The sequence below is a fragment of the Nocardia bhagyanarayanae genome (genome assembly GCF_006716565.1).
In the GTDB taxonomy this organism is placed as follows: Bacteria; Actinomycetota; Actinomycetes; order Mycobacteriales; family Mycobacteriaceae; genus Nocardia; species Nocardia bhagyanarayanae.
The window spans coordinates 1,897,362-2,012,059 of sequence record NZ_VFPG01000001.1 but is presented as its reverse complement, the minus strand read 5'-3'; the positions used below and the strand labels follow the sequence as shown (position 1 = coordinate 2,012,059).

105 protein-coding genes (2 of these 105 cut by a window edge) are annotated in these 114,698 nt (G+C 68.1%); 49 read left to right on the top strand and 56 right to left on the bottom strand.

The genetic code is table 11. The features are described 5' to 3' along the window. The 5 genes from FB390_RS08425 to FB390_RS08405 form a co-directional block, all read right to left on the bottom strand. Positions 1-806, bottom strand: the 5' portion of a protein-coding gene (locus FB390_RS08425; protein WP_141808454.1) for an alpha/beta hydrolase family protein. 55 nt of this gene lie to the left of the window's left edge; 806 of the gene's 861 nt are visible here — the first part of the coding sequence; it begins with the start codon at positions 804-806; its stop codon lies beyond the left edge, outside the window. A 61-nt stretch (positions 807-867) separates the two neighbouring features. Beyond that, positions 868-1,473, bottom strand: coding sequence for a TetR/AcrR family transcriptional regulator (locus tag FB390_RS08420; protein ID WP_067791193.1), 606 nt, complete (start codon positions 1,471-1,473; stop codon positions 868-870). Positions 1,474-1,752: 279 nt separating this feature from the next. Then, a complete protein-coding gene (locus FB390_RS08415) occupies positions 1,753-2,547 on the bottom strand; it encodes an HAD-IIA family hydrolase (protein WP_141808453.1) in 795 nt (264 codons plus the stop codon). A 31-nt stretch (positions 2,548-2,578) separates the two neighbouring features. Beyond that, entirely contained in the window at positions 2,579-3,451 is an 873-nt protein-coding gene (locus FB390_RS08410; RefSeq protein WP_141808452.1) for a DMT family transporter, read from the bottom strand. Positions 3,452-3,611: 160 nt separating this feature from the next. Further along, positions 3,612-4,076, bottom strand: a complete 465-nt coding sequence (locus tag FB390_RS08405; RefSeq protein ID WP_246123919.1) for a MarR family winged helix-turn-helix transcriptional regulator — start codon at positions 4,074-4,076, stop codon at positions 3,612-3,614. A gap of 109 nt (positions 4,077-4,185) precedes the next feature. Here FB390_RS08405 and FB390_RS08400 point away from each other — a divergent pair, with 109 nt between their 5' ends. The 3 genes from FB390_RS08400 to FB390_RS08390 all read left to right on the top strand — a co-directional run bounded on the left by FB390_RS08400 (position 4,186) and on the right by FB390_RS08390 (position 6,850). Then, positions 4,186-5,160, top strand: coding sequence for an SMP-30/gluconolactonase/LRE family protein (locus FB390_RS08400; RefSeq protein ID WP_141808451.1), 975 nt, complete (start codon positions 4,186-4,188; stop codon positions 5,158-5,160). Between the two features lie 85 nt (positions 5,161-5,245). Next, the gene (locus tag FB390_RS08395) at positions 5,246-5,935 is read left to right on the top strand and encodes a ZIP family metal transporter (RefSeq protein ID WP_141808450.1); all 690 of its coding nucleotides are present in this window, start codon (positions 5,246-5,248) and stop codon (positions 5,933-5,935) included. Between the two features lie 105 nt (positions 5,936-6,040). Continuing rightward, positions 6,041-6,850, top strand: coding sequence for a DUF6585 family protein (locus FB390_RS08390; protein WP_246123918.1), 810 nt, complete (start codon positions 6,041-6,043; stop codon positions 6,848-6,850). 129 nt (positions 6,851-6,979) lie between these two features. On the opposite strand, the gene groL is transcribed toward FB390_RS08390, so the two are convergent. Both groL and FB390_RS08380 read right to left on the bottom strand, forming a co-directional pair. Next, complete coding sequence (gene groL / locus FB390_RS08385) at positions 6,980-8,605, bottom strand: chaperonin GroEL (RefSeq protein WP_097245505.1); 1,626 nt, start codon at positions 8,603-8,605, stop codon at positions 6,980-6,982. A gap of 239 nt (positions 8,606-8,844) precedes the next feature. Next, positions 8,845-9,147, bottom strand: a complete 303-nt coding sequence (locus FB390_RS08380; protein ID WP_141808449.1) for a hypothetical protein — start codon at positions 9,145-9,147, stop codon at positions 8,845-8,847. Positions 9,148-9,427: 280 nt separating this feature from the next. Between FB390_RS08380 and FB390_RS08375 the strand changes: the two genes are divergently transcribed. Beyond that, positions 9,428-10,102 (top strand): suppressor of fused domain protein, encoded by a 675-nt coding sequence (locus FB390_RS08375; protein WP_141808448.1) that lies wholly within the window; start codon positions 9,428-9,430, stop codon positions 10,100-10,102. A gap of 42 nt (positions 10,103-10,144) precedes the next feature. On the opposite strand, the gene FB390_RS08370 is transcribed toward FB390_RS08375, so the two are convergent. From FB390_RS08370 to FB390_RS08335, 8 genes are all read right to left on the bottom strand, one after another. Next, on the bottom strand, positions 10,145-10,543 hold the full coding sequence (locus FB390_RS08370; protein WP_141808447.1) for a hypothetical protein: 399 nt from the start codon (positions 10,541-10,543) through the stop codon (positions 10,145-10,147). A 149-nt stretch (positions 10,544-10,692) separates the two neighbouring features. Further along, entirely contained in the window at positions 10,693-11,430 is a 738-nt protein-coding gene (locus FB390_RS08365) for a Clp protease N-terminal domain-containing protein (RefSeq protein ID WP_141808446.1), read from the bottom strand. Between the two features lie 129 nt (positions 11,431-11,559). Beyond that, positions 11,560-12,645 carry an NAD(P)/FAD-dependent oxidoreductase gene (locus tag FB390_RS08360; RefSeq protein WP_141808445.1) on the bottom strand — a complete coding sequence of 362 codons (1,086 nt, stop codon included), beginning with the start codon at positions 12,643-12,645 and terminating at the stop codon, positions 11,560-11,562. Positions 12,646-12,869: 224 nt separating this feature from the next. After that, a complete protein-coding gene (locus FB390_RS08355) occupies positions 12,870-15,407 on the bottom strand; it encodes a P-loop NTPase (RefSeq protein WP_141808444.1) in 2,538 nt (845 codons plus the stop codon). Positions 15,408-15,766: 359 nt separating this feature from the next. Further along, positions 15,767-16,654 (bottom strand): RNA polymerase sigma-70 factor, encoded by an 888-nt coding sequence (locus tag FB390_RS08350; protein WP_141808443.1) that lies wholly within the window; start codon positions 16,652-16,654, stop codon positions 15,767-15,769. Positions 16,655-16,712: 58 nt separating this feature from the next. Then, a complete protein-coding gene (locus tag FB390_RS08345) occupies positions 16,713-17,615 on the bottom strand; it encodes a CDP-alcohol phosphatidyltransferase family protein (RefSeq protein WP_141811624.1) in 903 nt (300 codons plus the stop codon). Beyond that, positions 17,615-18,328: a phosphatidylserine decarboxylase gene (locus FB390_RS08340; RefSeq protein ID WP_141808442.1), complete on the bottom strand. Its 714-nt coding sequence runs from the start codon at positions 18,326-18,328 to the stop codon at positions 17,615-17,617. Before FB390_RS08340 ends, FB390_RS08345 begins: the two co-directional genes overlap by 1 nt. A 99-nt stretch (positions 18,329-18,427) precedes the next feature. Beyond that, positions 18,428-18,700 (bottom strand): GlsB/YeaQ/YmgE family stress response membrane protein, encoded by a 273-nt coding sequence (locus FB390_RS08335; RefSeq protein ID WP_141808441.1) that lies wholly within the window; start codon positions 18,698-18,700, stop codon positions 18,428-18,430. A 218-nt stretch (positions 18,701-18,918) separates the two neighbouring features. Between FB390_RS08335 and FB390_RS08330 the strand changes: the two genes are divergently transcribed. Continuing rightward, positions 18,919-19,947: a beta-ketoacyl-ACP synthase III gene (locus FB390_RS08330; protein WP_141808440.1), complete on the top strand. Its 1,029-nt coding sequence runs from the start codon at positions 18,919-18,921 to the stop codon at positions 19,945-19,947. Positions 19,948-20,012: 65 nt separating this feature from the next. Here the strand turns inward: FB390_RS08330 and FB390_RS08325 are convergent, their stop codons facing one another. Further along, the gene (locus FB390_RS08325; protein WP_141808439.1) at positions 20,013-20,468 is read right to left on the bottom strand and encodes an SRPBCC family protein; all 456 of its coding nucleotides are present in this window, start codon (positions 20,466-20,468) and stop codon (positions 20,013-20,015) included. A 477-nt stretch (positions 20,469-20,945) separates the two neighbouring features. Between FB390_RS08325 and FB390_RS08320 the strand changes: the two genes are divergently transcribed. The 13 genes from FB390_RS08320 to mnhG all read left to right on the top strand — a co-directional run bounded on the left by FB390_RS08320 (position 20,946) and on the right by mnhG (position 34,931). Then, positions 20,946-22,613 (top strand): NAD(P)/FAD-dependent oxidoreductase, encoded by a 1,668-nt coding sequence (locus FB390_RS08320; RefSeq protein ID WP_141808438.1) that lies wholly within the window; start codon positions 20,946-20,948, stop codon positions 22,611-22,613. 16 nt (positions 22,614-22,629) lie between these two features. Next, the gene (locus FB390_RS08315; RefSeq protein WP_246123917.1) at positions 22,630-24,108 is read left to right on the top strand and encodes an ATP-binding protein; all 1,479 of its coding nucleotides are present in this window, start codon (positions 22,630-22,632) and stop codon (positions 24,106-24,108) included. 28 nt (positions 24,109-24,136) lie between these two features. Then, a complete protein-coding gene (locus tag FB390_RS08310) occupies positions 24,137-24,490 on the top strand; it encodes a UBP-type zinc finger domain-containing protein (RefSeq protein ID WP_141808437.1) in 354 nt (117 codons plus the stop codon). 100 nt (positions 24,491-24,590) lie between these two features. After that, positions 24,591-25,013: a hypothetical protein gene (locus FB390_RS08305; protein WP_141808436.1), complete on the top strand. Its 423-nt coding sequence runs from the start codon at positions 24,591-24,593 to the stop codon at positions 25,011-25,013. 89 nt (positions 25,014-25,102) lie between these two features. Then, positions 25,103-27,331: an AAA family ATPase gene (locus tag FB390_RS08300; RefSeq protein WP_141808435.1), complete on the top strand. Its 2,229-nt coding sequence runs from the start codon at positions 25,103-25,105 to the stop codon at positions 27,329-27,331. Positions 27,332-27,392: 61 nt separating this feature from the next. Next, positions 27,393-28,706, top strand: coding sequence for a hypothetical protein (locus FB390_RS08295; protein WP_141808434.1), 1,314 nt, complete (start codon positions 27,393-27,395; stop codon positions 28,704-28,706). Between the two features lie 109 nt (positions 28,707-28,815). After that, entirely contained in the window at positions 28,816-31,650 is a 2,835-nt protein-coding gene (locus FB390_RS08290; RefSeq protein WP_141808433.1) for a Na+/H+ antiporter subunit A, read from the top strand. Next, positions 31,647-32,030 carry a Na(+)/H(+) antiporter subunit C gene (locus FB390_RS08285; RefSeq protein ID WP_141808432.1) on the top strand — a complete coding sequence of 128 codons (384 nt, stop codon included), beginning with the start codon at positions 31,647-31,649 and terminating at the stop codon, positions 32,028-32,030. Before FB390_RS08290 ends, FB390_RS08285 begins: the two co-directional genes overlap by 4 nt. Next, positions 32,027-33,628, top strand: a complete 1,602-nt coding sequence (locus FB390_RS08280; protein WP_141808431.1) for a Na+/H+ antiporter subunit D — start codon at positions 32,027-32,029, stop codon at positions 33,626-33,628. Before FB390_RS08285 ends, FB390_RS08280 begins: the two co-directional genes overlap by 4 nt. Then, positions 33,625-33,765: a hypothetical protein gene (locus FB390_RS33440; RefSeq protein WP_185756975.1), complete on the top strand. Its 141-nt coding sequence runs from the start codon at positions 33,625-33,627 to the stop codon at positions 33,763-33,765. The genes FB390_RS08280 and FB390_RS33440 overlap by 4 nt, the downstream gene beginning before the upstream one ends. After that, positions 33,762-34,337 carry a Na+/H+ antiporter subunit E gene (locus FB390_RS08275; RefSeq protein ID WP_141808430.1) on the top strand — a complete coding sequence of 192 codons (576 nt, stop codon included), beginning with the start codon at positions 33,762-33,764 and terminating at the stop codon, positions 34,335-34,337. Before FB390_RS33440 ends, FB390_RS08275 begins: the two co-directional genes overlap by 4 nt. Positions 34,338-34,341: 4 nt before the next feature. Further along, entirely contained in the window at positions 34,342-34,602 is a 261-nt protein-coding gene (locus tag FB390_RS08270; protein WP_141808429.1) for a monovalent cation/H+ antiporter complex subunit F, read from the top strand. Continuing rightward, positions 34,599-34,931, top strand: coding sequence for a monovalent cation/H(+) antiporter subunit G (gene mnhG / locus FB390_RS08265; protein ID WP_141808428.1), 333 nt, complete (start codon positions 34,599-34,601; stop codon positions 34,929-34,931). The genes FB390_RS08270 and mnhG overlap by 4 nt, the downstream gene beginning before the upstream one ends. Before the next feature lie 246 nt (positions 34,932-35,177). On the opposite strand, the gene FB390_RS08260 is transcribed toward mnhG, so the two are convergent. The 5 genes from FB390_RS08260 to napA all read right to left on the bottom strand — a co-directional run bounded on the left by FB390_RS08260 (position 35,178) and on the right by napA (position 39,566). Beyond that, positions 35,178-36,482, bottom strand: a complete 1,305-nt coding sequence (locus FB390_RS08260; protein WP_425465902.1) for a phosphatase PAP2 family protein — start codon at positions 36,480-36,482, stop codon at positions 35,178-35,180. A 132-nt stretch (positions 36,483-36,614) separates the two neighbouring features. Further along, positions 36,615-37,757, bottom strand: coding sequence for a glutamate--cysteine ligase (locus FB390_RS08255; protein WP_141808426.1), 1,143 nt, complete (start codon positions 37,755-37,757; stop codon positions 36,615-36,617). Positions 37,758-37,770: 13 nt separating this feature from the next. Further along, on the bottom strand, positions 37,771-38,460 hold the full coding sequence (sodC, locus tag FB390_RS08250) for a superoxide dismutase[Cu-Zn] (RefSeq protein WP_141808425.1): 690 nt from the start codon (positions 38,458-38,460) through the stop codon (positions 37,771-37,773). Positions 38,461-38,587: 127 nt separating this feature from the next. Beyond that, positions 38,588-39,151 (bottom strand): LytR C-terminal domain-containing protein, encoded by a 564-nt coding sequence (locus FB390_RS08245; RefSeq protein ID WP_141808424.1) that lies wholly within the window; start codon positions 39,149-39,151, stop codon positions 38,588-38,590. 58 nt (positions 39,152-39,209) lie between these two features. Then, the gene (gene napA, locus FB390_RS08240; RefSeq protein WP_141808423.1) at positions 39,210-39,566 is read right to left on the bottom strand and encodes a nucleoid-associated protein NapA; all 357 of its coding nucleotides are present in this window, start codon (positions 39,564-39,566) and stop codon (positions 39,210-39,212) included. Positions 39,567-39,753: 187 nt separating this feature from the next. Here napA and FB390_RS08235 point away from each other — a divergent pair, with 187 nt between their 5' ends. From FB390_RS08235 to FB390_RS08225, 3 genes are read left to right on the top strand one after another with little or no spacing between them, the layout of a single operon-like run. Continuing rightward, the gene (locus tag FB390_RS08235; RefSeq protein ID WP_141808422.1) at positions 39,754-40,344 is read left to right on the top strand and encodes a peptide deformylase; all 591 of its coding nucleotides are present in this window, start codon (positions 39,754-39,756) and stop codon (positions 40,342-40,344) included. Continuing rightward, positions 40,334-41,311 (top strand): N-acetylglutamate synthase, CG3035 family, encoded by a 978-nt coding sequence (locus tag FB390_RS08230; protein ID WP_141808421.1) that lies wholly within the window; start codon positions 40,334-40,336, stop codon positions 41,309-41,311. The genes FB390_RS08235 and FB390_RS08230 overlap by 11 nt, the downstream gene beginning before the upstream one ends. A gap of 27 nt (positions 41,312-41,338) precedes the next feature. Then, positions 41,339-42,169 (top strand): exodeoxyribonuclease III, encoded by an 831-nt coding sequence (locus tag FB390_RS08225; RefSeq protein WP_141808420.1) that lies wholly within the window; start codon positions 41,339-41,341, stop codon positions 42,167-42,169. A 170-nt stretch (positions 42,170-42,339) separates the two neighbouring features. On the opposite strand, the gene FB390_RS08220 is transcribed toward FB390_RS08225, so the two are convergent. Further along, the gene (locus FB390_RS08220; RefSeq protein ID WP_141808419.1) at positions 42,340-44,256 is read right to left on the bottom strand and encodes an acyl-CoA dehydrogenase family protein; all 1,917 of its coding nucleotides are present in this window, start codon (positions 44,254-44,256) and stop codon (positions 42,340-42,342) included. 150 nt (positions 44,257-44,406) lie between these two features. Here FB390_RS08220 and FB390_RS08215 point away from each other — a divergent pair, with 150 nt between their 5' ends. The 4 genes from FB390_RS08215 (at position 44,407) to FB390_RS08205 (ending at position 50,824) form a co-directional block, all read left to right on the top strand. Further along, positions 44,407-45,033 (top strand): TetR/AcrR family transcriptional regulator, encoded by a 627-nt coding sequence (locus FB390_RS08215; protein WP_141808418.1) that lies wholly within the window; start codon positions 44,407-44,409, stop codon positions 45,031-45,033. Between the two features lie 312 nt (positions 45,034-45,345). Continuing rightward, entirely contained in the window at positions 45,346-46,542 is a 1,197-nt protein-coding gene (locus FB390_RS34140) for a homogentisate 1,2-dioxygenase (RefSeq protein WP_246124261.1), read from the top strand. Then, the gene (gene fahA, locus FB390_RS34135; RefSeq protein ID WP_246123915.1) at positions 46,539-47,720 is read left to right on the top strand and encodes a fumarylacetoacetase; all 1,182 of its coding nucleotides are present in this window, start codon (positions 46,539-46,541) and stop codon (positions 47,718-47,720) included. Before FB390_RS34140 ends, fahA begins: the two co-directional genes overlap by 4 nt. A gap of 806 nt (positions 47,721-48,526) precedes the next feature. Then, positions 48,527-50,824 carry an MMPL family transporter gene (locus FB390_RS08205; protein WP_141808417.1) on the top strand — a complete coding sequence of 766 codons (2,298 nt, stop codon included), beginning with the start codon at positions 48,527-48,529 and terminating at the stop codon, positions 50,822-50,824. An 832-nt stretch (positions 50,825-51,656) separates the two neighbouring features. On the opposite strand, the gene FB390_RS08200 is transcribed toward FB390_RS08205, so the two are convergent. Next, positions 51,657-52,340, bottom strand: coding sequence for a TetR/AcrR family transcriptional regulator (locus FB390_RS08200; protein WP_141808416.1), 684 nt, complete (start codon positions 52,338-52,340; stop codon positions 51,657-51,659). Positions 52,341-52,479: 139 nt separating this feature from the next. On the opposite strand from FB390_RS08200, the gene FB390_RS08195 reads away from it, so the two are divergent. From FB390_RS08195 to thiC, 3 genes are all read left to right on the top strand, one after another. Then, a complete protein-coding gene (locus FB390_RS08195; protein ID WP_141808415.1) occupies positions 52,480-53,823 on the top strand; it encodes a lipase family protein in 1,344 nt (447 codons plus the stop codon). Positions 53,824-53,944: 121 nt separating this feature from the next. Next, on the top strand, positions 53,945-54,418 hold the full coding sequence (locus FB390_RS08190) for a VOC family protein (RefSeq protein WP_141808414.1): 474 nt from the start codon (positions 53,945-53,947) through the stop codon (positions 54,416-54,418). A 298-nt stretch (positions 54,419-54,716) separates the two neighbouring features. After that, positions 54,717-56,354: a phosphomethylpyrimidine synthase ThiC gene (thiC, locus tag FB390_RS08185; RefSeq protein ID WP_141808413.1), complete on the top strand. Its 1,638-nt coding sequence runs from the start codon at positions 54,717-54,719 to the stop codon at positions 56,352-56,354. Between the two features lie 574 nt (positions 56,355-56,928). On the opposite strand, the gene FB390_RS08180 is transcribed toward thiC, so the two are convergent. Continuing rightward, complete coding sequence (locus FB390_RS08180; RefSeq protein ID WP_141808412.1) at positions 56,929-57,483, bottom strand: TetR/AcrR family transcriptional regulator; 555 nt, start codon at positions 57,481-57,483, stop codon at positions 56,929-56,931. Between the two features lie 41 nt (positions 57,484-57,524). Between FB390_RS08180 and FB390_RS08175 the strand changes: the two genes are divergently transcribed. Both FB390_RS08175 and FB390_RS08170 read left to right on the top strand, forming a co-directional pair. Continuing rightward, on the top strand, positions 57,525-58,769 hold the full coding sequence (locus tag FB390_RS08175; RefSeq protein ID WP_425465851.1) for a KasA/KasB family beta-ketoacyl-ACP synthase: 1,245 nt from the start codon (positions 57,525-57,527) through the stop codon (positions 58,767-58,769). 602 nt (positions 58,770-59,371) lie between these two features. After that, positions 59,372-60,166 carry a thioesterase family protein gene (locus tag FB390_RS08170; protein ID WP_141808410.1) on the top strand — a complete coding sequence of 265 codons (795 nt, stop codon included), beginning with the start codon at positions 59,372-59,374 and terminating at the stop codon, positions 60,164-60,166. Position 60,167: 1 nt separating this feature from the next. On the opposite strand, the gene FB390_RS08165 is transcribed toward FB390_RS08170, so the two are convergent. Together FB390_RS08165 and FB390_RS08160 are read right to left on the bottom strand one after the other, a co-directional pair. Continuing rightward, a complete protein-coding gene (locus FB390_RS08165; RefSeq protein ID WP_141808409.1) occupies positions 60,168-60,575 on the bottom strand; it encodes a VOC family protein in 408 nt (135 codons plus the stop codon). Between the two features lie 532 nt (positions 60,576-61,107). Further along, a complete protein-coding gene (locus FB390_RS08160) occupies positions 61,108-61,755 on the bottom strand; it encodes a TetR/AcrR family transcriptional regulator (RefSeq protein WP_141808408.1) in 648 nt (215 codons plus the stop codon). An 87-nt stretch (positions 61,756-61,842) separates the two neighbouring features. On the opposite strand from FB390_RS08160, the gene FB390_RS08155 reads away from it, so the two are divergent. Together FB390_RS08155 and FB390_RS08150 are read left to right on the top strand one after the other, a co-directional pair. After that, positions 61,843-62,979 carry an epoxide hydrolase family protein gene (locus FB390_RS08155; protein WP_141808407.1) on the top strand — a complete coding sequence of 379 codons (1,137 nt, stop codon included), beginning with the start codon at positions 61,843-61,845 and terminating at the stop codon, positions 62,977-62,979. A gap of 168 nt (positions 62,980-63,147) precedes the next feature. After that, positions 63,148-63,771 (top strand): NAD(P)-dependent oxidoreductase, encoded by a 624-nt coding sequence (locus tag FB390_RS08150; RefSeq protein WP_141808406.1) that lies wholly within the window; start codon positions 63,148-63,150, stop codon positions 63,769-63,771. 1,595 nt (positions 63,772-65,366) lie between these two features. Here the strand turns inward: FB390_RS08150 and FB390_RS08145 are convergent. Continuing rightward, positions 65,367-66,515, bottom strand: coding sequence for a GTP-binding protein (locus FB390_RS08145; protein WP_141808405.1), 1,149 nt, complete (start codon positions 66,513-66,515; stop codon positions 65,367-65,369). Between the two features lie 133 nt (positions 66,516-66,648). Here FB390_RS08145 and thiD point away from each other — a divergent pair, with 133 nt between their 5' ends. Continuing rightward, positions 66,649-67,494 carry a bifunctional hydroxymethylpyrimidine kinase/phosphomethylpyrimidine kinase gene (thiD, locus tag FB390_RS08140; RefSeq protein WP_141808404.1) on the top strand — a complete coding sequence of 282 codons (846 nt, stop codon included), beginning with the start codon at positions 66,649-66,651 and terminating at the stop codon, positions 67,492-67,494. A gap of 706 nt (positions 67,495-68,200) precedes the next feature. Here the strand turns inward: thiD and FB390_RS08135 are convergent. Both FB390_RS08135 and FB390_RS08130 read right to left on the bottom strand, forming a co-directional pair. Next, a complete protein-coding gene (locus FB390_RS08135; protein WP_141811621.1) occupies positions 68,201-68,923 on the bottom strand; it encodes a TetR/AcrR family transcriptional regulator in 723 nt (240 codons plus the stop codon). 24 nt (positions 68,924-68,947) lie between these two features. Next, a complete protein-coding gene (locus tag FB390_RS08130) occupies positions 68,948-69,274 on the bottom strand; it encodes a DUF4873 domain-containing protein (protein ID WP_141808403.1) in 327 nt (108 codons plus the stop codon). A gap of 136 nt (positions 69,275-69,410) precedes the next feature. Between FB390_RS08130 and FB390_RS08125 the strand changes: the two genes are divergently transcribed. The 6 genes from FB390_RS08125 to FB390_RS08100 all read left to right on the top strand — a co-directional run bounded on the left by FB390_RS08125 (position 69,411) and on the right by FB390_RS08100 (position 75,598). Further along, the gene (locus tag FB390_RS08125) at positions 69,411-70,367 is read left to right on the top strand and encodes a diiron oxygenase (RefSeq protein ID WP_141808402.1); all 957 of its coding nucleotides are present in this window, start codon (positions 69,411-69,413) and stop codon (positions 70,365-70,367) included. Further along, positions 70,364-71,356, top strand: a complete 993-nt coding sequence (locus FB390_RS08120; RefSeq protein WP_141808401.1) for an AurF N-oxygenase family protein — start codon at positions 70,364-70,366, stop codon at positions 71,354-71,356. The genes FB390_RS08125 and FB390_RS08120 overlap by 4 nt, the downstream gene beginning before the upstream one ends. 19 nt (positions 71,357-71,375) lie before the next feature. Next, entirely contained in the window at positions 71,376-72,941 is a 1,566-nt protein-coding gene (locus FB390_RS08115; RefSeq protein ID WP_141808400.1) for a flavin-containing monooxygenase, read from the top strand. Between the two features lie 11 nt (positions 72,942-72,952). Next, entirely contained in the window at positions 72,953-73,801 is an 849-nt protein-coding gene (locus FB390_RS08110) for an SDR family NAD(P)-dependent oxidoreductase (RefSeq protein ID WP_141811620.1), read from the top strand. An 8-nt stretch (positions 73,802-73,809) separates the two neighbouring features. Further along, positions 73,810-74,853: a ferredoxin--NADP reductase gene (locus FB390_RS08105; RefSeq protein WP_141808399.1), complete on the top strand. Its 1,044-nt coding sequence runs from the start codon at positions 73,810-73,812 to the stop codon at positions 74,851-74,853. 115 nt (positions 74,854-74,968) lie between these two features. Further along, complete coding sequence (locus FB390_RS08100; RefSeq protein WP_141808398.1) at positions 74,969-75,598, top strand: class I SAM-dependent methyltransferase; 630 nt, start codon at positions 74,969-74,971, stop codon at positions 75,596-75,598. A 98-nt stretch (positions 75,599-75,696) separates the two neighbouring features. Here the strand turns inward: FB390_RS08100 and FB390_RS08095 are convergent, their stop codons facing one another. From FB390_RS08095 to FB390_RS08060, 8 genes are all read right to left on the bottom strand, one after another. Continuing rightward, positions 75,697-76,476, bottom strand: coding sequence for an SDR family oxidoreductase (locus FB390_RS08095; protein ID WP_141808397.1), 780 nt, complete (start codon positions 76,474-76,476; stop codon positions 75,697-75,699). A 133-nt stretch (positions 76,477-76,609) separates the two neighbouring features. Next, positions 76,610-77,224 (bottom strand): TetR/AcrR family transcriptional regulator, encoded by a 615-nt coding sequence (locus tag FB390_RS08090; protein ID WP_141808396.1) that lies wholly within the window; start codon positions 77,222-77,224, stop codon positions 76,610-76,612. A gap of 4 nt (positions 77,225-77,228) precedes the next feature. Next, the gene (locus FB390_RS08085) at positions 77,229-78,011 is read right to left on the bottom strand and encodes an enoyl-CoA hydratase family protein (RefSeq protein WP_141808395.1); all 783 of its coding nucleotides are present in this window, start codon (positions 78,009-78,011) and stop codon (positions 77,229-77,231) included. 73 nt (positions 78,012-78,084) lie between these two features. After that, positions 78,085-79,245 carry an acyl-CoA dehydrogenase family protein gene (locus FB390_RS08080; RefSeq protein ID WP_141808394.1) on the bottom strand — a complete coding sequence of 387 codons (1,161 nt, stop codon included), beginning with the start codon at positions 79,243-79,245 and terminating at the stop codon, positions 78,085-78,087. Beyond that, the gene (locus tag FB390_RS08075; RefSeq protein ID WP_141808393.1) at positions 79,245-81,302 is read right to left on the bottom strand and encodes an acetyl/propionyl/methylcrotonyl-CoA carboxylase subunit alpha; all 2,058 of its coding nucleotides are present in this window, start codon (positions 81,300-81,302) and stop codon (positions 79,245-79,247) included. The genes FB390_RS08080 and FB390_RS08075 overlap by 1 nt, the downstream gene beginning before the upstream one ends. Beyond that, complete coding sequence (locus FB390_RS08070) at positions 81,256-82,854, bottom strand: acyl-CoA carboxylase subunit beta (RefSeq protein WP_141808392.1); 1,599 nt, start codon at positions 82,852-82,854, stop codon at positions 81,256-81,258. The genes FB390_RS08075 and FB390_RS08070 overlap by 47 nt, the downstream gene beginning before the upstream one ends. Then, positions 82,851-84,014, bottom strand: a complete 1,164-nt coding sequence (locus FB390_RS08065) for an acyl-CoA dehydrogenase family protein (RefSeq protein WP_141808391.1) — start codon at positions 84,012-84,014, stop codon at positions 82,851-82,853. Before FB390_RS08065 ends, FB390_RS08070 begins: the two co-directional genes overlap by 4 nt. Then, positions 84,011-85,726 (bottom strand): acyclic terpene utilization AtuA family protein, encoded by a 1,716-nt coding sequence (locus FB390_RS08060; RefSeq protein WP_141808390.1) that lies wholly within the window; start codon positions 85,724-85,726, stop codon positions 84,011-84,013. Before FB390_RS08060 ends, FB390_RS08065 begins: the two co-directional genes overlap by 4 nt. A 151-nt stretch (positions 85,727-85,877) precedes the next feature. Here FB390_RS08060 and FB390_RS33435 point away from each other — a divergent pair, with 151 nt between their 5' ends. Then, positions 85,878-86,036, top strand: coding sequence for a hypothetical protein (locus tag FB390_RS33435; protein ID WP_185756973.1), 159 nt, complete (start codon positions 85,878-85,880; stop codon positions 86,034-86,036). A gap of 19 nt (positions 86,037-86,055) precedes the next feature. Here FB390_RS33435 and FB390_RS08055 read toward each other — a convergent pair whose 3' ends face one another. From FB390_RS08055 to thiO, 6 genes are all read right to left on the bottom strand, one after another. Further along, positions 86,056-86,979, bottom strand: coding sequence for an adenylate/guanylate cyclase domain-containing protein (locus tag FB390_RS08055; RefSeq protein ID WP_425465850.1), 924 nt, complete (start codon positions 86,977-86,979; stop codon positions 86,056-86,058). Positions 86,980-87,392: 413 nt separating this feature from the next. Beyond that, the gene (locus FB390_RS08050; protein ID WP_141808389.1) at positions 87,393-88,193 is read right to left on the bottom strand and encodes an ABC transporter permease; all 801 of its coding nucleotides are present in this window, start codon (positions 88,191-88,193) and stop codon (positions 87,393-87,395) included. Next, a complete protein-coding gene (locus FB390_RS08045; protein WP_141808388.1) occupies positions 88,193-89,137 on the bottom strand; it encodes an ABC transporter ATP-binding protein in 945 nt (314 codons plus the stop codon). The genes FB390_RS08050 and FB390_RS08045 overlap by 1 nt, the downstream gene beginning before the upstream one ends. Positions 89,138-89,231: 94 nt before the next feature. Beyond that, the gene (thiG, locus tag FB390_RS08040) at positions 89,232-89,990 is read right to left on the bottom strand and encodes a thiazole synthase (protein WP_141808387.1); all 759 of its coding nucleotides are present in this window, start codon (positions 89,988-89,990) and stop codon (positions 89,232-89,234) included. Then, entirely contained in the window at positions 89,983-90,201 is a 219-nt protein-coding gene (thiS, locus tag FB390_RS08035) for a sulfur carrier protein ThiS (RefSeq protein ID WP_141808386.1), read from the bottom strand. The genes thiG and thiS overlap by 8 nt, the downstream gene beginning before the upstream one ends. Next, a complete protein-coding gene (thiO, locus tag FB390_RS08030; protein WP_141808385.1) occupies positions 90,198-91,295 on the bottom strand; it encodes a glycine oxidase ThiO in 1,098 nt (365 codons plus the stop codon). The genes thiS and thiO overlap by 4 nt, the downstream gene beginning before the upstream one ends. A gap of 123 nt (positions 91,296-91,418) precedes the next feature. Between thiO and thiE the strand changes: the two genes are divergently transcribed. Then, entirely contained in the window at positions 91,419-92,123 is a 705-nt protein-coding gene (gene thiE, locus FB390_RS08025) for a thiamine phosphate synthase (protein WP_141808384.1), read from the top strand. Here thiE and FB390_RS08020 read toward each other — a convergent pair. Continuing rightward, entirely contained in the window at positions 92,120-92,803 is a 684-nt protein-coding gene (locus FB390_RS08020; protein ID WP_141808383.1) for an NUDIX hydrolase, read from the bottom strand. The genes thiE and FB390_RS08020 overlap by 4 nt on opposite strands. A gap of 142 nt (positions 92,804-92,945) precedes the next feature. Here FB390_RS08020 and FB390_RS08015 point away from each other — a divergent pair, with 142 nt between their 5' ends. The 3 genes from FB390_RS08015 (at position 92,946) to FB390_RS08005 (ending at position 98,327) form a co-directional block, all read left to right on the top strand. After that, positions 92,946-94,322 carry a hypothetical protein gene (locus tag FB390_RS08015; RefSeq protein WP_246123913.1) on the top strand — a complete coding sequence of 459 codons (1,377 nt, stop codon included), beginning with the start codon at positions 92,946-92,948 and terminating at the stop codon, positions 94,320-94,322. A gap of 11 nt (positions 94,323-94,333) precedes the next feature. Further along, the gene (locus FB390_RS08010) at positions 94,334-95,314 is read left to right on the top strand and encodes a glutamate ABC transporter substrate-binding protein (protein WP_141808382.1); all 981 of its coding nucleotides are present in this window, start codon (positions 94,334-94,336) and stop codon (positions 95,312-95,314) included. A gap of 718 nt (positions 95,315-96,032) precedes the next feature. Then, positions 96,033-98,327: a serine/threonine-protein kinase PknG gene (locus FB390_RS08005; protein WP_141811617.1), complete on the top strand. Its 2,295-nt coding sequence runs from the start codon at positions 96,033-96,035 to the stop codon at positions 98,325-98,327. Between the two features lie 97 nt (positions 98,328-98,424). On the opposite strand, the gene FB390_RS08000 is transcribed toward FB390_RS08005, so the two are convergent. Beyond that, entirely contained in the window at positions 98,425-99,312 is an 888-nt protein-coding gene (locus FB390_RS08000) for an alpha/beta hydrolase (protein ID WP_141808381.1), read from the bottom strand. A 78-nt stretch (positions 99,313-99,390) separates the two neighbouring features. Here FB390_RS08000 and FB390_RS07995 point away from each other — a divergent pair, with 78 nt between their 5' ends. Next, positions 99,391-100,026, top strand: coding sequence for a TetR/AcrR family transcriptional regulator C-terminal domain-containing protein (locus FB390_RS07995; protein WP_141808380.1), 636 nt, complete (start codon positions 99,391-99,393; stop codon positions 100,024-100,026). A gap of 229 nt (positions 100,027-100,255) precedes the next feature. On the opposite strand, the gene FB390_RS07990 is transcribed toward FB390_RS07995, so the two are convergent. Together FB390_RS07990 and pta are read right to left on the bottom strand one after the other, a co-directional pair. After that, positions 100,256-101,539, bottom strand: coding sequence for an acetate kinase (locus tag FB390_RS07990; protein WP_141808379.1), 1,284 nt, complete (start codon positions 101,537-101,539; stop codon positions 100,256-100,258). A gap of 102 nt (positions 101,540-101,641) precedes the next feature. Continuing rightward, a complete protein-coding gene (gene pta, locus FB390_RS07985) occupies positions 101,642-103,714 on the bottom strand; it encodes a phosphate acetyltransferase (RefSeq protein ID WP_141808378.1) in 2,073 nt (690 codons plus the stop codon). A 99-nt stretch (positions 103,715-103,813) separates the two neighbouring features. On the opposite strand from pta, the gene FB390_RS07980 reads away from it, so the two are divergent. Beyond that, positions 103,814-104,320: a nitroreductase/quinone reductase family protein gene (locus FB390_RS07980; protein ID WP_141808377.1), complete on the top strand. Its 507-nt coding sequence runs from the start codon at positions 103,814-103,816 to the stop codon at positions 104,318-104,320. Positions 104,321-104,430: 110 nt separating this feature from the next. Here FB390_RS07980 and fgd read toward each other — a convergent pair whose 3' ends face one another. Beyond that, positions 104,431-105,441 carry a glucose-6-phosphate dehydrogenase (coenzyme-F420) gene (fgd, locus tag FB390_RS07975; RefSeq protein WP_141808376.1) on the bottom strand — a complete coding sequence of 337 codons (1,011 nt, stop codon included), beginning with the start codon at positions 105,439-105,441 and terminating at the stop codon, positions 104,431-104,433. Between the two features lie 202 nt (positions 105,442-105,643). Here fgd and FB390_RS07970 point away from each other — a divergent pair, with 202 nt between their 5' ends. Next, positions 105,644-106,399 carry an HAD-IIA family hydrolase gene (locus tag FB390_RS07970; protein ID WP_185757219.1) on the top strand — a complete coding sequence of 252 codons (756 nt, stop codon included), beginning with the start codon at positions 105,644-105,646 and terminating at the stop codon, positions 106,397-106,399. 223 nt (positions 106,400-106,622) lie between these two features. Here FB390_RS07970 and FB390_RS07965 read toward each other — a convergent pair whose 3' ends face one another. The 4 genes from FB390_RS07965 to FB390_RS07950 form a co-directional block, all read right to left on the bottom strand. Beyond that, positions 106,623-107,078, bottom strand: coding sequence for a MarR family winged helix-turn-helix transcriptional regulator (locus FB390_RS07965; protein WP_141808374.1), 456 nt, complete (start codon positions 107,076-107,078; stop codon positions 106,623-106,625). Beyond that, a complete protein-coding gene (locus tag FB390_RS07960) occupies positions 107,075-107,710 on the bottom strand; it encodes a type 1 glutamine amidotransferase family protein (protein ID WP_141808373.1) in 636 nt (211 codons plus the stop codon). The genes FB390_RS07965 and FB390_RS07960 overlap by 4 nt, the downstream gene beginning before the upstream one ends. Before the next feature lie 60 nt (positions 107,711-107,770). Continuing rightward, positions 107,771-108,220 (bottom strand): RpiB/LacA/LacB family sugar-phosphate isomerase, encoded by a 450-nt coding sequence (locus FB390_RS07955; protein WP_141808372.1) that lies wholly within the window; start codon positions 108,218-108,220, stop codon positions 107,771-107,773. A gap of 328 nt (positions 108,221-108,548) precedes the next feature. Beyond that, on the bottom strand, positions 108,549-108,872 hold the full coding sequence (locus tag FB390_RS07950) for a hypothetical protein (protein ID WP_141808371.1): 324 nt from the start codon (positions 108,870-108,872) through the stop codon (positions 108,549-108,551). 600 nt (positions 108,873-109,472) lie between these two features. Here FB390_RS07950 and FB390_RS07945 point away from each other — a divergent pair. Then, on the top strand, positions 109,473-110,030 hold the full coding sequence (locus FB390_RS07945; RefSeq protein WP_141808370.1) for a sigma-70 family RNA polymerase sigma factor: 558 nt from the start codon (positions 109,473-109,475) through the stop codon (positions 110,028-110,030). Further along, positions 110,030-111,109, top strand: coding sequence for a hypothetical protein (locus tag FB390_RS07940; protein ID WP_141808369.1), 1,080 nt, complete (start codon positions 110,030-110,032; stop codon positions 111,107-111,109). The genes FB390_RS07945 and FB390_RS07940 overlap by 1 nt, the downstream gene beginning before the upstream one ends. A gap of 325 nt (positions 111,110-111,434) precedes the next feature. On the opposite strand, the gene FB390_RS07935 is transcribed toward FB390_RS07940, so the two are convergent. From FB390_RS07935 to FB390_RS07920, 4 genes are all read right to left on the bottom strand, one after another. After that, on the bottom strand, positions 111,435-111,824 hold the full coding sequence (locus tag FB390_RS07935; protein ID WP_141808368.1) for a hypothetical protein: 390 nt from the start codon (positions 111,822-111,824) through the stop codon (positions 111,435-111,437). 468 nt (positions 111,825-112,292) lie between these two features. Next, positions 112,293-112,724: a DoxX family protein gene (locus tag FB390_RS07930; RefSeq protein ID WP_141808367.1), complete on the bottom strand. Its 432-nt coding sequence runs from the start codon at positions 112,722-112,724 to the stop codon at positions 112,293-112,295. A gap of 525 nt (positions 112,725-113,249) precedes the next feature. Next, entirely contained in the window at positions 113,250-113,888 is a 639-nt protein-coding gene (locus FB390_RS07925) for a class I SAM-dependent methyltransferase (protein ID WP_141808366.1), read from the bottom strand. A gap of 50 nt (positions 113,889-113,938) precedes the next feature. Continuing rightward, positions 113,939-114,698: the 3' portion of a glycosyltransferase 87 family protein gene (locus FB390_RS07920; protein ID WP_246123912.1), read on the bottom strand. Its footprint extends 578 nt past the window's final position; the window shows 760 of its 1,338 coding nt (coding positions 579-1,338); its start codon lies beyond the right edge, outside the window — the gene reads right to left on this strand; its stop codon occupies positions 113,939-113,941.

The following is a 114,698-nucleotide window of genomic DNA, read 5'->3' as shown; positions in this document are numbered from 1 at the left end:
ATCCAGCCGTTGTGCCCCAACCGTTCCGGCTGATGCCAGGTGGTCAGCTCGGCGGCGGGCATCTTGCCGTTCAGATGTTCGGCCGAACCGCGCGGGGTGAGCTCGTCGCCCGCGATGGTGATCGACAGGACCGGCAGCTTCAGCCGGGCGATGCGCTCCTCGTAGTCGATATCGGCGCCGACCGGAACGAACCGGCCGGTGCGCGCCAGCCGAGCCCAGTCGGAGATGAGCACCTTCGACTGGGGTCCGAAGCCGCCGACGGTGATCCGGTCGCCGGGCCAGAAACCGGCGAGGCTCGCGGTCAGCGAGGCCGCGGCGGTGCCGAACAGCATTCCGGGACTGAACAATCCGCGATAGCCGCGGTAGTACGGCGTGCCGGAAGCGACGAGGATCAGCCCGCCGAGCCTGCCGCGCACCCGCGCCGCGTACATGACGGCGAGCTGACCGCCCATGCTGTGTCCGAGCAGGTAGGGCGTGCTCGCCGGGAACCGGTCGCGCACCACCTGCAAGATGGCGGGGAAGTCCACCGACACCAGTTCGTGGTAGCCGTAGGTGCTGGTCGGGCTCGGTCGAGGGCGGCTGTCGCCGTTGCCGCGCAATTCGCCGATGGCGGCATCGAATCCGCGCGCGGCGAGCTGCTGGGCGACCAGTTCGTAGTACGCGCCCGGCACGCCGAGCCCGGGCACGATCACCACGACGGGGCGCGGCGCGTCGGGCGTCACCGGATGCCGGTGCTGACCCTCGGCCGGAATCAACCGCACCGGAATGGTGCTGCCGTCCGGCACCTGGATCGGAACTGTCTGCATGCTGCGCACGCTACCGCGCGGCGTCGTACACCGCCGCGCGGGCAGCCGACCACCCGGTCCGCTACGCGCCGACCGCGCCCATGATCACCCGGCTCAGCACGCGGATCACGTCGTCCAGCGGCGGTCGCGGATCCGAGCCGCTCCACGAATCCACCACGTAGTTGACCGCGCCGATGATCGCCAGCACCCGCATTTCGTAGTCACCCGGCGGGATTTCGCCGTGCATGGCCGCGTCCTCCGCGGCGCTCGCCAGTAGCGAGCCCCACACGCGACGCAGCTCCAGGCGGAATTTCTCCACCTTCGGCCCGGCGCCGACCACCTCGACGAGCGCGACGCGCGCCTTGCGCGGATCGGCGCCGATGGACTCGACGTAGGCGCGCACCGCGGCGTCGATGATCTCCAGCGCGGACGCGTCGGTCTTCTTGTCGAGCGCGGCGGTCACCGCTTCGCGCGACTCCTTGTCGATTTGCTCGTAGAGCTCTAGTAGGAGTGACTCGCGCCCGGTGAACTCCTCGTAGAACTGTCGCGAGGAGAGCCCGGCGTCTTTACAGATGGCGCCCACCGAACTATTGGCGTATCCGTCGCGCGCAAAGACCGTCAGGCCTGATTCCAGAAAACGCGCACGCCGCTGGCGTTGCCGGTCCTCTACGGGTTGCCCGGCATACATTCGTCCCGTATTCGCATCCTGTGACATTGGGGCAGACAATACCGAAGGGCCCGATCCCCTCGTCATGGATCGGGCCCTTCGTCTCAACCTTCGACCGACCGCGCGTTAGCCGAAAGTTGGCAGCCTAGTAGCTAGATCAACCAATCCTCCGATCCGACCATCGCAACTCCGTTGTCACTGGCTGTTTGCCGCCACGGACGATACCGAGCAATCCGCCGCGCCGGAAGGCTTTTGGAGGAATTTCGTAGAACTTTTTTCGAACGGACCGGTCCCGACCCTTCATCCGGCGACGCCGCTGGTCGACAGCAGTTCCGGCAGCGCGGCCACGGAGTCGATCACGTGGTCCGGCGCGCGGTCGGAGGCGGCGAGCACACCGGGCCGGAACTTTCCGGTCCGCACGAGCACGCCCGTCATGCCGACGGCTTGCGCGGCCAGCACATCGGAATGCAGGTCGTCGCCGACCATCACGATGTCGGCGGGCTCCAGATCCATGAGCTGCGCGCAGGTGCGGAAGCCCGTCGGGGCGGGCTTGCCGATCACCTCGATCTCCGCGTTGCCCGCCGCCGAGAGACCAGGTAGATACGCGCCCGCGTCGATACGCAGGCCGTCGTCGGTGGCCCACGTGAGGCCGCCCTGCATAGCGACGACCGGCACGCCGTCCAGCATCAGCTCGACCACCCTGCTGAGCGCGCGGTGCGTGAATTCCGTTCCCGCACCGCCGATCACGACCACGTCGGGATCATCCTCGACGAGTTCGAGCCCGGCCAGGTCCGCTTCGATGTCGCCGTGATTCAACACCCAGACGCGAGCATCCGGATAGCGGCGGCGCAGGAATTCGGCGGTCAGTCTGGCCGCCGTGACGATTTCCGCCATATCGATCTCGAATCCGGCCGACTTCAACCGATCGCCTATCTCGGCGCACGTTCTCGACGTGGTGTTGGTGAGAAATGCTCGGCGCAAACCTTTTTCACGCAATTCACGCACGGCTTCACGCGCTCCCTCGAGCGCGCGCCAGGAGGTAACCAGCACGCCGTCGATGTCGTAGAGCACGCCTTCGATCTCGCCGCGCGACATGAATGCAGCCTACGGGAGCCCAGAACCGGAGTCAGTGGATCGAGGCGGGGGTCGCGGTGGATTCGGTGGCGGCCGAGCGGGCCAGGGCGAGGGTGGCGGCGGTCATCGCGGCCAGGGCGAGAGTCAGCAGGATGACGTGGGGGCCGTCGACGTCGAAGTACTCGTCCAGCAGCAGGATGCCGAGTGCCCCGGCGACGACGGGTTCGGTCACCGTCGCGGCGGGCAGTGAAGCTTGCAGTGCCCCCGCCTGGTAGGAGTCCTGTTGGAGGACCACCGCGGCGGCGCCCACCACGACGAGGGCGTAGGTCTCCGCGGACCCGAACACCGCGGCGGCCCCCTCGCCGATCAATGTGACCAGGCCTTTCGTCAGCACCGCCGCGATGCCGAACAGTGCGCCCGCCGCGACGCCGAGCAGCAGCGCCCGCCGCCTGCCCGGCTGTCGCGCGCCGAGCAGGCAAGCCGCGAAGAGGGGGACGCCGATCGCGGCGGTCAACGCCCAATGCCAAGACGCCACATGCTGTTTCCCCTGCCGCGGATCGCCGACGACCAGAAGCACCACGATGGCGACGCTGAGCACCAGAGCCCACAACCATTCCGAATGCCGAATCGCACGCCCGGAGAGAGTCGCCGCCAGCGGCAAGGCGAACAGCAGCGAACTCACCAGGAGCGACTGCACCAGAAGCACCGATCCGCGACCGAGCGCCATCGCCTGGAAGACGTAACCGCCCGCGCCGACCGCCGTGCCGAACCACCACAGCGGCCGATGAACCAGGCTGCCGATCGCGCCGAGACGCCCGAGATCCACATCCGGCACCCGCGCCGCCGCCCAGTGCCGCATGACGGCGCTGAACGCGATGCACAGCGCGGCGACCAGCGCCAATCCGATCGCATGCAGGTGCGCCATCACCGCAGACTACCGACGTCGCCCGGGTCGGCGCGGACGTTCGCGACTAGCTGCTCGATCTTGGTGGACCGCCCCAGTTCTCTTCCGACAATGTCGGCCCTTGCTTGCTGGGCGGCCACACCCTCAGGAGCAGGTAACGGAACCCGCAGTCCAGGCGGGCCTATTTGTTCGCCGTGGGCGCGTCCTCGGGGCGGGCCGCGTCGAAGGCGTCGGCGCAGCGGGTCAGCAGGTCGATGAGGGCGTCGCGTTCGGCGGCGGTGAACGCGGCGGCCACCGAACGCTCGACCCGGATCGCGCGCGCGTCGGCGTCCTTCATCACCGACTCGCCACGCTCGGTGAGACGCGTCTCGAGGACGTTTTTGTGCCAGGCGTGCGGGGTCCGCTCGATGAGGCCGCGCTCCTGCAGGTTGCCGAGCACGGTGTTCATGGTCGGCGGGGTGACGCCGCACAGTCGCGCCAAGGCCGCCGCCGAGATGCCCGGGTTCTCGGAGAGGAACAGCAGCGCGGAGTACTGCGCGACGGTGACCCCCGCGGGCTTCAGTGCGGCGTTCTTCGCCGTCGCCAGGGCCTGCTCCGCGCGCTTGACGTAGGAGCCGATGCGTTCGGCGGCGGGCATAGGGGTCATGCCTGGCATGGTATCCGCTCGTCACCTAGTTCGAGCCTTGACGACCATTAGAACTCTAATCTATGTTCGTAGACATTCTTCAATGTGAGCACATTCGAAAGGTCCCGGCATGTCCCGCACGCGCACCCTCCCGATCGCCCTCCTCACGCTCGCCGCGCTGACGGCCTGCGGCTCGCCCGACGCGGCACCGCGGGTAACCACCGCCTACGAATTGCCAGGTGACCGCGTCTATCCCGAGGGCATCGCACTGGACGCCCGCACCGGCGACACCTACGTCGGCTCGTACAGCACCGGCGCGATCTACCGCGCCACGGCCGACGCCGAGCGGGCCGAGGTGTTCCTGCCGGAGGGCGCCGACGGGCGAAAGACCGCGAACGGATTGAAGGTCGACGGATCGGGCCACCTGTGGGTGACCGACTCGACGGTAGGAGTCGCCGTGTACGACATGGCTTCTCGCGCGCTGCTCGCCCGCTTCGACGTGCCCGGCGCCGAACCGCGCTTCGTCAACGACGTCGTCATCACCCCGGACGGCACCGCCTACCTCACCGACAGCGTGCGCGCCGTGGTCTACCGGGTCACCCCCGAGCAGGTGCGCGCGGCCGCCGCGCAGGGCGGACGCGCCGAATTGGCACCGCTATTCGAGCTCGGCGGCGTCATCGAACCGCGCGAGCCAGCGAGTTTCAACCTCAACGGCCTGGTCGCGGACCCGTCCGGGCGGTACCTGCTGGTGGTCGACATGGTCGGCGGCGACCTCTATCGCGTCGATCTCACCGCCGACGCGCCGATCCGGAAAGTCGAATTGCACGGCGGGGATATGACGAACGGCGACGGTCTCGAGCTGCGCGGCGACACGCTGTGGGTCGCCCACAACACCACCGACACGATCTCGCGCTGGACACTGACCGAGGACGGCGCGTCCGCGCGGCTGGCGGAACAGCTCACCGACGAGACGTTGGACATTCCAACCACTTTGGTGCGCGACGGCGAGCGCGTGCTGGTGGTCGCCTCGCAGTTCGACAAGGGTGGGCCGATGGGTCCCGGCACGCCGAGCGCCTTCCGCGTCGTCTCGGTCACCGGCATCTGAGCGAGTTGCCTTGTCCGGGCGCTCGACTGGCCCGGACGGCGCAGGAGCGAAGCCGAAGCGGCGCTTTCCCTTTAGGGTGAGGCGCATGCTGAAGGCACTGCTCTACGGTCTCGGCACCGCGGTACCGCTGCTGGTCGGCGCGGCCATCGGGCTGCGCTGGTCGCTGCCGAAGCCGCTGCTCGCGTCGCTGATGGCGTTCGGCGCGGGCACCATGATCGCGGCGGTGTCCTCGGAACTGTTCGAACCGGCCTTCCACCAGGCGGGCGCGGTGATCGCCGGGGCGGCGTTGTTCGCGGGCGCCGGTGTCTACGTGGTCGCCAACCATCTGATCGAGACGAAATTGGGCGCGGCGGCCATCGGCTGGGCGCTGATGCTCGGCACCATCCTGGACGGCGTGCCGGAGAACACCGCGCTCGGCGTCTCGCTGACCTCGGGCGGCGGGCTGGTGCTGCTGGTCGCGGTGGCCGTGGGCAACGTGCCCGAGGCCATCGGCGGCGCGGCGCTCATGCGCAGCGAACACGGATTCGAACAGGCTCGCGCGTTCGGGCTGTGGGCGGCGACCGGCGCGGTTCTCGTCTTCGTCACGGTGCTGGGAAACAGTCTCGCGGACAATCTCTCCGACACCCATATCAGCGCCGTGCAAGCTTTCGCGGGCGGCGCGACCATCGCCGTTTTGGCCGATTCGCTCATGCCGGAGGCGTATCGCGAGGGCGGCTGGTGGGTCGGAATGGCCACGGCGGCAGGTTTTCTGGTCGCCTTCGTGCTCCAGGGGTGAATACGCGATGACACCGACGCGCGAATTCACCGGGGGTTGCGGTAGCGATATTCGGTCCGGTGGAATACGCTTCGCGCGGATGAAAACCGCCTCATGGAGGGACTATTGACCACTCCGAGCATGCCGGAGGACGGTGAAGGCGGAACCGGCGTCCGGCGCACCATACCGTTGTCGCAGCTGATACACCTGATGGCCGAGTACGAAAAGCTCGGCACACACCGCCAAACATTTCTCCCCGCACCGGTGAGCGACACCTTCGTGCGCGGGTGCGGGATCGTCGCGGGCGGGCTCGCGGCCGTCGGTGTGATCTGTGCCGCGGTCGGATCCTTCGCGGGCGGAGTCGCCGTCGGCGTCGTCGCACTGCTGCCTGCCACGCTGGCCTCGGTGCGCGGGCGGCAGAACCAGCAGAACCGCTCGGCGCGGCTCGATCTGTTCGATCACGGCATGACCGTGTACCGGTCCGGCGAGCAGATCGCCGGATTCCGATGGGACACCGCCGAAGTGCGCCAACAGGTCATTCCGTTCCAGAACACCTCGCGCGTCGAGTATTCGCTGGAGATGAGCGGACCCAACGGCGCGCACGCGGCCTTCGACGACACCGAGTTCGCCGACGCGCGCGAATGGGGCAGGGCGATCCAGTCCGCCATCACCGGCACCCAACTGCCGCGCGCGGTCCTGAGAATCGACAACGGCGAAACCGTCCACTTCGGCGATATCGGCCTCGACTTGGTCGCCCTCAGCTTCCGCAATCAGGTCTATCCCTGGGACCGCATCCAGCTCATCGACGCCCGCAGCGGACTGGTCCGCATCAAGGTCGACGGCACCTGGATCTCCCTCGCCCCCGTCGCCGCCATCCCCAACTTCTACATCTTCAACGAACTAGCCGAACGCCTCCGCCTCCCCGCCACCGCCTAGCCGCGAGGGAACGCGAACGAATCGCTCGGGCGCACAGCGCGGTAGCGGCGCTCCCGAAAAACGCGGAAGGCCGGTCCACCCGAGGGTGGACCGGCCTTCGTGACTAGCGAGAACTCGCTGATCCGGGGATCAGAAGTCCATGCCGCCCATGCCACCGGTCGGGTCGCCGGCGGGAGCGGCGGCCTTCTCCGGCTTGTCGGCGACGACGGCCTCGGTGGTCAGGAACAGGGCCGCGATGGAGGCCGCGTTCTGCAGAGCCGAGCGGGTGACCTTGACCGGGTCGGCGACGCCGGCGGCCAGCAGGTCCTCGTACTCGCCGGAGTCGGCGTTCAGGCCGCTGCCCGCGGGCAGGTTGGCGACCTTCTCGGCGACCACGCCGGGCTCGAGGCCGGCGTTGAACGCGATCTGCTTCAGCGGAGCCGACAGCGCGACCTTGACGATGTTCGCGCCGGTGGCCTCGTCACCGGTCAGGTTCAGCGCGTCCAGCGCCGGAGCCGACTGCAGCAGGGCCACGCCACCACCGGCGACGATGCCCTCTTCGACGGCGGCCTTCGCGTTGCGGACGGCGTCCTCGATGCGGTGCTTGCGCTCCTTGAGCTCCACCTCGGTGGCCGCGCCCGCCTTGATCACCGCGACACCGCCGGCCAGCTTGGCCAGACGCTCCTGCAGCTTCTCACGGTCGTAGTCCGAGTCGGAGTTCTCGATCTCGGTGCGGATCTGCGCAACGCGGCCCTTGATGGCCTCCGCGTCGCCCGCGCCCTCGACGATGGTGGTCTCGTCCTTGGTGACGACGACCTTGCGCGCCTGGCCGAGCAGCTCGACACCGGCGGTCTCCAGCGAGAGGCCGACCTCTTCGCTGATGACCTCGCCACCGGTCAGGATGGCGATGTCGGCGAGCTGCGCCTTGCGGCGGTCACCGAAGCCCGGGGCCTTCACGGCGACGGACTTGAAGGTGCCACGGATCTTGTTGACCACCAGGGTCGACAGGGCCTCGCCCTCGACGTCCTCGGCGATGATCAGCAGCGGCTTGCCGGCCTGGATGACCTTCTCCAGCAGCGGCAGCAGGTCCTTGACGGTCGAGACCTTCGAGCCGACCAGCAGGATGTACGGGTCCTCGAGGACCGCTTCCTGACGCTCCGGGTCGGTCACGAAGTAACCGGAGATGTAGCCCTTGTCGAAGCGCATGCCCTCGGTCAGCTCCAGCTGGAGGCCGAAGGTGTTGCTCTCCTCGACGGTGATGACGCCTTCCTTGCCGACCTTGTCCATGGCCTCGGCGATCAGCTCACCGATGGACGCGTCGCCGGCCGAGATACCGGCGGTGGCGGCGATCTGCTCCTTGGTCTCGACCTCCTTGGCGGTGTCGAGCAGCTTGGCGGTGACGGCCTCGACGGCCTTCTCGATGCCGCGCTTCAGACCCAGCGGGTTCGCGCCGGCCGCGACGTTGCGCAGGCCCTCGCGCACCAGCGCCTGAGCCAGGACGGTGGCGGTGGTGGTGCCGTCGCCCGCGACGTCGTCGGTCTTCTTGGCGACTTCCTTGACCAGCTCGGCGCCGATCTTCTCGTACGGGTCCTCCAGCTCGATCTCCTTGGCGATGGAAACACCATCGTTGGTGATCGTGGGGGCGCCCCACTTCTTCTCCAGGACGACGTTGCGACCCTTCGGGCCCAGCGTCACCTTGACCGCGTCGGCGAGGCTGTTCAGACCCCGCTCGAGACCGCGACGGGCCTCTTCGTCGTACGCAATTGTCTTGGCCATTGCGTTGAGATCCTCCATTAGTAATGGGGCTGACACACAGGACGACCCCTTTCGGATCGCCCCATTTACGCTGGCCAGGTTCGGTGCCCGCGACGGACGACCGAGGGTGTCGATGAAACCCGGTCTCACCGTCCCGACCCTGGCACTCACAGGTCGAGAGTGCCAAAGCCATTTCTAGCACTCGAGGGTGTCGAGTGCAAGGTCCGGGCCTCCCCCGGTGCGCTGTGCGGTCCCCGTTCTCAGTGCCGGTCGTCGATGCGCAGGAATAGCGCGACAAGCGCGTCGGTGCGACGGTCCTCCGGCGTCCTGGGTTCCTCGTTGTCCACTGTGACGAGCTCGGCGTCGTGCAGCAGTAGTTCGGCCTCGATGCGCATGACGGCCCGAATGAACGGTGGCGCCACTTCGGGCGGCAGATCACCGTTCACGATGTATTCGCCGTCGGGTCCGGATTCTGTCGACACATAGGACAGAGCGCGCAACAAGTCGGCCCGGCGTTCGCCCGCGACTAGGTCGGAATCCGTATCAGTCGATTCATCCGCCATCGCTATAGCTTAGCGGTCGACGGTGACACACCCTGGTCGAGCAAGCAGGCAGCACACCGCGCTCCGCCATCGTCACCGGGGATCGGCGGCTGGGGGCTGAGTCTGCGGGAATTTCCACCCCCGCCGACGCCTTACGAGACGCAGCCGGACGAAGTCCGTCGACAGCCCGCGCACGGCCGGAGCGAAGGCGGAGGTACGCCTCCAAGACGCAGCCGGACGAAGTCCGTCGACAACCCGCGCACGGCCGGAGCGAAGGCGGAGGTACGCCTAAAGTGACCGGGTGAGTGTTGGACCCGGCCGGGATGCGATCGATGGCGCCCTGGCACAGCTGTACGGCGAGCTACAACCGGTGCACTGGACGGTCGGGCACCCCTGGTCACTGGGCGGGCCGGACCCGTTGGAGGGTGTCAGCGCGTACCCGCGGACCGACCCGGTCCCGCATTGGCATTACGTCGGGTACGGCATGAGCGAGCTGGGCGCGAAGGAATGGGACGACCCGGACGTCTCCGGGTGGGGATTCGAGTTCACCTTTCGACTGGCGGGCGATCCCGCCGAAACGCAGGCGCCGATCTGGCCCGCGCACTTCTTGCAGAACCTCGCCAGGTACGTCTTCCAGTCGGGCAAGTGGTTCGAGCCCGGCCACACCATCAAGGCCAACGGCCCCCTCGCCGCGGACCGGCCGGACTCGGCGATCCAAGCCGTAGGCTTCGTCACCGATCCGGAACTCGGCAGCATCGCGACGCCCAACGGCCGGGTCGCCTTCCTGCAAATCGTCGGCCTGACGATGACCGAGTACCAGGCCGCGCTCGGCGGGAAGCTGCTCGCACTGCTGGACGGTCTCGCGCCGCGGCTGCCGCTGTTCGTCACCGATATCGACCGGGAATCACTGGTCGCCGCCCCTAAGCCGCAGGCACAGTGGCCGCGGTGGGGCGGCGGGTTGCGCGGGCGGGCGTAGCTCCCGTGGCCGGTGACGCACTCTCGCGCGGCCGGACGACACCTACAGCTCGCAGAGGACGTACCACTGCCCGTCGGTCGTGTCGGTGTCGTACCGGTTGTCGCGAATCTTCGGTTCCCACCCCGACTGGTACGGCACCGCCAGGTCGAGCCAGCCGTTGCGATAGACGACGTAGGCGCGGTCCGCGTAGACCCAGCCCGCGTTCTCGAACCCTTCGAGGAAGCCCGCGAAGGAGAACGAATGCTCCTGCGACACAGTGTCTTCGTCCGCATCGGCCCACTGGTAGGTGTGATAGTAGAAGTAGCCACCCCAGTAGTCGATGGTTCCGCTACACGTCGTGGTCACCGAACCGGTCGACGACCACGCGTGCGCCTGCCCCGCTCCGAAGATCGCCCCGAGGCCGAGAACCGACGCGAGCAGCAGGATCCGAAAAGCTTTCACGACTCCCCCTTCTGAATGAAGCCCGCCGCTGGGCGCTTCGGGCTCGATATGCATTCAGAGTAGGAACCGCCACTTGGCGCTCCCTTAAGAAAGTCATGTTCTTTCGGGCATTAATTACGCTGCGGCGCTGTGCGAATGGGCTGATGCCCTCAAGGCTTCTGGGCGGCGATCACCGAAAGCAGTTCCACCAGGTGCGCTTCGGTTTTCGCCTTGTCCATGCCGAGGTCGGTCAGCAGGCCCGCGCCGTTCTCCTGTTCGAGGATGGCGAGCAGGATGTGTTCGGTGCCGATGTAGTTGTGGCCCAGGCGAAGTGCCTCGCGGAAGGTCAGCTCGAGCGCCTTCTTGGCCTCGGGATCGAAGGGCACAAGACCGGTGGGCGCCTCGTCGCCGGATTCGGCGGGCGGCAGCGCGGCGGTCGCGGCGGCGCGCACGTCCTCCAGATCGAGTTTCGCGGTCAGAATCTCTTTGGCCGCAAGGCCTTCCGGCTCGCTCAGCAGGCCGAGTACCAGGTGGGGCAGTCCGATGAGCTTGTTGCCCGCGGTGAGCGCGGCCTGCTGAGAGGCCATCACCGCCGCGCGGGCGCGGGGAGTGAACTTGGCGAATCCCGCGTTCGGATCCATCGCGGCCGCGTCGGCCGGATCGCCGGGACCCTTCGCGACGAACCGCTTCTGCGCGGCCTGCTTGGTGACGCCCATGCTGGCGCCGATGTCGGTCCAGGACGCGCCGGAGCGGCGGGCCTGGTCCACGAAGTGGCCGATCAGGTGATCGGCCACTTCGCCCAGATGACCGGCGGCGATGACGGCGTCGGAGAGCTGCTCGAGCACGTTGTCCGGCCGAGCCTTCTTTATGGCGGAGATGAGGTCGTCGAGACGAATCGAAGAAGTCATGCGTCAACCATAGGTTGACGACGTCGCACCGTCAACCGCTAGTTGACGATCTTGGTCGCAGTCTCGGCGCTGACTACCGGACCTGTGCGGCAGAGGATCGCCGCGGCCGCGACAGATCCGGCCACGGCCCTACCGCAGCCCGGCCCCCGCCGCCGCACCGCGCACGACGAGCTCTTTCACCCCCGCCCCGAAACGACCGCGCAGCACGGTCCGCGCCGGGGTGTCGTCGGCGCGCAGAAACTGGATGACCGCATCCCGTCGCCCGAGACCGATGCACTGGAAGACGTAGCGGAACCGCAGGTCACGCGGGTCTTGCCCGCGCATCCGCGCCGCGACCACGTCGGCCGCGTACTTCCCGGTAGGCAATGCCGTCGCGCAGGCCATCCGCAGCGACCGCCCGCCCGGACCGGCGACGACCGCGCTGTCGCCCGCTGCGTAGATGTCCGGATGCGAGAGCGAGCGCAGCGACTCGTCCGTCAGCACCCGGCCCGCGCCGTCCACCGCGAGACCGGCGCGGGCGGCGAGATCGGGCACCCCGAACCCGGTGGTCCAGACTGTGGTGTCGGCCGCGACAAATTCACCGTTCGCCAGCCGGACGCCGTCCGCGGTCACCTCGACCACCTTCGCGTCCGCGCGAATCTCGACACCCAAACGCTCCAGCACTTTCCGGATGTGCGCGACGGCCGTCGCCGAGAGCCAAGCGCCGGGCTCGTCGGGACCGAGCAGCAGCACGCGCGAATCCGGCTGGGACTCGGCGAGTTCCGCGGCCAGCTCGATGCCGGTGGCGCCCGCGCCGACGACGGCGACGGTTCCGCCCGCGGTCCATGTCGAATCCTCCGGCGTCGCGACAGTTCTCGCGAACTCGCCGGCGCCAGGGACGCCGACGGGATCGGCGAGGCTGCCCAGCGCGTAGATCAGGACGTCGTAGTCGATGGCAGCACCGCGATCCAGCTCGACCCGCTTGCCGACGGTGTCGATGTCCGTCGCCCGCGCCTGGACGAAACGAATACCCTTGCGCTGCAGCAGTTCTGCCAAGTCCCAGCGACGTATCCGCTGCCCGGCGACCTGCTGGTGCAACCGCACCCGCTCCACGAACTCGGCCCGCGCGTCGACAACCGTGACCCGCGCGTCCCCGGCGCGCCCGGCCAGCCGCTTGGCCGCGGCCAGACCCGCGTACCCGGCTCCCAGAACGACGATGTGCTGATTCCCGGTCATGATGGTGGCTCCTCTCGTTGGCCGATACCACCCAGACTGGGTAGGCCCCCGATTTCCTGACAGCCCGCGGCATGAGCCGCGTCACACGGGAGAACAGCTACGCCCGAACGGCACGTAGCAGGACTGCCGAACTCGCGTAGTCCGAGCCTCCTTGCCTTTCACAGCGTGAGATGTACCGCAGCCCAAGCCCGCTCGAGGCGGTGTAATCGAGAGAGCCCGCGCACTTACCATTCACCAATAGAAGGCGGCTGCCTCGAGAGCACATGTCGAGATTGTATAGTATCGAATTCCCCAGTACGCACAAAACGAAGCTGCATAAACAACCCATATAATTCAGACACTGTGTTGTACTCGGCAGTTTGCCGAAGGCTCGAACTGTCGAGGCACGATTTGTATATCGTAGCGATATCAGCTTCCAGCGCGGTGAAATCGTCTTGAAAATCGCATTCGTCGACCGCTCTACTGATCAGCTCTCGATACAACAACAAGGTCTGCCGAAACCGGTTCAGCAGCACAACGCCGTTGTTCGGCGTCAACGACTCCGCCGCGATGAGTTCGTCACGTCCTTGCCCGTATAGATCCCACGATTCCGGACTACCGGGCTTTACGTCATTATAACTTCTGAGAATCAGAAGTCTCCCGAAAGTAGTACGTCGCCGTACGTCTTTGGGAGCCAAGTCGACCGCTTTGGCAGCGTAGGAAGTCGCCGACACATAGTTCCCAGCCAATTGGCACGCAATCGACCGTTGCTCCCAGAAAGCCGATTCGTGCGAGTAGGCCTCTGCTATTTCGTCGTAAATGTATTCGAGCTTCGACTTACGAACAACCGACATCAGCCCCCGAGCGCGCATAGTCGCCCGAAGAATGCGATACTCGAGATTGCGAGTTTTCCGTGTCCGCCTATTCACATAGGGAGCCAGCGATACCATCATCGATATCAAGGCATTGATTATTACATCTTCGTGGATTGCAGCACGGATCGAGTTGATTGCAGACGACCGGTAACGGCAGGTCAGGCGACCACCTTCGATGCTGACGAGTTCGGTGAACTCACGGGCTTTCGAGAGGTTCCGGAAGTCGCGCGACTGCACCCCGATCGACTGCGTAAGAAAAATAGGCATCGCATATCCGAAGCTGTTCAGGAACGATGCGAGGAATACAACGAGCCGCGCGTTGTCATCGGGCAGAGCTTCGAACTGAGGACGAATTCTATCCCGGTATCCCTGCCCGAACTCGAGCTCGCTCATGACATCGAATACGTTTCGATTCTCCCACTGGTTCACCAGAGAAGCGGTCCCCATTCCATGAAACCGGGCATAACGCCCATGTCTCCTGACATGTTCGACCAGGATGCGAGCACTTCTTCTGCTCAGCCGATCCAGTCCGGTAACCGAATGGCGGTCGTGGACCGTCAGATACTTGGCCGGAATATCTTCGATGACGATCTGCCGACGCGAGGATCGCTCCAGCGCGAGTACTACTATCTTGACATTGCGCCGCTCGGCTTCCTCCAGAAGCATGTAGACATCCTGAGAGAAGTCCGCAACGCCATCGTACAGAAGGAGGGATGGACCGCGGCCCTCCAAGACGGCGATTGTGGAAGAAACGTCGATTGTCTGCTCGCCGCGAAACTTGAATACGGAATATCCGGCTTCGACCAATCTGATCGCGGACGAATAGGCGCCACACGTCTTGCCCGAGAGGTTCGATGAGAATACGACATGCATGCATTGGCGCATGCCTCCTGCAAGATCCGCTTCCACTTTCTTGCCGATTGACTCATGCCAATCGAATGCGGCGATCTTGCGATTAACCGCGTCATCCCACAACGGCTCGAATCCTAGAAAGAAGTCGTGCCCTGGAGGCGAATAGCTGTCGTTGAGGCTCAGGATGTCGAACCGGGAAGCGAATGTGGCGATATGATGACTCGCCGCCGCTGTCGATTGCCATTGATAGCGCGCCGTTTGCCGAGTCTCTGATGTCAGGTCGAAAAGTTCTTCCGCCGCCGAAGAAGCGTCGAGCTCGATGCCGACTAGATTCCTGATCTCGAGCTGCTCGCGCATATCATCGCGAATCGTCCGGGTGATGTACAGCGATGGCGACTTTCCGATCGGCTGCTTTACTCGAATGGCTCGCGCAAGATCGTACTCGGCAAACAGGGTAGCGCCGATGGTTATGAAAGGAGAGCCGACCCAAGAATTGAAGAACAACGGGATCCAGCTGCGTTTGTTCTCGATGGTATTGACATAGTCCGTAATGGAGAACACCAAATCCAAAGGGCTGCCCGGGCGGACTTTTCCGTGCAGATGAACGACTTGCAGCCCGAAATCATCGACTATGTCATCCGTCCACGAGTACGAGGCGCTGAGAAGCTGCCCTTGTCCGTTGGGATCACCATAGACCTGCTCTACCACATCATCGACATTGAGCGTCCATATCCTCTTCCATATGCAAGACCTGATCTTGTTCATCCACGGACTGGGCTGGCAGTTGGTGAATCGCGACGCAAAATATTCTTCCAACAACTTCGGATTGCGCTCGATCGCTATGTCGTAGGCGTCGGCGAGATTCGATTGCCTGGTACCGCTGATATCATTTATCTCCGTAGTCAGCCCAGCTGCCAAAGGAAGGTTTCGACCGCTGCTATCGGTCGAATCGCAGCTCGCACCGGCGCCGAGTAGTAGGCTGTATTTTCCGTGACGGAAGTCGGCGACGAATCGGTCACGCAAAGAAGCAGGTATCTGATCGACGATACTTGGCATCGAACCTCCGGAGTTTCCTTCACCGGTTTATACCATGTCGGACCTCGGGCGACTGCCGCTTTCGGTCGATACATCAATACGGAGCATGCGCTTCAGCAACCTAGGGAAGTGCCGCCGGCAAAAGCCCAGCGTGCAATGCGTCCGTGGAGTGATGATGCAAACGGAAACCATCGGCTATAGATCATTTTGAGCGACCGACCAGCATTAGATCGTCCGCGCGGGATCAGGCCATTTATGGCGCTCCGATCAGGGGCGTGTTTCGAATGCAAGGCTTGCAATTCGAAATACTCGAATTCGCGACCCGAATGCCAGACACGGTCGGTCGGCGCACATGCGACGAGCCGCGTGACATCGGACGGCTACGAAAGCCGCCCTGCGGCGGCGAGGTAGGCCAGCTTGTCGGGGTTGACGACGAGTAACAGCTCATCGACGAGATCGCCGTCGAGCTCGAAACCGACCATCAGCATCGGATTTCCGGCGACTCGCACGACCACGGACAGGGCGCCGTTGACCTCTTCGATCCCGATCTCCATGCCGGGGACCGCCCAGCGGAACAGACCGGCGAGGTAGCGTGCGACCCGGTCGGCGCCGTGCACCGGCCGCCGCGCGGCGTTGATCCGGCCGCCGCCGTCCGCGGTGGCGGTGACATCGGCGGCGAGCATCCGCCCGAGCTCATCGATCTCGCCGGAACGCGCCGCGTCCAGGAAACGCTGGATCAGCGCTCGCGCGTGGGCGGGTTCGATCGCGAAGCGGGTCCGGCCGTCGCGGACGCGCTGACCGGCCCGGCGGTAGGCCTGCTGGGAGGCCGCCTCGGTGAGGTCGAGCATGTCGGCGATCTCGCGGTGCGCGTACCCGAACGCCTCGCGCAGCACGAAGACGGCGCGCTCGACGGGATTCAGCCGTTCCAGCGCGGTGAGCAGCGCCAGCGAGACCAGTTCGCGTTCCTCGACGGTCTCCAGCGGACCCAGTTCACCGTCCGCGGTGGGCACCGGCTCGGGCAGCCACGGACCGGCGTACGTCTCGCGCCGCGCCCGCGCCGAAACGAGCCAGGTGCGGCAGAGATTCACGACGGCGGTGGTGAGCCAGGCCTCCGCGGACCGGATGGTGGCCCGGTCGGTGCCGTCCCAGCGCAGGTAGGTCTCCTGCACCGCGTCCTCGGCTTCGGTCGCCGAGCCGAGCATGCGGTACGCGAGCGCGAACAACCGCGGGCGATGCGCCTGGAATTCGCGCAGTCCGTCGGGTTCCACAGTGACCTTCCTCAGCGCCGCCGCTTCTCCAGTGTTCGGTCAGCGCGCGGTGCCTGTGTCAGCGCACAACGTCGTCCGCCTGTTCCCGGCGGCCACCGGGCCTGCGCAGCCGCAGCCGTGCGGTCGAACCGCGGAAACCGGAGGGGATCGCCGGACGACGCCGTTGCGCCCGGCGCTGCGCCCGGCGTTCGGCCGGCTTGTGCTGCCAGGTCTCCGGCCGCGCCGCCACCCAGCGCTGCGAATGCCAGGCGAACGGGATGTGGCCCAGGTACAGCACGACGAGGATCAGCAGCAGCACGATCGGGTAGGTGACCAGCAGGGCCGCCGCGACCGCGACGAGCACCAGCAGTCCGGCCGCCGCCTGCGGCGCCACCGACACCGACTTCATCGCGAGCGTCGGAATCGTGCTGACGCACAACGCTCCCGCGAACACCGTCCAGGCCGCGACCTCGTAGAAGCCGACCCACCAGCCGTCACCGAACTGCACGTACAGCGCGATCGGCACGAGCGCGATCAGCGCGCCCGCCGGAGCGGGCACGCCGACGAAGTACTCACGCGACCAATCGGGTCTGGTGTCGTCGTCCATCAGCGTGTTGAACCTGGCGAGGCGCAGCACGATGCTCACCGCGAACAGCAGCGCGACGATCCAGCCCGCGCTGTTCTGGTCGAGCAGGCCGATGTACAGCACGAGCGCGGGCGCGACGCCGAAGGAGATCGCGTCGGACAGCGAATCCAGCTCCGCGCCCATCTTGGTGGTGGCGTCGAGCATCCTGGCCAACCGGCCGTCGAGGGTGTCGAGCACCGCGGCAGCGCCGACCATGGCCAGCGCGACGTCGAACTCGCCGTCCAGCGCGAACTTCACCGCGGACAGACCCGAGGCCAGCGCCAGAATCGTCACGATGCTCGGAAGCAGCCGGACGCTGCGGCGCCTGCGCCGTTGGGTGGGCACAGCCGCTTCCATCATGACAACACGGCCAGAACGGTCTCGCCCCCGATGGTGCGCTGCCCCGGCTGCACCAGCAGCTCGGTGCCCGCGGGGAAGTAGGTGTCGACCCGGGAGCCGAAGCGGATCAAACCGTAGGTGTCGCCGATGGTGAGCACGTCGCCGACCTGCGCGTCGCACACGATGCGCCGAGCCAGCAGACCGGCGATCTGGACCACGACGAGTTGCTTGCCCGCCGGGGTCTCGAGCAGCATGCTGTTGCGCTCGTTGACCGAGCTGGCCTCGGGCAGATCGGCCGACCGGAATTGACCCGCCTGGTGGTGCACGGCGCGGACGGTGCCGGAGACCGGGGTGCGCTGCACGTGCACGTCCAGCACGGAGAGGAAGATGCTCACCCGGGGCAGCGGCTGATCGCCGAGCCCGAGCTCCGCGGGCGGCGCGGCCGTGTCGACCAGCGCGACTTCACCGTCGGCCGGGGAGACGACGGCGCCGACCCGGTTCGGCGGAACCCGCTTCGGGTGCCGGAAGAAGGCGGCGCAGGCCGCCGCGGCGGCCAGACCCGTCCGGCGCACCCATTTGCGCTTGCCGCCCACCACCGCGACCGCGAGCGGCGCGGCGACGAAGGGCAGCCCCGCGGGATGCAGCGGGGGAATGGCGGCCCGCACCAAGTCGACGACGTGGCCGACTCCGGTGGTTTCGGGCGTGCCGGGCGGGGTGGGACGGCGTGCCACAGGCTCCTCTTTCGTGCTAGATGCAGTCGGTTGCGCCCTTCAACGATAGGTCCGGCGCAAGCGATCACACCTTACGGGAGGAGCCTGTGACTCGTCCGGTCAGCGCAAGGCCCTGCGCCCCGTGACCAGGCCGACGAGGAACAGCAGAATCACCGCGCCACCGAGGCAGGTGAAGAAGCTGAACCACAGCCCGCCACCCTCGACGTCGACGCCGAGCAACTTCAGCAGGAATCCGCCGAGCAGACCGCCGACGATGCCGACGACGATGTTCAGCAGGATGCCCTGTTGGGCGTCCGTTTTCATGATCTTGCTTGCGATCCAGCCGGCAAGACCGCCGATGATGATCCAGCCGATAATCCCGAGACCGAGCATGATGACCTCGCATCAGTAGTTGGGAGGCACGCCGAGCAGTAGAAGGACGTGCTTTCGGCGATATACCCGGCGATTGTGAGAATACGCACTCGCGCGCCAACCCTCGGGTAATATGAGGGAGCCTCATGTCTAAGTTTCGAAGCCATGGCAAACCGATGAGGAGTTCGAGGCTCCGCCGGATCCCCGGCAGCAGCGCCGCAGGTATTAGGAGACGCATCATGTCTGCTCGAATCGCCCAGACCACCGGGGCTGAGCACACCGCGATCCTCGGGCTCGGCGTCTATCGCCCGGCCCGTGTGGTCACCAACGACGAAGTTGCGGGACCGATCAACTCCAGTGACGAGTGGATCCGGACCCGGTCGGGCATCAAGACCCGGCGTTTCGCCTCCGAGGACGAAACGATTCAAAGCATGAGTGTGGCCGCCGCGCAGAACGCGCTGGCAGCGGCGAGCGTGGACTACGACGAGGTCGACTGCGTCATCGTCGCCACGTCGACGCATCTGCTCCTGACGCCGGCCGCCGCCCCACGCATCGCCACCGAGCTCGGCATGAACGGCGTGGCCGCGTTCGACGTCTCCGCGGGTTGCGCGGGGTTCTGTCACGCGCTGGCGCTGGCGTCGGACCTCGTGCGGTGCGGAACGTCGAAGAACGTGCTGGTGATCGGCGTGGAGAAGCTGACCAACACCATCAACATGACCGACCGCTCCACCGCGTTCCTGTTCGCCGACGGCGCGGGCGCCGTGGTGGTCGGTCCCTCCGACGAGCCGGGCATCGGCCCCACCGTGTGGGGCTCGGACGGCACCCAGCACCACGCGATCCGCCAGGACAAGGACTGGATGGAGTACTTCGCCGAGATCGACGAGAAGGGCCTCGACGCGGTCCGGCCGTACCTGACCATGGAGGGCACCGCCGTCTTCCGGTGGGCCGCCCACTCGCTGGAGAAGGTGTGCCGCGACGCGATCGACCGCGCCGGACTCTCCACCGACGACATGCAGGCGATGATCCCGCACCAGGCCAACGGACGGATCATCGAGATCATGGCGCGCGTGCTCAAGCTGCCGGAGGACTGCGCGCTCGCCCACGACATCGAGGAGACGGGCAACACCTCGGCCGCGTCCATCCCGCTAGCCATGGAGGCGTTGCTACGCAACGGCGAGTCGAAGCCGGGTGACACCGCGCTGCTCATCGCCTTCGGCGCGGGGCTTTCCTACGCGGCGCAGGTCGTCAAGCTGCCGAACTGGAAGTAAACAACGTCGTCCAACGCCCTCGTCCCGCTCGGGGCGAGGGCGTTGGCGTGCCGATCGAGTGAAGGTCAGGCGCCCGACTCGGCCGTGGCCTTGATCTTGGCGAGCGTCGCGTTCATGCCGCGAACCAGATTCGCCTCGAACGCCTGCTCGCCGCCGAGCACGGTGTCGATGGCCTTGCGCACCGCCCAGGCGACACCGTTGGACACATCGCGCCGCTCGACCAGCCGGGTGCCGGTCGCGGTCGGCTCCAGCGTGTAGCTCCAGACCGTGTAGTTCTCGTTCATCCGGAAGGCGAAGGCCTGGTTCGGCTCGAACCGCACGATGCGGGAGGTGGTCGGCCAGCGCTTCCAGCCGTCCTTGTTCCAGTTCACCGTCCAGGTGCCCGCCTTGGGGGTGCCGAGCGGAATCATCCGGACCGTCATCGGGCTGAACTCGGGCATGCGCTTCAGGTCCGAGACGATCTGCCAGACCCGCTCCGGCGGTGCGGCGATGTCGACGGCGGCTTCGAGATGGTTGGGCAACGCTGCCTCCGGTGTTGCGCGGTCCGGGCAAACCGGACACATGTGTACGACGAGTTACAGACATCCTAAACGGGCGCCCTTGGAAGACAACTGTGTCACATTTTGGCTTTTTGGTTACCTCCCGTCGTAATGGTCCGCGCACAATGGCGGATAGACGAAGCACAAGCACAGCCACCAACTTTCCCGTCCAGCGTGAGGTGATCGGCCGTGAATCTTCGCTCGCTTCTTCATCGTCGGCAGCCGGACCAAGTCCCTCTGCTCCCCTCCCTAGAACCCGACGACGGGCCCGCGGCGCCCGGTTCCATATCGCGCCGAGCCGCGAAGGCGCTCGCCCAAGAGGAACGGCTGGAGCGGCTGCTCACGCCGAGCGAACTCGAAATGGTGCTTCAACACCGGGTGTGACACGCACCTCGGGGGTGATCCGGGGGACGGGAAACTTCGGCGACACACCCGACGCCGAGGCGACATACTTTTGTGGTGACTGCACCCGCTGCTACGAAACCGGCAATCCTGAGCGTCGACGACGATCCGGGCGTCTCCCGCGCGGTCGTACGCGACCTGCGCCGCCGATACGGCGCCGACTACCGGATTCTGCGCGCGGAATCCGGCCCGCAGGCGCTCGAGGCCCTGCGTGAGATGAAATTGCGCGGCCAACCGGTCGCCGTGCTGATCGCCGACTACCGGATGCCGGGCATGGACGGCATCGAATTCCTGGAGCAGGCCATGGACCTGCATCCGTACGCGCGCCGCGTGCTGCTGACCGCCTACGCCGACACCAACGCCGCGATCGACGCGATCAACGTCGTCGACCTGGACCACTACCTGCTCAAGCCGTGGGATCCGCCGGAGGAGAAGCTGTATCCGGTGCTGGACGGTCTGCTCGACGCCTGGCGCAGCAGCGAACACCGGCCGGTGACCGAGACCAAGGTGGTCGGCAACCGCTGGTCGCCGCGCTGCTCGCAGGTGCGCGAGTTCCTGGCACGCAACCAGCTCCCCTACCGCTGGTACCTGGCCGACGAGCCGGAGGGCGTCCGGCTGCTGGAGGCCGCGGGCGCCGACCCGAACCGATGTCCGGTGGTGATCACCGCTGCCGGTGACGCGCTGGTCCAGCCGACCGACAGCGCGCTGGCCGAGAGCGTCGGACTCAACGTCGTCCCCACCGGTGATTTCTACGACCTGATCGTGGTCGGCGGCGGTCCCGCCGGGCTCGGCGCCGCGGTCTACGGCGCGTCCGAGGGCCTGCGCACGGTGCTCGTCGAACGCACCGCCACCGGCGGACAGGCCGGGCAGAGTTCCCGCATCGAGAACTACCTCGGCTTCCCCGACGGGCTGTCCGGCGCGCAGCTGGCCGACCGGGCGCGGCGGCAGGCCGCCAAGTTCGGCGCCGAGGTGATCACCACGCGCGAGGTGGTGGGTCTCGAGGTCAACGGTTCCGCTCGCACCGTGCGTTTCGCCGACGGCGGCAGCCTGTGCGGCCACACCGTGATCATCGCGACGGGCGTCGACTATCGGCGGCACCCCGCGCCGGGCGTCGACGAATTCACCGGGCGCGGCGTGTATTACGGCTCGGCGATGACCGAGGCGTCCGAATGCGCCGACCACGAGGTCTACATCGTCGGCGGGGCCAACTCGGCCGGGCAGGCGGCGGTCTTCCTTTCCCGCAACGCCCGCACGGTGCACTTGGTGGTGCGCGGCGACTCGCTGGAGAAGTCGATGTCGCACTACCTGATCCAGCAGATCGCGCAGATCTCGAACATCAAGGTGCACACCAACACCGAGGTGACAGCCGCGGACGGCAACGATCACCTGGAGCGAATCATGTTGCGCGACAACGTCACGGGCGCGGAGGAGAAGGCCGAGGCCGAGCGGCTCTTCCTCTTCATCGGCGCGGCGCCGCAGACCGACTGGCTCGACGGCGTCGTCAAGCGCGACGAGGCCGGATACGTGCTGGCGGGCCCGGATCTGATGGTCGAAGGCGCGCGGCCCGCGGGCTGGGAATTGTCCCGTCCGCCACACCATTTGGAAACCAGCGTGCCGGGCGTGTTCGTCGCGGGCGACGTGCACGCCGAGTCCGCCAAGCGGGTCGCCTCGGCGGTCGGCGAGGGCGCGATGGCGGTCATGCTCGTGCACCGGTACCTGGCGTGATCTCAGGAGGGCAGTTGTGACCATCGAAAACGCGGCGCGCCGTTCGCATCTCGTCTGCGATCCCGCCGAGCTGCGAACCCTGTTCCTGTTCGAGAAGCTCGACGACGACCAGCTGGCCTGGCTGTGCGCGGACGGGCGCATCGAGTACATCGAGCCGGGACTCGTCTTCCGCGAGGGCGATCCGGCCACCTGCTTCTACGTCCTGATGGACGGCGAGGTGCGGCTGACCAAACTCTCCGGCGGCACCGAGATAGAGCTGAACCGCACCGACCACAAGGGCGCCTACGCGGGCGCGTGGAGCGCGTACCTGGGCGACAAGGCCGATCCGAACTACACCGGGTCGATGTACGTCACCCGCAAGTCCCGGTTCTACGTGCTGGACGCAGGCACCTTCGCGCGGATGATGCACGAGTGGTTCCCGATGGCGGTGCATCTGTTGGAGGGCGCGTTCTTCGGCAATCGCAACACCGCTCAGCGCGTCGCCGAACGGGAACGCCTGCTCGCCCTCGGTTCGCTCTCCGCGGGTCTGACCCACGAGCTGAACAACCCGGCCGCCGCGGCCGTGCGCGCCACCTCCGGCCTGCGCGAGCGGGTCGCGGGCATGCGGCACAAGCTGGCCATGATGGCCGACGGGAAGTTCCAGCCGGAGGTGCTGGTCACCCTGGTTCGGTTGCAGGAGGAGGCGGCGGCCCAGGTCGCCAAGGCGCCCGAACTGACGCCGATGGAGGCCGCCGACCGGGAGGACATGCTCGGCGAATGGCTCGAGGAGCACGAGATCGGTGACGGCTGGGCGCTGGCCCCGAATTTCGTGCAGGCCGGGTTCGACGTCGACTGGCTGGAACGAATCTGGGGCACCTTGGAGGGTTGCCCGAACAAGGTGTTCGAGGGCGCGATCCGCTGGCTCAACTACACCATCGAGACCGAGCTGCTGATGAACGAGATCGCGGACTCGACGGCCCGGATATCCACGCTGGTCGACGCCGCCAAGCAGTACTCGCAGATGGACCGGGCTCCGTTCCAGGTGGTCGACCTGCACGAACTGCTCGACAGCACGCTGGTCATGTTGAACAGGAAGCTCGGCGACGGTGTGAAGGTGGTCAAGGAGTACGACCGCAGTTTGCCGCCGCTGCCCTGCTACGCCGCCGAGCTGAACCAGGTGTGGACGAACCTGATCGACAACGCCGTCTACGCCATGCGCGGCGAAGGCACCCTCACCGTGCGGACCGGCAAGGAGAACGACTGCGCCGTCGTCGAGATCGGCGACACCGGCCCCGGCATCCCCAAGGACGTCCTGCGGCGCGTCTTCGAACCGTTCTTCACCACCAAACCGGTCGGCGAGGGCACCGGTCTCGGCCTCGACATCTCCTTCCGCATCGTCGTCAACAAGCACAACGGCGACATCCGAGTCGAATCCGAACCGGGCAACACTCGCTTCACGGTCCGTCTCCCCCTGCACCGCCCGGAGCAGAATGAAGACGCGCTGGAAACCCCTTGACCGAACACACCGCCGTAGGAGCGAATCCATGACGGAAGCCATCGAAGGCATCAATCCCGCTGTCCCGCCCAGCGGGCCCGGCTGCCTGGAGTGCGAGGCCGAGCAGGGGTGGTGGGTTCATCTGCGCCGCTGCGCCGAATGCGGTCACATCGGCTGCTGCGATACCTCCCCGGCCCAGCACGCGAGCAAGCACGCCAAGGACACCGGTCACCCCTTCATCCAGAGCTTCGAGCCGGGTGAGGACTGGTTCTGGGATTTCCGCAGCGAGGAGATGTACGGCGGCGGACCCGAGCTGGCTCCGCCGCACAGCCATCCCGCGGACCAGGGCGTACCTGGCCCGCGCGGGCGGGTGCCCGAGGACTGGCAAGCGCACATTCACTGAGCCCGCGTGCGCTTGGGCTTGCCGGAAACCCGATCTTTCCCGGTACGCTGCTGCCGACGCCGGAGGCTCCGGCGCTCTGTGGCACCCGGGAAAGCACCAAATGAAGCGAATTTCCGTCATCGTCCTCGCCGCGGGAGCGGTGGCTCTGGCGGCGACCGGCTGCGGCGGGTCGGACGAGTCCAACGATGCGAGCGGCCTACGCAAGGGCAGCACGGGCACCAGCACCAGCGCGACGCAGGCACCGACCACGACCGTTTCCGCGCCGGCCACACCCGACAGCGCTCCGGCGACGACCGAGTCTCCCGACACCTCCGGCCTCGGTCCGGCCTCGCGCACCACGTGCGGTGAGTTCAAGGAACTCGACAGCGAAGCCGAGAAGCGGGTGATCGAGCAGATCCTCGCCGAGAACCCGGAAAGCTCGTTCGCGGGCAGCCCGAACGTCGCGCTCGGTACCGCCAAGCTGGTCTGCTTGTCGCCAAGCAACGCGGAAAAGCCGGTGGCCGTCGCCGCCCGCATCATCTAAGCGCGAAGCGGGACGCTGCCGGACGGGGCGAAGGCGGAGCTACGCTCGGTCCCTGTCCACCGCCGCCCCAACGCGGGCAGAATGGCACAGTGGCAGAACTGGCGCTCACCGCTCGACTGAATACGTCCGCCGCCGATGCGAGACGCGGCGTGGTGCGCCTGCATCCGGAGGCGTTGACGGCGCTCGGCCTACGCGAGTGGGACGGCGTCGCGCTGGCGGGATCGCGCCGCACCGCGGCGGTGGTCGGCATCGCGCCCGCGGGCACTCCGGCGGGCGTCGCGCTGCTGGACGACGTGACGCTGTCGAACGCGGGACTGCGCGAGAACGCCACCGTGGTGGTCTCCCCCGCCACGGTGTTCGGCGCCAAACAGATCTCGCTCAGCGGCTCGGTGCACGCCTGCCGCAGCATTCCGGCCGCCACGCTGCGGCAGGCGCTGCTCGGCAAGGTCGTCACGGTGGGCGACGCGGTGTCGCTGCTGCCGCGCGATCTGGGGCCGGACATTCCCTCCTCGGCGGCGAGCCAGGCGCTGTCGCGCACCTTCGGCATCGCGTGGACCACCGAGCTGCTGACCGTCACCGCCACCGATCCGATGCGCGGGCCGGTGAGCGTGCAGCCCAATACGGCCGTCGCCTGGGGCCCGGGGGCGGTCGCGGCGATGGACGCCGCCGAACGCGCGGCAGCCGGGGGCCACACCTCCCGCGCGGCGATCGAGGCCGCCGCGGGCACCAATGGCTCGACCGCGGTCCGCGGGGCGCCGCCGCGCGTTCCGGCGGAGGAACTCGTCGGCGTGCACGCCCAGGCCTCGAAGCTGGCCGAATGGCTCAGCCTCGCGCTCGACGAACCCGAACTGCTCAAAACCCTCGGCGCCACCCCGCATCTCGGGGTGCTGATCACCGGGCCCGCCGGCGTCGGCAAGGCCACCCTGGCCCGGTCGGTGACCGCCCCTCGGCGCCTCGTCGAGTTGGACGGGCCCTCGGTCGGCGCACAGGAGGGCGGCGCCCGGCTGCGCGAGGTGGCCGAGGCGGTCGCCGATGTCGCGTCCGGTCGCGGCGGCATCCTGCTCATCACCGACATCGACGCGCTGCTGCCCGCCGACGCGGAGCCGGTCGCGACGCTGATCCTGGACCAGTTGCGCGGGGCGATGGCCGAGACCAGCGTGGCGTTCATCGCGACGACCGCGCATCCGGCGGGTGTGGACGCGCGGCTGCGCGCACCGGACCTCTGTGATCGGGAGCTCGCGCTGCCGCTGCCCACGGCGGCGATGCGCAAGGCGCTGCTGGAGCAGCTGTTGCGCAAGGTACCGACCGGTGACCTGAAGCTCGACGAGATCGCCGCGCGCACACCGGGTTTCGTGGTGTCGGATCTCGCGGCGCTGTGCCGGGAGGCGGCGCTGCGCGCGGCGTCGCGGGTGAGCAAGGAGCAGGCCGACCCGCGCCTGACCCAGCAGGACCTGGTCGGCGCGCTGGAGGTGATCCGTCCGCTGTCGCGTTCCGGCATGGAGGAATTGGCGATCGGCAGCCTCGGCTTGGACGACGTCGGCGACATGATCGAGACGAAGCAGGCGCTCACCGAATCGGTGCTATGGCCGCTGCGCCATCCGGATTCCTTCGCAAGGCTCGGCATCGATCCGCCGCGCGGCGTGCTGCTCTACGGCCCGCCGGGCTGCGGCAAGACCTTCCTGGTGCGGGCGCTGGCGGGCTCGGGCCAGCTCAGCGTGCACGCGGTCAAGGGCGCCGAGCTGCTGGACAAGTGGGTCGGCGCGTCGGAGCGGGCGGTGCGCGAATTGTTCCAGCGGGCAAGGGATTCCGCGCCGTCGTTGATTTTCCTCGACGAGGTCGACGCGCTCGCGCCGCGCCGCGGGCAGAGCACCGACTCCGGTGTCGGCGACCGCGTGGTCGCCGCGCTGCTCACCGAGCTCGACGGCGTGGAGCCGCTGCGCGACGTGGTGGTGCTCGGCGCGACGAACCGGCCCGAGCTGATCGATCCCGCGCTGCTGCGGCCGGGCCGGTTGGAGCGGCTGGTGTTCGTGCCGCCGCCGGACGGCGCGGCGCGGCTGGAGATCCTGCGGACCGCGGGTCGTTCGGTGCCGCTGGCCGCCGACGTCGACCTGACCGCGCTCGCCGCCGACCTGGACGGCTACTCGGCCGCCGACTGCGCCGCGCTGCTGCGCGAGGCCGCGCTCGCGGCGATGCGCCGCGACGTGGCGGCCGCCGACGTGACCGCCGCCGATCTCGCCGCCGCCCGGGCGGTGGTGCGTCCTTCGCTGGATCCGGACCAGGTCGAGACCCTGCGCAGGTACGCGGAAAACCGCAGCTGACGGACACGGCGCCGGCCCGGTAATCACGGTCTCGGCGCAGTCGCGCGGGTATGTTGCCCTGGTGCGGCGATGGATCGGCGACGGAGTCGACGTGGTCACGGCCTTCATCGGGGCCGCGGTCGCGGGGATCGCGCTGTTCCTGCCGATCACCTTCGCCTGGACCGCGCAGAGCACCCCGTACCGGATCGCCAGCCTGATCAACAGCGTGCCGCGCGGCGCGACGATCGGCATGGTCGTCGCGGTCACGGTCGCGGTGCTGATCACCACCTTCGCCCGGCCGCTGGTCGGCTGGATCGTCGCGTTCGGCGGCGCGCTCGGCATGTACGTCAACCACTTCGCGGGCCGCGACGTCTCCTCCGCCGATCTGCTCACCACGCAGAACTACATCGATGCGGTATGCGGCGGAATCATTCTGGGCGCGTTGGGCGCCGCCGCGTTGCGCCGCCGCGCCTCGGCGATCGGCTACGTGCTCGGCGCGGTGAGCTTCTTCGTCTTCGGCGATCTCGCAGACCTGCTCGACCTGCCCGATCAGGACCCGTGGTCGGTGCTGGAGACGCCGCCGTTCTCGATGATCGGCATCGCGGTGGTGCTGCTGTTCGTCGCCATCGCTCGCAATCGCGACCGGGCCGGACCGGAGAGCGACTCGACAGTGCCGATCGATCTGCCGATCACGCCGATACTCGCGGCGATCGTGCTCGGCCTGATCGTCCTCGCGGCGACCGAATGGCTGGCCGCTCAATACAACAATGTCTCCGCGCCCGGGGACAACCGGCTGGAAATCGCGATCGCCGTGGCTGCCACCATCAGCGCCGCGCTCATCGCGGCCATGCTGCTGCCCGGACGCGACGGCGTCGGCGTGCTGCTCGCGGTGAGTCTGGTCGCGACCGCCGACTCGCTGGGTTACGTACCCCGGCCTTGGTGGAGCGTCTTCGTGGTGCTCGCGCTCACCGCGCTCGGCTTGTTCGCCGGTCTGCGCGCGCCGTCGCCTTTTCTGGCGCTGCTGGCGCTGATGGGCGTCACGGTGTTCGCGTGGGTCGACGCGCACGGCGACGGCACGTTCTACTACTCCGTCGCGACGGTGCTGCTAGCGCTGACCGCCGGCTTCTGCGGCGGCGCCGCCCGCCCGCGCTACGGCCCGAGCGCCGTGCTCGCCATCGGCGCGCTCTACCTGCCGAGCGTCGTCACCGCGCTGCCGGTGGAGAACGAGACGTGGCCGCCGCGGGACAACATGGCGCACGCCACCACGCCCGGCCGGGTCGCGCTGATGATCGTGGTCGGGTGCACGATCGCCCTCCTCCTGCTCTACCGGCTGCGGCCGCGCGCCTACCGCAAACCGGCGCCGCCCGTGCAGCGGGACGAGGTAGCGGACATATAGCCGAGCCGCCGCGACATGGCTGACGCCATAGCCGCCGCTCCCGCGAAAAACCCTGGCTTTACGTAGGCTGGAACCGCACCACCGCCCGCCACAACCGACGGAGTGCAGTTTGCTCGTGATCCTGCTCGCCCACGCGCTCGCCGCGCTGGCAGCGCCGTGGTGCGTACGGGTGTGGGGGCGCAACGCGTTCGCGGTGCTCGCGCTCGCGCCGCTGGGCGGTTTCGGCTGGGTGATCGCGAATTGGGATAGCGGCCAGCAGGTTCGGGTGACCTGGGCGCCCGCGATCGCGATGAACATCGAGCTGCGCTTCGATTCGCTGGCGGCCGTCATGGCCGCGCTGGTGCTCGGCGTCGGCACGCTGATCCTGCTCTACTGCACCCGCTATTTCACGAACGACGAACCGCGGCTCGGCGTCTTCGCCGCCCAGTTCGTCGGCTTCGCCGGCGCCATGTTCGGACTGGTCACCAGCGACAACATGCTGCTGCTCTACGTCTTCTGGGAGACGACGACGGTGCTGTCGTTCCTGCTCGTCGGCCACCACGCCGAGCGGGCGACCAGCAGGCGCGCGGCACTGCAAGCACTGCTGGTCACCGGCGCGGGCGGGCTGGCAATGCTGGTCGGCATCGTGATCCTCGGACAGACCTGCGGCACCTACCTGCTCTCGGAACTGCTGGCGATGGACCGCCCGCCGGACGGGATCGCGGTATCGGTGGCGGTGGCGCTCGTTCTCGTCGGCGCGCTGAGCAAGTCCGCGATCGTTCCGCTGCACTTCTGGCTCCCCGGCGCGATGGCCGCGCCCACGCCGGTGAGCGCGTACCTGCACGCCGCGGCCATGGTGAAGGCGGGCGTGTACCTGGTGGCGCGGCTCGCGCCGGTCTTCGCGAGCAGTCCGCCGTGGCATCCGATGGTGCTCGTCCTCGGCGCGGTGACCATGCTGCTCGCGGGCCTTCGCGCACTGCGGGTGACCGATCTGAAGCTGCTGCTCGCCTTCGGCACGGTGAGCCAGCTGGGATTCCTGATCGTGCTGCTGGGAATCGGCACGCCGGACGCGGCACTGGCCGGGACGACGCTGATCGTGGCGCACGCGTTGTTCAAGGCGTGCCTGTTCATGGTGGTCGGGATCGTGGACCACGGCACGGGCACCCGCGATCTGCGCGAGTTGTCCGGGCTCGGCCGGCGCGCGCCGGTGCTGTGCGGGGTCGCCGTGCTCGCGGCGCTGAGCATGGCGGGCATTCCGCTGCTGCTCGGGTTCGTCGGCAAGGAGAGCGCGCTCGGCGCGATCCTGGACGCGGAGACGTTGGCGGTTCCGGCGCGCGTCGCGTTGTGCGCGGCGATCGTGCTCGGTTCCATGTTGACCGTCGGTTACAGCGCCCGTTTCGTCTGGGGCGCGTTCGGGAACAGGGAACTCGACAGGGAACCGTCGTGGCACGCGCCCGGACCGTTGTTCCTCGGGCCGCCCGCCGCGCTCGCCGTCGCCAGCCTCGCCGCGGGTGTCGGGGCGCAACGGCTGGACGAGCTGCTGCGCGGGTATCCGGAAACGCTTCCTGGCGAGCTGATTTCGCACCTCGCGCTGTGGCACGGGTTCACCCTGCCGCTCGCGCTCTCGGTGCTGATCATCGCCGTGGGCTCGGCACTCTTCTTGGTACGCAACCGATTCGGCGAAACGGCGCACCCGCGCCTCGGCAACGCCGACCGCGCCTACGACGCCACCCTGCGCGCGATGGACCGGCTCTCGCTGCGGATGACCGGATCGGTGCAGCGCGGCTCGCTGCCGCTGAGCCAAGCCGCCATCCTCGGCACCCTGACCATCCTGCCCGCGGTACTGCTCGCGCTCGGCACCAAGACGGGAGTCGAACTGCGCCTGTGGGATTCGCCGTTGCAGCTGGCCATCGCCGGGATCATGGCGGCCATGGCGTTCGCGGCCACCGTCCTGCGCAACCGGCTCGCCAGCGTGCTGGTCGTCGGCGTCACCGGCTACGGCTGCGGCGTGATCTTCGCGCTGCACGGCGCGCCGGACCTCGCCCTCACCCAGTTCCTCGTCGAGACGGTGACGCTGGTGGTCTTCGTACTCGTCCTGCGCGCCTTCCCCGCCGAGATCGAGGAGAGCAGGACCGCCCCGTTCGAGGTGCGCCGGGCCGCGCTGGCGGTCGCGGTCGGGACGAGCGTCGCGGTGCTGACCGCCTTCGCCACGGCGGCGCGCGGCGCGGAACCCATCTGGCACCGCATCCCCGAGGCCGCCTACCGGCTCGGCGGCGGTAAGAACGCGGTCAACGTGCTGCTCGTCGACATCAGGGCGTGGGACACCCTCGGCGAGGTCTCGGTGCTCATCGTCGCCGCCACCGGCGTCGCCTCGATGGTGTTCCGCACCAGGCGTTTCGGCGCGGCGCCGCGCGCCGCCGACTCGCCGGACTACAACCCGGATCTGGTCAGCTGGCTGCCCGCCGGGCGGCTGGTGGGCCGCCGGGAACGCTCGATGGTCTTGCAGGTCACCGCGCGCCTGCTCTTCCCGACGATGATGGTGCTCTCGGTCTACTTCTTCTTCGCCGGCCACAACGCGCCCGGCGGCGGTTTCGCGGGCGGGCTCACCGCGGGCCTCGCGCTGACCCTGCGCTATCTCGCGGGCGGCCGCTACGAACTCGGCGAGGCGCTGCCGGTGGAAGCGGGCCACGTGCTCGGCGCCGGGCTGACGCTGGCGGCGGGCACCGCGGCCACCTCGCTGCTGCTCGGCGCGCCGCCGCTGTCCTCGGCGATCATCGAGGTCACAGTGCCACTGTTCGGGCACGTCAAGCTGGTGACGTCGCTGCTGTTCGACCTCGGCGTCTACCTGATCGTGGTCGGCCTGGTCCTCGACGTGCTGCGCAGCCTCGGCGCCCGCCTGGACAGCGAACTCGGCGACTCCCCGAGCGACGAACCTTCCCCGGCGCCGCGAGGCGGTCGGGCATGACGTCGAACCTCACCCTGCTCGTGCTCATCGGCGTCCTCACCGCCTGCGGCGTCTACCTGATCCTGGAGCGAGCCGTCTCCAAGATGCTGCTCGGCATGATCCTGTTCGGCAACGCGGTGAACCTGCTGATCCTGACCGTCGGCGGTCCGGACGGCGACCCGCCCGTCGGCGGCGCCGAGGCGGGCGCGCACGAAGGCATGGCGGATCCGCTCGCCCAGGCGATGATGCTCACCGCGATCGTCATCACGATGGGCCTCGCGGCGTTCGTGCTCTCGCTCGCCTACCGGTCCTACATGCTCACCACCACCGACGACGTGCAGAACGACCCCGGTGACGCGGAGGTGGCGGCGCGGCGCGACCGAGAGGATCCGGAAGATTGAGCCTCTCGCCGCACCTCCTGCCCGCGCTCGCGCCGCTGCCGGTGCTCGTTCCGCTGCTCGGCGCCGCCGCGACGCTGATCTTCGGCCGCAGGCCCCGCATCCAGCGCACGGTCACCCTGGTCGCGCTGACCGCGGTCGTCGTAATCACCGGAATGCTGCTCTACCTGGCCGACCGGGACGGCACCGCCGCGGTCCAGGTCGGCGGATGGGACACCCCGATCGGCATCACGCTGGTGGTGGACCGGCTCGCCGCGGGCATGCTGCTCATCTCGGCCATCGTGCTGCTCGCCGTCTCGGTCTACGGCGCGGGCCAGAACATCCGCGACGGCGACGAGCGCCAGCCGACCTCCATCTACCGCCCCACGTATCTCGTTCTGACAGCCGGTGTTTCGGCGGCCTTCCTGGCCGGTGACCTGTTCAACCTGTTCGTCGGCTTCGAGATGCTGCTCGCCGCGTCGTTCGTGCTGCTCACCGTGGGCGCGACCGCCGAACGCATCCGCGCGGGCGTGGCGTACGTGATGGTGTCGATGCTGTCGTCGCTGATCTTCCTGACCGGCATCGGACTGGTCTACGCGACCACCGGGACACTGAATCTGGCGCAGATCGCCGTCCGCCTCGGCGCGGCGCCCGAGGGCGTGCGCACGGCGGTCTACGCGGTGCTGCTGGTCGCCTTCGGCATCAAGGCGGCGGTGTTCCCGCTGTACAACTGGCTGCCCGACTCGTACCCGACCGCGCCGGCGCCGGTGACCGCCGTCTTCGCCGGTTTGCTGACGAAAGTCGGCGTGTACTCGATCATTCGGACGCACACGCTGTTGTTCCCCGACGGGGCTTTCGACAACATCCTGCTGATCTGCGGCCTGCTCACCATGGTGATCGGCATTCTCGGCGCGATCGCCCAGCACGACATCCGACGGCTGCTGTCGTTCACGCTGGTCAGCCACATCGGCTACATGATCTTCGGTGTCGGGCTCGCCACGGCGGCCGGTCTCGCGGGCGCGGTGTTCTATGTGGCGCACCACATTCTGGTGCAGACCACCCTGTTCCTGGTGGTCGGCCTGATCGAGCGGCAAGCCGGTTCCACCTCGCTGCGCAGGCTCGGCGGGCTGGCCGCCGCGAGCCCCGTACTCGGTCTGCTCTTCCTGGTGCCCGCGCTGAATCTCGGTGGGATACCACCCTTCTCGGGCTTCATCGGCAAGGTCGCGCTGCTCCAGGCGGGCGCGGCCGACGGCAGCGTGCTGGCCTGGGTGCTGGTCGGGGGCGCGGTGCTGACCAGCCTGCTGACGCTGTACGTCGTCGCGCGGGTGTGGGCGAAAGCGTTCTGGCGGCCGCGCTCCGAAGCTCCGGAAGGACACCTCGCGGCCGCGAAACCGCCGACCCTGATCGAGGATTCGACCGACGTCCTCTACGACGAACGCACCGATCCCGGCCGCATCCCGCCGCTCATGCTGCTCTCGACGATGGCGCTCGCCGCGGTCGGTCTCGGCCTCACCGTGCTGGCCGGACCGATCCTCGGCATCGCCGACCGAGCCGCGGCCGATCTGAACGATCCCGCGGTGTACGTCGGCGCGGTGCTCGGCGAACCGGAGGCGTATCGATGAGTGAACGCGATGGGCTGATCATGCGGCGGCGCGCACCGGAACAGCGCGGCGTCGATCGCGGCGCTGCTCACCCCGGCATCGGCCGGATCGTCTTCCGGACCGGTCGCCGTCACGGATTCCGTGAGGCACAAGCATGAGTATCGGCGACGAGATCCCCAGCGGGACAAGCGGCTCCGGCTCCCGGCGCGTCGGCAAGGACAGCGTCGTCCGAGTCGGCGTGCTGCTCTGGCTCGCCGCCGTCTACATGGCGCTGTGGGGCGATCTCAGCATCGGCAACCTGCTGGCGGGTCTGGCGGTCGGCACGCTGATCATGGTGGCGCTGCCGCTGCCCCGAATCCCGGTGAGCGGACGGCTCAACCTGATCGCGCTCGCCGAGGTGGTGTGGGTGTGCGCCTACTACGCGCTCGAATCCAGCTTGCAGATCGCGTGGTTCGCGCTGCGGCCCGCGCCGCCGCCGGTCTCCGGCGTGCTGCGGGTCAACCTGAGCACCAGGTCGGACCTGGTACTGGTGCTGACAACCGACCTGCTCAACCTGATCCCCGGCACGATGGTGCTCGAGATCGACCGCAACCGCTGCCTGGTCTACGTGCACGTGCTCGACGTGGGCAGCGAGGCCGCGGTGGCGCGGTTCTACCAGCAGACCCGCCGCCTGGAACGGCTGCTGATCTCCGCATTCGAGCGGCCCGTACCGAAAACCGTCCGGAGGTGAACGCATGACCGTCGTCGCCGTGCTCGCGGGCTTCCTGCTCGCGGCCGCCGCTGTCATCACCAGCTACCGCATCCTGGCCGGGCCGAACACGCTCGACCGGGTCGTCGGCATCGATTCGCTGATGGCCATCGCCATGGCGGGGCTCGCCGTGTGGGCCGCGCACAACAGGGACGCCACGGTGCTGCCCGCCATAGTCGCGCTGGCGCTGGTCGGGTTCCTCGGTTCGGCCGCCGTCTCCCGCTTCCGCGTCAGGGACGACCGATGACGGGCTGGCAGTGGGCATCGGCGGCGCTGATCCTCACCGGCGCGGCGATGGCGTGCACCGCCGCGATCGCCATCGTGCGCTTCCCCGACACCCTGACCCGCATGCACGCCGCCACCAAACCGCAGGTGATCGGGCTGTTGCTGGTGCTCGGGGGCGCCGCGATCGAACTGCGCGGCCAAGGCAATGTCTGGCTGCTCGCGCTGGTCGGGCTGTTCACGCTGCTCACCGCGCCAGTGATCGCGCACCTGATCGGCCGCACCGCCTACCGCGAACAGCGGCACCGCGACGGTCTGCTGCGCGTCAACGAGCTGGGCGACGAGATCGACTGAGCGGTCCACCACCGCCGCGTGCATCGGACTCAGCGCGCCGGTCGGCTCGGCGCACGACGGAAGCGGCGGGCCTCGGCTCGGCGCGCCAGGGACGCAGCGGGCCTCGGCTCGGCGCGCCAGGGACGCAGCGGGCCTCGGCTCGGCGCACCAGGGACGCAGCGGGCCTCGGCTCGGCGCACGACGGACGCAGCGGTCGGCGGACTCAGCGCAACGGATTCAGCCGCCAACGGACTCGGCGCGACGGATTCAGCGATCGGCGGGCTCGGTCTCCCGCACTTCGACCACCAGCTCCCGCTGTCCCGCGAACCACGTGGCGTGGAACGCGGCCGCCATGCCCGCCAGCAGCGCGAGCACGATGGTTCCGGCCGGAACGGCGTACTCCGCCATCGGCGCCGCGAGATAGCGGTAGGAGACCAGCAGGATCACCAGCACGGCGGCGCCGCCCGCGACCAGGCGGATACGGAACCAACCCCAGCCGCGTTCCGGCTCGCGCAGCGCGGATTCCACGGTGAGGCACAGCACCGCGCCCGCCACCAGATCGACGCCGTAGTGGTAGCCGAAGCCGAGCGTCGCGGCCAGCGTGGCCAGCAGCCAGAAGGTGCCGCCCCAGCGCAGCCAGCGCGGCGCGCGCGACCCGTCGATATCGCGGCGGGTGTGCAGGAAGACCGACAACGCCCACGCGGTGTGCATGGACGGCATGCAGTTGCGCGGAGTCGCCGTGTCGAAGGGCAGCGGCTCGGGACTGCGGTCGATCGGCGGGAGTACGCCCGGCCAGTAGTTGCCGATCTGGAGTCCGTTGCCGTCGGCGCCGAAGGCGAACATCGGACCCACCACCGGGAAGAACACGTAGACGATCGGTCCGACCAGCCCGAGCACCAGGAAGGTCCGCACCAGGTAGTGGCTCGGCCACCGCCCCGAATCGACCACCCGGCGCAGCTGCCACACCGCGACCACGATCGCGGCCACCGGCAACTCGATGTAGACCCAGTGCAGCACGGCGTAGACGACCGGGCCGAGCGTGTCGATCACCCGCCCCATCACCCAGGACGGGTCGCCGAGCGCGTGATCGGCCAGCATCACGTACTCGTCGAGCACCTCGGGACTGCTCAGCACCGTGATGTGCAACCAGACGTCGCCGACCTTGGTCGCCAGGATCAGCAGCGCGCCGAGCGCGGCGGCGCGCAACGCGTTGCGCCGCTCGTCGCCGCTCCAGCGCAGCCAGGCGATCAGGGCGAGCGCCGTGAGCACGAGCACGGGACCGTTGCCGACCGTGGGCGGATCGCCGGCGAGCAGCCGCGCCCCCGCGCACACCACGTCGATGGCCACCGCAGCACCGAGCGCGACGAGCCTGCGCCGCATGGTGATACCGACCAGCGCGAGGACCAGCCCGGCCCACGGCACCGACATCGATTTCGGCGTTCCGACGTAGTCGCGCAACAGGCTTTCCAGCGGCCCTTCGAAATCCTGCTGGAACGCGACGATCTGGAGCACGACCAGCAGTGCGGGCACAGCCGCGACGGCCGCGGTCACCCAGACCCGGGAGGGCGGTATCCTCAACCGCCGCACCGCACTTCCTACGCTGGAACCCGGGTCTTCGACAAGCACGACGACCATAGTAAACGGGGGATGAACGCCGTCCCCCTGGCCAGCTGAACGGCAGACGACCGCTCGCCCGCCGGGCGCCTACTTGTAAAGCTCCTGGACCAGCGCGTCCACCACCGCGATCAGGTCGCCCTGGGTCGCCGCGGCCACCTTGCGCTGGCGCTGATACGACGCTCCACGCTGGGGAATCTCGGCGACATAGGACAATTCGTCGGAGCAGCCGAGCCGCTTGGCCGTCGGCTCGAGCCGGTTCAGCACGTCCATGAGGTCGTCGGTGACCAGCCGCTCGCTGTTGTCGGAGTCTGTGATGACGATCGCATCCAGGCCGTAGCGCGCGGCCCGCCACTTGTTCTCCTGGACGTGCCACGGCGGCAGCGTCCCGAGATCCTCGCCCTCGTCGAGGCGACGGTCCAGATCCACGATGAGACAGTGGATGAACGCCGCAAGGGCGGCCAATTCGGCCCTGGTGGAGATGCCGTCGCAGATGCGCACCTCGATGGTGCCCCACTTGGGCGCGGGCCTGATGTCCCAGTGCATGCCGCCGAGCTGCTCGATGACGCCGGTCTGCATCTGGTCGTGCACGAAACGCTCGAACTGGGCCCAGTTCTCGAACTGGAACGGCAGGCCGGCGGTGGGCAACTGCTGGAACATCAGCGTGCGGTTGCTCGCGTACCCGGTGTCGGATCCGGCCCACATCGGCGAGGAAGCCGAGAGCGCGAGCAGGTGCGGGTAGGTGAACAACAACGCGTTCAGGATCGGAAAGACCTTCTCCCGGTGCGAGACTCCCACGTGGACGTGCACGCCCCAGATCATCATCTGGCGGCCCCACCACTGGGTGCGCTCGATCAACTCGTCGTAGTGCGGCGAACGGGTCAGCTGCTGGGCCGACCACTGGGCGAAGGGATGGGTGCCCGCGCAGAACAGGTCGACGCCGAGCGGGTCGGCGGCGCGGCGCACGGTGTCCATCGTGCCGCTCAGATCGTCCACCGCCGCGCCGACGGTGTCGTGCACGCCGGTGACGATCTCGACGGTGTTGCGCAGCAGCTCCTTGGTGACCTGCGGAGTGCCGTCCCAGGCCCGCAGGTCACCGACCGCATCGAAGACCGCGGCCGCGGTGTTGGAGAGATCGCGCGTCACCTTGTCGACGAGCGCGACCTCCCATTCGATGCCGATGGTCGGCCGGGGCGAACCTGGAAATGGAACGTTCTCGATTGCCCCGCCCATGTCGGCACCTTGTCTACTGGACTACACCGCAGGCAACGCGGCCGCCCGCGTCACCGGTCGCCAGTGTGTTGTCGTCCGGGCCTGCCACGCCGTCGGCACGGACGTAACGGTTGGGAATGTTGCCGAAGTTGTCGGCATCGGCGTGGATGATCAGCGCGCGATTCTTCAGGTCGTCGAGGGTCACCGTGTCGGTAGTGGTGACCAGCTTGCCCTGGCCGTCCGAGCGGACCTGCAGCGAGGTGAGGTCGCCGCTGGCCGGGTGGGCGTTGGCGTTGCCCACCTGGAGGTGGCCGCCCGCCGAGAGGAAGTCGCCTGCCGCGCCGCCCGTGGGCGCCACGGAGTTGGCCTCGCACTTGCCGACCTGGTGGAAGTGCAGACCGTGGAAACCGGGCTTGAGGCCGTGCGCCTCGACGGTGATCACGAGGTGTTCGCCGTCCTTGGCGATGTTCGCGGTGGCGACCGAGCTGCCGGACGCGTCCTTCAGCTCGACCTTCGTACCCGGGTCGGTGGCCGGGCTGCCGTGCTCGGTACCGGTCCCGTGTCCATCGGCCGGGGCGGAGGCTCCGGTCCACACCGGCGGGGTGGTTCCCTTGACGTCACTCGACTCCTGGCTGTTCGTGCAGGCAGCGAGGCCGAAGACCGCGACCGCAAGCACCGGGGTCACAGTCCGCCAGGACGGGCGACGAGTTGTGGACGGGGCCATCGGGGGAACTCCTTTACGAGTACCGAGTTTACGAGTAAAGCTGGGTGGACACTGTCGTTACCGGACAAGATGATGCCACGAGCGCCGTGTCACGCCGCCAAGGGGCCGTGCGCGACGGGCTCGCTTTTCAGTTACCCGTCAAGATGACGACCACACCCGGACCGTTGTCCCCGATGCCCGCCGACTTGGGCTCGGCGGTCGCGCCGATCTCCGCGGCGATCGCCAGCGCCGCTTCCCGTTCACCGGGCGTATTCCCGTAATACACAGTCGTTTTGGCGATGGTGCCGCCCGCGTAGTTGCCCGGCGAGACGTTCGTCCAGCCGCTCGCCGTCAACTCGTCGGCGGTACGGGCAGCCAGACCGGCGACCAGACTGTTGTTCAGAACGCGGACCGGGACGGCCCGGTTCACTCCCGCCGCGGGCGCACCCGCGGTGGTCGTCGGCGCGGCGGTGGTCGTGGTGGTCGGCGCCACCGTCGTCGTCGCCACCGTGGTGGTCGCGGCCGTCGTCACGGGCGCCGCCGAGGTGACCTGCTGGGCCGCGGTCGACGACTCCTCGGCGTTCGTGGCGTCGGAATCGGAACTCGACAACGACATCGCACCGAGACCCGCGAACACGATGGCCAGTGCGATCAAAACCATCGCCAGCGCGCGCAACGGCGGCCCGCCGGAGGTGGGATTGGTTTGACTCACGCTGTCGACCCTAGTCGCACATCCGGCCGGGATGCCCGCATCACGACCCGAAGACGTGTCATACCTGGAAACCGAGACGCCGTGCGGCTCTGGCCTTCTGCCTGCTCGCGCGCAGCCTGCGCAGCCGCTTCACCAGCATCGGGTCGACGGCGAGGGCCTCCTGGCGGTCCACCACGGCATTGAGCACCTGGTAGTACCGGGTCGGCGACATGCCGAACAGTTCGCGGATGGCCTCTTCCTTGGCGCCCGCGTACTTCCACCACTGCCGTTCGAAGGCCAGAATCTCGTGTTCGCGGCGGCTGAGGCCGCTGCCTTCGCTCGCGCCGGCCTGGGCCGATGCGCCCGCCGTCGTCTCTTCGCTCGCGGAAGGGTCGTCCTGGATCGCGGAAAGATTCCGTGCCGCTGCGCCGTCCATCTCGCTCCCTCGCCGAGTTGCCACCAGACGAAAAATGGTGCTTGTACGTCGCGGATCATTCAACCACGGGGTCCCGGGGATGATCCGCCTTCGGTCCGGCGTGTTGATTACGCGCGGGTACGCGCGTCCCACCTGCGCTGGACGGCGGCCACTCGCCTCTGCTGAGCGGCCGGTAGGCTTCGTTTCCATGGCAATCCTCCCCATCGTGATCGTCGGCGACCCCGTGCTGCACAACCCGACCAAGCCGGTCACCGATTCGCCGGAGGAACTGGCCCCGCTGATCGCGGACATGTACGAGACGCTGGACGCCGCCAACGGCGTCGGGTTGGCCGCCAACCAGGTGGGCGTGCCGCTACGGCTGTTCGTGTACGACTGCCCGGACCTCGGTCCCGACGGCACGGCCGTCCGGCGCCGCGGCGCGGTGATCAACCCCGTGCTGGAGACCTCCGAGCTACCGGAGACCATGCCGGACCCCGACGACGACGAAGAAGGCTGCCTCTCGGTGCCCGGGGAACAGTTCCCCACCGGCCGTGCCGACTGGGCGCGGGTCACCGGTACCGACGAGCACGGCGAGCCGGTCTCGATCGAGGGCAACGGCTTCTTCGCCCGCATGTTGCAGCACGAGGTCGGCCACCTCGACGGATTCCTCTACGTCGACGTGCTGATCGGCCGCAACGCCCGCGCGGCGAAGAAGGCGATCAAGCGAAATGGTTGGGGCGCACCGGGTCTCAGCTGGGTGCCGGGCACCGTTCCGGATCCCTTCGGGCATGACGACTGAGCCGGCGCCCGCGCGGATTCCGCTCGGCCGCCGGGTGGTGATGCGCTACCAGCTGCCCGCCGGGTATCCGCAATCGATGACCGATGTGATCGGCGAACTGATTTCGCTGGATCCGCCGACGGTGCGCGACGCCGACGGACAGATGATCTCGGTGACGCCCGATCGGGTGATCGCGCTGAAAGCCATCGGACCGAGGCCGATTCGCACCAGGGAGATCCGGGCGCTGGAGGCGGCCGCGGCGGACGCGTGGCCTGGTGTCGAGAGCGAATGGCTCGACGGCTGGCTGTTGCGCGCCGGGCACGGCTACACCAATCGCGCCAATTCCGCTGTGCCGCTCGGCGAACCGGGACGACCGGCCGAACTCTCCACCGACACCCTGCACCGCATCGGCGCGTGGTACACCGCGCACGGGCTGCCGCTGCAACTGCTGCTGCCCGACCGGCTCGCACCGCCGCCGCCCGGCTGGCGCACCTGGAACGAAACCATGGTGCTCGGCATCGACATCACCAATTTCGTACTGCCGCAGGGTCCCCCGATGGTCCGGATCGCGCAGCGGCCCGACGATTCGTGGCTGCGGCTGCACCGCTATCGCGGGGAAGACCCTGCGGCACAGCCTGTTCCGGAACCGGTGACCGAGGTGCTCACCGCGGTGCGCGATGGCGAGCTGGGTTTCGCCTCGCTCGGACTGCCGAGTCCCATCGCCATCGGACGCGGCGCGTGCACCACCGCGCCGGACGGGCGCCGCTGGATCGGGCTCACCTGCGTCGCGGTGGCCGCCGAGCACCGCAGGCACGGCCTGGCCACGCTGGTGTGCGCCGAGCTGATCCGCTGGGGGCACGAGCGCGGGGCGACGCACGCCTACGTCCAGGTCGAGGCAGGCAACACGGCGGCGCTCGAGCTCTACCGGGGCCTCGGTTTCCTGGACCACCACGGCTATCGCTACGCCGCTCCGCACGGCGGAGAATAGACGAAGACCGCAGAAGGAAGGCATTTCGTGCGTCTGGCGACTTGGAACGTCAACTCGATCCGCTCCCGGCTCGACCGGGTGGCGGCCTGGCTGGACCGCCAGGACATCGACGTGCTCGCCATGCAGGAAACCAAGTGCCGCGACGACCAGTTCCCGTTCGAGCGCTTCGAGGAACTCGGCTACGAGGTGGCCCACCTCGGCATCAACCAGTGGAACGGCGTGGCCATCGCGTCCAGGATCGGCCTGGAAGACGTCGAACTCGGCTTCCCCAATCAGCCCGGTTTCGACAAGGACGCGGGCGAATCCCTCATCAGCACACCGGTCGTCGAATCGCGCGCGCTCGGCGCGACCTGCGGCGGCGTGCGGGTCTGGAGCCTGTACGTGCCCAACGGGCGCACCCTCGCCGACCCGCACTACGCCTACAAGCTCGAGTGGCTGGAGACGCTGCGCGCCAACGCCGCGACCTGGCTGACCGAGGACCCGCAGGCCAAGATCGCGCTGGTCGGCGACTGGAACATCGCGCCGACCGACGACGACGTGTGGTCGCCAGCGTTCTTCACGGGCAAGACGCATACCTCCCAACCCGAACGCGACGCGTTCAACGCCATCGTCGACACCGGCTTCGCCGACGTGATGCGGCCCTTCGCGCCGGGGCCCGGGGTGTACACGTACTGGGACTACACGCAGCTGCGGTTTCCGCGTAAAGAGGGGATGCGGATCGATTTCGTCCTTGCCTCGCCCGCGCTCGCCGCCGCGACCAGGGATGCTGGGGTCGATCGTGAGGAGCGAAAAGGCAAGGGGGCCAGCGATCACGCGCCGGTTGTCGCGGAGTTCGATATTCCCGTCGAGTCCCGCTGACGAGGGCGACCAGCTGCGCCTGGCGAGTGCACGGCGTCCGCTGGGCAGCCGGGGAAATCGACGGTAGTCAAATGGTTGCTATTTGATCTTCGAAAGCCACCATTCGACTACCGTCGAAACCATTTCACTATCGACGGTAGTCAAATGGTGGTTGGGGGGTTGACCGGGCGCTACGGGTTCATTTCGTAGGCGCCCGCGTGGGAGCGGGCCTTGGCGAGCACTTTGTCGAAGCGGGTGGCGTCGGCCGTGGGGCGGCGGACCAGGTCGAGTGCCCTGGTCTGCTGCGCCTTGGTCGCGGTCGGCTTGCTGTGCAAGGCGAGGGCGTTCTTGGCGAACTCCCGCACGAAGACGTCGAAGAGCTGGTCGAGCACGGCGGCGTCGGTGCCCTCGATCGCGGCCTGTTCCAGGATGAGCTGGGCGTACGGGATCGCGGTGAACAGCTCGCCGATGGCGAACAGGAAGTCGACGTCGCGCTGCTGGTCGGCGGTGGGTGGGGCCGCGGCGAGCAGCGTCTGGAAGGCGATGGCCTGGTCCAGGAAGATCGCGACGTTCGGCACGTGCGCGAATTTCTCGAACACGGGACGCCAGTCGGCGAACCGGATGCGTCCGAGACCCGCGCTCGGGCCCTGGCGGAACAGGAATTCGTCGTCGGCGGCGTCGCGGCGGGTCGGCACCTCGGGGTATCGCGCGGCGGCCAGCTCCGCGCGCAGCTTGGGCACCGCCGCGCCGGCCCGCGGGGCGAGCTTGCGGCTGGACCAGCTCAGCGCAGCGGACACCGCTCGCACCGCACCCTTGGGCGCGGCGTCCGGCAGCACGCGCAGCGCGGCGAGCCCGGCGTCGGACGGGTGGAACATGTAGTTGGCCAAGAACTTCAGCGACAGCGCCATGTTCACGTGCACGGTGCCTTCCAAGCGCGGCAGCCCGAACAGACCGAGCATGGCCATCGGGAAGTACATGTCGTTCTCGAAGCCGCGGGCGGCGATCACGTCGGCGAGGTCCTCGATGACGCGCTGACCCTCCCGCGTCACGGTCATCTTCTCGATCGCGTTGAACAGCAGGTAGCGCCGGTCTTCGCCGGAGGCCGAACGCAGGTAGTCGATGGCGCGCTCACTGTAGAGCTTCATGCCGATCACCCGCGCGTAGGAGTCGGTGAGCAGCGAGCGCACCTGCGGGAACTCGGTCACTCTGTGCCCGAACAGGATTCGGTTCTCCGCGTGCGTGATCGATTCGTAGAAGGCGTGTTCGCACGCGCCGACGGCGCCGAATCCGAGGTTGAACTTGCCCACGTTGACGGTGTTCATCGCGGCGTGGAACGCGGCCTCACCGCGGTGCAGGATGTCCTCTTCGGCGACCGGATACTTCTCGAGATCGAAAGCGGCCACGTACATCTGGCTGTCCACCACGTTGCGGCGCAGCTTGTAGTTCTTGTGCTTGCTGTCGGCGACGAAGAACAGATACCCCTCGTAATCGTCCTGCGCCGGTTTGGCATTCAACGCTTTGGCGCTGTCGATGATCGGCTTGTCGGCACGGCGGCCGAACACCGAGACCATCGCGGCGAGATTGCCGTTGCCGATGTAGTGCTTGCCGCCGGTCGCGGTGAAACCGCCGCCGGGCTCGGGCTCCAACACCATGTCGGTGGAGTACACGTCGGCGCCGTGCTCCTTCTCCGACAACCCGAACGCGAAGATCTCACCGGAGTCGAGCAGCGCCGCGGCGCGCTGCTTGGCGGCCTTGTTGTCGCTCTGCCAGATCGGGCCGAGGCCGAGGATGGTGACCTGCCAGACGTACCAGTAGGACATGCCGTAGAAGCCGAGCACCTTGCTCATCATCGCGATCCGGCCGGTGTCCCAGCGTTTGTTCGGATCCCCGTTGGCCTCGGCCGCGGGGGTGAGGAAGATCGCGAAGATCCGCTCCCGCTTGACGAAGTCGAGGAAATCGGAGTACCAGACGCGCTCCCGGTCGTCCCGCTTCAACGCCGCCTTACCGCGCGTCTCGAACCAGTCGACCGTAGCGCGCAGCAGTCGCCGGGTCTCGGCGTCGAACTCGTCGAACTCGCAGGTCTTCGGGTTGAACAGGGTTTCGGGCATCGGAGACTCCTCGGCCGTCATTGCGTTGCCCGGCATCCGACCGGGCCATTTCATTCGCGAATGTAGCATTATTGTTCAGCAGTGTAGGAAGTTGAGCAAGGGCCGCCCGACCTGGGAGAACCGGAGGAGGTCGCGGTAATGTTGGTCCCCATGGGTACCGAGCAAGCCGTGCGACCGCGTCAGCGGGCGCGGCACCTCGGACCGGAACGCCGCCGCCCGCAGGTGCTCGACACCGCGCTGGCCATCGCCGTCGAACACGGCGTCGCGTCGGTCACCATCGCCGCCGTGGCCGAGCGGATGAACGTCACCCGGCCGGTCGTCTACGCCTGCTTCGCCGATCGCGTCGAACTCATCCAGGAACTGATCCGCCGCGAGGAGAACCACCTCATCGAGGGGCTGCTCGAGGCGACGCCGCGCCGCGCGGTCGACGCGGGCGAGACGGTCTTCGTGGAGGGCTTCCAGACGCTGCTGGAGATCGCCGCCGCTCGGCCGGACTCGTGGCGGCTGCTGTACGGCAATCCCGATCCCGCCGTTGCGGATTCGTTCGGGCGCGGGCGCAAGTTGGCGGTCGAGCGTTGCACCGAGTTGCTGCGGCCGACGCTGCGCGCGTGGGGCACCGAGGATGCCGAGCGGAAGCTGCCGATTCTGGTGGAGCAGTGGGTGTCGGCGGGCGAGGGGGCGGTGCGGTCGCTGCTTGCCGATGCGGGCGATTGGACGCCGCGGACGCTGGGGGCGTTCGTGGGTGCGGCGGTCTATCGGGCGTTGCGGCAGGCGTAAGGCCGCCGCCGAGGAGCCCTCGGGGGCGAAGGTCGACGGGCGGGAGCGTCCAGATCACCGCGGCCGCACGCGAGCGAGGCGAACGCTCATCGCCGCAGCCGCACACGGCGGTCCGGAGCCCTCGCCGAGCCGCGGCGACCATCCCGACATTTCTCCGGCCATCACACCCGGCCGCCGACGAAATGTCGTCGGGTAGTGCGATGCATAGCCAGTTTTGCCGCCGCACGGGCGCGTTTTCCCGGTCGCCGAAGTCGTCCGATCATTACGATGGAGATCGACCGATCCGACCACGATCTGGCGGGAGGTGCGAGCATGGCGTTCTATCGGCAGGTCGGCGTGGTGCCGCCGAAACGGCACACCCAGCACCGCGACGACCTCGGGCGGCTCTACTACGAGGAGCTGATGGGCGAGGAAGGCTTTTCCGGCGATTCCTCGTTGCTCTATCACCGCGGTCTGCCGCCCGCGATCGTCGACGCCACGGTCTGGGAACTGCCGGACCAGACGACGACGCCGAACCATCCGCTGCGCCATCGGCATCTGCGCCTGCACGATCTCTTTCCCGGCGACACCGCCGCCGAGACCGATCCGGTGACCGGCAGACGGCTGCTGCTCGGCAACGCCGACGTGCGGATCTCCTATGTCGCGGCCAAGGGCGCTTCTCCGTTGTACCGCAACGCGATCGGCGACGAGCTGGTGTACGTGGAGGCGGGCGAGGCGACCGTCGAGACCGTGTTCGGCAGGCTCGCCGCACGGCAGGGCGACCAGGTCCTGATTCCGCGCGCCACCACTCACCGCTGGTTGCCCGCCGGGGCGGGTCCGCTGCGCGCGTATGTGATCGAGGCCTCCAGTCACATCACTCCGCCGAAGCGGTACCTCTCGAAATTCGGTCAGCTGCTGGAGAATTCGCCGTACTGCGAACGCGATCTGCACGGGCCGGGCGAACCGCTGCTCGAATCAGGTACCGACGTCGAGGTTCTGGTGAAGCATCGCGCGGGTGGGCGGGTTGTCGGGACGCGGATGGTCTACGCGACGCATCCGTTCGACGTGGTGGGCTGGGACGGGTGCCTGTACCCGATCACGTTCAACATCGCCGACTTCGAGCCGATCACCGGGCGCGTGCACCAGCCACCGCCGGTCCACCAGGCGTTCGAGGGGATCAACTTCGTGATCTGCAACTTCGTGCCGCGCAAAGTCGACTACCACCCGCTGTCCATCCCGGTGCCCTACTACCACTCCAATGTCGACTCCGACGAGATCATGTTCTATTGCGGCGGAAATTACGAGGCGCGCAAGGGTTCCGGGATCGGTCAGGGTTCGGTGTCGGTGCATCCCGGCGGCTACGCGCACGGACCGCAGCCCGGAGCGTACGAGCGCAGCATCGGCATCGAGTTCTTCGACGAACTGGCCGTCATGGTCGACACCTTCCGCCCGCTCGAACTCGGCGAGGGCGCGCTGGCCTGCGAGGATCCGGCCTACGCGTGGACGTGGTCCGGCCGGGGCCCGCGGTGAGGACGCGGCTCGAGGTTCCGGAGGATTCACTGTTCGGCGCGGACAACCTGCCGTACGGGGTGTTCGCGCCGCGCGGTGGTGAGTATCGGGTCGGGGTGCGCTTCGGTGAGTTCGTCATCGATCTGGCCGCGGCCTTGGATGATTCGGTTTTCGCGGCTTCGGATCTCAATGCGTTCCTCGCGCAAGGCCCAGCGCGTTGGCGTGCGGTTCGCGAGCGGGTTCGTGAGTTAGTCTCGTCGGAAATCACTACCGACGCAGTGCATTCGCTGGCAGACGTGACTCTGGCGCTGCCGGTTCGCATCGGCGACTATGTGGACTTCTACGCGAGCATCGATCACGCCACCAATCTCGGGCGGTTGTTCCGCCCGGATGCCGAACCGCTGCTGCCGAATTGGCGGCACCTTCCGGTCGGCTACCACGGTAGGGCCGGGACCGTCGTCGTTTCGGGCACCGAGGTGGTACGTCCGCGGGGACAGCGCCGAACAGATTCGGGTGTACCGGATTTCGGTCCGTCCCGGCGATTGGATATCGAGGCCGAACTCGGGTTCGTCGTCGGTGTCGGCTCTTCGCTCGGCACCCCGATCGATATCTCCGAAGTCGAGGATCACCTGTTCGGTGTGGCGCTGGTCAACGACTGGTCGGCGCGGGATATTCAGGCTTGGGAGTACCAGCCGCTCGGGCCGTTCCTCGGTAAGTCGTTCGCCACGTCGTTGTCGGCCTGGGTGACGCCGCTGGCTGCTCTCGATTCGGCGCGGATACCGCTGCCGGAGCAGACGCCGCCGCCCCTGCCCTATTTATCGGTCGATGAGCCTTGGGGTCTGGATATCGAACTGACCGTGTGCTGGAACGGGCAGGTCGTCTCGCATCCGCCGTATGGTCGGATGTACTGGTCTCCTGCGCAGATGTTGGCGCATATGACTGCGAATGGGGCGGCTGCTCGGAGTGGGGATTTGTTCGCGTCGGGGACGATTTCGGGGCCGGAGGCGGGGCAGCGGGGGTCGTTCATCGAATTGTCTTGGGGCGGGGCGGAGCCGGTTGAGGTTGGCGGGGAGCGGCGGACGTTTTTGGAGGATGGGGATGAGGTGGTGATTACCGCGTCTGCGCGCGGGGTGGGTGGAAGGCGTGTGGGGTTGGGGGAGGTGCGGGGGCGGGTTTTGCCTGCGGGGGCGCGAGGATGATCGGTGGCCGACTGGGTATCGTTTGGGATTGGCTCGGTTTCCGGCGGGTGCGTTGAGGTGGCCGTTTCCCTGAAATCGTTGGGCCAAGCACTGTTTCGCCCGGTGTCGAGTTTTCGGTCTCGGTTACGGGCGTTGCGTTGGAGTGGCGGTTTCCGACTCTCAGGCGCCCAGGAGTGCTCGCCTACCGTTGGGTCTAGGGCTCGCCTACCGTTGGGTCTTCGGGCGCAGTTTGGTTCGGATGTTGCGTTGGGGTGACGGTTTCCGGTGTTGGGGGGTGCCCAAGGGGGTGTGGCTACCAGTGTTTTCGCCCAATGTTGCGGGTGCTCGGAGGGTTCGCCTACCCAGGTTTTCCTTGGAGCAGTGCTGGGCGCGTCGTGTGCCGTACCCGGCTTACCTCCCGCAGTTGGTGGGCGTGGGTTCGGGTTCCGGCGTGGTCATCTGGCTGTGGTTGCGTCTAGGGAGTTCATCCTCAGAGTCTTTGGCCCGTCGAGCTGAGGAGGGCTTTGGCCTGTCAAGGGCGCAACCACCATTTGACTACCGTCGATAGAGAAATGGATTCGACGGTAGTCATATGGTGGCTTTTCAAGATCAAGTAGCAACCATTTGACTACCGTCGATTTTGTGTCCCACCACTTGGACACTCGGACCTGGTCTGCGGTCGGAGATAGCGCGACCTGCCTAGTGGTGACGCCGAACACTTTCCTGCGCATACGTGGCCAGCATCACCGTCTCAGCCGATTCAGTTCGGGTGATCTGCCGGTTTACCGTTCGGGGGATCACCTCCATCGGGACGGGAGCCCGCGTCAATGCTGACCACCCTCGCACGGTTCGCCGTCGTGCGCCCTCGCGTTGTTGTCGGCATCGCGCTTCTGCTCATGGTGCTGTGCGGTTTGTTCGGGTCGACGGCGCAGGCGCACATGAAGTCCGGTGGGTTCGTCACCGAAGACCTGGAGTCGGTTCGGGCCAGTGAGTTCATCGCGGACCACTTCACCGGTGGGGATCCGAACTACGTGCTGCTCATCCGGGCCGAGGATGGCGTGGACAGTGCTGCGGCGAAGGCCGCCGCGCAGCGGGTTACCGATCAGCTGCGCGCGTATCCCGAGGTCAGCGGCATTCAGTCGTACTGGTCGACGCGGCCCGACCGGGCGCAGGCGTTGCGTGGCAAGGACGGGCTGAGCGGGATCGTCGTGGCCAGTATCGAGGGCGACGACGGGGAGCTCAGCGAGCGCGCCGCGAAGATCAGCGAGACGGTGCAGACCAGCGGTGAGGGGGTCACCGTCCGCGCGGGCGGGCTGGCCGCCGTTTTCGCGGACATGAACTCCCAGATCAGCGAGGACCTGATCGTCGCGGAGGCCATCGCGCTGCCGCTGACCGGGCTCTTGCTGATCCTGGTGTTCGGCAGTGTGGTCGCCGCCGCGCTGCCGATCGTGATCGGCCTGTTCGCCATCGCCGCCGCGCTCGGCATTCTGCGGGCGCTGACGGCGGTCACGGACGTGTCGATGTACGCGCTGAACATGACGACCGCGCTCGGTCTCGCGCTGGCCATCGACTACAGCCTGTTCATCGTCAGCCGGTACCGGGAGGAGCTGGCGCGCGGCCTGGATTCCGGCGCGGCCGTCGTGCGCTCGATCCAGACCGCGGGCCGCACCGTGGTGTATTCGGCTCTGGTGGTGGCGCTTTCGCTGGCGGCGCTCGCCGTGTTTCCGCAGTACTTTTTCAAGTCGTTCGCCTATGCGGGCATGGCCGTTGTCGCGGCGGCCGCAGGCGCGGCGGTCATCGTGCTGCCCGCGATTCTGGTGCTGGTCGGCGAGCGTGTGAACGCGCTGGACCTACGGGTCCCGTTGCGCCGCATGCTCGGTCGTCCCAAGCATGCGGAGCGGGCTCCGGAACACAGCCTGTGGTATCGGTGGGTCGTCGGCGTGATGAAGCGCGCCGCGCCGGTCGCGGTGATCACGACCATCGCGCTGCTGCTGCTCGGATCACCCTTCCTGTACGCGCATTTCGGCTACCCGGATGACCGGGCGCTGACGCAGTCCGCGCCGAGCCGACAGGTCGGCGACGCGCTGCGCAGCGACTTCTCCGCCGACCTCGGGGCGAGCGCCTACGCCGTGCTGCCCGACTTCCGCGGCGGCCAAGGCGAGATCGGCGCGTATGCTGCGGCGCTGTCGAAAGTGGCCGATGTTCCCGCGGTGGTGTCCAGCGACGGCGTCTACGTCAACGGTCTGCGTGCGGCCGCAGCGTCGCCGGAGATGTCCGGTCCGGCGGGCGCTTTCCTGTCGATCGGCACGCGGCTCGATCCGTATTCCACGGCGGGCAAGGAGCAGCTCGCCGAGATCAGGGCGATTCCCGCGCCCGGCGACGTGCTGTTCGGTGGAGCCGCGGCGCTGAACCAGGACTCGGTCTCGGCGATCGCGGACCGGCTACCGCTCGCCGCCGCGCTCATCGCCGTCACCACATTGGTTCTGCTGTTCTTGTTCACCGGCAGCCTGCTGCTTCCGGTGAAAGCGCTTCTGCTCAACGTTCTTTCGCTTGCCGCGACCTTCGGCGCGATGGTGTGGATCTTCCAGGACGGGCATCTGTCCGGGCTGCTCGGCTTCACGCCGACCGGCAAGCTCGACCTCGCGATGCCGATCCTCATGTTCAGCCTCGCGTTCGGCGCCTCGATGGACTACGAGGTATTCCTGCTCTCCAGGATCAGGGAGGAGTGGCTGGCGGGCGAGAAGACCGCGGCGGGCAATACCCACGCCGTCGCCATGGGCGTCGCCAGAACGGGCCGGATCTTCACCGCCGCAGCCCTGTTGATGAGCATCGTCTTCCTCGCGCTGGCCAGCTCCGGCGTCGCCGCCATGAAGCTGTTCGGGATCGGGTGCGCACTCGCGGTGCTCAGCGACGCCACAGTGATCCGCGCTTTGCTGGCGCCCGCACTGATGCGAGTGATGGGCACCGCTAACTGGTGGGCGCCCAAACCCCTTGCGGCGCTGCACCGCCGGTTCGGTCTCCCCGAGGAGACGGACAGTCCCACCCCGCCGGCCATGACGGACGTCGCAGGTGCCGCAACACCACGTGTGCGCACCGACAAGGATGCGGACTTGGTCCGCGAATAGCACTCCATCGCGGGGCGAATAGCGCGGCGCCTACGGCATCTCCCGGGGCATGTGGCGCGGCCGCAACCGCCGTCGCACGATCGGCAGTTGCGCTGACGTCGTCCGAAGCGAGGAACGGTCCACCGCGAGGTGTGGGCCACGACGTGTCACCGGTCGGCAACGCCGCGAGCGTCGTCATGCTCGCCGCCGGTGACGTGGCCGCAGACATCGCCGCCATCGCACGACTCGTCCGGTCCGGCCGTTTCAGTGCTGGTCTCGGCCCGCCCAGCACCGAGGCGCAGAGTCGGCCGAGCACTCGGGAAGGGCACGCACCACGAGTCGAGGCGAACACCGCACGCACCGGCGGCGCCACATCGCGAGCCCACGCCAGTGAGGTCGCGAACTGCTACGCGAATAACGCTGCACCTCGACGCACTAGCTGTAATGCGGCATGAGCACGGCTGTCGCGCGCGAATGGACCGCTGTGGCGAACAGCCGCCACCACGGCCCCTCCGCTGAGAGTTGGCGGAGGAGATGAGCGGTCCACCACCGCAAGCCGAGGCGGCCACCGAGGCCATCGGCCACGTCGCATCGGGTGCTGCTGGCCGACAAGTTTTTCAACGCACTCCCCCGACAGCGGCCTGCCCACAATCGCGACCTCTGGGCCTCCCGTCACCACATGGCCTCACCGGAGCGGATCAGCCACTAGGCGGCCGCAATCGCCTCCGCACCGACGCGCGTGCACCAGGGCGGCGAGGCATACGAAATCCCGGCGGCCGGTTGTCGGGGGCGCCGCCGGGCGCGCACGGCATCATCGGTTGTTCTGTCGCGAATAGGCCTGCACACCAGGTCTTTACGTCAGCACCTCCCGACCGGCGTAGACCACGCCGACGAACTCGACCAGATCATCGATCAGCGTCTGCACATCATCCCGCGCCCCACCGTCGTCGTGATGGTGCAGCCAGTCGGCGACCAGCTCGAACATCCCGCCGATGGTCGCGAGCGCCAACGCCAGTCGCCTGCGTTGCGCGCGCTCGTCCGGTGCGGGACCCGATGACCACTGGCTCTCCAGGAACGCCGCCGCCCAGCGCCGGTTGCCGCGGCGCTGCTTCTCCACCGTCGGCGAAATCCCGCCCGCCTCACCGAAAGTCACCTTCGCCAGGCGCGGGTCGTCGGCGATGGCGTGTACGAACGCGCCGATGACCGCGGCCGCGCGCTGTCCCCAGTCCCGTCCGGCGACTTCCGCCGCCACCTCGGCGACGCGTTGCTGGATCTGCGCCGTGATCTGTTCGAGCAGCGCGATGTAGCACGCCTCCTTGCTGTCGAAGTGGTCGTAGAACCCCTTCGTGCCGACGTAGGCGCGCTGGCAGATCTGTTCGATCGAGGTGCCCGAAAAGCTCTGTTCGGCAAACAGTTCGGTGGCGGCGTCCAGCAGTTGACTGCGTCGCTGCGCGCTGCGCTGCTCGGCGTCGAGGCCGCGGATCCGGCGCCGGGCCGGAGCCGGGGCGGGCCGCGCGGCGGATTTGCTGCGGGTCATGTCACGACGATAGCGGTCCGCGTTTCAGAAAGAGTCCTTGTTGGTAACAGGAACTCGTGCTGTAATCGCTGCACCGCTGAGGGAAGGGACCGAGGTGTCAGTGATCGAAGGCGATCCGGCCGGAAGAAGCCCAGTGTTCGTGCGCGCCGTAGTGGCGGCGATGATCGTCGCGGCGACCGTGCTGACGGGCGGAGTTGCGGCGGGTCCGGCATCAGCAATGCCGCTCCCGCAAGATGATTCGTTCTACGAGCCGCCCGCCGACTTCGCGAACACCGAGCCGGGGACCATCCTGCGCTCGCGCGAGGTGAAGCTGGCGGTGCTCACCCTCCTGCCGCTGAACGTGCGGTCCTGGCAGTTGCTGTACCGCACGACCGACCTGTTCGACGAGCCCGCGGTCGCGGTCACGACCGTCGTCCTTCCCGCGGGCGCCGACCCGAATCGCTCCCGCCCGCTGGTCTCCCTCCAGTTCTATTACGACAGCGCCAGCCCTTCCTGCGCACCGTCGTACATGCTCCGGCAGGGTGCGGGACCGCCCGGCGTCGAGGGCATCCATTCCAACAGCGAGCTCATCGCGCTGGCCGCGTTGATCAGCCAGGGCTGGGCGGTGTCGATCCCGGACTACGAGGGTCCGCAAGGCCATCTGGCGGTCGCCAAGGAGCCGGGATACATGACCCTGGACGGAATCAGGGCGGCGCAACGTTTCGAGCCGATGGGTCTGAACGCGAATACCCCTGTGGCCCTGTGGGGTTACTCCGGCGGCGGCATGGCCACCGGATGGGCGGCCGAGATGCAGCCGAGCTACGCGCCGGAGCTGAACGTCAAGGGCGCTGCGATGGGCGCGCCGGTCTCGGACGTCGAATCGTTGTTGCACGTCAACGGTTCGATGTTCTCGAGTTTGATCGGGATCGGCATCGCCTCCCTGTCGAACGCGTATCCGGCGTTCGAGGAGGTCACCTACCGCTACCTCACGCCGGAGGGTCGCGCGCTGATGGACCGCACCAACGCGCAGTGTCTCCCGCGCAACGCGCTCACCCAGATGTTCGTGGATTACCAACGGCTGCTCACGATTCCGATCGCCGAATACCTTGCCCTTCCCGAGATTCGCGAGGTTTTCGACGCGACGGTGCTCGGCGGCAACACGCCGACGATGCCGATCCACCTGTACCAAGGCGTCTTCGACGAAGCGGTGCCGGTCTGGACGAACGACGCTCTCGCGCAAAGGTATTGCGCGGGCGGCGCTTCCGTCCTCTACAAACGCGACCACCTGAGCGAGCACCTGACGCTGCCCTCCCTCGGCATGGCCGACACCTTCAACTGGCTGAAGGGCAGGCTGGCGCCGAACGCGCCGGAACAGGTCGGCTGCCGGACCGAGAACATCGTCTCCATGCTCGCCGACGTCAACGCGCTGCTGAGCCAGATCGAGATCAACCTGAACGCCACCTTCGGCGCGCTCGGGTTCCCGATCGGCCCCCGCGAACGCTGATCACCGCCCCGACCGGCGCCGGACCAGTCGGAGCCGCACATTTTCCGCCCGCGGTGCGATGAATTCGGCGGGGTTGGGAAGTCTGCACACGCGAGGACCTACCCCACGTCAGGAGATGGCCATGCAGAAGATCGTCACGAACCTCTGGTACGACACCCAGGCCGAGGAGGCCGCGGAGTTCTACTGTTCGCTCTTCCCGGACTCCAAGATCACCGACATCCAGTACTACAACGAGGCGGGGCCGCGCGAGGCCGGGCTCGTCATGGTCGTCGACTTCGAACTGAACGGTCAGAAGTTCACCGCGATCAACGGCGGCGGCGAGTACCACTACACGCACGCCATGTCGCTGCTGGTCAACTGCGAGAGCCAGGAGGAGGTCGACCGCCTGTGGCTGGCGCTGCTGGCAGATGGCGGTCAAGAGATCGAGTGCGGTTGGCTCAACGACAAGTACGGCATCCCGTGGCAGATCTGGCCGGTGCAGGCCAACGAGCTGCTCAAAGGGGACCCTGCCGCCGTCACCCGCGCGACCAAGGCCATGCTCGGCATGAAGAAGATCGACGTGCAGGCCATGCGGGACGCGTACGAGGCGGTTTGAGCGAGTTTCTCCCCTGGCCGGCCTGTTGCGAATGAGCTGGCCGCTCTCCCGCGGCTCCGGGCCGCATCTCACTCCTCCTCGCAAGCCACGGCGAGGCGTCGGCCCGCGGCGATCACGCGCGGGTTCGGGTCATCGCCGGGCGTGTCCTTGCGGCGGGCGGGTATGGTCGGGCGGGAAATTTCACATCGCCAACGGGGGCTCGCACCAGCGGGCTGAGAGGACGGCTAGCCCGAGAGGGCGGTAAGGGCCGTCGACCGTATGAACCTGACCGGGTAATGCCGGCGTAGGGAGGAGAACCATGGCCACCGCCAACGGCGCCGCCGTCGACACCGTGACCACCGGCCCCATCGAGGGCAGCGTCAAGCACTACAAGGAAGTCGACGACCTGCGCATTCCGGTTCGTCGTATCAATCTCACCAACGGCGACACCTTCGACGTCTACGACACCTCGGGCCCGTACACCGACGACAACGCCACCATCGACCTCGAGGCCGGGCTGCCCAAGCTGCGCGACACCTGGGTCAAGCCGCAGGTGGACGGCCCGCCGACCCAGCTGGCCTGGGCGCGACAGGGCATCATCACGCCGGAGATGCGGTTCATCGCGGCGCGCGAGGGCGTCGAGCCCGAGCTGGTGCGCGACGAGGTCGCGGCCGGGCGCGCGGTGATCCCGGCCAACCACAAGCACCCGGAGCTGGAGCCGACGATCATCGGCAAGAAGTTCCTGGTGAAGATCAACGCCAATATCGGCAACTCGGCGGTGTCCTCCTCGATCGCGGAGGAGGTGGAGAAGATGGTGTGGGCGACCCGCTGGGGCGCGGACACCATCATGGACCTGTCCACCGGCAAGAACATCCACGAGACCCGCGAGTGGATCATGCGCAACTCCCCCGTCCCGGTCGGTACCGTGCCGATCTACCAGGCGCTGGAGAAGGTGAACGGCGATCCGACCCAGCTGACCTGGGAGATCTACCGCGACACCGTCATCGAACAGTGCGAGCAGGGCGTGGACTACATGACCGTGCACGCGGGCGTGCTGCTGCGCTACATCCCGCTGACGGCCAAGCGGGTCACCGGCATCGTCTCGCGCGGCGGCTCCATCATGGCCGCGTGGTGTCTGGCGCACCACCAGGAATCCTTCCTGTACACCCACTTCGAGGAACTCTGCGAGATCCTGGCGAAGTACGACGTCACCTTCTCCCTCGGCGACGGACTGCGCCCCGGTTCCATCGCGGACGCCAACGACGAGGCCCAGTTCGCCGAGCTGCGCACCCTCGGCGAACTGACGAAGATCGCGAAATCCCATGGCGTGCAGGTGATGATCGAGGGCCCCGGCCACGTGCCGATGCACAAGATCGTGGAGAACGTGCGGCTCGAGGAAGAACTGTGCGAAGAGGCGCCGTTCTACACCCTCGGCCCGCTGGCCACCGATATCGCACCCGCCTACGACCACATCACCTCGGCCATCGGCGCCGCGATCATCGCCCAAGCGGGCACCGCCATGCTCTGCTACGTCACGCCGAAGGAGCACCTCGGCCTGCCCAACCGCGACGACGTCAAGGTCGGCGTGATCACCTACAAGATCGCCGCCCACGCCGCCGACCTGGCCAAGGGCCACCCGCACGCCCAGCAGCGCGACGACGAATTGTCCAAGGCGCGTTTCGAATTCCGCTGGCGCGACCAGTTCGCGCTCTCGCTGGATCCGGACACGGCCCGCGAGTACCACGACGAAACGCTGCCCGCCGAACCGGCGAAGACCGCGCACTTCTGTTCGATGTGCGGTCCGAAGTTCTGCTCGATGCGGATCTCCGCCGATGTGCGGGAGTACGCGGAGAAGAACAACTTGACGGATGTGGAGGCCATCGAGGCCGGGATGGCGGAGAAGTCCGCGGAGTTCGCCGGGGCGGGGAAGAAGGTTTACCTGCCGGTGGTTTCGTAAGGGTTGTCGGGGCGGCCATCCTCTCTTCGGAGGGGGTGGCCGCTTTGCGTTTCGCTTGGCTGCCAGGCCTTTCCGCGAGTTGCGCTCGGCATGCAGGCTAGACCCGACCCAAAATCGACGGTAGTCAAATGGTTGCTAATTGATCTTGTAAAGCCACCATTTGACTACCGTCAAAACCATTTCTCTATTGACGGTAGTCAAATGGTGGTTGGGCCCTTGACAGGCCAACAGCTCTTCCAGGCTGGATCGGCCAAAGTACTCTTCCCGCTTGCCCTCTCTAGACGCAACCACAGCCAGATGACCACGCCGGAACCCGAACCACCGCACCCAACTGCGGGAGGTAAGCCGGGTACGGCACACGACGCGCCCAGCACTGCTCCGAGGAATACCTGGGTAGGCAAACTCTTTGGGCACCCGCAACATCGGAAACCGTCACCCCAACGCAACGCCGAAACCAAACCGAGCCAGCCTGAAACAAAACCCGGGCAAGTGCACTAGTTGAAATCCCAGCATTGGGGACCGCCAACTGTTCGAAACCGAAACCCGCGACGTCCGCCGCAAGGAACGTTAAGCCTTAACGAACAGTCCCGTCGATAAGCAGTCGAGCCGCCCTATCGGTCCGCGCGACATCCCCGGTAATCATCCGATCCTGAAGCACCCCCCGCAACCCCGAAACAAGCACGGTCGCAACAACTTCCGCATCCTCCACCCCGAACCGGCGCAACCCCTCCGCGATCGCCGCGACAAAAGTACCGATGGCGTCGACGGCATACCCCGCATACGGCCCATCGGACGCACAAGCCGCACCGAGCACTTGCAGCATCACCTTCACACTGGTCGCTCCCGCGCCGGTGGTGTTGGCGCACCAGAAATCCCACAGCCGGGCACGGAGGGCATCGGCGTCGGCGATGTCGGCGAAGAGCGCCCTGATGTCCGGGCGCTGGGTGGCGAGGGCTTGGACCAGCAGCTCTTCCTTGGTGTCGAAGTAGTAGATGAGCATGCGCGAGCTGGTGCCGAGTTCGGCGGCGAGGGGACGCAGGGAGAGTTCGGCGAGGCCGTGCGCGGCGATGTAGTCGACGACGCCGTCGAGGAGTTCGGCGCGTTTGGCGTGGTCGAGTGGGCGAGCCATGGGGTTGACTGTACCGACTGCTACAGGTATTGATGAAGACCGTGACTGTAACACTCGCTTCAGAAACTACGGACTCCGTCGTCGTCACCGCCTACGCGGCCACCACTTCGCTCGCCGACGACATGGAAACGACCTGGTCGAGCCTGTTGCGAGGAGAGACGGGTATCGGCGTACTCGAGGACGACTTCGTCGCCGAATACGACCTCCCGGTCCGCATCGGCGGCAAGTTGAAGGCGCATCCCGCCGCGCAGCTGACCCGGGTCGAACAGCGCAGGCACTCGTACGTCGAGCAGCTGGCGCTGGTCCTCGGCAGGCGGGTCTGGCAGGCGGCAGGCGCGCCGGAAGTCGAGGGTGAGCGGCTCGCGGTGGCCATCGGCACCGGACTCGGCGGCGGCGACGCACTGATCGACGCCGTCGATGCCATGCGCGCGGGCGGGTACCGGAAGGTGTCGCCGATGTCGGTGCCGATGGTGATGCCGAACGGGCCCGCCGCGACCGTCGGACTCGAAATCGGTGCAAAGGCAGGAGTTTTCGCGCCCGTCTCGGCGTGCTCCTCGGGTTCCGAGGCGATCGCGCACGCCTGGCGGCTGATCCGCTCCGGCGAGGCCGACGTCGTGGTGACGGGTGGCGTCGAGGGCCACATCCACGCCGTGCCGATCGCCAGCTTCGCCATGATGCGCGCGATGAGCACCCGCAACGACGAACCCGAACGCGCCTCGCGCCCCTTCGACCGGGACCGCGACGGCTTCGTCTTCGGCGAGGCGGGCGCGCTCATGGTGCTCGAATCCGAGCGGCACGCCAAGGCGCGCGGCGCCGAGATCCACGCCCGCGTGCTCGGCGCGGGCATCACCTCCGACGCCTTCCACATCGTCGCCTCCGACCCCGAGGGCATCGGCGCGGCCCGCGCCATGCGCAAGGCCATCGAGACCGCTGGCCTGGAAGTTTCGGACATCGCCCACGTCAACGCGCACGCCACCTCGACCCCGATCGGCGACGCCTCCGAGGCGAACGCCATCGCGGCCGTCACGCCGCACGCCTCCGTCTACGCCCCGAAATCCGCCCTCGGCCACTCCATCGGCGCGGTCGGCGCCCTCGAATCCATCCTCACGGTGCTCACCCTCCGCGACCAGATCGTCCCGCCCACCCTCAACCTCGACAACCAGTCCCCCGACATCGACCTCGACATCGTCGCGGGCACACCCCGCCGCCACCGAATCGACTACGCCGTCAACAACTCCTTCGGCTTCGGCGGCCACAACGTCGCCCTCACCTTCGGCCGTGCGTGAGCCCTTCACCCCAGCCCAGAACCGACCCCGCCGCGCCATCGCGCTGCGGCACGCGCCGCACCGAGCCGCCAACTCGGGACACCGGCAGCTCCGCAAGCGACCCGCGTCCGTCACCCGACAGCCGCACAGCTGATCGCGCGTACAGCCCTCGGGCTCCGGCACGGGCCGCACTGAGCCAGCCAGGAATCAGAAGACCTGCCGACCACCCCGCAGGTCACGCGCTGCGCCGACCCGCGATCCTGGCGGCCATGCAGCCAGTCGCATCAGACACCAGCGCCGCGCACTCGCTCTGGCGCGCAGCCATCCCGCTGCCGCAGCCGCGCCCCGCAACGAGCAGCCAGCTCAGGGCATCCGCGGCCGCCGAACACCAGCAACAGCACAGCTGATGCCCCCTGCGCCCATCTGCGCCGGCCACCAGCAGCGCGATCACACGGCCGATCCCGCCGCCGCCCAACCCGCACACCCGGCCGTTGCGCTGCACCACGTGCCCGCCGCGACCGTCAACCGGCCAGGGGCCACCCCACCCACGCGTGGCAGAATCGTTAACCGGACGAACTATTCGACAACCGGCGGTGTGGCCGGTCCGAGGGACGGACGTTGACGTGAGTGATGCCTTCTACCTCCCGGATCCGGACGACCCGAAGCGGTTCATCTCCACCGAACTCACCCGCGGGCCGTGGTCGCCGGATGCGCAGCACGCGGGGCCACCTTCCGCGTTGCTCGGGCACGTCATCGAGCGGTGTGAGCCGCGGGAGGGGTTTCAGGTCGGGCGGGTCGCGGTGGAGATTCTCGGGCCCGTGCCGTTGCAGCCGCTGTTCGCCGAGGCGCGGGTGACTCGGCCGGGGCGCAGCGTCGAGTTGCTGGAGGCGACGCTGTCGACCGAGCGCGGTCCGGTCATGAAGGCCAATGCCTGGCGGTTCAAGCTTGCCGAGCCCGAACTCTCGCTGCCCGAAGAGTTCCATCCGGTGGGCGCGCGTCCCGGTCCCGACCACGCGCCCGCGCCGACGCCGTTTCCGACGTCACAGGAGGTCGGCTTCCACACCGCGATCGAATACCGTTTCGTCACCGGCGCTTTCGGCGAAGCGGGGCCGGCGATCTGCTGGATTCGACTGAAGTATCCGATCGTCGCCGGCACCACCCCGAGCCCGCTGGAGCGCACCCTGGCCGCCGCCGACTCGGGCAACGGCGTGAGCGCGGTACTCGACTGGAACCGCTACCTCTTCATCAACACCGACCTCACCGTCACCCTGCACCGCCAGCCGGTCGGCGAATGGGTCTGCCTCGACGCGGTCACCTACCCCCAACCGCACGGCATCGGCCTCGCCGAATCGGCCCTCTTCGACGAGAAAGGCCCCCTCGGCCGCAGCACCCAAACCCTCTACCTCGGCGTCCGCTGAACTACGGCCGGGTGGAGATCTGCTGGATCGCCCAGCCGTTGCCGTCGGGGTCGGAGAAGAAGAGGAAGCCGACGTTGTCGAGGGGGTGGGGCATCTTCGTCGGGTTCTCGCCGAGGACCTGGATGTCGCCGACTTCCACACCGCGCTCGACCAATTCGGCGCGCGCCTTGTGCAGATCGGGGACCACCAGCTGCAAGCCTTGCAGTGAACCGGGCGCCATCGACGGCACCGCACCCTTGCCGATCACGATCGAGCAGCCGGAACCGGGCGGGGTCAGCTGCACGATGCGGATATCGTCGCCGATCACGGTGTCGTGGTCGACATGGAAGCCGAGCTGTCGCGCGTAGAAGTCCTTGGCCCGGTCGATGTCCGACACCGGAACCACGACGACTTCGAGCGTCCAATTCATGCCGATCCCCTTCGCGTCGCACGGATGCTTCGTTCCTACCACCCAACAGCCGAATTCCGCGCCCGTTCACGATCGGTGCCGTATCGCGCACAAGCGGGCAACGAGCACGGCGCTACGTCGGCGACCACTTCCGTTGCGGCGGGGCAGGCACGTCGGGAGCAGGCACTTCGCACCGCACGGTGGCCGGGCCACGCGGCGCTCGCAGGATTCGATCATTCAGCCCCGCGCGGTCTCGATCGGGCGCGGCCGGAGACGTCCGGGCCGGAACGCATCCATTGGACCGTCCGGCACATGCGTTCGCACTAGTCAGCGCCCACCCGACGGGCAGCGGCCCGCATCAACCCGCGGCTCCCAGCGCCAGGCGAACTCACCTGACGGCGGGGGCGAACCGGCCCACATCAAACCCGCGGCTCCCAACGCCAAGCGAACTCACCCGACTGCAGGGGCGAACCGGCTGGCCCACATCAAACCCGCGGCCCCCCCAGCGCCAAGCGAACTCACCTGACAGCGAGGGCGGACCAGCTGACCCACATCAAACCCGCGGCTCCCAACGCCAAGCGAACTCACCCGGCTGCGGTGGTGGCCCGGGGAGCTCACCGTCCGCGGCGAGTCCCGCGATGAGCAGGGCGAGTGTGCGGCGGCGGAGCTGAGCGGTGCGTTCCTGGTCCGGCATGGTGATGGCGGCGCACGCCTCCAGGATGAGGCCGAGGTCCAGCGGATTCACGTCTGCCCGCAGCCGTCCGGAAGCGTGGGCGCGGCGGATCAGTTCTTCGTTCACCTCGCCCGCATGCACCACGTCGGGCAGCATCGCCTCGTCTGGGGTGAAGGTGCCCGCTAGGTGCACGGTGAGTGAGTGCACGTCGGCGTCGACCACTCGCTCCAGGAAGCCGACCAGTCCGCGCCAACCATCCGAATCCTCCAGTGCCGCATCCGCTTCCGCGTTGTAGCGGCGCAATCCCTCGTGACAGAGGGTACGCAGCAGCACCTCCTTGCTCGGGTAGCGGCGATAGAGCGCGCTGATGCCGACGCCCGCGCGTTCGGCGACGGCGGCGATCGGCGCATTGGCATCGGCAAGAAACACGGCCCGCGCCGCTTCCAGGATCAGCCCGTCGTTGCGGGCGGCCTGCGCCTTGCGGCCCGGCAGACCCTTGCGAGCTGGGACTTCGGATGTCTTCGGCATGAGTTCAGAGTAGCACTTGAAACGGAATGATCCGTTCTGCTAACGTCTTGAACAGAACGAAGCATTCCGTTTCAAAAGGAGAACCCCGTGGCCACCATCAAGCCCTTCCGTATCGACATCCCCCAGGCCCAGCTCGACGATCTGGCCGATCGACTGCGCCGGGCACTGTGGCCGAACGAGCTGGCCGGCGTCGGCGACGCCTACGGCGTGCCCAACGCTCGAGTGCGCACCCTCGCGCAGTACTGGCTCGACACGTTCGACTGGCGGGCGCTGGAGGCGAAGCTCAACTCGTACCCTCAGTTCACCGCCGATATCGACGGCGAGGACATCCACTTCCTGCACATCGAGTCGTCGCGGCCGGACGCGACCCCGGTGATCCTCACCCACGGTTGGCCCGGCTCGATCCTCGAATACCTGGATGTCATCGAGCTGCTCACCGAGCCGGAGTCGACCGATGCGCCCGCCTTCCACGTGGTGATCCCTTCATTGCCGGGCTTCGGATTCTCCGGCCCCACCCGCAGCACCGGCTGGAACCGCTACCGCACGGCGAAAGCCTGGGTCGAGCTGATGAGCCTGCTCGGCTACGAGCGCTTCGGGGCCATCGGCAACGACGGTGGCTCGTTCGTCTCGCCCGAAATCGGGCGGCTCGCGCCGGAGCAGGTCATCGGCGTGCACGTCACGCAGCTGTATTCGTTCCCGTCCGGCGATCCCGCGGAGTTCGACGGACTGTCCGAGCAGGACATGGCCGCGCTACAGCACCTGCAGTGGTTCCACGAGAACAAGATGGCCTTCAACGCGTTGCACAGCCAGCAGCCGCAGACGCTGGCGTTCGCGCTCGCCGACTCCCCGGTCGGCCTGCTCGGCTGGAACGCGCAGCTGTTCGGCGAATCACTGGACGCGGAATTCGTCGTCGGCAACGTGGCGATCTACTGGCTGACCGGCACAGCGGGCTCGTCGCTGCGGTTCTACTACGAGGACGCCCACACAGCCGAGCACCCCCAGGAGCCGACCACGGCGCCTACCGCACTGGCCATGTTCAAGGGCGACTTCCAGTCGATCCGCCGGTTCGCCGAGCGCGACCACAAGAACATCGTCAGCTGGAACTTTTACGACACCGCGACCGACTCGGACGGGGCCAACGACGCGGCGGGTCACTACGCCGCCCATGAGGCACCCGAGGTGCTGGTCGGCGATATTCGTCGATTCTTCGGCGGACTCGCCTGATCCGAAACGAGGCGTCGCGGTCCACCCCGAACGACAAGGGTGGACCGCGACGTCTTTCTGTGGACGTTCGCTTATGCCATCGAGAGTCACGGCCATGGTTCGTCTCGCTTCGCGTTGATGTACTGGATTCAGCAACGGCACACCAGCTTTCACCGCAAGGAGAACACCATGAAAATCGCAGTCTTCGGCGCCACCGGCAGCGTCGGCCGACTGGTCGTCGAGCAGGCGCTCGAGCAGGGCCACGAGGTCACCGCCTTCACCCGCAACGCCGCGGGCGTCACCCAGCGGCACGAGCGGCTGCGGGTGGTGGAAGGCGACGTCTTCGACACGCACCAGGCCGAGAAGGCGGTCGCCGGCCAGGACGCGGTGGTGATCGCGCTGGGCGACGGGCGCAAGGGGAAGGTCCGCTTCGGCGGAACCAAGGCGGTCGTGGAGGCGATGCACCGCACCGGCGTGAAGCGGCTGATCTGCCAGAGCACACTCGGCGTCGGCGACAGCCGCGACAACCTCAACTTCTTGTGGAAGCACGTGCTGTTCGGCATGCTGCTGCGCCGCGCCTACAACGACCACGTCCAGCAGGAGGCGTACGTGCGATCCAGCAACCTGGACTGGACCATCGTGCGGCCGAGCGCATTCACCGACGGCCCGCGGACCGGCAGCTACCGGCGGGCGTTCCCCGGGTCCGAGCGGGGGCTCACGTTGAAGATCTCGCGGGCGGATATCGCCGAGTTCCTGCTGGAGCAGTTGACCGACTCGACGTATCTGCGTGAGGCGCCGGGGATCTCGCACTGAGGGGGCCGGGTTGGCCGTCGAGGTTGTCGGCTTTCGCTAGGGGGATCGGTGGCGGGCCTGGGAGTCGGCGCTGACTTCGAGGTTGTCGGCTTTCGCAACGGGGAAGGTGGCAGGCCTGTCGGCGCTGACTTTCCCAGATTGTCGGCTTTCCCCGCGGGACCGCTGGCAGGAATGGCCGGGTGAACGCCAACTTTCGAAGTGCCCGGTTGGGCGACTGGGATTTGGGGGCAAGCCTCTCAGTAGGCGATGACTTCCGTATCCGCTACGGAGAACGGTGAGCGCTGACTTTCGAGGTGCTCAGTTGGGTCGGTGGCAGGCCTTTCAGGTAGGCGCTAACTTTCGGATTCGCTACGGGGGCGGGCCTGTCGGGTGGGCACTGGCTTCCGAGGTGGCTCGGTTGGTCGGCGGGGACCGGTGGCAGGCCCTTTCAGGTACGCGCTGACTTTCGAATTCACTACGGGGACGGGGGCGGCCTATCAGGTGGGCGCTGGCTTTCGAGGTGCTCAGTTGGGCGACGGGTTCCGGGGGCACGCTTGCTTAGGCACGCACTCGGTCCCAGGTATTCCTCGAACGGTGCTGGGCACGTCGTCTGCCGTACCCGGCTTACCTCCCGCAGTTGGGTGCGGTGTCTTGGTTTCCGGCGTGGTCGACCGGCTCTGGTTGCGTCTAGAGAGGGCAAGTGGAAAGAGTCTTTTCGGCCGATCAACCCTGGAAAAGCTGTTGGTCTGTCAAGGGCCCAACCACCATTCGACTACCGTCGATAGAGAAATGGTTTCGACGGTAGTCATATGGTGGCTTTACAAGATCAACTAGCAACCATTTGACTACCGCCGTTTTCCGAGCCCTTCCCCGCGCCTGCATTGGGCGCGCTGCCGCCGCATCGGACTAGCTTCCGACCTCTGCCCACACCGCAAAGTGCCAGTTCTTTTGTGCGAACTGTGAATAACTGCATGTGACGACCGCCCCTACACCGCAGCTTCACCCTCCGACTCCACTCGCTGCCCTCTCTAGACGCAACCACAGCCAGATGACCACGCCGGAAGCCGCACCCACGCTCACCAACAGCGGGAGGTAAGCCGGGTACGACACCCAACGCGCCCAGCACCGTTCGAGGCAAACCTCGGCCAACCGCGCATGAACGAGCAGGCCCAACCACCGGAACCACGTCGCCCAACCCACCCGACACCCCACCGACCGACCACCACTCACGCGCCTACGAGAAACGCAACCACAGCCAGATGACCACGCCGGAACCCGAGCCCACGCTCACCAACAGCGGGAGGTAAGCCGGGTACGACACCCAACGCGCCCAGCACCGTTCGAGGCAAACCTGGGCCAACCGCGCATGAACGAGCAGGCCAACCCCCGGAACCACGTCGCCCAACGCAACCAACGACACCAGCACCGTTCGGCCCGTGGGCAACCGCGCGTGAATCACCAAGGCCTAGCCCACGGAAACACGTCACAAAACGCAACCAACAACACCAGCACCGTTCAGCCCATGGGACAACCGCGCACGAACTAGCAAGTCCAGCCCCGGAACACACAACCCAACAACCTGATCGCAGGCCAACCACCACCGTCGTCAACCGAGTTCACACGTGCTCATGCAACTCCCCCCAAACCGGAAACGGATCATCGAACTCCCCCCAAACCGCAGGCCCAGCCGCATATTCCGCATCGGTCAACAACGCACCATCCAGCAACGCCCGAACCCGCTCCCCATCCAACTTCACCCCGATGAAGACGATCTCCTGCCCCGCAGGGACTTCCAACGACGACCACAACGCGGCAGGCTCGAAGCTCAAATTCGGCCCGGCCTGCGACCAGACAGCCGCCAAACCCGCACGACTGGCGATCCAACAAAAGCCCTTGCTGCGCAATACTCCTCGCAACTCTTCCAACACCCCCGCCAACCGTCCCGGGTGAAACGGCCGCGAAGCGGTATAGGTAATACTCCGAATGCCGTACTCCTCGGTCTCCGGAACATGCCCTCCCGCAAGCTCTTCGGCCCACCCTTCTGCCTCCGCGGCAACCAAAGGGTTGTAGCGACCGGTACCGAGCACCTCACCGAGTTCCACCACCCCGTGCGAGGCGCGCAGCACCCGCGCCCGCGGATTGAGCCGCCGCACCGTGGCTTCCACCGTCCCGGCGGCATTCGCGCTCACCAGATCGGTCTTGTTGATCAGCAGCACGTCGGCGAATTCCACCTGGTCGACAAGCAGATCGGCGATGGTGCGCTCGTCGCCCTCCCCCGCCTCCAGATTCCGGTCCGCCAGCGCCTGGCCGCGCACCACCTCGCCGAGGAAGGTCGAGGCGTCCACCACGGTCACCATGGTGTCCAGGCGCGCGATGTCGCCGAGCTTGAAGCCGTCCTCGAACTCCCAGTCGAAGGTCGCCGCGACCGGCATGGGTTCGGAGATGCCGGTCGATTCGATGACCAGCTGGTCGAAGCGCCCCTCGCGGGCGAGCCTGCCGACGGCCTCGATGAGGTCCTCGCGCAGCGTGCAGCAGATGCAGCCGTTGGTGAGCTCGATCAGTTTCTCCTCGGTGCGGTCCAGGTGTCCCTGGCCCGCGACCAGCGCGGCGTCGATGTTCACCTCGCTCATGTCGTTGACGATGACCGCGACCCGGCGGCCCTCGCGGTTGGCCAGGATGTGGTTGAGCAGCGTGGTCTTGCCCGCTCCGAGGAAGCCGGACAGCACGGTAACGGGAAGCGGATCTGTGCGCGATGATGTGGTCACGGAGAAATGGTAATGGTTTTCATTTTCCACTAGGTCTCGGAGCCCGGTGGCGCGCCAAGTCGTTCACCTCTGCTCGAGCCCTGCGCGAGGTTCTCGACAGACCCCCTCCAGCCGCGCCGGTTATGGTCGCCCTGTGAAACTGCTGCCCCTCCCCGCCGACGGACAGACTCCGGTCCGCGTCCTCACCATCGCAGGCACCGATTCCGGCGGCGGCGCCGGAATTCAGGCCGACTCGCGCACCATGGCGATGTGCGGAGTGCACGCGTGCGTCGCGGTCGCGGCGGTGACGGTGCAGAACTCGGTGGGCGTGAGCGGCTTCCACGAGATCCCGCCGCAGATCGTCGCCGACCAGGTGCGTTCGGTGGTCGGCGACATCGGCGTCGGCGCGGCCAAGACCGGCATGCTCGCCTCGACGGCCATCATCGAGGCGGTCGCCGACGTCTGCCGGGAAGTCGGCATCGGGCGTGACGGCGAGATCCCGCTGGTCGTCGACCCCGTGGCGGCTTCCATGCACGGCGACCCATTGCTGCACGCCGAGGCGCTGGACGCGGTGCGCCACACCCTGATTCCGCTGGCGACGATCGTGACACCCAACCTCGACGAGGTCCGGCTGATCACCGGAATCACGGTCACCGACCAGACCGAGGCCCGACGCGCCGCCGAGGCACTGCACGCGCTCGGCCCGCGCTGGGCGATCGTGAAGGGCGGACATATGCGCTCGTCCCAACTGAGCACGGACCTCCTCTTCGACGGCGAGAACTTTTACGAGTTCCCCGCCCCGCGCATCACCACCGGCAACGACCACGGCGGCGGCGACACCCTCGCCGCGGCCATCGCGTGCGCCCTCGCGCACGGCTACCCGGTGCCCGAGGCGGTCGAGTTCGCCAAGGAATGGACCCGCCGCTGCCTGGCCGCCTCCTACGATCTCGGCGCCGGCCACGGCCCGGTTTCCCCACTGTGGCGGCTGCACTCCTCCTGAAATATTCCGTGAAGAACAGACCGTCTCGCCCACCGAGCCTGGCGCCGAAACTTGTCGGTGGGCAGGTCCATACTGGGGATGTCGCGAACACAGCCGGCCTCAACGGCGCGGCTCGGCTGAGAACAACGGCGTTCGCAGTGGACGCGACAAGGCGTATCTCCGCATAGGCTCCGGCCATTGCGCGGCCGTAGGAGAGACTCGTTCGGCGGCGCATCTCATGCGTACTTCCGCCTTCGCTCTGGCCATGCGCGGCCTGACGACGGACGACGTCCGGCAGCGCTGGCTGATGCCCCCGTGCCGCCTTCGGGCGGCACCGCCGGGGCGAAACGCTCGGCCACCCAAAAGCTCCGTTAGCCCGAAAGGCTCAGCTCGCCGAAAGGCCCAGCTCGCCGAAAGGCCCAGCTCGCCGAAAGGCCCAGCTGGCCGAAGGGCCCAGTTCGCCGAAAGGCTCAGCTGGCCGAAAGGCTCAGCTCGCCGAAAGGCCCAGCCCGCCAAAAGGCCCAGCCCGCCAAAAGGCCCAGCCCGCCGAAAAGCCCAGCCCGCCGAAAAGCCCAGCCCGCCGAAAAGCCCAGCTCGCCGAAAAGCCCAGCTCGCCGAAAAGCCCAGCTCGCCGAAGGGGACCAGTTGCCGCAGGGGCCCAGTTCGCCGAAGGGGCCCAGCTCACTAAAGGCCCAGCTCGCCAAAAGGCCAAGTTGCCCGAGAGGCGCTAAGTCGTCGAAAAAGCGGAGTGCAGGGGCAGCTCGGCGTTGATGACAATGCCGTTGAGGCGAGCGTTGGCCTCGGCGAGCGCCGAGACGATCTCGGCGATGTAAGCGACGAACTTCTCGATCGGCATCGCATTGGCTTGGAGCCGGTTCGCGCCGAGCCACCAGTCGGTGGCCGAGGCGACCGCGCCGAATATCGAATAGTTGACGAGCTCGACGCTGGCCACGTCGATCGACTCGTCCTCCATCAGCCCGGCGAACATTTCGGCGGCCCGCCGCGCCGACTGTCGTGCCGATTGCAGCGCCCGCTCCGACTCGTCCGCCTGCTGAGTGAAGTGGCTGTGCAGCATGAAACGGAAGACGTTCGGGTGCTCGGTGACCACCAGCGCGTATTCCGCGGCGCCGCGCCGAACCAGTTCGCGCGCCGAGTCGTTGCTCAGATCGATGCTGGAGATGATGCGTTCCCAGAGCATGTCGCGCACCCGGTCCACGATCGCGTTGTAGAGATCGGTCTTGTCCTCGAAGTGCCGGTACAGCTTCGGCTTCGCGGCGCCCGCCTCCTTGGCGATATCGCCCATGCTGACTTCCGGACCGAACTTGTCCAGCGCGCGGAACGCGGCGTCGACGAACTCGTCGCGCACCTTCACCCGGTGCGCGCGCCACCGCTCGGTCCGGGCGTCGACCCGCTTGGGCCGCGCCTGGTCGACTTCCCGGCGGCTGTGCATCACGAATCCGACCGTACCAATTCTTCACTCCACCTCGGTCAACTCGGTCGGCACCGGAAACGGCGGCGTGCTCTTGCCCGTTATCCGGAACCGCCGCCACGGGTCGGGGTCGCCGACGTAACCCTCGCGGGCGCCGTGCTCGGTGCGGATGGTGACCCTGGCGCGCGGCTCGTCGCCGAGCGCCGCCGCGAGATCGTCGTTCGGACGGATCCGGCCGAACCACCGGTAGATGCCGTCGATCGGTTCCCGATAGCCGCGCAACTCGACCTGCACCGCGATCTCGCGGCCGTGCACGACCAGGGTTGCCGCGCCCAGGTAATCGGACCGCGCGTGCGGACTGTCGCTGTTCATCTCGACTCCTCGAAACCCCGTCTCACCTCGACCGTTGACATCGAGTGAGACGTGGGACACACTCGTAAATGTACACGGAACCGACGGTATTGGGTACTAGTAGTTCCGCATTTCGCACAGAGGACTGGTGGGGACGATGACGTCCAGCCGCGACCATGGCTTTCGGCCCGCCACCACGCCGTCCGGCGCGGCCGTGCGCCGCCGTCGCCACATCGGCGACCGGCAGAGCACCGCGCGACGGCTGTTGTTCGCGGGTGTCGCCGAAGCGGCCTACGACCCCGATCTCGACATCGATTGGGACGCGACGCCCGATCCGGCGCTGAATTGGCTTCCCCCCGAGCGTGTTTCGCTGTACGGCAGCAGGTTGTGGGAGCGGCTTGGTCCCGAGCAGCGGCGCGAACTCGGCAAGCACGAGCTGGTCAGCATGCTCAGCGTGGGCATCTACGCGCAATCGATGCTGTCGATGCTGATGTTCCGCGACGTCATCGAAAGCCGCGACCCCGTCGACGATCACACCAGATTCACCCTCGCGGCGATCCACGACGAGAGCCGCAACTCCACCATGTACAGCAGGCTGATCAACGCCACCGGCCTGCCGCCGTATCGCCTGTCCGCGCCGCTGCGCGCGCTGACCAAGCTGACGCTGTGGATCCCCGAGGGCCCTACCGCGCTCGGCTTCCGTCTGCTCATCGAGGAGATGGCGGCGCAGCTGTTGCGCGAGCTGACCACCGATCCGCACATCCAGCCGCACCTGCGCCAGCTGGCGCTGCTGCACGCCGCCTCCAGCGCGCGGCACGTCGAGGCGACGCGCGCGGAGTTGTCGCGCGCGATCGACTCTCGCGGTCCGATCCGCGCCGCGCTGCACCGCTGGGTATTGAGCGCCGTGACCGCGGTCGCCTACGCGGCGCTCGTGCACCCGGCCGTGTACCGCGCCGTCGGAATCCATCCGCTCGCGGGGGCGGCGGCCGCGCTGACCACCGGCGCCTATCGGCGCAACGCACGCCCCGCGACCGCGACGGTGCGCGACTTCCTCCGCGAAACGCACCACAGACCGTGCGCTCGCACGATCAGGAACAGGAGAGCGGTGCGATGACCACCGAGACCACCGGCCCCGTCGTCACCACGGCGGGCGCATCGACGGTGCGCCGCAAGACGGTCGGCGATCGGCAGAAGACCGCCCAGCGGCTGCTGCGCTCCTCCGCCGAACGCGCCTACGACGGCGAGCTCGACATCGATTGGGACGCACCGATCGAGCCCGGCAAGCACTGGATGCCCGAGCACCGGCAATCGCTGTACGGCACCGCGCTGTGGGAACGGCTCACCCCCGAGCAGCGCACCGAGCTCGGCCTGCACGAGCTGGTGAGCGTGCTCAGCTTCGGCATCCTCGCCGAGGCCGGACTGAGCACGATGCTGTTGCGCACGGTGCTGGAGAGCGAGCGGCTGGTGGACGACCACACCCGCTACGCGCTGGCCGAGATCGGCGAGGAGACAAGGCATTCCACCATGTTCAGCCGCCTGGTGAATCTCACCGGCCTGCGGCCGTACCTGCTGCCGAAGACCGGACGCAAGCTCGGTCGCCTCGCCACGTTCATCCCGCTCGGCCCCTCGGCCTACGCGGGCACCCTGCTGATCGAGGAGATCCTGGACCGGTTGCAGCGCGAGGCGATGAACGATCCGGACCTGCAACCCCATGTGCGCCAACTGATGAAGATCCACGTGCTCGAGGAAGCGCGTCACATCACCTACGCCCGTGAGGAATTGGTGCGCGCCATCGAGGAGCGCGGCAAGGTGTCCAACGCCTTCCACCGGCTGGTGTTCGCGGTGATGGTGCTCGGCGTGTACCCCGTGCTGATCAACCCGCGCGTGTACCGCTCGGTGGGCATCGATCCGCTCCACGGCTTCCTCGCCGCCTTCACCTCGCCGAACTTCCGGGTGAACGCGACCTTCGCCGGCGAACCGCTGCTGCGTTTCGCGCACGAGGTGGGGATGCTCGACGGCGCGGTGACGCGGCGGCTGTATCGCATCTCGCGCAGCGTGCCGCAGGACATCCTCGACGAACTCGAGCGCCGCGCGGCGGCGTGATCCGAACGGAAGTGACGCCATGGCAGCGCAAGCCTCGCCCCCGGTGCACACCGAGGTGCTGATCATCGGCAGCGGGTTCTCCGGCCTCGGCATGGGGATCGCGCTGGACAAGGCGGGTCTCGGCGACTACCTGATCGTGGAGAAGGCCGACGAGATCGGCGGCACCTGGCGCGACAACACTTATCCGGGGTGCGCCTGCGATGTGCCGACCCACCTGTACTCGTATTCCTTCGAGCCGCGGACGAATTGGCGGCGGCTGTTCTCCCAGCAGCCGGAGATCTTCGGCTACCTGAAGGAAGTCGTCGCCAAGTACGGTCTGCGCGAGCGAATCCGATTCGGCCAGCACATGGTTCGCGGCTATTGGGACGAGGACGAGCGCCGCTGGCACGCGTTCAGCGCCGACGGCCGGGAGTACATCGCGCGGTTCATCGTCTCGGCCATCGGGGCGCTGCACGTTCCGAGCATTCCGGCGTTCCCCGGCCGCTCCGAATTCCGCGGCGCCGCATTCCATTCCGCGCAGTGGGACCACGGTGTCGAGCTGCGCGGCAAGCGGGTGGCGGTCATCGGGACCGGCGCGAGCGCGATCCAGTTCGTGCCCGAGATCCTCGACGAAGTCGGCGCGCTGACGGTGTTCCAGCGCACCGCGCCGTGGGTGCTGCCGCGCGCCGACGTGGTCTTCTCCGAGCGTTTCCGCACCGCGCTGCGGCGGGTGCCCGGACTGCGCTTCGCGCTGCGCAACGGCATCTACTGGGGCGCGGAGGTCGGCGCCTACGCGATGACGCGCAGACCCGACCTGCTGAAGGCGGTGGAATGGCTCGGCAAACGGCACATCGCGCGCCAGATCGATGACCCCGCCCTGCGCGCCGCGGTGACGCCGGACTACCGGGCGGGCTGCAAACGGCTGCTCGGCTCGGACACCTACTATCCGGCGCTGGCCGACCCGAAGACGACCGTGGTCACCGACCGCATCGACCATCTCACCGCCGCGGGCATCGTCACCGCGGACGGCGTCGAGCATCCGGCCGACGTGATCGTCTACGGCACCGGCTTCCACGTCATCGACTCGTTCACCAACCTGTCGGTCACCGGCCGCGACGGCGTCGACCTCGGCGCGCGATGGACCATCGAGGGCGTACAGGCGCACCGCGGCATCACCGTCGCCGACATGCCCAACGCCTTCTTCCTGCTCGGCCCGAACACCGGGCTCGGCCACAACTCGATCATCTTCATGATCGAGTCGCAGATCCACTACGTGCTCGACGCGATGCGGCAGGTGCGGGCGCGTGGCGCGGTGGCGCTGGCCCCGCGACGGGCGGCGCAGGACCGCTACAACGCCGAACTCCAGCACAAGCTGGCCCGTTCGGTGTGGAACACCGGCGGCTGCCGCAGCTGGTACCTGGACGAGCACGGTAACAACCGCACGCTGTGGTCCGGCTTCACCTGGCAGTACTGGTTGCAGACGCGGCGGCTGCGCCCGGACGAGTACGAGTTCATCGGTCCCGCGCCGAGCACGCCGGTGCGACCGACCGTCGTGCTGGAAGACAAACCCGCCCAGCGCTTTCCGACCACGCTCGCAGGCAATTGACAGGGGATCCCGTGCGCAACTTCGACAACAAGGTCACCGTCATCACGGGCGCGGGCTCCGGCATCGGCCGGGCGCTCGCGCTGGAGCTGGCGCGCCACGGCAGCAGCCTCGCGCTTTCCGACATCGACACCGGAGCCGTCGCCGACACGGCGGGTCGCTGTGAAAAGCTCGGCGTCAAGGCAATTCCGTACCAGTTGGACGTGGCGCAGCGCGCCGCCGTCTACGCGCACGCCGAGGACGTGCGCGCCGAGTTCGGCGGTGTCGACCTGGTGATCAACAACGCCGGTGTCGCGCTGAGCGCGGACGTCCTCGACATGGACTGGGACGATTTCGACTGGCTGATGAACATCGACTTCTGGGGCGTCGCGCACGGCACCAAGGCGTTCCTGCCCGACCTGATCGCCTCGGGCGACGGGCACGTCGTCAACGTGTCCTCGGTCTTCGGGCTGATGGGCATACCGTCCCAAAGCGCATACAACGCCGCCAAATTCGCGGTCCGCGGTTTCACCGAGGCGCTACGGCAGGAGATGCGCATCGCCGGGCACCCGGTCGGGGTCACCTGCGTGCACCCCGGTGGCGTCTCGACCGATATCGCGGTCAACGCGCGCGGTATTCCGGACGGGGTCGACCGGGAAACGGTGCGGCGCGGGTTCGAGCTGATAACCATGACCAGCCCGGAAGCCGCGGCCAAGCTCATCCTGCGCGGCGTGCGCAGGAACAAGGCGCGCGTGCTGATCGGGCCGGACGCACGCGGCTTCGACTTGGTGCCCCGGCTGCTCGGGCCGCGCTACGAGGATCTCGGCATTCCGCTGTATCGGCTGGGCAAGCGGGCCGCGGGCCGTTTCGGCGTCGAACTGTAGGAGAGGCGATGGCGCAGGCCGATTCCCTCGTGCACACCCTGGAAGTGGTGGAGGTGATCAAGGAGACGGACGCGGCGATCTCGCTGGTCTTCGAGGTTCCGGACGCGTTGGTCCACCGATTTCGTTACCACCCCGGGCAATTCCTCACGCTGGAGGTGCCGAGCGAGCGCGCCGGGTCGGTCGCGCGCTGCTATTCGTTGTCCAGCTCACCGCATCTGGACGACGACGCCATCGTGACTGTCAAGCGCACGCCCGGCGGCTACGCGTCGAATTGGCTGTGCGACAACGCTTCTGTCGGCATGCGGCTGCGGGTTCTCGCACCGTCGGGCGTGTTCGTGCCGAAGTCGCTGGACGCCGACCTGCTCCTGCTCGCCGCGGGCAGCGGAATCACGCCGATCATGTCCATCGCCAAGTCGGCGCTGATCGCGGGTTCCGGCACGGTGCTGCTGGTCTACGCCAACGACGACGCGGACGCGGTGATCTTCGGCGCGGAACTCGAGGAGATGGCGGTCGAGTTCCCGGATCGGTTCACCGTGGTGCACTGGCTGGTGGACGAGCGCGGCCTGCCGACGGTGCCCGCGCTGCGCGAGCTGTTGATTCCGTACCCGCGCTACGACGCATTCCTCTGCGGCCCAGCGCCTTTCATGGCGGCATGCACCGCGGCGTTGCGGGCGATCGGTATGCCCGAGTCGCACATCCACCACGAGAAGTTCCAATCGCTGACCGGAGACCCGTTCGCGGACATCGAACTCTCGGGCACGGACGCGGAATCCGGCGCGGCCACCGTCACCGTGACCCTCGACGGGCGCACACTCGAGCTGCCGTGGCCGCGTTCCCGCACACTGCTCGACGTGCTGCTCGCCAACGGCCACGACGCGTCGTTCTCCTGCCGTGCGGGCGAGTGCAGCGCGTGCGCCTGCACGGTACGGGCGGGTGAGGTGCGGATGCTGCGCAACGAGACGCTGGTCGACGCCGACCTCGCGCTCGGCCTGACCCTCGCGTGCCAAACCGTTCCCATCTCCGACCACGTCCGCGTCGACTTCGACCAGTAGTCGTTGCCAAAACAGCAAGGAAACTGGCGTGGGGCTGTGGCCTGAGCGCACCATGCCTTGTGCGGGTTTCCCGCTCGACGAGAACCAGGCATACGCAGGTCAGGAAGGGCGTTCGATGACCGAAACCACCGCTCAGGAGTACTGGGAAGACTTCTACCGGGAGCGCGAGCGGGCCTGGACCGGCAAACCGAACGCGTTGCTGGTCCGCGAAGCCGCCGACCTTCCGCCGGGCACCGCGCTCGATCTCGGCTGCGGCGAAGGTGGTGACGCACTCTGGCTGGCCGAGCGCGGCTGGCGGGTGCACGCTGTCGACGTCTCGACGATCGCGTTGGCGCGCGGAGCCGAGCACGCGGCGGCCGCGGGCGTCGCCGATCGCATCACCTGGGCACGGCACGACCTCGCGCACTCCTTCCCCGAGGGCTCCTACGACCTCGTTTCGGCGCAGTTCCTGCACTCGCCGGTCGCGGGGGACGGTGAACGGGACAAGATCCTGCGGCACGCCGCCGATGCCGTCGCCCCGGGCGGCACGCTGCTGATCGTGGCGCATGCGGGGTGGCCGACGTGGATGGTCGAACCGCCGTTCTTCGAATTCCCCACGATCCCAGGCACTCTCGCCGCGCTCGCGTTGTCGCCGGAGGACTGGCGGGTCGAGACCGAGGAACTCGTCGAGCGCGAATGGGTCGGGCCGGAGGGGCAGGAGGGGCACAGGGCGGACACGGTGCTCCGCATCCGCCGCCTGCGTTAAGGCGTACCTCCGCTCCGGCACGGAATTACTGCCCTGGCAGCGGAAGTTCGGTGGCCAGTCGGTTTCGGCGCGTCAGGTGCTGCGCGAGGCCGAGCCGGTCAGTTCGCGGCGGGGTACGTCGCTTCGATCCACTCCGCGAACGTCGGACCCGCAAGGGTGGCGTGCGCGCCCGGCAGCAGCGTCCCGTCCTCGAACAGCTCGCGGTCCGCGTTGGCTGGGTCGCTCACTTCCTGCACCCGGATCGCGTCACCGCGCCGGGCGGCGAGCACCGCGGCCGCGCCCGCCATGGTCTCCGGCTGCGGTCCGGCGATCTCCGGGAACGGCCCGTCGGTGGTCTCGGGAGCCGGGTTCACCGCCATCTCGACGAGCTTCTCGGCGACCGCGCGGGCGGCCACCAGCTGGGTGCGCATGTTCGGCAGGTAAGCGACCTCGCCCTGGGTGCCCCACTGCATCATCACCTCGACCAGCTCGTGGAACTGCGCGGCCCGCAGGATCTGCACCGGCAGCGGACCTTTGGCGAGCTCCTGCTCGTGCACCAGCTTCGCGGCGTTGTAGCCCGCGACGGCGTTGTCGATACCGATGATGGACACCACGACCAGCCGCTCGACGCCCGCCTTGCTGCCCGCCTCGTGCAGGTTGCGCGCGGCGGCGGTGAAGAACTCGGTGGCGATGTCCTTGTCCGCGGACGGCGTGCTGGAGGCGTCGATCACCACGTCGACGCCGGCCAGCGCCTCGGCGAGACCGGCGCCGGTCTCGATGTCCACGCCGTCGGCGCGGGAGAAGGCCACCACCTCGTGGCCCTGCTCGTTCAGCACGTCGACGACGTGGCGGCCGAGGCGTCCGGTGGCTCCGGCGACGGCGATCTTGGTGGCGTTCATGTCCTGCTCCTTCTGCTGCACTGCGGTGTTCCGCGTTCACAGAGAGGACGACACAGGTTGGGCGAGTGTGACATCGGGACGAACATGCGGGTCAGCGACCACGTTCGTCTACCGCGAGCCGCGCAGGAAGAATTCAGCGCGGCGCGGTGAGCGCCGAATGCAACGTCGCCGACCACTGCTGGACGATCTCCTTGCGGCGAGCCGAGTCGTCGGTGAGGACGTCGGCGAGGCCGAGACCACGCGCCAAGTCGAGCGTGGCCTGCACCAGGTGATGCGCCACGGGGTCGGAGTCGTCGACGCCGAGCGCCTCGACGGCCCTGCGGTGCGCGATCCGGCCGAACTTCGCCTCCAAGGGCACGATGCGTTCGCGCAGCACCGGGTCGGCGGCCGCGTGCGTCCACACCTGCAACGCCGCCTTGAACAGCGGGGACGTGTAGGACTCGACCAGTCCCGCGACGACGGCCTGGGTCCGGCCCGCGCCCTCGGCCACCCCGGCGATCGTCAGCGCCTCCGCCTTGGCCTGGTCCATGCGGGTGTCGAACATGTACTCCAGCGCGCCCGTGATCAGGTCCTCCCTGGTCGGGAAGTGGTGCTGGGCCGCACCGCGCGACACGCCCGCCCGTTCGGCGACCACCGCGACCGTCGCGGCAGCCCAGCCCATCTCGGCGAGGCAGTCGATGGTCGCCTCGAGCAGGCGCTGCCTCGTCGCTCGGCTGCGGTCCTGCTTGGGTTCGTGGGGTGTCGCCATGGCGCTATTCTGCCCAGCTCGGTGCGCGCCGCTGCAGGAAGGCCAGCATGCCCTCGTGCACCTCCGGCGTGCCGAAGAAACTCGCCGAACGCCGCGCCAGCTCTTCGGCGGAGGCGTCGAACCCGGCGAGGATGTCCGCGTTGACCAGACGCTTCGCCTCGGCCAGACCTTGCGGCGACCCCTTGCGCAGCTCGCCGATCAGCCGCGCGACCTCGGCGGCCGGGTCCTCGGCCGTGACCGTGACCAGCCCGATCTCGGTGGCGACGTCGGCGCCGAACTTCTCGCCGGTCAGGTAGTAGCGGCTCGCGGCGCGCGGGTTCAGCCGCGGCAGCAGGGTGAGCGAGATCATGAACGGCGCCAGCCCGATTCGCACCTCGGTGAGCGCGAAGGAGCTGACCGGCCCGGCCACCACCAGATCGCAGGCCGCGACGATGCCCATGCCGCCCGCGCGCACATTGCCGTCGATCTGCGCGATCACCGGCTTGGGCACCTCCACCAGCCTGCGCAGCACGCCGATCATCACGCGGGTGCGCTGGTCGGCCGCCACCGCGGGGTCGGCGTCGCTGGCCTCGCTGAGATCCGCGCCCGCGCAGAAGGTGTTGCCGGTGTGCGTGAGCACGATGCCGCGCACCGCGGGGTCGGCGGCCGCGTCGTCCAGCCCGCGCAGCAGCTCGGTGACCAGCCGCGACGACAGCGCGTTGCGGTTGTGCGGTGAGTCGAAGGTGAGGACCGCGAAGCCGTCGCGGGTCTCGTAGCGAACGAGCGGCGCGGTGGAAGTGTCGGTCATCGGGTCTCCTGTGGTTCGTCGATCCGGTGATTCCGCCCCGGCTCTCTCCGTGGCCGAGGCGAAATCGGCTGCGTCAGTAGGACTTCGGCAGTCCCAGCGAGAACTGGGCGACGAAGTTGAGCACCATCTCGCGGCTGACCGGCGCGATCCGGCCGATGCGGGACGCGGCGAGCATGGCAGCCAGACCGTAGTCCGCGGTGAGGCCCGCGCCGCCGTGCGTCTGGATCGACTGGTCCAGCGCCTTGATGCTGGCCTCGGCCGCCGCGTACTTGGCCATGTTCGCGGCCTCGGCCGCGCCCATCTCCTCGCCCGCGTCGTAGAGGGTCGCGGCCTTCTGCATCATCAGCTTGGCCATTTCCAGCTCGATCTTCACCTGCGCCAGCGGATGCGAAATGCCTTGGTGCGCACCGATCGGCGTCTTCCACACCGTGCGCTCCTTGGCGTATTCCACGGCGCGGTCGATGGCGTAGCGGCCGAGGCCGACGGCCATCGCGGCGCCCATGATGCGCTCCGGGTTGAGGCCGGCGAACAGCTGCATCAGCGCCGCGTCCTCCTTGCCGACCAGGGCGGTGGACGGCAGGCGGACGTCGTCGAGGAACAGGTTGAACTGGTGGTCCGGCTCGATGATGTCCATCTCCTGCGGCACCTTGGTGAAGCCGGGCGCGTCGGTGGGCACGATGAACAGGGCGGGCTTGAGCTTGCCGGTCTTGTGGTCCTCGGTGCGCGAGACGATCAGCACCGCCTCGGCCTGGTCCACGCCGGAGATGAAGATCTTGCGGCCGTTGAGGATCCAGTCGTCACCGTCGCGGCGGGCGGTGGTGGTGATCTGGTGCGAGTTCGACCCGGCGTCGGGCTCGGTGATGCCGAAGACCATCTTGCCGGAGCCGTCGGCGAGCTTGGGCAGCCAATGCTGCTTCTGCTCGTCGGTGCCGTACTTGGTGATGATGGTGCCGCAGATGGCCGGGGAGACCACCATCAGCAGCAGGCCCGCGCCCTGCGCGGACAGCTCTTCCATCACCAGCGCCAGCTCGTACATGCCCGCGCCACCGCCGCCGTATTCCTCCGGCAGGTTGACGCCGAGGAAGCCGAGTTTGCCCGCCTCGTCCCACAATTCGGTGAGCGGCTCGTTCCGGCGCGCCTTGGGCAGCACGTAGTCGCGGTAGGTGTACTTGGCGGCGAGCGCGGCCACCGCGGCCCGCAGCTGCTTGCGCTCGTCGGATTCGATGAAGGACATTACTGCTCCTGGTTCTCGTTGACCGCGTCGTCGGGATCCACGACGGCAAGGACGGCGCCGATGTCGACCTGCTGGCCGACGGTGACATTGAGCGCGCTCAGCACGCCCGCGGTGGGCGCGGCGATGGTGTGTTCCATCTTCATCGCCTCCAGCCAAAGGATCGGCTGACCGGCGTCCACCCGGCTGCCGACCTCGGCGCCGAGCCGGATCACGCTGCCCGGCATGGGCGCCAGCAGCGAACCGGTGGCCACCTGGTCGGCCGGGTCGCTGAACCGCGGCAGCCTGCGCGCGCTCACCGGGCCGAGCGGGGAGTCGACGCAGACCAGGTCGCCGTAGCGCGCGACGGTGAACACCCGCCGCACCGGACCGCGTTCGCCCGGCACGCTCAGCACCACCCGATCGGGGGCGAGTTCGACCAGCTCGACGCCCTCGTGGCCGTCCACCTGCACGCCGGTGCGGGTGAACCGGTAGCCGACTTCGTGCACGCCGCTGGTGCGGCTCTCGTAGGACTTGCGCTGCGACTGCGAGGGCAGGTTGCGCCAGCCGCTCGGCAGCCCGCCGCCGACCCGCGCCACCGCGCGGTTGGCAGCGGCGTCCGCGAGAGCGGCGGCGACGATGGACAGCGCCTCGTCCGAGTCGGACGCCAAAGGCGCTGCGAGCGTGTCCAATCCGTGCGTCTCGAAGAACGCGGTGTCGGTGTCGCCCGCCAGGAAGGCGGGATGGCGCAGCACCCGCACCAGTAGGTCGCGGTTGGTGACCAGGCCGTGGATGCGGGCCCGCTGCAATGCAGAGGCGAGCAGACGCGCCGCCTCCGTGCGGGTCTCGGCGTAGGAGATGACCTTGGAGAGCATCGGGTCGTAGTGCACGCCGACGACCGAGCCGTCGACCACGCCGGTGTCCAGGCGCACGCCCGCGCGGTCCAGCAGATCGAATTCCGCGGTGACCGACGGGATGTCGAGACGATGCACGGTGCCGCTCTGCGGCTGCCAGTCGTGCGCCGGGTCCTCGGCGTAGAGCCGGACCTCGATGGAATGTCCGCGCATGGCGGGCGGTTCGGCGGGCAGCGCCGCGCCGGAAGCCACTTCCAGTTGCAGGCGAACGAGATCCAGCCCGGTGGTGCACTCGGTGACCGGATGTTCCACCTGGAGACGGGTGTTCATCTCCAGGAAGAAGAAGTCGCCCTGCTCGTCGGCCAGGAACTCGACGGTGCCGGCGCCGGTGTAGCCGATCGCGCCCGCGGCGAGCCTGGCTGCCTCGAACAACCTCTCGCGCATGCCGTCGACGCGCTCCACCAGCGGCGAAGGAGCTTCTTCGACGACCTTCTGATGACGGCGCTGGATGGAGCACTCACGCTCGCCGACCGACCAGATCGTGCCGTGCGTATCGGCCATGACCTGGACCTCGATGTGCCTGCCCGTCTCGAGGTAGCGCTCGCAGAACACGGTCGGGTCGCCGAACGCCGACTCGGCCTCGCGCCGGGCCGCCGCGAGCTGCGGTTCCAGGTCGGCGAGTTCGCGTACCACCCGCATGCCGCGCCCGCCGCCACCGGCGGACGCCTTGATCAGCACCGGCAGGTGCGCCTCGGTGACCTGGGCCGGGTCCAGCTCGGCGAGCACCGGTACGCCCGCGGCGTCCATCATCTTCTTGGACGCGACCTTCGAGCCCATCTGCTCGATGGCCTCGATCGGCGGTCCGATCCAGACCAGCCCGGCCGCCTGCACGGCGCGCGCGAATTCCGCGTTCTCCGAGAGGAATCCGTAGCCCGGATGGATGGCGTCGGCACCGGCCGACAGCGCGGCCTCGATGATCAGCTCGCCGCGCAGATAGGTCTCGGCGGGCGTGTTCCCGGGCAACCGGACCGCGGCATCGGCCTCGCCGACATGCGGGGCGGCGGCGTCCGCGTCGGAGTACACGGCGACGGTGCCGAGGCCCATCCGCCGACAGGTGGCGAAGACGCGACGGGCGATCTCGCCACGATTGGCGACAAGAACAGTGGAAATCACGGCTGCCTCACATCCGGAAGACGCCGAAGCCCTCGGCGCCCTTGATCGGGGCATTGTGGATGGCCGAAAGCGCCATGCCCAATACCGTGCGGGTGTCGCGGGGGTCGATGACGCCGTCGTCGTAGAGCCTGCCCGACATGAACATCGGCAGCGACTCGGCCTCGATCTGCGCCTCGATCATGGCGCGCATGCCCGCGTCGGCCTCCTCGTCGAACGGCATGCCCTTGGCCTCGGCGGCGGCGCGGCCGACGATGGAGATGACACCGGCCAGCTGCGCGCCGCCCATGACCGCGGATTTCGCACTGGGCCAGGCGAAGACGAAGCGCGGATCGTAGGCGCGACCGCACATGCCGTAGTGGCCCGCGCCGTAGGAGGCGCCCATCAGCAGCGAGATGTGCGGCACCTTCGAGTTGGACACCGCGTTGATCATCATCGCGCCGTGCTTGATGATGCCCTTCTGCTCGAACTCCTTGCCGACCATGTAGCCGGTGGTGTTGTGCAGGAACAACAGTGGCGTGTCCGACTGGTTGGCCAGCTGGATGAACTGCGCGGCCTTCTGCGCCTCCTCGGAGAACAGGACGCCACGGGCGTTGGCCAGGATGCCGACCGGATAGCCGTGCAGCTCCGCCCATCCCGTGACCAAGCTGCTGCCGTACAGCGGCTTGAACTCGTCGAAATCGGAGCCGTCCACGACGCGGGCGATCACTTCGCGCGGGTCGAACGGGATCTTCAGATCCGAGGGGACGATGCCGAGCAGCTCCTCCTGGTCGAACAGCGGCTCGATCACTTCCGCGCGCGGCGCGGGACCCTGCTTCTTCCAGTTCAGGCGCTTGACGATGGAGCGGCCGATGCGGATCGCGTCCTGCTCGTCGACGGCCAGATAGTCGGCCAGACCCGAAGTCCGAGCGTGCATTTCGGCGCCACCGAGGGATTCGTCGTCGGACTCCTCGCCGGTGGCCATCTTCACCAGCGGCGGACCGCCGAGGAACACCTTGGAGCGCTCCTTGATCATCACCGTGTAGTCGGACATGCCGGGGACGTACGCGCCGCCCGCCGTGGAGTTGCCGAACACCAGCGCGATGGTCGGGATGCCCATCGCGGAGAGCTTCGTCAGGTCGCGGAACATCCGGCCGCCGGGGACGAAAACCTCTTTCTGCGTGGGCAAGTCGGCGCCGCCGGACTCCACGAGCCCGATCACCGGCAGCCGGTTCTCCATGGCGATGTCGTTCATGCGCAGGTTCTTGCGCAATGTCCACGGGTTCGAGGTGCCGCCGCGCACGGTGGGATCCGGCGCCACGATCATGCATTCGACGCCCTCGACGATGCCGATGCCCGCGATGACGCTGCCGCCCACGTGGAAGTCGCTGCCCCACGCGGCGAGCGGGCACAGCTCGAGGAACGGCGAGTCCTCGTCGATGAGCAGCTCGATGCGTTCGCGCGCGGTCAGCTTGCCGCGCTTGCGGTGCCGCGCCATCTTGTCCGGACCGCCGCCCGCGACGTTCTTGGCGAATTCGGCGCCGATCTCGGCGAGCTTGGTGTTCATCGCCTCGGCGGCGGCGGCGTACTCCGCCGAACCGCTGTCGAGGGTGCTGCGCAAGGTCGTCATGCCTGGTACCCCAATCGTTTGGCGGCGAGTGCGGTCAAGATCTCGGTGGTGCCACCGCCGATGCCGAGGATGCGGATGTCACGGTACTGGCGCTCCACCTCGGACTCGCGCATGTAACCGAGGCCGCCGAAGAGCTGAACGGCCTGGTTGGCCACCCACTCGCCCGCCTCGACGGCGGTGTTCTTGGCGAAGCACACCTCGGCGATCAGGTCGGTCTCGCCATTGGCGCTGCGCTGCACCACATCCCGGGTGTAGACGCGGGCGACGTCGATGCGGCGCGCCATCGCGGTCACCGTGTTCTGCACGGCCTGCCTGCTGATCAGCGGGCGGCCGAAGGTCTCGCGGTTGCGCACCCACTCGAGGGTCAGCTCGAGGCAGCGCTGCGCCTGCGAGTACGCCTGCACGGCGAGGCCGACCCGCTCGCTGACGAACGCGCCCGCGATCTGATAGAAACCGGAGTTCTCCGGGCCCACCAGATTCTCCACCGGTACCCGCACGTCCACGTAGGACAGTTCCGCGGTGTCGGAGGCGCGCCAGCCCATCTTGTCCAGCTTCCGGCTGACGGTGAACCCTGGCGTGCCCTTCTCCACCACGAGCAGCGAGATGCCGCCCGAGCCGGGGCCGCCGGTGCGCACCGCGGTGACCACGAAGTCGGCACGGACGCCGGAGGTGATGTAGGTCTTCGCGCCGTTGACGATGTAGTGGTCGCCGTCGCGGCGCGCGGTGGTGGTGAGGTGGCCGACGTCGGAGCCGCCGCCCGGCTCGGTGATGGCCAGCGAGCCGATCTTCTCACCGGCCAGGGTCGGGCGGGCGAAGCGCTCGATCAGGTCCTCGTTGCCGGAGGCGATGATGTGCGGCACCGAGATGCCGCAGGTGAACAGCGAGGCGAACAGGCCGCCGGAGGCGCCCGCCTGGTGCATCTCCTCGCAGACGATCATGGCGTCGACACCGTCACCGCCGGAGCCGCCCGCCGACTCGGGGAACTGGATGCCGAGCAGGCCGAGCGCGCCCGCCTTCTTGTGCAGCTCGCGCGGGATCTCGCCGTCGCGCTCCCACTGGTCGAGGTACGGCAGGATCTCGCGCTCGACGAAACCGCGCACGGTGGCGCGCAATTCGCGCCGCTCCGGCGTATTCCACGGACTGACTACGGCACTGGTCATGAGAGCAGCTCCACGGGGATATCGAGGTGACGGGAGCGCAGCCATTCGCCGAGCCCCTTGGCCTGCGGATCGAAGCGGGCCTGGTAGGCCACACCCTTGCCGAGCAGGCCGGAGATGATGAAGTTCACGGCGCGCAGGTTCGGCAGCACGTGCCTGGTGACGGTGAGCGGCGCGGCCTCCGGCAGCAGTTCCTTCATCCGCTCGACGGTGAGCGTGTGCACCAGCCAGCGCCACTGCTCGTCGGTGCGCACCCAGACGCCGATGTTCGCGTCACCGCCCTTGTCGCCGCTGCGGGCCAGTGCGACGGCGCCGAGCGGTGCGCGGCGAGTCTCGTTGGCGGGCAACGGCTCAGGAAGACCCGGCTCCGGAACGTCTTCCAGTGCCAGGGTTTCCGCTGCGGGCGTTACCTCGATACGGGAGCCGTCCGCCAGCACCGCGGTGTGCGGCACCTCGGTGGCGTCCACGAAACCGGGCGTGTACACGCCGTACGGCGAGCCGTTTCCCGGCACGGCGGTGAAGCTGCATCCCGGGTAGCTCGCCAGGGCCAGTTCCACCGCGACGCTGGAGAAGGCGCGGCCGACCTTGTTCGGATCCGGGTCGCGGACCACGCAGCGCAGCAGCGCGCTGGCCTGCTCCTCGGTGTCGGCGTCCGGCCGGTCCAGCCGGGCGAGGGTCCACTCCAGCTCGGCCGGGCGCACCGGCAGCCAGGATTCCAGCTGACGTTGCGCCAGTGCGGCTTTCGCCTCGATGTCCAGACCGGTGAGGATGAATTCCATCTCGTTGCGGAAGCCGCCGAGGGTGTTCAGCGACACCTTGAGCTGCGGCGGCGGCGCCTCGCCCGCGACACCGGTGATGAGCACGCGGTCGGGGGCTTCCTGGGTCAGCCGGATGGTGTCGAGCCGCGTCGTGACGTCCGGGCCCGCGTAGCGCGCGCCCTGGATCTCGTACATCAGCTGCGCCTCGACCGTGTCGACCGTGACCGCGCCGCCGGTGCCCTCGTGCTTGGTGATCACGCTGCTGCCGTCGCGGCGGATCTCGGCGATCGGGAAGCCGGGCCTGCCGAGATCGGCGAGTTCGGTGAAGAAGGCGTAGTTGCCGCCGGTCGCCTGGGTGCTGCACTCGATGACGTGACCCGCGACGACCGCGCCCGCGAGCGCGTCGTAATCCGTTCGTCCCCAACCGAAGTGCGCGGCCGCCGGGCCGACGATCACCGAGGCGTCGGTGACCCGGCCGGTGACGACGATGTCCGCGCCCGCGTTCAGGCATTCGACGATGCCCCACGCGCCGAGGTAGGCATTCGCCGTGAGCGGGCTTCCGAGTCCGAGTTCGCTTGCGCGCGAAAGCAGATCGTCGCCCTCGACGTGTGCGATCTTGGCGTCGAGCCCGAGATCGGCGGCCACCTTGCGCAGCTTCTCGGCCAGCCCGGCCGGGTTCAGACCGCCCGCGTTGGCGACGATCTGCACGTTGCGTTCCAGCGCGAGCCCGAGGCAGTCCTCGATCTGCTTGACGAAGGTCTTGGCGTAGCCGAGGCTCGGGTCCTTCATCCGGTCCCTGCCCAGGATCAACATGGTGAGCTCGGCGAGATAGTCGCCGGTGAGCACGTCGAGCTGCCCGCCTTCGAGCATCTCGCGCATGGCGCTGAGCCGATCACCGTAGAACCCGGAACAGTTGCCGATGCGGATGACATCCGGATCGGCGGCCAACTTACTCATCAGCCGGAGGCCTCCCTTGCGGTGGAGTTCGCGTTCCGGAATTCAGCATCACATCCACCCGGGAAAAAATCAAGCGCGCGTGCTTGTTAATAGTTGCAGCAGGTCAGACCCCTCCGCAGTGGCAGCCGGGCAGACCCAGCAGAATGGCCCTATGTCCACCGACGTCACCGTGGTCCTGCTGCTCGCCCTGTCCGGCTTCCTGATCGGCGGCGCGTACTCCACGTGGAAGACCTCCCGCCCGCTCGCCATCTCCCTCGCGGTTTGCGCCGTACTCGCCGCGGGTGGCGCCATCGCCTGGGGCTTCGTCTAACGCTCGACCGGCGAGCCGCTCAGTTCCTCGACAACCGGAAGATGCGCAGGTCTTCCGGGACGCCGCTGAGCGGGGCCGCGAAGAAACTGCGTCGGTAGGGCTTGACGGTCAAGCCCAGTTCCGCGAGCGTTTCCGGCTCCAGGGACTGGAGGGTGGCCTCGGAGATCATGGTGTTGCCGTTGCCGCCCGCTTCCATGACGCGCGCGGCGATGGTGACGTCGACGCCGAGCCAGTCGCCGCCGATCTCGCGCGGCGAGCCGGTGTGCAGTCCCATCCGCATCCGCGGGCGATAGCCGCGCAAATCGATCTCGGCCAGGTTGCGCCTAGCCTGCATCGCGGCGCGCACAGCGCGGTCGGCCGAGGGGAACACGGCCATGAGCCCGTCGCCCATGCGCTTCACCACCCGGCCGCCGCGTTCGGCGATCGGCGGTTCGATGGCCTTGGCGACCTCGCGGAGCAGTTCGAGCGTCGCCTCGTCGCCCGCTGTCAGCGACCAACTGGAGAAGGCAACCAGGTCGGTGAACATGACAGTTATTTCTTCGCTACCTTTGCCCCGGCCGACCCGCTCCAGCATGGCCTGCCAGACCTGAAGCGCGCCGAAGCCGATCTCGCGCGCCGCGCTCGGGGTGTCGCCGACCAGCTTGTCGGCGGCCCTCGCGACCGCGCGGGCGCCGCCCGGCCCGCTGACCGACAGCGGATCACCGAAGGACGGGTCACCCGGAAGTTGTTCACGCGCCTTGCGCAGCACCCCGATCAGGTCCGGCCGCTGGTTGGCCGCGTTCATCAGCGCGGAGATCTGCGCCTTGCGAAGATTCGGCCCCGAACGCCGGGCGCCGCCCGCCTCCTCGGCGGGCACCAGCGGAATCACGACCTCGGGTTCGACACCGCCGTTGTCCTCCGGCCGCGACCCCGGCTCGGCACCGCCGGAAGGTGTATCACTCACGCCCCGAGCGTATCTCAGCCACGCGGCCCGCTGCTGCCTACTCGCGATCGCCACCCGACACCTCCCGCCGCCTCCCGATCGGACGGAGCGACCATCCCGACCGGTTTGCAGACCGATAGCGAGATGGTTGCCGAATCCAAGTTAATGCTACTGCCGGTATCAGCATTTCGATAGTGACGGAGGGCACATGGGGAGCAGGCCGGACGAGCCCGTCCTACCGCTCCCCGAACGGGTATGCACAAGCACCACCGGCCCGGCGCCGAAGGGGGATTTCTTCGGGCGCCGGGCCGGTGGCCCGCACGGTCCGCCGGGCAGTGGCGGGCAGTGCTACCGGGTACGCGGACCTCCCGACAAGGTCGCGTCCCCCGAGCCCGAGCGGCGAGGGAAGGCAGCTCGGGCAGTCTTCGGTTGTCTCAGGCGTCGCGCTTGTTCACCACGACCAGGGCCGCGCCGAACACGATGGCGACGAAGGCCGCGAAGTAGAGCAGCGCGGGCCAGGCGCCCCAGTGCCACGGCAATCCGGTGTCCTCGAGTCCGAGGAAGCGGTTCGCGTTCTGGAAGGGCAGGAACACCTGGATGTTGCGGCCGTACTTGCCGAACGCGCCGATGATCGGCTCGATCAGCACCGGCCAGACGATCAGCAGCGACAGCGCGCCCGCCGACTGCCGGACCAGGGCGCCGACGCCCACCGAGAGGAACACGACCAGCGCGGCGAAGATCGGGACCGCGTAGAAGACCTTCAGGTCGCCGTCGGTCAGGCTGAGCTTGCTGCCGACATCGCTGTCGGTCAGCGCCTTCAGGATGAGGAAGCTGAGGAAGGTCAGGATCGCGGAGAGCACCGCGGCGCCGACCGCGATCATGCTCGCCTTGGTGACCAGCACCGTGGAACGGTGGGGCGCGGCGAGGAAGGTGGCCTTGATGGTGCCGAAGCGGTATTCGCTCGTCACCGCCAACGCGGCCAGGATCATGATCAGGATGTAGCCGAAGCCGGGGATGAACGAGACGCCGGTGATACCGAGGCCCGCCATCACGTTCTCCGCGTACGGCGGTTCCGGCGAGATCGTCGGGTCGTCCTGGTAGGCGTTCATCGACACGTTCAGCAGCAGGCTGAACAGCGCGGTGATGCCGAGGGCGAAGACCACCGTCAGGGCGGCGCACCACCAGGGCGACCTGGTCGAGGTGAGTTTGATTCGTTCCGCTGCCAACACGCCCATCAGAGCGCACCTCCCATCACCTGATCGAAACCTTCGCCGTGGTACTGCACCGAACCACCCGTCATCCGCATGAACGCCTCCTCCAGCGAGGCCCGCTGCGGCGAGAGCTCGAACAGCGTGATGTCGTTCGCGCCGGCCAGTTTGCCGACCGCGTCGCTCGGGACGCCCGCGACGAGCAGCGCGGGTCCGTCCCCGCCCGCGCCGTCCTCACGGACGGTCATGCCGTTGGATGTGAGCAGGCTGCGCAGCTGGTCGAGCTGCGGGCTGCGCACCCGCACCGACTGCTCGGAGGCGCGCTCGATGAACTCTCGCGTGGTGGTGTCGGCGATCAGCTGACCGCGCCCGATCACCACCAGGTGCTCGGCGGTCTGCGCCATCTCGGAAAGCAGGTGGCTGGAGACCAGCACGGTGCGCCCCTCGGCCGCCAGCCGCTGCATGAACCGGCGGATCCACAGGATGCCCTCCGGGTCGAGGCCGTTCACCGGCTCGTCGAACAGCAGCACCTCGGGATCGCCGAGCAGGGCGCCCGCCAGGCCGAGCCGCTGCGACATGCCCAGCGAGAAACCGCCCGCGTTCTTGCCCGCGACCTCGGAGAGTCCGACCAGCCGCAGCACCTCGTCCACCCGGGACTTGGCGATGCCGTTGGACGCCGCGAGCCATTGCAGGTGCGAACGCGCCGAACGGTTCGGATGCACCCACTTGGCGTCCAGCAGCGCGCCGACGGTCCGCAGCGGATGGTCCAGCTCGTGGTACTGCTTGCCCTGAATGAGCGCGGTACCCGCGGTCGGCTTGTCGAGGCCCAGGATCATCCGCATCGTCGTGGACTTGCCTGCGCCGTTCGGTCCCAGGAAGCCCGTCACCTGTCCGGGTCGCACGGTGAAGGACAGATCCTGAACCGCGGCGGTCTGGCCGTAATGTTTGGTCAGGCCCCTCAGTTCGATCATGGGTCCAGCATTCCGCAAAACCGCGCGTCGCGCGTCACTACAAAGTTGTCGATCGCGTCATCCTTGCGGATGAGTCGCCCCTGAGTCGCGTAGTTCAGAGCTCCGGGGAGGACGCCTGAGCCCAGAAGCGCTTCGGGATGCGGCCCGCCTGCCTGGCCAGGTAGCCGGCCCGGACGGCGTCGGCCATCGCGGCGGCCATCAACTCGGGGTGCCTCGCACGGGTGACGGCGGTGGCCAGCAGCACCGCGGAGCAGCCGAGCTCCATGGCGAGGGCGGCGTCGCTCGCGGTGCCGATGCCCGCGTCCAGGATCACCGGCACGCCCGCGGCGGCCACGATCATCTCGATGTTGTGCGGGTTGCCGATGCCGAGACCGGTGCCGATCGGGGCGCCGAGCGGCATGACGGCGGCGCAGCCCGCGTCCTCCAACCGCCGCGCCAGCACCGGGTCGTCGGAGGTGTAGGGCAGCACGACGAATCCGGCGTCCACCAATTGCTCGGCGGCGCTGAGCAATTCGATCGGATCGGGCAGCAGCGTCCGCTCGTCGGCGATGACCTCGAGCTTCACCCAGTTGGTGTCCAGCGCCTCGGCGGCCAACTGCGCGGTCAGCACGGCCTCGGCGGCGGTGCGGCAGCCCGCCGTGTTGGGCAGCGGCGTGATGTCCAGGCGCTTGAGCAGATCCAGCACACCGGTGCCGCCCGCGGCGTCCACCCGGCGCATGGCGACGGTGGTCAGCTCGGTGCCGGAGGCGACCAGCGCCTCCTCGAGCACGGCGAGGCTCTCGGCGCCGCCGGTGCCCATGATGAGCCGGGAGCCGAACTCGCGGTCGGCGATGCGTAGCGGCGCGTTACCCACCTTGAACCGCCGTCAGGACCTCGATCTTCCAGCCGCGGCCGACGGGCTCGTCCCAGCGCGACTTCGGGAACACCGCGCCGTCCACCGCCAGCGCCACGCCCTGACAGGGCAGTTCGAGGCGGGCCAAAAGCTCACGGACGGTGAGCGGTTCGGCGAATTCGTGATCCTGCCCGTTGACGGTGACGCCGATGGGAACGGATGTCGCGGTCATCGAACTCCTCCTGCGGTGGATAGGGACGACGCTACCGGCGTCGTCGAAAAGCGGTGCGGGTCGGCGGCTTTCGCTTCCGGCAGCACCGTGCCGGACAACAGGCTCAGCACCGCGTCGACGGTCAGCGGCACGGTGAGCATGCCGTTGCGGCCGTGCCCGGTGGCGGCGATCAGCCGGTCGGTGAGCCTGCCGATCAGCGGTAGGTTGTCGGGGCTGCCGGGCCGGGAACCCGCGGCCGCCTCGGCGAGTTCGTATTCGCCGATTCCGGGCAGCACGGCCTCGGCGTCGGCGATCAGGTCGCGGACGCCCGCCACGGTCACCGCCGTGTCGAAACCCGCCTCGTATTGCGTTGCGCCGACGACGATCCCGTCCCGGCGCGGGACCAGATACACCGGCCTGCCGTGCACCCTTGCCCGGATCACCCGGCGCGGCGCCGGCGCGGCGCCCGGCCGGTGACGCAGGCGCAGGATCTCCCCCTTGACGGGCCGCACCGGAAGTCCCGGCCACAGCCGCGCCGAGGCGGCGCCGGCGGCGAGCACGATCTGATCGAAGGCGAGCGCGTCGAGATCGGTGACCTCCTCGGCGCGCAGTTCGACGCCCGCGGCGGCCACGGCGTGCCGCAAGGCGTCGAGCAGCCGCCGGTTGTCGATGGCGGGTTCGGCCGCCGCCAGCAAACCCGCGCGCACGGTGCGAGCGAGTGCCGGTTCCAGTTCGCGGACGCCCGCGCGGTCGAGCACGCGCAACTCGTGACCGTGTCCGCCGACCCAGTCGGCGACGGTGCGGAGATCGGCGGCGTCGGCGCCGTCCAGCGCGACGGTCAGTGTCTCGTCGGCGACGAAGACCTCAGCGCCCGACACGGACTCCAGCCGGGCCGCGAACTCCGGCCAGCGGGCCAGCGCGGCGGCGCCGAATTCCAGAACGCGATCCTCACCGGGCCAGCCCTCGGACAGCGGCGCCAGCATCCCTCCGGCTACCCACGACGCGCCCGATCCGACGGCCGGATCGAACAGCGTGACCTGCCATCCCGCCTCGGCGGCCCGCCACGCCACCGCCAGCCCGATGGCGCCGCCACCGACGACGGCGAGAGTCCGCATTCTGTCCACCTACAATTCTCATCCGCGCGGGGGTCCTCACGCGCCATGCCGGCGCGCCTCGGCCGCCATGCCCGGCCCGCCTCCTGTTCGCATCCCCACGGTAGCGCGGCTACCGTCGAAGGCGTGCAACCCTCCCTCCCGAACCGAACGCTGCCGCCACGGGAGCGCCTGGCCACCGCGCGGCTCTATCTGTGCACCGACGCCCGGCGCGAGAAGGGCGATCTGGCCAAGTTCGCCGAAGCCGCGCTCGCGGGCGGGGTCGACATCATCCAGCTCAGAGACAAGGGATCACCGGGCGAGGCCAAGTTCGGGCCGATGGAGGCCAAGGCGGAACTCGGCGCGCTCGCGGAGCTGAAGGCCGCCACCCGCAGGCACGGCGCGCTGCTCGCGGTGAACGACCGCGCCGACATCGCGCTGGCCGCGAACGCCGACGTGCTGCACCTCGGCCAGGGTGACCTGCCGCCGTGGTACGCGCGCCGCATCCTCGGACCGGACGTGGTGATCGGCCGCTCGACGCACAACAGGGCGCAGGCCGGTCTCGCCGCCATCGACGAGCACATCGACTACTTCTGCACCGGTCCGGTGTGGTCCACGCCGACCAAGCCGGGTCGCCAGGCCGCAGGCATCGAGCTGATCCGCTCCACCGCCGACGCGCACCCGACCAGGCCCTGGTTCGCCATCGGCGGCATCGATCAGCAGCGGCTGCCCGAACTGCTCGCGGCGGGCGCCGACCGGATCGTGGTGGTGCGGGCGATCACCGAGGCCCGCGATCCCGAGGCCGCGGCAGGCGAACTGAAGTCCGCGCTGCTCGCCAACAGCAGGACCTAGCCCAGAATCTGTCCCCTGGTCAGCGACAGCACGGCGACCGGAGACGGCAGCTCGTGAGCCTCGGGTTCCTCGCTCGTCGCCTCGACGATCAGCGCGACGCCGCCCGGACCTTCTGGGTCCGAGTGCAGCCAGACGAATCCCTGGTCGGCGAGGTCGACGGTGCGCGGAAGGGCCGCGGCGAGGGCACGCGAGTCGTCGAGCTCGGTGAGATCGGCACGGGCCGGGACCGCACGCAAGGCGGGCCAGGCGACGGCGAAACCAGGGTGCAGCGGCCGCGCCTCGACCTCGTCCTCCGGCACCCAGGCCAGTTCGGTGCTCTCGCGGTTGGCGTTGGTCGGCAAGGTCATCACCGCGTCGGCGATCACCGTGGTGTAGGTCCAGCCGCTGAGCGCGGACGCCGTGATTCGTTCGCCGCGCACCCGGACGTCGGCCGGGTGGATCCCCGCCTCCTCCCAGGCTTCGCGCACCGCCGCGTGCACCGGGGTCTCGTGGCTGTCGCGGGCGCCGCCCGGCAGCGCCCAAGTGCCGCCCTGGTGACTCCACAGGGCGCGGTGCTGGAGCAGCACCGCCGAGCCACCCGCCGGGAGCGGCGCGCGCAGCAACAATCCGGCAGCGCCGAACCGACCCCAATGTTTCAGGCCGTCCGGGCCTCGCGACCACCCGTCGCCGTCACCGCGCATCGCTAACCATCCTCATCCAGCCGTTGTCGTGTTCGCACCGCAGAGCACCCAGCAGGGGGTGTTTCACACGCCACGGCACCGGTAGGACCACAATAAACTGCGACGCAGGCGCACAGGTGGGGCGTGGACCCGGAGGTGGACGATGGCTCGGACCGAGCAGCTGGCGGCCACGCGGCCGCCGTCGGCCGTCGCCGAGCAGGCGCGCCTGCCGTTCGGCGCCGCGTCCGCCGCCGCGGTCCGCGAGCACCTCGATCCCGCCAACCTGCGATCCTTCGCGAATTCTTCCCCGGGCCGCCTGATTGCCATCGGATTGCTGCTCATCGGCCTCTGCCTGACCGCGGGCGTGGTGACCGCGTCGACGGTGAGCGATCGCCAAGAGGCGCTGCGCATTCTGCTCGACGACACCGAGCCCGACGCGCACTCCGCGCACCGCCTCTACGCGTCGCTGTCCATCGCCGACGCGGCGGCGAGCACCGCCTTCATCGCGGGCGGCGTCGAGCCGGAAGCGGTGCGCGAGAGGTACTCCCAGGCGGTCGGCGAGGCGGCGGCCGAGCTGGTCGCCCAGTCCGGGCACACCGTCGGTCACCCCGACCCTGGCGCGGACGTGCGGCTGCGGACCAGCATCGCGACCGAGCTACCGGTGTACACCGGGCTGATCGAGACCGCGCGCACCAACAATCGCAGCGGGTATCCGGTCGGCGCCGCCTATCTGAGCGAAGCGTCGAATCAGATGCAGACCACCATGCTTCCGATGGCGGAGGAACTCCAGGACCACCGCGTCGAGGCCGTGAACGCCGCGCAGCGCGCCCACGTCCGTCCGCCGTGGGCGGCCATCGGCCTGTTGATCCTCGTGCTGGTCGTGCTGGTCTGGGCGCAGACCCAGCTGGCGCGGCGGTGGCGGCGCACCTTCAACGCCGGTCTGCTGCTCGCCTCCGCGGCGATGCTGATTCTGTTGGCGTGGACGGTGATCGCCGGATCGGTGTCGGCCACTTCGATGATCAGCGGACGCGACGACGGCGCCGTGCCCGCCTCCCGGCTGATCGAAGGACGCATCCTCGCCCAGCAGGCGCGTGCCGCGGAGACGCTGAAACTGGTGCGCCGCGACGCGACCGGCGACTACGACCGCACCTTCGACGCGGGCATCGCCCGCCTCGACGAGCTGCTCAGCGGCTACCCGAATGCCGCGCCCGCGATCGAGAACGTCGCGAATGCCCGTGCCGCGCTGGACCGTTGGCGCTCGTCGCACCAGCGGATGAACGACGCCCTCGCGCGCGGCGACTTCATCGGCGCGGCCGCGGTGGCCACCGGACCCGGCGCGGCCCAGTCGACGGCGCACGTCGAAGCGCTGGACCGCTCGCTCGGCAACGGCATCACCGAAACGCGAAACACCCTGCGCGACGAGATCTCCCAGGCCGTCCGGGTGCTCGACTACCTCGCGACCGGCGCCATGGCGCTCGGCATCGTCGCCGCAGCCTACGTCGGTCTCGGTCTCTGGCCTCGATTGCGAGAATATCGATGAACACGGCACCGATGAGCACAGCGCGCGGCCTGTTGGCCGCCGCGCTCGCCGCCACCGCCTTCCTCGGTGGCTGTGCGGCGGCGCCCGATCCCGTCGACCACGCCGTGATCGGCACCTACACCGAACCGCCGCTGCCCGCGAAAGCCAGTCCGCTGCATACCGATACGCCACTGCCGAGCGGCGCCGAACCGGAATGCGGCGACCCGACCGCCAGCCTTCGCCCGACGGGTGCCGGGCGCGCCGCCCGCGGGCCGAACATCGACGCCATCCGGGCCCGCGGCAGATTGCTCGTCGGCCTGGACACCGGAAGCAACCTCTTCAGCTTCCGCGATCCGGTCAGCGGCGCCATCGTCGGCTTCGACGCCGACATCGCCCGCGAGATCGCGCGCGACCTGCTCGGCAGCCCGGATCTGATCGAATTCCGCAGTCTCGCCTCGGCCGACCGGGAGAAGGCGCTACAAGACCGCACGGTGGACGTGGTCGCCAAGACCATGACCATCACCTGCGAACGCCGCAAGAAGGTGGCCTTCTCCACCGTCTACCTGCGTGCCGACCATCGGGTGCTGGCCATGAAGAACTCCGGCATCACCGGCATCGGTGATCTCGCGGGCAAGCGGGTGTGCGTGGTGAGCGGCACCACCTCGCTGGACCGCCTCCGCCGCGAACAGCCCGCCGCTACCGTCCTGACCGTGCCGACCTGGGCCGATTGCCTCGTCGTCCTGCAACAGCGACAGGTCGACGCGGTGAGCACCGACGACGCGATCCTCGCCGGGCTCGCCGCGCAGGATCCGTACACCGAGTTGGTCGGCGACAGCATCAGCGTCGAGCCGTACGGCATCGGAATCCACAAGGACGCCGACGATTTGGTGCGGTTCGTGAACGGCACGCTGGAGCGGCTGCGCACCGACGGCACCTGGACGAGGATTCACCGGCAGTGGCTGGCCGAGCTCGGGCCGACGCCCGCTCCGCCCGCTGCCACGTATCAGGACTGAGGCGATGACGACGCGATTCCACCCCTTCCCGCGACCGGAGGACGACCGGCCAGCGGGTGGTTCCGCGTCGTCCGGGCCGGAGTCGCGGGAACCCGAAGCGCCGCCGACCGTTCGCTGGTCCGACCCCGTCGGCGAGCACGGTGAGTCGGGGGACACCCGATCATCCGGCGACGCAGGGCATTCGGACGACGATCTCCGCGCGCATCGTGCGTCCTCGGACGCCGAAGACGAGCACACGCGGCCGGTCGGACCCGGTCGGAGGGAATTCGCCGACGACGCCGCCCATGGCCGTGGCGACGACATGGCCACGAGGCGCGATCGGACGAAGCCCACGGAGAGCGGCGGACACAGCCGGGGCGAGGGCAGCCGGGGCGAGGGCGAAGGCACGCCGATCGAGCGCCGATCGGAGGCGTCCACAGGCAGCCCCGCAAGCGGCCGGGGTGGAAGTGCGTCCAGCCACATCGGAGAGCCGACTCAGGCGAGCGCACCGGAACGTCCTGCGCGGCAGTCGAACCGATCGGACGAGCAGCCTGGCACCATGGCGGTCGCACCGGAGCAGCCTGGGACCATGGCGGCGGCACCGGAATCACCGGGCACGATTGCGGACACACCGGAACCACCAGGCACTATGGCGGCCACGCCCGAACCACCGGGCACCGTGGCTGCCACCTCCGAACCGCCGGGCACGATTGCGGACACACCGGAACCACCAGGCACCATGGCGGCCACGCCCGAACCACCGGGCACGATGGCGGTCGCACCGGAACCACCGGGCACCATGGCGGCCGCCCCCGAGCCGCCCGGCACGATGGCCGCCCCGGCTTCCGACGAGACCAGGCGCTCGGAGCCGGATTCCGGTGGGGCGTCGCGTACTTCGGGCCGAAGCGTACGCACCGCACGGTCGCGGCCTTCCGTGCGCAGGCTCGGCGGCGGTCTGGTACCCATCCCGACGGTACCGCCCGCGGATCCGATGGCGGCCGTGCTCACCGATCCGGTGGTGTCCGAGGGCAGGCGCTTCTGTTGGCGCTGCGGCAATCCCGTCGGCCGAGCCACCGCCGTTCGTCCGTCTACGACGGTCGGCACGTGCGAGACCTGCGATGCGCCTTACGATTTCCGTCCGTCGCTGCACCCGGGCGACATGGTGTCGGGCCAGTACGAGATCCAGGGCTGCTTGGCGCACGGTGGACTCGGCTGGATCTACCTCGCCGTCGACCGCAATGTCAGCGACCGGTGGGTGGTGCTCAAGGGCCTGCTGCACGCGGGCGACGCCGAGGCGCAGGCCGTGGCGGTGGCCGAGCGCCAATTCCTGGCCGAGGTCGCCCATCCCAGCATCGTCAAGATCCACAACTTCGTCGAGCATCCCGGCCCGGACGGCTCGCCCATCGGCTACATCGTGATGGAGTACGTCGGCGGACAGTCGCTGCGCGCGGTGCTGGACACCTACGAGCGGCCCGCCCGGATGCCGGTCGCCGAGGCGATCGCGTACGTGCTGGAGATCCTGCCCGCGCTGGACTACCTGCACTCGATCGGTCTCACCTACAACGACCTCAAGCCGGACAACATCATGATCACCGAGGACCAGGTCAAACTGATCGACCTCGGCGCGGTCGCGACCATCGAGGCGTACGGAAATCTGTACGGCACCAGGGGTTTCCAGGCACCGGAGATCGCCAAGACCGGTCCGACGGTGGCCTCCGACATCTACACCGTCGGCCGCACACTGGCGGTGCTCACCCTGAACATGCCCATGGAGCACGGCCGCTACCAGGACGGAATTCCCGATCCCGCAGAACATCCCGTGCTGCAGCGCTACGAGTTCTTCCACCGGCTGCTGCTCAGCGCCACCGACCCGGACCCGGCGCGCCGGTTCGGCTCGGCCCGCGCGATGGCCGCGCAGCTGGCGGGCGTGCTGCGCGAGATCCTCGCGCTGGACACCGGCGCCGAGCATCCACAGTTGTCCACAGTGTTCAGTCCACAGCGCACCAGTTTCGGCACCGACGAACTGATCAGCCAGACCGACGCCTACGCCGACGGCATCGGTCGAAGCAGCCTGCTGCAAGCCTCGGAAATCGCCGCCGCGCTGCCGATTCCGCTGATGGACCCCGCTGATCCCTCCGCTCCCCTGCTCGCCGCCGCGGTACACCCGGAGCCTCGGCAAGCGCTGGACGCCCTTCAAGAGGCGCGGGATCGGGCGGCCGCCGACCCCGCCAACGCCCCCGAGACTTGGGATCTGGAGCTTTCGCTCGCCGAGGCGCGGTTGCGGCTGGACATGGGCGAGTCGGCGGCGGTGCTGTACCTGCTGTCCCGTATCCGGACCTACGACTGGCGCATCGACTGGTACACCGGGCTCGCGGAACTGCGGGAGCAGAACTACGAACGGGCTTTCGCGGCATTCGAGGCCGTACTGCACGTGCTGCCCGGCGAGATCGCGCCCAAGCTCGCCCTCGCCGCCACCGCCGAACTCGTTTTGCAGCACTGGGATTCGCCGGATCCGGAGCAGTGGCGGGCCTACGCGGAGAAGTTCTACGGCACCGTCTGGCGCACCGACCGCGCGGTGGTCAGCGCGGGCTTCGGGCTGGCGCGGCAGCTGGCCGCCGCTGGCCGGGTCGAGGCCGCCGTCGACGCGCTGGACGAGGTGGCCACGTCCGCGCGCTGCTACACCGTGGCGCGGATGACGGCGGTGCTGTTGCTGCTCACCGCGTCACCGATCGCCGAGCTCGACGAGTCGACCCTGCACATAGCGGCCTCCCGAGTGCAAGCCCTGCCGGCCGGTGAGAGCCGCGCACCACAGATGCGAGTGCTCGTCCTCGGCGCCGCCCTGGCCTGGCTGCAAGCGGGCAACACCCCGAAAAGCCCGAACGCCAAGCTCTTGGGCGCCGCGTTCACCGAACGCGACCTCCGCGACGGCACCGAATCGGGCCTGCGCACCCTCGCCCGCCACGCCCCCGGCCGCAAACACCGCTACGCCCTCGTCGACCTCGCCAATTCCATCCGCGCCAAGACCTGGTTCTGAGAGACTCGGCCGTCGCGCCGGATTCATTTCGACACCGCGCGTCGCTGCTTCAGCGCTTGCGGTTGTCGATGGAGTCTGAAGACGTCGAGGGCGGCGGCTATGCGCTCGGGGTGAGGTGTGCGGTCAGGAAGTCGATCTGGTCGGCGACGATCTGCTCGACCACCGGCGGGTGATACACGGTGAAGTGATCGGCGTCGTAGTGCTTCAGGACGGCCCCCGGCGCGGCGGCGGCGACCCGACCGACGATGGCGGGGTCGATGAGGTTCTCGTGCTCGCTGGCGCACACCAGCAGTGGGCAGCGTACGCGTGGCGCGGCGGATGCGGCGTTGTAGAACAGCATGCCGAGGCCGGAGGCCGCTGTGATCCGATTGTCGAAGCGGTATCCGGGAGGCGTCACCGACTGCCACCCTTCGAGGGCGCCGGGCTGATTCACGAACGCCAGCTCGCCGGGTTTTCCGACCAGCTGGACGTAGCGGCGTGACCGTCGGAGTGCGGCGCGTGTCAGGTCGGCGACGATCGGGGCCGTGAATCGGAGTAGATGCCGTACTCCGGCTCGGGAGACGACGGCACGTCCACTGAAGACCGGACACTGGACGACCGCGGCACGCAGATCGTGGTGCCGGGCAGCCGCCGCCAGAACGTGGCTCGCGCCGAAGGAGGTCCCCCAGAGCGCGACGCGTCGCGGATCGAGTTCGGGCCTGGAGCGGGCGAAAGCCAGTGCGGCGTCGACATCTTCGGCGTAGCGACGTTGGCTCACCAGCTGGCGCGGTCGACCGCCCGATTCGCCGAGGTGACGAAAATCGAAGGCCACCACGGCGAAGCCGGCCTGTGCGAACCACTTCTCGTACTGCCCGAGCATCATCTCGTGTGTCGCGCCGCCGCCGTGGACGAGAACGACGGCCGGATGCGGGCCGGGCCGCTCGGGCAGCGTCAGCCATGCCGCGCATTCGTCTGTTCCGGACGGGAATGTGGTGCGAATAGTCATGCGACTCTCCGTTTAGGTACGTTGTACGTGAACGACGGCCAGTTAATCACGTACGACGTACTTAAACAAGGGAGGGCCATGCCGGCACCCAGAAAGTTCACCCGGGCACAACTGCAGACGGCCGCGCTGGCGCTGGTGGACGAGCAGGGACTCGCCGGTCTCACCATGCGCAATCTCGCCGCCGAACTGGGGACGGGGGCGATGACGATCTACAACTACGTCGACGGTCGCGAGGGTCTCGAAGAATTGGTCACCGAGGCCGTGATGACCGAGACGCGGTGGACCGACGCGGGCGGCGATTGGGAGGCGCGCGTTTTCGCGATCGCCGAGGCCATGTGGCGGGCGGTGCGTGCCCACCCGCACGCCATTCCATTGATCCTGACCCGGCGCAGCTTCGACATCCCCACCCTCACACCCGCCGAGGCGCTGCTGCAGGCCCTCGCCGACTCCGGAAGATCAGGGCTCGATCTGCTGGTCGCCTTCCGTGCGGTGTCCGGCTTCGTGACCGGCTTCGCCCAAGCCGAACTCACCAACCCGCTCTCGGCACCCACCGACGGAGACCGCGCCGCCGCCACGGAACGCGTCGCGCAACTACCCGCCGACCGATTCCCCAGACTGATCGAGATCGCCCACGCGGCCGCCACCGGAGATCCGGAAATCGAATTCCGCGACGGACTGCGGATCGTCCTGGCCGGACTCCGAGCAAAGCTCTGATCGGTTTGAGACCCGGCCGCCGCGGCGGAACGGCGGCCGGGCCGGATCTGGGCGCGGGAGCAGTCGGTTTCCGAAAGGCCCGCGGGCCGCGCCGTTCCGGGGGCAGCCGGAGCGGCTGGCGGGAGGCGAGGGCATCGTTCCCTTCGGCCCGCGGGTCGGCTCGGATACCTGGCGACCCCGATCCGCCTTCCATGCTGGCGCGCGGACCCTGAGGAATCCGTGGGGTTTTCTAGGGCATATCTCCACCGTCGGCCCGGGCGTGCTCGACACGCTTCGTCCCGGTCATTCGGTGCTGTCGACGGACGCCGCCGCTAGAGGGCGACACGACCTGCCGTGCGGCGCGGGCGATGGCGAGCTCCTCGTTGGTCGGCACCACCAGGACAGCGACGGGTGCGCCCGGCGGCGAGATGAGGCGGGCGGCGCGGTCGGCGGCGTTGTTGCGCGCCGGGTCGACTTCGATGCCGAAGCCGGACAGACCGGCCAGGGCGTCGGCGCGGACCTGGGCGCTGTTCTCGCCGACACCGGCGGTGAAGGTGATGGCGTCGACCCCGCCGAGCTCGATCATGTACGCGCCGAGGTAGCGGCGCAACCGGTGGATGTAGACGTCGTAGGCCAGCCGGGCCGCGTCGTCACCCGCGTCGATCAGCCGCTGCAGCTCGCGGAAATCGTTGACGCCCGAGAGGCCTTTGATGCCGGAATTGCGATTGAGCAGTTCCTCGATCCGGTCGGCGTCGAAGTGGGCCGAGCGCACCAGGTGGCCGATGATGCCCGGGTCGATGTCGCCACCCCGCGTGCCCATCACCAGTCCCTCCAGCGGGGTCAGCCCCATGCTGGTGTCGATCGGCTGCCCGCCGCGGATCGCCGACGCGGACGCGCCGTTGCCGAGGTGGAAGACGACCTGGCGCAACGTATTCGGGTCTCGATCGAGCACCTCGGCGACCCGACCGGACACGTATTCGTGCGACGTGCCGTGGAAGCCGTACCTGCGAATGCTATGCGCGGCAGCAATTTTCGCGTCGATGGCGTAGGTCCGCGCCGCCTCTGGCAGGCCGTGGAAGAACGCGGTGTCGAAGACGGCGACCTGCGGCACGCCGGGCAGCAGTTCCCTGGTGCTCTCGATGCCGGTGACGTTGGCCGGATTGTGCAGCGGGGCAAGGTCGGACAGCTTCGAGATCTCCTCGACCACGTCGTCGGTGATCAGCGTCGGCTCGTAGAACACCTCGCCGCCGTGCACCACCCGGTGCCCGACCGCGCGCACACCCGCACCGGCCAGGTCGTGCCCCGTCTCGGCGAAAATGTCGAAGACCAGCTGCAACCCGGCCTTGTGGTCGGCGATCGGCTCGGTGCGCCGCACGGTGCGGTCACCGGCGCGATGCTCGACGGCGCCCTCGCGCTCCCCGATTCGCTCCACCAGACCGGAGGCCGCCACCGCGCCCGTCTCCGGGTCGAGCAGCTGGTACTTGATGGACGAGGAACCCGAGTTGATCACCAGCACAAGATCGTCGTTGCTCATCATGCCTCCTGCGTCTGCTCGAGACCCCGCCCTCCAGCGACGTCCCTACCGGCGGCAACCCGGGTCACCGCGCGTTTGTTCCGTTCCGGCGGGTGCCCGGTGTCACTGCCCCTGCGCCTGGATGGCGGTGATCGCGACGGTGTTGACGATGTCGGCGACCAGCGCGCCGCGCGAGAGGTCGTTGACCGGCTTGCGCAGGCCTTGCAGCACCGGGCCGATCGCGATGGCGCCCGCGCTGCGCTGCACCGCCTTGTAGGTGTTGTTGCCCGTGTTGAGATCCGGAAACACGAACACCGTCGCGCGCCCGGCCACCTCGGAGTCCGGGAGCTTCGCGTCGGCGACGGTCGGCTCGATCGCCGCGTCGTACTGAATCGGGCCCTCCACCAACAGTTCCGGCGCGCGCTCGCGGACCAGTTTGGTCGCGACGCGCACCTTGTCCACGTCGGCTCCGCTGCCGGATTCGCCGGTGGAGTAGGACAGCATGGCGATCTTCGGGTCGATGCCGAAGCGCGCGGCGGTCTGCGCGGAGGAGATCGCGATATCGGCGAGTTGCTCCGAGCTCGGATCCGGGACGACGGCGCAGTCGCCGTAGGCGAGCACCCGGTCTGCCAGGCACATGAGGAACACGCTGGAGACGGTGGAGACGCCCGGCACCGTCTTGATGATTTCGAAGGAGGGCCGGATCGTGTGCGCGGTGGTGTGCGCGGCGCCGGAGACCATGCCGTCGGCGATGCCCTTGTAGACCATCATGGTGCCGAAATAGGAGATGTCGGCGACGGTTTCGCGGGCCCGCTCCAGCGTCATGCCCTTGTGCTTGCGCAATTCGGTGTATTCGGCGGCGAATTCGTCGAGGTAGCCGGAGGTGCGCGGATCGAGCACCTCGGCCTCGGAGATGTCGACGCCCAGTTCGGCGGCCCTGGCCCGAATGGCGGACTCGTCACCGAGGACGACCAGGTCGGCGATCTTGCGCTGCAGCACACGGCCCGCCGCGCGCAGGATGCGATCGTCGTCGCCCTCGGGCAGCACGATCCGCTTGCGATCGGCCCTGGCCTGCTCGATCAGCTGATACTCGAACATCTGCGGTGTCACCACCGAGCTGCGCGGAACACTGATGCGCCGCAGCAACTCCGGCGCGTCCACGTGCTGCTCCATCAGGGCGAGCGCGGTGTTCACCTTGCGCGGGTTGCCCGCCGACATCCGGCCCCTGGTCCGGTACGCGGCGCTCGCTGTGTCATAGGTGCCCAGGCTCGTGGTGAGGATCGGCAGCTTCTGCTTCAGGCCCGCCATCAGTCGCGCGACCGCGGGATGGGGCAGCATGCCGCCGTTCATGATGATGCCCGATAGCGACGGAAACCCTTCGGCCTCATGCGCGTTCACCACGCTCAGCAGCACGTCGGAACGGTCGCCGGGCGCGATCACCACGACACCGTCGACCAGCCGCTCCAGAATGTGCTCGGCCGTCATGCCGCCGACCATCACCTTCAGCGCCTCGCGCTGCAGCAGTTCCGGGTCGCCGCTGTACATTTCGCCGCCGACCGCCTCGCACAGCTCGGCCATCGTCGGCGCGATCAGCAGCGGGACTTCCGGTAGCGACCAGGACGGCACATCGAAACCGCCCAGCACGGAACAGATCTCGCTCAAATCGTCCGGATCGCAGCGGTTCGCGACGATCGCCACCAGCGCCGAGTGCTCCTGCTGCAATTCGCTCGCGCACAGCTCGACGAGCTGCTTGATCTCGTCCGGAGTGCGATCGGAGCCGCGCACCACCAGCAGCACCGGCGCGCCGAGGTTCACCGCGATCCTGGCGTTGAAACGCAGCTCGCTGGGGCTGGCCACGTCGGTGTAATCGCTGCCGATCACCACCACCGCGTCGCACACCTTGGCCACGTCGTGGAAGCGCATCACGATCTCGCTGATCGCGGCGTCCGGATCGGCGTGCACCTGTTCGTAGGTGACGCCGACCGCCTGGGCGTAGTCGATGTCGGCGGTGCTGTGCTCGAGCAGCAACTCGAGGATGTAGTCGGGCTCGGTGGTCGAGCGGGTGATCGGCCGGAACACCCCGACCCGCGCGGTGGTGGCGCACAGCATCTGCAGCACGCCGAGCGCGACCGTCGACTTTCCGGTGTCGCCTTCCGGAGAGGCGATGTAGACGGTGGACGGAGCGGATTCGACCATGATCCCGAGCTTAGTGAGCCGACACGCCGGTGCTCGGCCAACCGATGGCAAATATTCGGGAAATCACTTTCGGCGCCGACCTCGCCTATATTCCGGCGTATGACGACGCAGTTCCCGGACCGGCAGTGGGGTTCGCGCACCAATCTTCTGTCCCGCGTGGCGAACAAGTTCGCCGCGACCAAGCCGGGATCGTGGGTGATCCGCAAGATCACGCCGCTGGATCGCCGAGTGCTCGAGCGCACCGACGCCAAGTACACGATCCTCGGACCGATCGGCGCACCCGTGATCCTGCTGACCACCACCGGCCGCAAATCGGGTCAGCCGCGCACTCAGCCGCTGCTGTACGTGCACGACGGCGACACGCTGTACGTCATCGGCAGCAACTTCGGCCAATCGCACCACCCGGCCTGGACGGCCAATCTGCTCGCCGACCCGAACGCGACCGTCGCCATCGCGGGCGAGCGCATCCGGGTCACCGCGACGCCGGTCGAAGGCGCGGCCAAGGAGCCGATCTTCCAGCGTTTCGTCGAGGTGACCGGCGCGTACGCCGCCTATCGCGACCGCACCACCCGCGATCTGCGAATTTTCGCGCTGACCCGCGCCTGATCCGACCGGACGAGGCTGGCCTCGCACCTGTGCGGGCTAGCCGACCGGCCAGCGTGTGAGACGCCGGGCCGCCGAGTCGGGGCTCGGGTTCAGGCGAGAGCCAGGGCGAACTAGCCGAGCTTGCGGAGGCGGGGTGCGAGGTCGCGCTGGAAGAGGTCGAGGAAGCGGCGCTGGTCGTGGCCGGGGGCGTGGAAGACCAGGTGGTTGAGGCCCGCGTCGAGGTAGGGCTGGATCTGGGCGACGGCCTCGTCCGGGTCGCTCGCGACGATCCAGCGCTTGGCGATCTGCTCGATGGGCAGCGCGTCGGCGGCGGCTTCCATCTCGATCGGGTCGGTGATGCTGTGCTTCTGCTCGGCGGTCAGCGAGAGCGGGGCCCAGAAGCGCGTGTTCTCCCGCGCCAGTTCGGGATCGGTGTCGTAGGAGATCTTGATCTCGATCATCCTGTCGATGTCCTCGACGGTGCGTCCGACCTTCGCGGCGCCCTCGGCGACGGCGGGCATCAGCTTCTCGGTGTAGAGGTCCATGCCCTTGCCTGAGGTGCAGATGAAACCGTCGCCCGCGCGTCCCGCGTACCGCGCGACCAGCGGGCCGCCCGCGGCGATGTAGATCGGGATGCCGCCCTCGGGCACGTCGTAGATGGAGGCGCCGACGGTCCGGTAGTACTCGCCGTCGTAGTCGACGCGGTCACCGGTCCACAGCGCGCGCATCAGATCCACCGACTCGCGCAGGCGCGCGAAACGCTCCTTGAATTCCGGCCATTCGCCGGTGTAGCCGGTGGCGATCTCGTTGAGCGCCTCGCCGGTGCCGACGCCGAGCATGACGCGGTTCGGGTACAGGCAGCCCATGGTCGCGAAGGCCTGCGCGATCACGGCGGGGTTGTACCGGAAGGTCGGGGTGAGCACCGAGGTGCCGAGCTGGATGCGCTTGGTGCGCTCGCCGACGGCGGCCATCCAGGCCAGCGAGAACGGCGCGTGCCCACCCTTGTGCCGCCACGGCTGGAAGTGGTCGCTCACCGAGGCGCTGTCCAAGCCGTGCTCCTCGGCGAGCACCGCGATCTCCACCAGCTCGCGCGGCCCGAACTGCTCCGCGGACGCCTTGTACCCGAGCTTCAGATCACCCATGTGCGCCACTCCTGTCGCTTCGCTGTGCCGGTGCGGCCTTCCGCACCCCGTTCTCGCACGGCCTGCTTCGACCATAGTCACGGTGTCGCACGAGTGTGTGACCGGCCGCATCTGCGCCGAGTCCGATGCCCCGCGCGCGGAGATAACCGACAATTGTCTGGTGAACGCAGACAACGAGCCGATCCTGTCCTACCTGACCGATATGGACGGGGTGTTGGTGAGCGAGGAGCACCTGGTGCCCGGCGCCGACCAGTTCCTCGCCGAACTGCGTGCCAACGAAACGCCGTTCCTCGTGCTCACCAACAACTCGATCCGCACACCCCGCGATCTCCAGGCGCGGCTGCGCAAGACCGGGCTCGACATCCCGGAGGAGGCCATCTGGACCTCCGCCCTGGCCACCGCGACCTTCCTCGACGATCAGCGCCCGAACGGAACCGCTTACGTGGTCGGCGAATCCGGGCTCACCACCGCGCTGCACGAGATCGGGTACGTGCTGACCGACAGCGACCCCGACTACGTCGTGCTCGGTGAGACCCGCACCTACTCCTTCGAGGCCATCACCACCGCCATCCGGCTGGTCGAACGCGGCGCCCGCTTCATCGCCACCAACCCGGACGCCACTGGCCCGTCCCGCGAGGGCGTGCTGCCCGCCACCGGCTCGGTCGCCGCTTTGATCACCCGCGCGACCGGCCGCGAGCCGTATTACGTCGGCAAGCCCAACCCGCTGATGATGCGTTCGGCGTTGCGGCGCATCGGCGCGCACTCGCAGTCCACCGTGATGATCGGCGATCGCATGGACACCGATGTGATCTCCGGTTTGGAGGCGGGGATGCGCACCATCCTGGTGACCAGCGGTATTTCGACACGGGCGTCGGTCGAGCAGTACCCGTACCGGCCGACCAGCGTCATCGATTCGGTCGCGGATTTGGTGGGGCGCACCGACAAGCCGTTCGACTGAGCGGTCGGCGCGCTGTGTCCGCGCGAGTCGACCGGTCGTGCCGGGGAATCGGCACCAGCCAGCCTTCGTCGAGCGATCGCGTGGACTGCCGGGTCCGCGCTTCGGCCGTGGACCTCGGCGGCGCAGTGGTCGCGATGCGCCAAGGACTCGTAACCGTTTGCCTCCGGTGATTTGCGTCGACTGCGCCGGGTTCGGCCGGGCTTGCGCCGGGAATCCGTGACCGCTAGTCCTCGCGCTCGGTGATCGCGTCGACCGCGGCGGACAGCCGGGTCAGCGCCTCGACGATGCGGGCGAATTCGTCGGCGCCGAGTTCGGTGGCGAGTCGGTCGGCGATCACCGCGTGCCGGGGGTTGATGCGCCGGACGGCCGCGTGGCCTTCCTCGGTGACGGCGACCAGCTTGGCGCGGCGGTGCGCGGGGTTCGGGCGGTATTCGGCGAGTCCCTTGTCCACCAACAGGTCCGCGATGCGCTGCACGCTCTGGCGGGTGATGCCCATGGCGCGCGCGATGCCGGCGACGGGCAGCGGCTCGCGCAGCACCGCGCCGAGCACCTGCCACCACGCCGCGGTCAGCCCCGCGGGTTTGGCCAGTTCCTCGGCGATGGCGAGGAACTGGCCGTTGAGCCGGAACGAGGTGATCGCGGCGATGCTGAACAGCTCCTGCTCCGGTGTTTCCGTCATGCTCCCGATGCCGCCTTGTCGTAGGCGTCGAGCTCCGCGTAGGCCGCCGGATCGCTGTGCGCGAAGAGCCGGTACCAGGCGTCGAGGATGTGCGGTTCGTAGACGCCGAGCAGGCCGAGCACCTCGCGGGCGAACTCGAACGGCGCTGTCGCCGAGGCCGTGACGACGTTGCCGTCGGTCACCGCGGGCTGCTCCACGTAGCGGTCCGCGCCCGCGTAGCCGCTGTAGACGAGGAACTCCGCGACGTTGCTGGTGTGCGCTTTGTCGTCCAGCAGGCCCTCCTTGGCCAGGCCGAATGTCGCGCCGCAGATGGCCGCGACCGGGACGCCCGCATCGAGGAATGCGCGCGCCTTGCGGGCGAACGGGGCGAGTTCACCGGTCATCCAGGTGTCCGCGCCCGGCAGGATCAGCATCGCACTCTCGGCGGGCGACAGCTCGTCCAGCGCGAGGTCGGGCGTGATACGCATGCCGCCCTTGGTGGTGATCGGTTCCCTGGTGAGTCCGACCGTCCTGACCTGGAAAGAGCCGGGCGCGACCTGCCAGGCCGGGTTGTTGATGTGCGCGGTGGCGGCTCCGACCTCCCAGTCGGCCAGCGTGTCGTAGATCGCGGTGTGCACTGTCTTCGTTGTCATGACAGTATGCTGTCATGTTTGACAGCATACTGTCAATAGATTGGCTTCCAACCCTGCGGCTCAGTGCCCCCGCTCGATCTTGGCCAGATGCGCGATATTGGCGCGGTCGGCAGCGTCCGCGCTCGGCTCGCCCGCGAACCAGGCGTCGAGGATCTCCGTGAGCTCGGCCGCCGAGGTCGAACGCAGGCTCAGCGCAAGCACATTCGCGTCGTTCCACTTGCGCGCACCCGCCGCCGTCACGGCGTCACCACACAGCGCGGCCCGAATCCCGGCCACCTTGTTGGCCGCGATGGACGCGCCGGTACCGGTCCAGCAGCACACGATCGCCTGATCGGCGCGCCCCTCCGCGACGTCACGCGCCGCGGCCTCGCTGGCCCAAGCCCAATCGTCCCGCTCGGCCTCCGACAGCGCGCCGTGCGTCAGCACACCGTCGAACCCGCGCTTCCTCAGCTCCGCGACCAGTTCTTTCGCCACGCCAACGCACTCGTCCGCCGCCACCGAGATCCGCATGCCACCACGATAGGGCGCTGCGCGCTTCCGGTCCCGGATCGAACACGAGATCGTGCCGCAATCGAGCCACCCCGTCACCGGCTGCCGGGGCGATGGGCCGGGTCGACGCAATCTCGGCACCAACGCGCATCCGCACGGTCGGTCCTACCTCGGAAGCAGGAGCCTCCGCTCCCGCCATCGTCACCGCGAACGCCTCCTCGCCGTCGCCGCGCGCCATGTCGACCTTCCCCGTCACTGAAGTTGCCTGATAACCCGAAAACGAACGGACTGTGCCGGACGGCGTCCGGCCGACTATCTACACCCCCCCAAGGTGATGCTGCAGACGCAGTCAGGAGGTGAACAGCGCGACTATTCCAACGACCAGCGCAATGCCACCGCCCCACATGAACGACGAGTTCGCCGCCACGTATCCCGCCACCAGTGAGATGCCGCCTCCGACAATGAGAACCATCCCGATATAGGGTGCCGCCTCTTCCAGGAGCGCAAGAATTGAGAAGACCAGAAACAGGACAACAGGTATCAAGGCCAGGCCGAGGAGTACAACACCGACGGTGGCAATGCGATCACCCACGTCGCTGGCCGCCAAAATCTCGAAGTGCATTGGGAGTCCCCTATCTGTGAAGATGCCCGTAGCGTCGACGACACCCAGCACATCGCAGATTCCGCACGCCGTGTGACATCCCGAGCTCAACCGACCGGAGCTTGATCGGCGTGGACTCGACGGATTCGAACCGCAGGAGGCCAACCGCCGCCTGGTCGACCTGACCGGCTGGTGCTGGATGGTCATGCGCGACGCCCGCGAGGCCTGGCGACAGCTGGACCACCGAGGACACCCAGGTATACCGCGCGACACGTTTTCCGGACACGCCAAAGAGGTTGGCGTGCTGCATATTCGTGGAGCTACTCCGCAGCTGGTGGAGTTGGGGCCAGTTGGGCTGCCCAAATAGATTTTTGGTTCATGGAGTTCACGCTGGACCGTCCGTGAGCCTCTATATATGTGGACGGCAAACTAAATGAGGAAGCAGGCCATGAGCCCGACCACTGCGTTGCTAGTGACATCGCTCGGAACCCACGTTCTGGTCTTCGGTGGGCTCTGGCTACGTCTACATGCCCGTGCAGAACAACAGCGTGGGCACCGGCGGTACTTGATCGGGCTCGCCCGCGTGTTGCCCTGCGGTAGTCGAGTGGATGACATACACGGTGACGGCCGCCGCACCCGCCTGATCATCGGTCCCGAGCCGGAGCCGCGCTCATGACCGATGGCCACGACAATCCGAGCGGGCAACTCCAGCCCGCCGCCACGTCCCGACCCGTCTACGGTCCGCTCGAGTTGGAGGCCTTGGCCTTCAGCGACTTCTACCGAAAAACCCTGCCTCAGCTAGTGGTCTTTCTGGAACAGCACGGGGCTCGCCGAGCTGATGCCGCTGAAATTGCGCAGGAAACAATGGAGAAAGCCTGGCGGAAGTGGTCCACCATCGATCGCCCCCGATCATGGGTATTCACTGTCGGCGGCCGTGAACTCACGCGGCGAATCAGCAGACTGGAGGAAGACCCGGTCGCGGAAGTGTCCGATCGAAGCGCCCTACTGATCGGTCATCTCGAATACGACGCTGCGGAACGCCGCCTCGACTTCTTGCAAGCGCTGGTAAGACTGCCCCCTCGGCAGCGGCAGGTCATGGCTTGGAGCTTTGCTGAGCACACGCCGATTCAGATCGCCGAGATCCTCCAGATCAGTCCGGAGGCTGTCCGGGCCAATCTGATGAAGGCGCGTCGGACCATCGCGACCGACCTGGATGCGAGCGAGGAATGATGACTGATCCCGTCGGCGACCAGAACCCCGCTCTCGATCGCTGGCTCGCTGAACAGCACAAGGCGCTGATCGAGGACGTGACTGCCTCCCTCGACATCGAGGCTGGTCTGCGCGAGATCTTGATTCCGGTGCGGCATGACGCCTACGTAGCCAAGGTTCGCGCAGAACTCAACATCGAAGCTGGACTCGCAGCGATCCTCTCCCCATCCTCCACCGAACCACGCCACCAAACCGGTACTGCGAGCACAGCTCAGAGCGCGAGTGGGAAGCGAGCTCTCGGGGAGAGCAAAACCCCGGCTGAAGCAACTGCCCCAGGCGAAGTCACCACCCCGGCTAAGAGACTCGACCGCGATGAGGAGCCAGACTTCAGCGAGGTAGTCGACTTGAGCGCAGTAGAGGTTCGAGAACCAGGGCGCTTCCAATCCTGGCAGTCTGTCAGCCCTGATATCCGATGGGTGACCAGAACGCTGGTCTATCGCGGACTGAACGATGCCTGCGAAGCCGCGTGCTACCTCAAAGAGAAGGTTCTTGATGAACCTGTCAGCCTGCGGCCCGCGATCGTCCTGGAGTTCGACAAGTGGCTTGTCATACCCGAAGCGCTCAAGCGCGCATCCAAAAGCCAGAACACCATCGCCACGACGATCCCGCCATGGCATTCAGATGAAATCTCCTCCATCGAGAAGATGCTCACCTACCTAGAGGACCTCGCCGACTTCGCCGAGCACGTTTCGAAGTTGGCGAAGCGACTCCGCGATATGGTCGGTATCAGCACCAACGCCATGGGGCCGGTGGCCTCGCCATCCGTCGCTGCGCGCACTACAGCTCTCATGAGCCACGTATCTCTGGCGACCAGGGAACTCGCGAATCAGGTGATCCGAGTCAGCAGAGTCTTCAACGACTTCATGGGCGCGAACCTCGTCGACCTGGAGATCGGTACGGAGGAGTTGGACGGAATCCGTTGGTCATTGGAAACCCGATGGCCCCCACACCGGCAGGCGGAAATCGAACTCGATTCTGTCCCGGTCGGCCCCGGCATCTACGAAGTCAAGAAGGGGCTGCGCCATCCCACCTCGGTGTAGCGCTGCTTCGCCTCTCGCAGTCCGAAGTCATAAGACTCGGGAGGTTCGACGTCGTTAACCTGGGTGGGCGTGCGGACGGCTCCTTTCGGCGTACTAGTCGATGTGGCAGCCGTGGCGCCTGCGCTCAGACCAATGGCCGCGGCTCTGTGTCTGGGAATCCACCAGATCGATGCGCATCACGATGGTTAGTCGGTCAGCTGAATCGACTTGGTGGGCACCTCGTCTCAGAGGGCAAGAACCTTGTTGCTGGTGTCCAGGACTGCTCGTCGGACGGTGTTGCGGCTCTGGAAAGCTCGACTGCGGTGGAAGTACGTGGCTTCCGAAGTTACTTGGGTGCGTATAGCTCGGGCTCGAACAGGGCCTCGGCTCCCGAGCGGGTGAAGAGTTTCCGTTGCAGCGAACGGAGGATCGTGATCGCTTCGGCGTCGCGCATCGGGCTGACCAGATGGAACTCGACACCCGCGCCGAAAAGGTCGCTGCCGAACGCCAATTCGCTGAGGAAAAGCACTCTGGCAGTTTCGATGTCGGTCAGCGTCGCGTGGCTGCTGACGGCGCGTCGAAGCCTGCCAACTTCCTCGTTGAACTGGCTACGGTCGGCGAAGCCCAGTGCACGCACCGGGATCGGCGCGCTGTTGGATACTCCGGTCCAGCTCGCCAGCGCCGCGTCCACAAAGTCGTGTTCCCTGGGCGTTAGCTTCGACATATCGAATTCCAACGGTGTATCTCCTGATGTAGTCCTCGATTACCGCCAGGGTTTCCGGGCGGCGTACCTCCGGGCCGCCCGAGACCCCGTGGAGGTCCAAGTGATGGATTCTCGTCTGATTGGTGAGGCGGATGAACTCGTCCAGTGGTTCTGGTCGATAGACGGTGCATGATCATCGGAGCTGGGCGCGATGATGACGATGAATCCGCCGTATCTCATCATGACCGGGCCGCCCTTGTAGTCGCTAGGTGCCTGCCTCGGAACCCCAGTCCTCGACCCCGGTGACGCCGTGATCGGTGCGCGGGCTCGTGAGTCGTTTACGCCCGGAGGCGACGGCGGCCACCTGGTGCGGCGCCGGGGCGTCGCGGGCCAGGTGGCCGCTGGATCGATCGCCGCCAACCCGACGGGCGATCGATCAGGGAACGCGCGAGCGGCGATCGGTGGGTGGGCCACCGATCGCCGGTCGTGCTCAGGGAGTTTTCATCGCGACAGCGAGTTGCGCAGGTCGGTGAGGGTGGTGCGGCGCTCGTGGGCGATCCGGGCGAAGATCGCGGCGAGGACCAGGGGGAAGATCGCCATCGAGGGCTTGTCGGCGATGAAGGCCTGGGTCGCGGCGGCGAGCACGGTGAGAACCGACAGGCCCGCGGCGGCGAGGGCGCTGAGGCGGGGCACCATCAGGCCGATTCCGCCGGCGACCTCGGCGAGGCCGATGAAGATGAGCAGACCGAGGGGGATGGTCAGATTCTCGGGGGCGTTCTCCGCCAGGGTGTTCGGTATCACGAGCTTGGGTCCGCCGGAGGCGATGATGAAGAACAGGCCGAGCAGGATCTGCAGGGTCCACAGGACGCGGTTGCGGATCTTGCCGGGACGGTAGGTGAGGTGGTTGGCGAACGTGGCGGTGGCGGTGGTCATCTCTGGTCCTTCGGGTCGGTCGCGCCGGGTTGGTAGCGCGTTCAACCAATAGGACGGAGCACCGTCGGAGGATTCATCGCTGTCCGTGAAAGTTTTTCGGACGGGTCCGGCGGGAGTGATGGCGTCACTCGAGCGAACGCGCTCGGACTGGTCATCACAAGGACGCCGCCGACGGTGCGGGAGAGGCCTTCGATTCCAAGGTCGACGCTCTACCGCCGGTTGCGGACCAGTCCGAAACTCCCTCCAAAGATTGGGTGGTGCGTGTTCCTCCCCGAGAACGGCCTCGGCCGTCGGCACACGCACCACTCGCTATTCGGAGCCGGAGGCGAACTGGACGGGTCGTGGATGTCGGTGCCCATGTCCGAGCCTGAGACAAACCTGTATCCGCCGAAGCAGCCCGAGACCGCAGACCATCCGCTGCAGCCGCAACAGGGTCCAAAGGCGGTGGCGCCGTTCGACATCGCGGCCCGAGTGCTGGCATTGGCGCTGGCGTCGCAATCCGCCTGGCCGCCCCCGAACGAAGGGTCACCGGCGTTCACAGACCAGCAGGTGAAATCCGATGCGGCCGTCGCTGATACGGCGATCCTCCCGCACGACCAAACCAGCGTCGGCCAGCTGCTCGGTGATCTCCGCGATCGGCCGCAGCCGAAAGCGGTTCTCGGTGAACGGCATCCGCGCCATGTCGGCGGGATCGCCGATGCCGAGCACGACTCGCCCAGATGGGCGCAGCACTCGCGCCAGCTCGGCGAAGGCCGGGGCGAGGTCGTCGATGAAGTAGACGGTGTTGGTGCTGATCACCGCATCGAGAGATCCAGCGGGCAAGGGTAATTCGTGCATCGCGGCGGTGTGCAGCACGAGCCGTCCGTCGGCGATCTCGGACCGGAACCGCTTGGCCGCCTCGTCGATCATGGTCGGCGCGATCTCCACGCCGTGCACGACGCCCGTCGCGCCGACCGACGCCAGCAGCTTGTCGAGCCCGATCCCGCCGCCGAAGCCGATATCGGCCACCGTCGCGCCCGGAGCCGCTTCGGCGGCCGCTACCGCCGCGGTCACGGTGGCGTAGTTGCCGCGGTTGAGAATCCGGCCGACCACGCGTCCGGCTATCCCGTGCGGTCGTCCCAACTGCGAGGCGACTGAATCCCACAAACGATCTGCAATCCGCATGCCGACCATCATCGCCCCCGTCGAAGCGCGGCGGGCCGGCACAGCCGAGATCAGCAGCGAACGGATACGCAGTCCAGTTCTGGATCCTTTCGGTCCGAAACCGTCACATGCACGCAGCTGCTCTGGTCGCGGCGGCGGACCAGCACCGCGATCGCGCCGAGCGCCACCAGGTACGCGATCACATACATGTTCATGAGCACCGGCGCGATCGGCCACGACGGCGGCAGCAGGAAAACGCCCACGCTGACCCAGGTTTCGCTCCAGTGGTAGGTCCAGCCGCCGATCGAGACGTAGAGGACCGCGGCGGCGAACCACCAGCGCGGGTTGGACTGTGCCCGATGCACGAGGTAGACGAGCAACGGAACGAACCACACCCAGTGGTGCCCCCAGGAGAATGGCGAGACCACGCACGAGGTCAGGCCCGCGAGCGTGACCGACAGGAGCCGTTCACCGTGCCGATGCAGCGCGGTCGCGAGAACCAGTCCGGCGGCCAGCACGGGCAGCGCGAGCAGCAGCCACAGCCACAGCGGCGCGGGACCGTGCAGCAGGTGGGCGAGGACCCCGCGCAGGGATTGGTTGGCTGGGTGGGTGTCCGGCGCGATGCGCTCGGACTGGAAGAACGTCGAGGTCCAGTACTGGCGGGAATCGGCGGGTAGCACGAGCCAGGTCAGGACGACGGAGCCGAGGAAGGCCAACGCCGCCGTGGCCGCCGAGCGCCACTGCCGCAACGCGAGCAGCTGGACGATGAAGTACAGCGGCACGAGCTTGATGCCCGCCGCGATGCCGACACCGAGGCCCCGTAGCTTGGCG

What these genes read in the sequence shown, in the direction of transcription:
- FB390_RS07940 (WP_141808369.1), top strand. Translation starts at nt 110,030, where the DNA reads ATGACTGATCCCGTCGGCGACCAGAACCCCGCTCTCGATCGCTGGCTC.
- FB390_RS08205 (WP_141808417.1), top strand. Translation starts at nt 48,527, where the DNA reads ATGCTGACCACCCTCGCACGGTTCGCCGTCGTGCGCCCTCGCGTTGTT.
- FB390_RS08105 (WP_141808399.1), top strand. Translation starts at nt 73,810, where the DNA reads ATGGCGCAGGCCGATTCCCTCGTGCACACCCTGGAAGTGGTGGAGGTG.
- FB390_RS07970 (WP_185757219.1), top strand. Translation starts at nt 105,644, where the DNA reads ATGGACGGGGTGTTGGTGAGCGAGGAGCACCTGGTGCCCGGCGCCGAC.
- FB390_RS08335 (WP_141808441.1), bottom strand. Translation starts at nt 18,700, where the DNA reads ATGCTCGGTCTCGGGATTATCGGCTGGATCATCATCGGCGGTCTTGCC.
- FB390_RS07945 (WP_141808370.1), top strand. Translation starts at nt 109,473, where the DNA reads ATGACCGATGGCCACGACAATCCGAGCGGGCAACTCCAGCCCGCCGCC.
- FB390_RS07980 (WP_141808377.1), top strand. Translation starts at nt 103,814, where the DNA reads ATGACGACGCAGTTCCCGGACCGGCAGTGGGGTTCGCGCACCAATCTT.
- FB390_RS08270 (WP_141808429.1), top strand. Translation starts at nt 34,342, where the DNA reads ATGACCGTCGTCGCCGTGCTCGCGGGCTTCCTGCTCGCGGCCGCCGCT.
- napA (WP_141808423.1), bottom strand. Translation starts at nt 39,566, where the DNA reads ATGGACGGCGCAGCGGCACGGAATCTTTCCGCGATCCAGGACGACCCT.
- FB390_RS08415 (WP_141808453.1), bottom strand. Translation starts at nt 2,547, where the DNA reads ATGTCGCGCGGCGAGATCGAAGGCGTGCTCTACGACATCGACGGCGTG.
- FB390_RS08090 (WP_141808396.1), bottom strand. Translation starts at nt 77,224, where the DNA reads ATGGCGACACCCCACGAACCCAAGCAGGACCGCAGCCGAGCGACGAGG.
- FB390_RS08365 (WP_141808446.1), bottom strand. Translation starts at nt 11,430, where the DNA reads ATGACTTCTTCGATTCGTCTCGACGACCTCATCTCCGCCATAAAGAAG.
- FB390_RS08100 (WP_141808398.1), top strand. Translation starts at nt 74,969, where the DNA reads ATGACCGAAACCACCGCTCAGGAGTACTGGGAAGACTTCTACCGGGAG.
- FB390_RS08310 (WP_141808437.1), top strand. Translation starts at nt 24,137, where the DNA reads ATGACGGAAGCCATCGAAGGCATCAATCCCGCTGTCCCGCCCAGCGGG.
- FB390_RS08060 (WP_141808390.1), bottom strand. Translation starts at nt 85,726, where the DNA reads ATGAGTAAGTTGGCCGCCGATCCGGATGTCATCCGCATCGGCAACTGT.
- FB390_RS07925 (WP_141808366.1), bottom strand. Translation starts at nt 113,888, where the DNA reads ATGCGGATTGCAGATCGTTTGTGGGATTCAGTCGCCTCGCAGTTGGGA.
- FB390_RS08120 (WP_141808401.1), top strand. Translation starts at nt 70,364, where the DNA reads ATGACCACCGAGACCACCGGCCCCGTCGTCACCACGGCGGGCGCATCG.
- FB390_RS08160 (WP_141808408.1), bottom strand. Translation starts at nt 61,755, where the DNA reads ATGCCGAAGACATCCGAAGTCCCAGCTCGCAAGGGTCTGCCGGGCCGC.
- FB390_RS08000 (WP_141808381.1), bottom strand. Translation starts at nt 99,312, where the DNA reads ATGACTATTCGCACCACATTCCCGTCCGGAACAGACGAATGCGCGGCA.
- FB390_RS08050 (WP_141808389.1), bottom strand. Translation starts at nt 88,193, where the DNA reads ATGGGCGTGTTGGCAGCGGAACGAATCAAACTCACCTCGACCAGGTCG.
- FB390_RS08150 (WP_141808406.1), top strand. Translation starts at nt 63,148, where the DNA reads ATGAAAATCGCAGTCTTCGGCGCCACCGGCAGCGTCGGCCGACTGGTC.
- FB390_RS08130 (WP_141808403.1), bottom strand. Translation starts at nt 69,274, where the DNA reads ATGAACAGCGACAGTCCGCACGCGCGGTCCGATTACCTGGGCGCGGCA.
- FB390_RS08115 (WP_141808400.1), top strand. Translation starts at nt 71,376, where the DNA reads ATGGCAGCGCAAGCCTCGCCCCCGGTGCACACCGAGGTGCTGATCATC.
- FB390_RS08405 (WP_246123919.1), bottom strand. Translation starts at nt 4,076, where the DNA reads ATGACCCCTATGCCCGCCGCCGAACGCATCGGCTCCTACGTCAAGCGC.
- FB390_RS08095 (WP_141808397.1), bottom strand. Translation starts at nt 76,476, where the DNA reads ATGAACGCCACCAAGATCGCCGTCGCCGGAGCCACCGGACGCCTCGGC.
- FB390_RS08420 (WP_067791193.1), bottom strand. Translation starts at nt 1,473, where the DNA reads ATGTATGCCGGGCAACCCGTAGAGGACCGGCAACGCCAGCGGCGTGCG.
- FB390_RS08010 (WP_141808382.1), top strand. Translation starts at nt 94,334, where the DNA reads ATGAGCACAGCGCGCGGCCTGTTGGCCGCCGCGCTCGCCGCCACCGCC.
- FB390_RS08330 (WP_141808440.1), top strand. Translation starts at nt 18,919, where the DNA reads ATGTCTGCTCGAATCGCCCAGACCACCGGGGCTGAGCACACCGCGATC.
- FB390_RS08220 (WP_141808419.1), bottom strand. Translation starts at nt 44,256, where the DNA reads ATGCCCGAAACCCTGTTCAACCCGAAGACCTGCGAGTTCGACGAGTTC.
- sodC (WP_141808425.1), bottom strand. Translation starts at nt 38,460, where the DNA reads ATGGCCCCGTCCACAACTCGTCGCCCGTCCTGGCGGACTGTGACCCCG.
- FB390_RS08235 (WP_141808422.1), top strand. Translation starts at nt 39,754, where the DNA reads ATGGCAATCCTCCCCATCGTGATCGTCGGCGACCCCGTGCTGCACAAC.
- FB390_RS08135 (WP_141811621.1), bottom strand. Translation starts at nt 68,923, where the DNA reads ATGCACAGCCGCCGGGAAGTCGACCAGGCGCGGCCCAAGCGGGTCGAC.
- FB390_RS08275 (WP_141808430.1), top strand. Translation starts at nt 33,762, where the DNA reads ATGAGTATCGGCGACGAGATCCCCAGCGGGACAAGCGGCTCCGGCTCC.
- FB390_RS08410 (WP_141808452.1), bottom strand. Translation starts at nt 3,451, where the DNA reads ATGGCGCACCTGCATGCGATCGGATTGGCGCTGGTCGCCGCGCTGTGC.
- FB390_RS08380 (WP_141808449.1), bottom strand. Translation starts at nt 9,147, where the DNA reads ATGGCGGATGAATCGACTGATACGGATTCCGACCTAGTCGCGGGCGAA.
- FB390_RS08065 (WP_141808391.1), bottom strand. Translation starts at nt 84,014, where the DNA reads ATGACCAGTGCCGTAGTCAGTCCGTGGAATACGCCGGAGCGGCGCGAA.
- FB390_RS08125 (WP_141808402.1), top strand. Translation starts at nt 69,411, where the DNA reads ATGACGTCCAGCCGCGACCATGGCTTTCGGCCCGCCACCACGCCGTCC.
- FB390_RS08355 (WP_141808444.1), bottom strand. Translation starts at nt 15,407, where the DNA reads ATGCCAAGTATCGTCGATCAGATACCTGCTTCTTTGCGTGACCGATTC.
- FB390_RS08075 (WP_141808393.1), bottom strand. Translation starts at nt 81,302, where the DNA reads ATGCCCCGATCAAGGGCGCCGAGGGCTTCGGCGTCTTCCGGATGTGAG.
- FB390_RS08165 (WP_141808409.1), bottom strand. Translation starts at nt 60,575, where the DNA reads ATGAATTGGACGCTCGAAGTCGTCGTGGTTCCGGTGTCGGACATCGAC.
- FB390_RS08020 (WP_141808383.1), bottom strand. Translation starts at nt 92,803, where the DNA reads ATGCGCGGTGACGGCGACGGGTGGTCGCGAGGCCCGGACGGCCTGAAA.
- FB390_RS08085 (WP_141808395.1), bottom strand. Translation starts at nt 78,011, where the DNA reads ATGACCGACACTTCCACCGCGCCGCTCGTTCGCTACGAGACCCGCGAC.
- thiS (WP_141808386.1), bottom strand. Translation starts at nt 90,201, where the DNA reads ATGACCGCGACATCCGTTCCCATCGGCGTCACCGTCAACGGGCAGGAT.
- FB390_RS07995 (WP_141808380.1), top strand. Translation starts at nt 99,391, where the DNA reads ATGCCGGCACCCAGAAAGTTCACCCGGGCACAACTGCAGACGGCCGCG.
- FB390_RS08395 (WP_141808450.1), top strand. Translation starts at nt 5,246, where the DNA reads ATGCTGAAGGCACTGCTCTACGGTCTCGGCACCGCGGTACCGCTGCTG.
- FB390_RS33440 (WP_185756975.1), top strand. Translation starts at nt 33,625, where the DNA reads ATGAGTGAACGCGATGGGCTGATCATGCGGCGGCGCGCACCGGAACAG.
- FB390_RS08045 (WP_141808388.1), bottom strand. Translation starts at nt 89,137, where the DNA reads ATGATCGAACTGAGGGGCCTGACCAAACATTACGGCCAGACCGCCGCG.
- FB390_RS08305 (WP_141808436.1), top strand. Translation starts at nt 24,591, where the DNA reads ATGAAGCGAATTTCCGTCATCGTCCTCGCCGCGGGAGCGGTGGCTCTG.
- mnhG (WP_141808428.1), top strand. Translation starts at nt 34,599, where the DNA reads ATGACGGGCTGGCAGTGGGCATCGGCGGCGCTGATCCTCACCGGCGCG.
- FB390_RS07960 (WP_141808373.1), bottom strand. Translation starts at nt 107,710, where the DNA reads ATGACAACGAAGACAGTGCACACCGCGATCTACGACACGCTGGCCGAC.
- FB390_RS33435 (WP_185756973.1), top strand. Translation starts at nt 85,878, where the DNA reads ATGTCCACCGACGTCACCGTGGTCCTGCTGCTCGCCCTGTCCGGCTTC.
- FB390_RS08345 (WP_141811624.1), bottom strand. Translation starts at nt 17,615, where the DNA reads ATGGAAGCGGCTGTGCCCACCCAACGGCGCAGGCGCCGCAGCGTCCGG.
- pta (WP_141808378.1), bottom strand. Translation starts at nt 103,714, where the DNA reads ATGGTCGAATCCGCTCCGTCCACCGTCTACATCGCCTCTCCGGAAGGC.
- fgd (WP_141808376.1), bottom strand. Translation starts at nt 105,441, where the DNA reads ATGGGTGATCTGAAGCTCGGGTACAAGGCGTCCGCGGAGCAGTTCGGG.
- FB390_RS08180 (WP_141808412.1), bottom strand. Translation starts at nt 57,483, where the DNA reads ATGGCTCGCCCACTCGACCACGCCAAACGCGCCGAACTCCTCGACGGC.
- FB390_RS08285 (WP_141808432.1), top strand. Translation starts at nt 31,647, where the DNA reads ATGACGTCGAACCTCACCCTGCTCGTGCTCATCGGCGTCCTCACCGCC.
- FB390_RS08230 (WP_141808421.1), top strand. Translation starts at nt 40,334, where the DNA reads ATGACGACTGAGCCGGCGCCCGCGCGGATTCCGCTCGGCCGCCGGGTG.
- FB390_RS08080 (WP_141808394.1), bottom strand. Translation starts at nt 79,245, where the DNA reads ATGTCCTTCATCGAATCCGACGAGCGCAAGCAGCTGCGGGCCGCGGTG.
- FB390_RS08200 (WP_141808416.1), bottom strand. Translation starts at nt 52,340, where the DNA reads ATGACCCGCAGCAAATCCGCCGCGCGGCCCGCCCCGGCTCCGGCCCGG.
- FB390_RS08360 (WP_141808445.1), bottom strand. Translation starts at nt 12,645, where the DNA reads ATGACCGGGAATCAGCACATCGTCGTTCTGGGAGCCGGGTACGCGGGT.
- FB390_RS07930 (WP_141808367.1), bottom strand. Translation starts at nt 112,724, where the DNA reads ATGACCACCGCCACCGCCACGTTCGCCAACCACCTCACCTACCGTCCC.
- FB390_RS08190 (WP_141808414.1), top strand. Translation starts at nt 53,945, where the DNA reads ATGCAGAAGATCGTCACGAACCTCTGGTACGACACCCAGGCCGAGGAG.
- thiO (WP_141808385.1), bottom strand. Translation starts at nt 91,295, where the DNA reads ATGCGGACTCTCGCCGTCGTCGGTGGCGGCGCCATCGGGCTGGCGGTG.
- FB390_RS08255 (WP_141808426.1), bottom strand. Translation starts at nt 37,757, where the DNA reads ATGGGCGGGGCAATCGAGAACGTTCCATTTCCAGGTTCGCCCCGGCCG.
- FB390_RS07990 (WP_141808379.1), bottom strand. Translation starts at nt 101,539, where the DNA reads ATGAGCAACGACGATCTTGTGCTGGTGATCAACTCGGGTTCCTCGTCC.
- FB390_RS34140 (WP_246124261.1), top strand. Translation starts at nt 45,346, where the DNA reads ATGGCGTTCTATCGGCAGGTCGGCGTGGTGCCGCCGAAACGGCACACC.
- FB390_RS07965 (WP_141808374.1), bottom strand. Translation starts at nt 107,078, where the DNA reads ATGACGGAAACACCGGAGCAGGAGCTGTTCAGCATCGCCGCGATCACC.
- FB390_RS08015 (WP_246123913.1), top strand. Translation starts at nt 92,946, where the DNA reads ATGGCTCGGACCGAGCAGCTGGCGGCCACGCGGCCGCCGTCGGCCGTC.
- FB390_RS08215 (WP_141808418.1), top strand. Translation starts at nt 44,407, where the DNA reads ATGGGTACCGAGCAAGCCGTGCGACCGCGTCAGCGGGCGCGGCACCTC.
- FB390_RS08070 (WP_141808392.1), bottom strand. Translation starts at nt 82,854, where the DNA reads ATGACGACCTTGCGCAGCACCCTCGACAGCGGTTCGGCGGAGTACGCC.
- FB390_RS08400 (WP_141808451.1), top strand. Translation starts at nt 4,186, where the DNA reads ATGTCCCGCACGCGCACCCTCCCGATCGCCCTCCTCACGCTCGCCGCG.
- FB390_RS08005 (WP_141811617.1), top strand. Translation starts at nt 96,033, where the DNA reads ATGGCGGCCACGCCCGAACCACCGGGCACGATGGCGGTCGCACCGGAA.
- FB390_RS07955 (WP_141808372.1), bottom strand. Translation starts at nt 108,220, where the DNA reads ATGCGGATCTCGGTGGCGGCGGACGAGTGCGTTGGCGTGGCGAAAGAA.
- groL (WP_097245505.1), bottom strand. Translation starts at nt 8,605, where the DNA reads ATGGCCAAGACAATTGCGTACGACGAAGAGGCCCGTCGCGGTCTCGAG.
- thiC (WP_141808413.1), top strand. Translation starts at nt 54,717, where the DNA reads ATGGCCACCGCCAACGGCGCCGCCGTCGACACCGTGACCACCGGCCCC.